This is a genomic window from Bradyrhizobium sp. CB1717, assembly GCF_029714325.1.
In the GTDB taxonomy this organism is placed as follows: Bacteria; Pseudomonadota; Alphaproteobacteria; order Rhizobiales; family Xanthobacteraceae; genus Bradyrhizobium.
The window spans coordinates 7,247,130-7,355,577 of sequence record NZ_CP121666.1 but is presented as its reverse complement, the minus strand read 5'-3'; the positions used below and the strand labels follow the sequence as shown (position 1 = coordinate 7,355,577).

116 protein-coding genes, 1 tRNA gene, 1 pseudogene and 1 riboswitch (2 of these 119 only partly in view) are annotated in these 108,448 nt (G+C 64.2%); of the genes and pseudogenes, 68 read left to right on the top strand and 50 right to left on the bottom strand.

Going from position 1 to position 108,448, the window contains the following annotated elements; translation table 11 throughout:
• A protein-coding gene (locus tag QA649_RS34450) for an IS5 family transposase (protein ID WP_283021128.1) crosses the window boundary here: on the bottom strand, nucleotides 1-677 show its 5' portion. 166 nt of this gene lie to the left of the window's left edge; only the first 677 of its 843 coding nucleotides appear in the window; its start codon is at nucleotides 675-677; the stop codon falls past the left edge of the window.
• A gap of 218 nt (nucleotides 678-895) precedes the next feature.
• On the opposite strand from QA649_RS34450, the gene QA649_RS34445 reads away from it, so the two are divergent.
• The 5 genes from QA649_RS34445 (at nucleotide 896) to QA649_RS34425 (ending at nucleotide 5,301) form a co-directional block, all read left to right on the top strand.
• Nucleotides 896-2,470: a hypothetical protein gene (locus QA649_RS34445; RefSeq protein WP_283021127.1), complete on the top strand. Its 1,575-nt coding sequence runs from the start codon at nucleotides 896-898 to the stop codon at nucleotides 2,468-2,470.
• A 139-nt stretch (nucleotides 2,471-2,609) separates the two neighbouring features.
• Complete coding sequence (locus QA649_RS34440) at nucleotides 2,610-3,371, top strand: hypothetical protein (protein WP_283021126.1); 762 nt, start codon at nucleotides 2,610-2,612, stop codon at nucleotides 3,369-3,371.
• Entirely contained in the window at nucleotides 3,340-3,774 is a 435-nt protein-coding gene (locus QA649_RS34435) for a hypothetical protein (RefSeq protein ID WP_283021125.1), read from the top strand. The genes QA649_RS34440 and QA649_RS34435 overlap by 32 nt, the downstream gene beginning before the upstream one ends.
• On the top strand, nucleotides 3,771-4,550 hold the full coding sequence (locus QA649_RS34430; protein WP_283021124.1) for a hypothetical protein: 780 nt from the start codon (nucleotides 3,771-3,773) through the stop codon (nucleotides 4,548-4,550). Before QA649_RS34435 ends, QA649_RS34430 begins: the two co-directional genes overlap by 4 nt.
• 229 nt (nucleotides 4,551-4,779) lie before the next feature.
• Nucleotides 4,780-5,301 carry a hypothetical protein gene (locus tag QA649_RS34425; RefSeq protein ID WP_283021123.1) on the top strand — a complete coding sequence of 174 codons (522 nt, stop codon included), beginning with the start codon at nucleotides 4,780-4,782 and terminating at the stop codon, nucleotides 5,299-5,301.
• Here QA649_RS34425 and QA649_RS34420 read toward each other — a convergent pair.
• Nucleotides 5,298-5,543, bottom strand: coding sequence for a helix-turn-helix transcriptional regulator (locus tag QA649_RS34420; protein ID WP_283021122.1), 246 nt, complete (start codon nucleotides 5,541-5,543; stop codon nucleotides 5,298-5,300). The genes QA649_RS34425 and QA649_RS34420 overlap by 4 nt on opposite strands.
• A gap of 104 nt (nucleotides 5,544-5,647) precedes the next feature.
• Here QA649_RS34420 and QA649_RS34415 point away from each other — a divergent pair, with 104 nt between their 5' ends.
• Together QA649_RS34415 and QA649_RS34410 are read left to right on the top strand one after the other, a co-directional pair.
• Nucleotides 5,648-5,932 (top strand): hypothetical protein, encoded by a 285-nt coding sequence (locus tag QA649_RS34415; protein ID WP_283021121.1) that lies wholly within the window; start codon nucleotides 5,648-5,650, stop codon nucleotides 5,930-5,932.
• A gap of 295 nt (nucleotides 5,933-6,227) precedes the next feature.
• A pseudogene (locus QA649_RS34410) lies at nucleotides 6,228-7,262 on the top strand (tyrosine-type recombinase/integrase); the annotation flags it as partial.
• 191 nt (nucleotides 7,263-7,453) lie between these two features.
• On the opposite strand, the gene QA649_RS34405 reads toward QA649_RS34410, so the two are convergent.
• A tRNA-Ile gene (locus tag QA649_RS34405) sits at nucleotides 7,454-7,529 on the bottom strand.
• A gap of 977 nt (nucleotides 7,530-8,506) precedes the next feature.
• Between QA649_RS34405 and QA649_RS34400 the strand changes: the two genes are divergently transcribed.
• From QA649_RS34400 to QA649_RS34390, 3 genes are all read left to right on the top strand, one after another.
• Nucleotides 8,507-10,294, top strand: a complete 1,788-nt coding sequence (locus tag QA649_RS34400) for an ATP-binding protein (protein WP_283021120.1) — start codon at nucleotides 8,507-8,509, stop codon at nucleotides 10,292-10,294.
• Nucleotides 10,291-11,649 (top strand): sigma-54 dependent transcriptional regulator, encoded by a 1,359-nt coding sequence (locus QA649_RS34395; RefSeq protein WP_283021119.1) that lies wholly within the window; start codon nucleotides 10,291-10,293, stop codon nucleotides 11,647-11,649. The genes QA649_RS34400 and QA649_RS34395 overlap by 4 nt, the downstream gene beginning before the upstream one ends.
• Nucleotides 11,650-11,986: 337 nt before the next feature.
• Nucleotides 11,987-13,258, top strand: a complete 1,272-nt coding sequence (locus QA649_RS34390; RefSeq protein WP_283026163.1) for an MFS transporter — start codon at nucleotides 11,987-11,989, stop codon at nucleotides 13,256-13,258.
• A gap of 34 nt (nucleotides 13,259-13,292) precedes the next feature.
• Here the strand turns inward: QA649_RS34390 and QA649_RS34385 are convergent, their stop codons facing one another.
• Complete coding sequence (locus QA649_RS34385) at nucleotides 13,293-13,619, bottom strand: hypothetical protein (RefSeq protein WP_283021117.1); 327 nt, start codon at nucleotides 13,617-13,619, stop codon at nucleotides 13,293-13,295.
• A gap of 199 nt (nucleotides 13,620-13,818) precedes the next feature.
• On the bottom strand, nucleotides 13,819-14,043 hold the full coding sequence (locus QA649_RS34380; RefSeq protein ID WP_018648745.1) for a hypothetical protein: 225 nt from the start codon (nucleotides 14,041-14,043) through the stop codon (nucleotides 13,819-13,821).
• Nucleotides 14,044-14,279: 236 nt separating this feature from the next.
• Here QA649_RS34380 and QA649_RS34375 point away from each other — a divergent pair, with 236 nt between their 5' ends.
• From QA649_RS34375 to QA649_RS34355, 5 genes are all read left to right on the top strand, one after another.
• Nucleotides 14,280-15,233: an N-carbamoyl-D-amino-acid hydrolase gene (locus QA649_RS34375; protein WP_283021116.1), complete on the top strand. Its 954-nt coding sequence runs from the start codon at nucleotides 14,280-14,282 to the stop codon at nucleotides 15,231-15,233.
• A 543-nt stretch (nucleotides 15,234-15,776) separates the two neighbouring features.
• Nucleotides 15,777-16,331, top strand: a complete 555-nt coding sequence (locus QA649_RS34370; RefSeq protein WP_283021115.1) for a TetR/AcrR family transcriptional regulator — start codon at nucleotides 15,777-15,779, stop codon at nucleotides 16,329-16,331.
• Between the two features lie 51 nt (nucleotides 16,332-16,382).
• Nucleotides 16,383-17,576, top strand: a complete 1,194-nt coding sequence (locus QA649_RS34365; protein WP_283021114.1) for an MFS transporter — start codon at nucleotides 16,383-16,385, stop codon at nucleotides 17,574-17,576.
• 162 nt (nucleotides 17,577-17,738) lie between these two features.
• Nucleotides 17,739-18,158: a DUF4118 domain-containing protein gene (locus QA649_RS34360; RefSeq protein ID WP_283021113.1), complete on the top strand. Its 420-nt coding sequence runs from the start codon at nucleotides 17,739-17,741 to the stop codon at nucleotides 18,156-18,158.
• A gap of 138 nt (nucleotides 18,159-18,296) precedes the next feature.
• The gene (locus QA649_RS34355) at nucleotides 18,297-18,506 is read left to right on the top strand and encodes a hypothetical protein (RefSeq protein ID WP_283021112.1); all 210 of its coding nucleotides are present in this window, start codon (nucleotides 18,297-18,299) and stop codon (nucleotides 18,504-18,506) included.
• Nucleotides 18,507-18,746: 240 nt separating this feature from the next.
• Here QA649_RS34355 and QA649_RS34350 read toward each other — a convergent pair whose 3' ends face one another.
• The gene (locus tag QA649_RS34350; protein ID WP_283021111.1) at nucleotides 18,747-19,724 is read right to left on the bottom strand and encodes a LysR family transcriptional regulator; all 978 of its coding nucleotides are present in this window, start codon (nucleotides 19,722-19,724) and stop codon (nucleotides 18,747-18,749) included.
• Nucleotides 19,725-19,843: 119 nt separating this feature from the next.
• Between QA649_RS34350 and QA649_RS34345 the strand changes: the two genes are divergently transcribed.
• The 9 genes from QA649_RS34345 (at nucleotide 19,844) to QA649_RS34305 (ending at nucleotide 29,038) form a co-directional block, all read left to right on the top strand.
• Entirely contained in the window at nucleotides 19,844-20,881 is a 1,038-nt protein-coding gene (locus QA649_RS34345) for a class 1 fructose-bisphosphatase (protein ID WP_283021110.1), read from the top strand.
• A gap of 13 nt (nucleotides 20,882-20,894) precedes the next feature.
• Nucleotides 20,895-21,770, top strand: a complete 876-nt coding sequence (locus QA649_RS34340) for a phosphoribulokinase (protein WP_211401688.1) — start codon at nucleotides 20,895-20,897, stop codon at nucleotides 21,768-21,770.
• Between the two features lie 16 nt (nucleotides 21,771-21,786).
• Nucleotides 21,787-23,805 carry a transketolase gene (gene tkt, locus QA649_RS34335; RefSeq protein WP_283021109.1) on the top strand — a complete coding sequence of 673 codons (2,019 nt, stop codon included), beginning with the start codon at nucleotides 21,787-21,789 and terminating at the stop codon, nucleotides 23,803-23,805.
• Nucleotides 23,806-23,817: 12 nt separating this feature from the next.
• On the top strand, nucleotides 23,818-24,903 hold the full coding sequence (gene fba, locus QA649_RS34330) for a class II fructose-bisphosphate aldolase (RefSeq protein WP_283021108.1): 1,086 nt from the start codon (nucleotides 23,818-23,820) through the stop codon (nucleotides 24,901-24,903).
• Between the two features lie 38 nt (nucleotides 24,904-24,941).
• On the top strand, nucleotides 24,942-26,402 hold the full coding sequence (locus tag QA649_RS34325; protein WP_283021107.1) for a form I ribulose bisphosphate carboxylase large subunit: 1,461 nt from the start codon (nucleotides 24,942-24,944) through the stop codon (nucleotides 26,400-26,402).
• An 11-nt stretch (nucleotides 26,403-26,413) separates the two neighbouring features.
• Nucleotides 26,414-26,821, top strand: coding sequence for a ribulose bisphosphate carboxylase small subunit (locus tag QA649_RS34320; RefSeq protein WP_283021106.1), 408 nt, complete (start codon nucleotides 26,414-26,416; stop codon nucleotides 26,819-26,821).
• Nucleotides 26,822-26,920: 99 nt separating this feature from the next.
• Complete coding sequence (gene cbbX, locus QA649_RS34315) at nucleotides 26,921-27,856, top strand: CbbX protein (protein WP_018648732.1); 936 nt, start codon at nucleotides 26,921-26,923, stop codon at nucleotides 27,854-27,856.
• Nucleotides 27,853-28,590, top strand: a complete 738-nt coding sequence (gene rpe, locus QA649_RS34310) for a ribulose-phosphate 3-epimerase (protein ID WP_283021105.1) — start codon at nucleotides 27,853-27,855, stop codon at nucleotides 28,588-28,590. The genes cbbX and rpe overlap by 4 nt, the downstream gene beginning before the upstream one ends.
• Before the next feature lie 241 nt (nucleotides 28,591-28,831).
• Complete coding sequence (locus QA649_RS34305; protein WP_283021104.1) at nucleotides 28,832-29,038, top strand: hypothetical protein; 207 nt, start codon at nucleotides 28,832-28,834, stop codon at nucleotides 29,036-29,038.
• 19 nt (nucleotides 29,039-29,057) lie between these two features.
• On the opposite strand, the gene QA649_RS34300 is transcribed toward QA649_RS34305, so the two are convergent.
• Nucleotides 29,058-29,894, bottom strand: coding sequence for a universal stress protein (locus tag QA649_RS34300; protein ID WP_283021103.1), 837 nt, complete (start codon nucleotides 29,892-29,894; stop codon nucleotides 29,058-29,060).
• Between the two features lie 208 nt (nucleotides 29,895-30,102).
• On the opposite strand from QA649_RS34300, the gene QA649_RS34295 reads away from it, so the two are divergent.
• On the top strand, nucleotides 30,103-31,644 hold the full coding sequence (locus QA649_RS34295; RefSeq protein WP_283021102.1) for a Do family serine endopeptidase: 1,542 nt from the start codon (nucleotides 30,103-30,105) through the stop codon (nucleotides 31,642-31,644).
• A gap of 244 nt (nucleotides 31,645-31,888) precedes the next feature.
• A complete protein-coding gene (locus tag QA649_RS34290; protein ID WP_026312964.1) occupies nucleotides 31,889-32,251 on the top strand; it encodes a hypothetical protein in 363 nt (120 codons plus the stop codon).
• Nucleotides 32,252-32,263: 12 nt separating this feature from the next.
• Here the strand turns inward: QA649_RS34290 and QA649_RS34285 are convergent, their stop codons facing one another.
• Both QA649_RS34285 and QA649_RS34280 read right to left on the bottom strand, forming a co-directional pair.
• A complete protein-coding gene (locus tag QA649_RS34285) occupies nucleotides 32,264-32,530 on the bottom strand; it encodes a DUF6496 domain-containing protein (RefSeq protein ID WP_283021101.1) in 267 nt (88 codons plus the stop codon).
• A gap of 87 nt (nucleotides 32,531-32,617) precedes the next feature.
• Complete coding sequence (locus QA649_RS34280; RefSeq protein WP_283021100.1) at nucleotides 32,618-32,812, bottom strand: DUF3072 domain-containing protein; 195 nt, start codon at nucleotides 32,810-32,812, stop codon at nucleotides 32,618-32,620.
• A 115-nt stretch (nucleotides 32,813-32,927) separates the two neighbouring features.
• Between QA649_RS34280 and QA649_RS34275 the strand changes: the two genes are divergently transcribed.
• Together QA649_RS34275 and QA649_RS34270 are read left to right on the top strand one after the other, a co-directional pair.
• Entirely contained in the window at nucleotides 32,928-33,149 is a 222-nt protein-coding gene (locus tag QA649_RS34275) for a hypothetical protein (RefSeq protein WP_283021099.1), read from the top strand.
• 18 nt (nucleotides 33,150-33,167) lie between these two features.
• Nucleotides 33,168-33,377 carry a hypothetical protein gene (locus QA649_RS34270; protein ID WP_283021098.1) on the top strand — a complete coding sequence of 70 codons (210 nt, stop codon included), beginning with the start codon at nucleotides 33,168-33,170 and terminating at the stop codon, nucleotides 33,375-33,377.
• Between the two features lie 87 nt (nucleotides 33,378-33,464).
• Here QA649_RS34270 and QA649_RS34265 read toward each other — a convergent pair whose 3' ends face one another.
• Together QA649_RS34265 and QA649_RS34260 are read right to left on the bottom strand one after the other, a co-directional pair.
• Nucleotides 33,465-33,692 (bottom strand): hypothetical protein, encoded by a 228-nt coding sequence (locus QA649_RS34265; protein WP_283021097.1) that lies wholly within the window; start codon nucleotides 33,690-33,692, stop codon nucleotides 33,465-33,467.
• Between the two features lie 94 nt (nucleotides 33,693-33,786).
• The gene (locus QA649_RS34260) at nucleotides 33,787-34,056 is read right to left on the bottom strand and encodes a hypothetical protein (RefSeq protein ID WP_283021096.1); all 270 of its coding nucleotides are present in this window, start codon (nucleotides 34,054-34,056) and stop codon (nucleotides 33,787-33,789) included.
• Between the two features lie 139 nt (nucleotides 34,057-34,195).
• On the opposite strand from QA649_RS34260, the gene QA649_RS34255 reads away from it, so the two are divergent.
• Entirely contained in the window at nucleotides 34,196-34,417 is a 222-nt protein-coding gene (locus QA649_RS34255) for a hypothetical protein (RefSeq protein WP_283021095.1), read from the top strand.
• On the opposite strand, the gene QA649_RS34250 is transcribed toward QA649_RS34255, so the two are convergent.
• Together QA649_RS34250 and QA649_RS34245 are read right to left on the bottom strand one after the other, a co-directional pair.
• The gene (locus QA649_RS34250) at nucleotides 34,414-35,904 is read right to left on the bottom strand and encodes an HWE histidine kinase domain-containing protein (protein ID WP_283021094.1); all 1,491 of its coding nucleotides are present in this window, start codon (nucleotides 35,902-35,904) and stop codon (nucleotides 34,414-34,416) included. The two genes, QA649_RS34255 and QA649_RS34250, sit on opposite strands and share 4 nt — an antisense overlap.
• 13 nt (nucleotides 35,905-35,917) lie before the next feature.
• Complete coding sequence (locus QA649_RS34245; RefSeq protein ID WP_283021093.1) at nucleotides 35,918-42,214, bottom strand: HAMP domain-containing protein; 6,297 nt, start codon at nucleotides 42,212-42,214, stop codon at nucleotides 35,918-35,920.
• Between the two features lie 277 nt (nucleotides 42,215-42,491).
• Between QA649_RS34245 and QA649_RS34240 the strand changes: the two genes are divergently transcribed.
• Complete coding sequence (locus tag QA649_RS34240; RefSeq protein ID WP_283021092.1) at nucleotides 42,492-42,791, top strand: hypothetical protein; 300 nt, start codon at nucleotides 42,492-42,494, stop codon at nucleotides 42,789-42,791.
• Nucleotides 42,792-42,797: 6 nt separating this feature from the next.
• Here the strand turns inward: QA649_RS34240 and QA649_RS34235 are convergent, their stop codons facing one another.
• Entirely contained in the window at nucleotides 42,798-43,304 is a 507-nt protein-coding gene (locus QA649_RS34235; RefSeq protein ID WP_283026162.1) for a DUF4142 domain-containing protein, read from the bottom strand.
• Nucleotides 43,305-43,398: 94 nt separating this feature from the next.
• Here QA649_RS34235 and QA649_RS34230 point away from each other — a divergent pair, with 94 nt between their 5' ends.
• The 3 genes from QA649_RS34230 (at nucleotide 43,399) to QA649_RS34220 (ending at nucleotide 44,129) form a co-directional block, all read left to right on the top strand.
• Entirely contained in the window at nucleotides 43,399-43,593 is a 195-nt protein-coding gene (locus tag QA649_RS34230) for a hypothetical protein (RefSeq protein WP_283021091.1), read from the top strand.
• 117 nt (nucleotides 43,594-43,710) lie between these two features.
• A complete protein-coding gene (locus tag QA649_RS34225) occupies nucleotides 43,711-43,842 on the top strand; it encodes a hypothetical protein (protein WP_018648714.1) in 132 nt (43 codons plus the stop codon).
• A gap of 80 nt (nucleotides 43,843-43,922) precedes the next feature.
• Complete coding sequence (locus QA649_RS34220; protein WP_283021090.1) at nucleotides 43,923-44,129, top strand: hypothetical protein; 207 nt, start codon at nucleotides 43,923-43,925, stop codon at nucleotides 44,127-44,129.
• A gap of 158 nt (nucleotides 44,130-44,287) precedes the next feature.
• On the opposite strand, the gene QA649_RS34215 is transcribed toward QA649_RS34220, so the two are convergent.
• Nucleotides 44,288-44,536 carry a hypothetical protein gene (locus tag QA649_RS34215; protein WP_283021089.1) on the bottom strand — a complete coding sequence of 83 codons (249 nt, stop codon included), beginning with the start codon at nucleotides 44,534-44,536 and terminating at the stop codon, nucleotides 44,288-44,290.
• A 171-nt stretch (nucleotides 44,537-44,707) separates the two neighbouring features.
• Between QA649_RS34215 and QA649_RS34210 the strand changes: the two genes are divergently transcribed.
• Nucleotides 44,708-44,866 (top strand): hypothetical protein, encoded by a 159-nt coding sequence (locus QA649_RS34210; RefSeq protein ID WP_018648711.1) that lies wholly within the window; start codon nucleotides 44,708-44,710, stop codon nucleotides 44,864-44,866.
• 148 nt (nucleotides 44,867-45,014) lie between these two features.
• Here QA649_RS34210 and QA649_RS34205 read toward each other — a convergent pair whose 3' ends face one another.
• The 7 genes from QA649_RS34205 to QA649_RS34175 all read right to left on the bottom strand — a co-directional run bounded on the left by QA649_RS34205 (nucleotide 45,015) and on the right by QA649_RS34175 (nucleotide 50,131).
• Nucleotides 45,015-45,497 carry a DUF3147 family protein gene (locus QA649_RS34205; protein WP_283021088.1) on the bottom strand — a complete coding sequence of 161 codons (483 nt, stop codon included), beginning with the start codon at nucleotides 45,495-45,497 and terminating at the stop codon, nucleotides 45,015-45,017.
• On the bottom strand, nucleotides 45,497-45,844 hold the full coding sequence (locus tag QA649_RS34200; RefSeq protein ID WP_283021087.1) for a DUF3147 family protein: 348 nt from the start codon (nucleotides 45,842-45,844) through the stop codon (nucleotides 45,497-45,499). Before QA649_RS34200 ends, QA649_RS34205 begins: the two co-directional genes overlap by 1 nt.
• Nucleotides 45,841-46,416 carry a phosphatase PAP2 family protein gene (locus QA649_RS34195; protein ID WP_283021086.1) on the bottom strand — a complete coding sequence of 192 codons (576 nt, stop codon included), beginning with the start codon at nucleotides 46,414-46,416 and terminating at the stop codon, nucleotides 45,841-45,843. Before QA649_RS34195 ends, QA649_RS34200 begins: the two co-directional genes overlap by 4 nt.
• A 71-nt stretch (nucleotides 46,417-46,487) precedes the next feature.
• Nucleotides 46,488-47,378: an SDR family oxidoreductase gene (locus tag QA649_RS34190; protein WP_283021085.1), complete on the bottom strand. Its 891-nt coding sequence runs from the start codon at nucleotides 47,376-47,378 to the stop codon at nucleotides 46,488-46,490.
• A 102-nt stretch (nucleotides 47,379-47,480) separates the two neighbouring features.
• Nucleotides 47,481-48,032 (bottom strand): DUF4142 domain-containing protein, encoded by a 552-nt coding sequence (locus tag QA649_RS34185; protein ID WP_283021084.1) that lies wholly within the window; start codon nucleotides 48,030-48,032, stop codon nucleotides 47,481-47,483.
• 80 nt (nucleotides 48,033-48,112) lie between these two features.
• Nucleotides 48,113-48,340 carry a hypothetical protein gene (locus tag QA649_RS34180; protein WP_283021083.1) on the bottom strand — a complete coding sequence of 76 codons (228 nt, stop codon included), beginning with the start codon at nucleotides 48,338-48,340 and terminating at the stop codon, nucleotides 48,113-48,115.
• 3 nt (nucleotides 48,341-48,343) lie between these two features.
• Nucleotides 48,344-50,131, bottom strand: a complete 1,788-nt coding sequence (locus QA649_RS34175; RefSeq protein WP_283021082.1) for a thiamine pyrophosphate-requiring protein — start codon at nucleotides 50,129-50,131, stop codon at nucleotides 48,344-48,346.
• A gap of 132 nt (nucleotides 50,132-50,263) precedes the next feature.
• Here QA649_RS34175 and QA649_RS34170 point away from each other — a divergent pair, with 132 nt between their 5' ends.
• The 4 genes from QA649_RS34170 (at nucleotide 50,264) to QA649_RS34155 (ending at nucleotide 53,805) form a co-directional block, all read left to right on the top strand.
• Nucleotides 50,264-50,638, top strand: coding sequence for a PRC-barrel domain-containing protein (locus tag QA649_RS34170; protein ID WP_283021081.1), 375 nt, complete (start codon nucleotides 50,264-50,266; stop codon nucleotides 50,636-50,638).
• Nucleotides 50,639-50,661: 23 nt separating this feature from the next.
• Nucleotides 50,662-50,820: a hypothetical protein gene (locus tag QA649_RS34165; protein WP_283021080.1), complete on the top strand. Its 159-nt coding sequence runs from the start codon at nucleotides 50,662-50,664 to the stop codon at nucleotides 50,818-50,820.
• A 196-nt stretch (nucleotides 50,821-51,016) separates the two neighbouring features.
• Complete coding sequence (locus QA649_RS34160) at nucleotides 51,017-52,195, top strand: HlyD family secretion protein (protein WP_283021079.1); 1,179 nt, start codon at nucleotides 51,017-51,019, stop codon at nucleotides 52,193-52,195.
• Entirely contained in the window at nucleotides 52,192-53,805 is a 1,614-nt protein-coding gene (locus tag QA649_RS34155) for a DHA2 family efflux MFS transporter permease subunit (RefSeq protein WP_283021078.1), read from the top strand. The genes QA649_RS34160 and QA649_RS34155 overlap by 4 nt, the downstream gene beginning before the upstream one ends.
• Before the next feature lie 142 nt (nucleotides 53,806-53,947).
• Here the strand turns inward: QA649_RS34155 and QA649_RS34150 are convergent, their stop codons facing one another.
• On the bottom strand, nucleotides 53,948-54,412 hold the full coding sequence (locus QA649_RS34150; protein ID WP_283021077.1) for a helix-turn-helix domain-containing protein: 465 nt from the start codon (nucleotides 54,410-54,412) through the stop codon (nucleotides 53,948-53,950).
• A gap of 161 nt (nucleotides 54,413-54,573) precedes the next feature.
• Between QA649_RS34150 and QA649_RS34145 the strand changes: the two genes are divergently transcribed.
• From QA649_RS34145 to QA649_RS34125, 5 genes are all read left to right on the top strand, one after another.
• Nucleotides 54,574-55,311, top strand: coding sequence for an SDR family oxidoreductase (locus QA649_RS34145; RefSeq protein ID WP_283021076.1), 738 nt, complete (start codon nucleotides 54,574-54,576; stop codon nucleotides 55,309-55,311).
• A gap of 63 nt (nucleotides 55,312-55,374) precedes the next feature.
• Nucleotides 55,375-56,376 (top strand): nitronate monooxygenase family protein, encoded by a 1,002-nt coding sequence (locus QA649_RS34140; RefSeq protein WP_283021075.1) that lies wholly within the window; start codon nucleotides 55,375-55,377, stop codon nucleotides 56,374-56,376.
• Between the two features lie 106 nt (nucleotides 56,377-56,482).
• On the top strand, nucleotides 56,483-56,902 hold the full coding sequence (locus tag QA649_RS34135) for a hypothetical protein (RefSeq protein ID WP_283021074.1): 420 nt from the start codon (nucleotides 56,483-56,485) through the stop codon (nucleotides 56,900-56,902).
• 124 nt (nucleotides 56,903-57,026) lie between these two features.
• Entirely contained in the window at nucleotides 57,027-58,601 is a 1,575-nt protein-coding gene (locus QA649_RS34130) for an alkaline phosphatase D family protein (protein WP_283021073.1), read from the top strand.
• 148 nt (nucleotides 58,602-58,749) lie between these two features.
• A complete protein-coding gene (locus tag QA649_RS34125; protein WP_283021072.1) occupies nucleotides 58,750-59,568 on the top strand; it encodes an aldo/keto reductase in 819 nt (272 codons plus the stop codon).
• A gap of 67 nt (nucleotides 59,569-59,635) precedes the next feature.
• Here the strand turns inward: QA649_RS34125 and QA649_RS34120 are convergent, their stop codons facing one another.
• On the bottom strand, nucleotides 59,636-59,863 hold the full coding sequence (locus QA649_RS34120; protein ID WP_283021071.1) for a hypothetical protein: 228 nt from the start codon (nucleotides 59,861-59,863) through the stop codon (nucleotides 59,636-59,638).
• A 153-nt stretch (nucleotides 59,864-60,016) separates the two neighbouring features.
• Nucleotides 60,017-60,469 (bottom strand): hypothetical protein, encoded by a 453-nt coding sequence (locus tag QA649_RS34115; protein WP_283021070.1) that lies wholly within the window; start codon nucleotides 60,467-60,469, stop codon nucleotides 60,017-60,019.
• A 158-nt stretch (nucleotides 60,470-60,627) separates the two neighbouring features.
• Between QA649_RS34115 and QA649_RS34110 the strand changes: the two genes are divergently transcribed.
• Nucleotides 60,628-60,900: a helix-turn-helix domain-containing protein gene (locus QA649_RS34110; protein WP_283021069.1), complete on the top strand. Its 273-nt coding sequence runs from the start codon at nucleotides 60,628-60,630 to the stop codon at nucleotides 60,898-60,900.
• An 8-nt stretch (nucleotides 60,901-60,908) separates the two neighbouring features.
• On the opposite strand, the gene QA649_RS34105 is transcribed toward QA649_RS34110, so the two are convergent.
• A complete protein-coding gene (locus QA649_RS34105) occupies nucleotides 60,909-62,141 on the bottom strand; it encodes a PLP-dependent aminotransferase family protein (protein ID WP_283021068.1) in 1,233 nt (410 codons plus the stop codon).
• A gap of 88 nt (nucleotides 62,142-62,229) precedes the next feature.
• On the bottom strand, nucleotides 62,230-62,757 hold the full coding sequence (locus QA649_RS34100; protein WP_283021067.1) for a DUF3124 domain-containing protein: 528 nt from the start codon (nucleotides 62,755-62,757) through the stop codon (nucleotides 62,230-62,232).
• Between the two features lie 67 nt (nucleotides 62,758-62,824).
• Between QA649_RS34100 and QA649_RS34095 the strand changes: the two genes are divergently transcribed.
• The 4 genes from QA649_RS34095 (at nucleotide 62,825) to QA649_RS34080 (ending at nucleotide 68,280) form a co-directional block, all read left to right on the top strand.
• Nucleotides 62,825-64,555, top strand: a complete 1,731-nt coding sequence (locus QA649_RS34095; RefSeq protein WP_283021066.1) for a cation:proton antiporter — start codon at nucleotides 62,825-62,827, stop codon at nucleotides 64,553-64,555.
• Nucleotides 64,556-64,745: 190 nt separating this feature from the next.
• Nucleotides 64,746-65,822, top strand: a complete 1,077-nt coding sequence (gene ribB, locus QA649_RS34090) for a 3,4-dihydroxy-2-butanone-4-phosphate synthase (protein ID WP_018648684.1) — start codon at nucleotides 64,746-64,748, stop codon at nucleotides 65,820-65,822.
• A 132-nt stretch (nucleotides 65,823-65,954) separates the two neighbouring features.
• On the top strand, nucleotides 65,955-67,169 hold the full coding sequence (locus QA649_RS34085) for an acyl-CoA dehydrogenase (protein WP_036004014.1): 1,215 nt from the start codon (nucleotides 65,955-65,957) through the stop codon (nucleotides 67,167-67,169).
• 187 nt (nucleotides 67,170-67,356) lie between these two features.
• The gene (locus QA649_RS34080; RefSeq protein ID WP_283021065.1) at nucleotides 67,357-68,280 is read left to right on the top strand and encodes an MBL fold metallo-hydrolase; all 924 of its coding nucleotides are present in this window, start codon (nucleotides 67,357-67,359) and stop codon (nucleotides 68,278-68,280) included.
• 119 nt (nucleotides 68,281-68,399) lie between these two features.
• On the opposite strand, the gene QA649_RS34075 is transcribed toward QA649_RS34080, so the two are convergent.
• Nucleotides 68,400-69,254, bottom strand: coding sequence for a DUF1499 domain-containing protein (locus QA649_RS34075; protein WP_283021064.1), 855 nt, complete (start codon nucleotides 69,252-69,254; stop codon nucleotides 68,400-68,402).
• A gap of 202 nt (nucleotides 69,255-69,456) precedes the next feature.
• Nucleotides 69,457-71,085 carry a fatty-acid--CoA ligase gene (locus QA649_RS34070; RefSeq protein ID WP_283021063.1) on the bottom strand — a complete coding sequence of 543 codons (1,629 nt, stop codon included), beginning with the start codon at nucleotides 71,083-71,085 and terminating at the stop codon, nucleotides 69,457-69,459.
• 65 nt (nucleotides 71,086-71,150) lie between these two features.
• Here QA649_RS34070 and QA649_RS34065 point away from each other — a divergent pair, with 65 nt between their 5' ends.
• The gene (locus tag QA649_RS34065) at nucleotides 71,151-72,233 is read left to right on the top strand and encodes an extensin family protein (RefSeq protein ID WP_283021062.1); all 1,083 of its coding nucleotides are present in this window, start codon (nucleotides 71,151-71,153) and stop codon (nucleotides 72,231-72,233) included.
• A gap of 36 nt (nucleotides 72,234-72,269) precedes the next feature.
• Here the strand turns inward: QA649_RS34065 and QA649_RS34060 are convergent, their stop codons facing one another.
• The gene (locus QA649_RS34060; RefSeq protein WP_283021061.1) at nucleotides 72,270-72,956 is read right to left on the bottom strand and encodes a L,D-transpeptidase; all 687 of its coding nucleotides are present in this window, start codon (nucleotides 72,954-72,956) and stop codon (nucleotides 72,270-72,272) included.
• 326 nt (nucleotides 72,957-73,282) lie between these two features.
• Between QA649_RS34060 and QA649_RS34055 the strand changes: the two genes are divergently transcribed.
• Nucleotides 73,283-74,260, top strand: coding sequence for a magnesium transporter CorA family protein (locus QA649_RS34055; RefSeq protein WP_283021060.1), 978 nt, complete (start codon nucleotides 73,283-73,285; stop codon nucleotides 74,258-74,260).
• A gap of 205 nt (nucleotides 74,261-74,465) precedes the next feature.
• Nucleotides 74,466-74,699: a hypothetical protein gene (locus QA649_RS34050; protein WP_283021059.1), complete on the top strand. Its 234-nt coding sequence runs from the start codon at nucleotides 74,466-74,468 to the stop codon at nucleotides 74,697-74,699.
• Nucleotides 74,700-74,957: 258 nt separating this feature from the next.
• On the opposite strand, the gene QA649_RS34045 is transcribed toward QA649_RS34050, so the two are convergent.
• A complete protein-coding gene (locus tag QA649_RS34045; RefSeq protein ID WP_283026161.1) occupies nucleotides 74,958-75,710 on the bottom strand; it encodes an SDR family oxidoreductase in 753 nt (250 codons plus the stop codon).
• A gap of 50 nt (nucleotides 75,711-75,760) precedes the next feature.
• Nucleotides 75,761-76,402, bottom strand: coding sequence for a pyridoxamine 5'-phosphate oxidase (pdxH, locus tag QA649_RS34040; RefSeq protein ID WP_283021058.1), 642 nt, complete (start codon nucleotides 76,400-76,402; stop codon nucleotides 75,761-75,763).
• Between the two features lie 113 nt (nucleotides 76,403-76,515).
• On the opposite strand from pdxH, the gene QA649_RS34035 reads away from it, so the two are divergent.
• Both QA649_RS34035 and QA649_RS34030 read left to right on the top strand, forming a co-directional pair.
• Entirely contained in the window at nucleotides 76,516-76,923 is a 408-nt protein-coding gene (locus tag QA649_RS34035; protein WP_283021057.1) for an RT0821/Lpp0805 family surface protein, read from the top strand.
• Between the two features lie 108 nt (nucleotides 76,924-77,031).
• Entirely contained in the window at nucleotides 77,032-77,994 is a 963-nt protein-coding gene (locus tag QA649_RS34030) for a J domain-containing protein (protein ID WP_260385456.1), read from the top strand.
• A gap of 315 nt (nucleotides 77,995-78,309) precedes the next feature.
• On the opposite strand, the gene QA649_RS34025 is transcribed toward QA649_RS34030, so the two are convergent.
• Together QA649_RS34025 and QA649_RS34020 are read right to left on the bottom strand one after the other, a co-directional pair.
• A complete protein-coding gene (locus QA649_RS34025; RefSeq protein WP_283021056.1) occupies nucleotides 78,310-79,080 on the bottom strand; it encodes an anti-sigma factor in 771 nt (256 codons plus the stop codon).
• A 100-nt stretch (nucleotides 79,081-79,180) separates the two neighbouring features.
• Nucleotides 79,181-79,669 (bottom strand): sigma-70 family RNA polymerase sigma factor, encoded by a 489-nt coding sequence (locus tag QA649_RS34020; protein WP_283021055.1) that lies wholly within the window; start codon nucleotides 79,667-79,669, stop codon nucleotides 79,181-79,183.
• Between the two features lie 173 nt (nucleotides 79,670-79,842).
• Between QA649_RS34020 and fabI the strand changes: the two genes are divergently transcribed.
• From fabI to QA649_RS33990, 6 genes are all read left to right on the top strand, one after another.
• Nucleotides 79,843-80,658, top strand: coding sequence for an enoyl-ACP reductase FabI (gene fabI / locus QA649_RS34015; RefSeq protein WP_028180364.1), 816 nt, complete (start codon nucleotides 79,843-79,845; stop codon nucleotides 80,656-80,658).
• 12 nt (nucleotides 80,659-80,670) lie between these two features.
• Nucleotides 80,671-81,270, top strand: coding sequence for a histidine phosphatase family protein (locus QA649_RS34010; RefSeq protein ID WP_283021054.1), 600 nt, complete (start codon nucleotides 80,671-80,673; stop codon nucleotides 81,268-81,270).
• Between the two features lie 177 nt (nucleotides 81,271-81,447).
• Nucleotides 81,448-82,536, top strand: a complete 1,089-nt coding sequence (gene aroC / locus QA649_RS34005) for a chorismate synthase (protein WP_283021053.1) — start codon at nucleotides 81,448-81,450, stop codon at nucleotides 82,534-82,536.
• Between the two features lie 156 nt (nucleotides 82,537-82,692).
• Nucleotides 82,693-83,883 carry an adenylate/guanylate cyclase domain-containing protein gene (locus QA649_RS34000; RefSeq protein WP_283021052.1) on the top strand — a complete coding sequence of 397 codons (1,191 nt, stop codon included), beginning with the start codon at nucleotides 82,693-82,695 and terminating at the stop codon, nucleotides 83,881-83,883.
• A gap of 169 nt (nucleotides 83,884-84,052) precedes the next feature.
• Nucleotides 84,053-84,331: a hypothetical protein gene (locus tag QA649_RS33995; protein WP_283021051.1), complete on the top strand. Its 279-nt coding sequence runs from the start codon at nucleotides 84,053-84,055 to the stop codon at nucleotides 84,329-84,331.
• Nucleotides 84,332-84,362: 31 nt separating this feature from the next.
• On the top strand, nucleotides 84,363-85,544 hold the full coding sequence (locus QA649_RS33990; protein ID WP_283021050.1) for a radical SAM protein: 1,182 nt from the start codon (nucleotides 84,363-84,365) through the stop codon (nucleotides 85,542-85,544).
• Between the two features lie 80 nt (nucleotides 85,545-85,624).
• Here QA649_RS33990 and clpS read toward each other — a convergent pair whose 3' ends face one another.
• Genes clpS through QA649_RS33965 form a run of 5 tightly spaced genes read right to left on the bottom strand, consistent with a single transcriptional unit; the run spans nucleotide 85,625 to nucleotide 88,366 of the window.
• The gene (clpS, locus tag QA649_RS33985; protein ID WP_283021049.1) at nucleotides 85,625-85,930 is read right to left on the bottom strand and encodes an ATP-dependent Clp protease adapter ClpS; all 306 of its coding nucleotides are present in this window, start codon (nucleotides 85,928-85,930) and stop codon (nucleotides 85,625-85,627) included.
• 45 nt (nucleotides 85,931-85,975) lie between these two features.
• A complete protein-coding gene (locus tag QA649_RS33980; RefSeq protein ID WP_018648661.1) occupies nucleotides 85,976-86,317 on the bottom strand; it encodes a DUF190 domain-containing protein in 342 nt (113 codons plus the stop codon).
• A 2-nt stretch (nucleotides 86,318-86,319) separates the two neighbouring features.
• Nucleotides 86,320-86,745, bottom strand: coding sequence for a fluoride efflux transporter CrcB (gene crcB, locus QA649_RS33975; protein ID WP_283021048.1), 426 nt, complete (start codon nucleotides 86,743-86,745; stop codon nucleotides 86,320-86,322).
• Nucleotides 86,746-86,751: 6 nt separating this feature from the next.
• Nucleotides 86,752-87,141, bottom strand: coding sequence for a fluoride efflux transporter CrcB (gene crcB / locus QA649_RS33970; RefSeq protein ID WP_283021047.1), 390 nt, complete (start codon nucleotides 87,139-87,141; stop codon nucleotides 86,752-86,754).
• A 16-nt stretch (nucleotides 87,142-87,157) separates the two neighbouring features.
• Nucleotides 87,158-88,366: an MFS transporter gene (locus tag QA649_RS33965; protein WP_283021046.1), complete on the bottom strand. Its 1,209-nt coding sequence runs from the start codon at nucleotides 88,364-88,366 to the stop codon at nucleotides 87,158-87,160.
• Nucleotides 88,367-88,461: 95 nt separating this feature from the next.
• Nucleotides 88,462-88,537: riboswitch (Fluoride riboswitch) on the bottom strand.
• A gap of 326 nt (nucleotides 88,538-88,863) precedes the next feature.
• Between QA649_RS33965 and QA649_RS33960 the strand changes: the two genes are divergently transcribed.
• Both QA649_RS33960 and QA649_RS33955 read left to right on the top strand, forming a co-directional pair.
• Entirely contained in the window at nucleotides 88,864-89,733 is an 870-nt protein-coding gene (locus tag QA649_RS33960; RefSeq protein WP_283021045.1) for a DUF1194 domain-containing protein, read from the top strand.
• 172 nt (nucleotides 89,734-89,905) lie between these two features.
• On the top strand, nucleotides 89,906-90,541 hold the full coding sequence (locus QA649_RS33955; RefSeq protein ID WP_283021044.1) for a hypothetical protein: 636 nt from the start codon (nucleotides 89,906-89,908) through the stop codon (nucleotides 90,539-90,541).
• Nucleotides 90,542-90,568: 27 nt separating this feature from the next.
• Here the strand turns inward: QA649_RS33955 and QA649_RS33950 are convergent, their stop codons facing one another.
• Entirely contained in the window at nucleotides 90,569-91,342 is a 774-nt protein-coding gene (locus QA649_RS33950) for an enoyl-CoA hydratase/isomerase family protein (protein ID WP_283021043.1), read from the bottom strand.
• Nucleotides 91,343-91,696: 354 nt separating this feature from the next.
• A complete protein-coding gene (locus QA649_RS33945) occupies nucleotides 91,697-92,338 on the bottom strand; it encodes a carboxymuconolactone decarboxylase (RefSeq protein ID WP_283021042.1) in 642 nt (213 codons plus the stop codon).
• Between the two features lie 147 nt (nucleotides 92,339-92,485).
• On the opposite strand from QA649_RS33945, the gene QA649_RS33940 reads away from it, so the two are divergent.
• A complete protein-coding gene (locus QA649_RS33940) occupies nucleotides 92,486-92,851 on the top strand; it encodes a VOC family protein (protein WP_283021041.1) in 366 nt (121 codons plus the stop codon).
• A 30-nt stretch (nucleotides 92,852-92,881) separates the two neighbouring features.
• Here QA649_RS33940 and QA649_RS33935 read toward each other — a convergent pair whose 3' ends face one another.
• Nucleotides 92,882-93,940, bottom strand: coding sequence for a class I SAM-dependent methyltransferase (locus QA649_RS33935; protein WP_283021040.1), 1,059 nt, complete (start codon nucleotides 93,938-93,940; stop codon nucleotides 92,882-92,884).
• A 220-nt stretch (nucleotides 93,941-94,160) separates the two neighbouring features.
• Between QA649_RS33935 and QA649_RS33930 the strand changes: the two genes are divergently transcribed.
• Nucleotides 94,161-94,763, top strand: a complete 603-nt coding sequence (locus tag QA649_RS33930) for a hypothetical protein (protein WP_283021039.1) — start codon at nucleotides 94,161-94,163, stop codon at nucleotides 94,761-94,763.
• 19 nt (nucleotides 94,764-94,782) lie between these two features.
• Here QA649_RS33930 and QA649_RS33925 read toward each other — a convergent pair whose 3' ends face one another.
• On the bottom strand, nucleotides 94,783-95,694 hold the full coding sequence (locus QA649_RS33925) for a GntR family transcriptional regulator (protein WP_283021038.1): 912 nt from the start codon (nucleotides 95,692-95,694) through the stop codon (nucleotides 94,783-94,785).
• Nucleotides 95,695-95,783: 89 nt separating this feature from the next.
• Here QA649_RS33925 and QA649_RS33920 point away from each other — a divergent pair, with 89 nt between their 5' ends.
• From QA649_RS33920 to QA649_RS33900, 5 genes are read left to right on the top strand one after another with little or no spacing between them, the layout of a single operon-like run.
• On the top strand, nucleotides 95,784-96,719 hold the full coding sequence (locus tag QA649_RS33920) for a hydroxymethylglutaryl-CoA lyase (protein WP_283021037.1): 936 nt from the start codon (nucleotides 95,784-95,786) through the stop codon (nucleotides 96,717-96,719).
• Nucleotides 96,716-97,930 (top strand): CaiB/BaiF CoA-transferase family protein, encoded by a 1,215-nt coding sequence (locus QA649_RS33915; protein WP_283021036.1) that lies wholly within the window; start codon nucleotides 96,716-96,718, stop codon nucleotides 97,928-97,930. The genes QA649_RS33920 and QA649_RS33915 overlap by 4 nt, the downstream gene beginning before the upstream one ends.
• Before the next feature lie 37 nt (nucleotides 97,931-97,967).
• A complete protein-coding gene (locus QA649_RS33910; protein WP_283021035.1) occupies nucleotides 97,968-99,014 on the top strand; it encodes an ABC transporter substrate-binding protein in 1,047 nt (348 codons plus the stop codon).
• Nucleotides 99,011-99,859, top strand: coding sequence for an ABC transporter ATP-binding protein (locus QA649_RS33905; protein WP_283021034.1), 849 nt, complete (start codon nucleotides 99,011-99,013; stop codon nucleotides 99,857-99,859). The genes QA649_RS33910 and QA649_RS33905 overlap by 4 nt, the downstream gene beginning before the upstream one ends.
• A gap of 2 nt (nucleotides 99,860-99,861) precedes the next feature.
• On the top strand, nucleotides 99,862-100,713 hold the full coding sequence (locus QA649_RS33900; RefSeq protein WP_283021033.1) for an ABC transporter permease: 852 nt from the start codon (nucleotides 99,862-99,864) through the stop codon (nucleotides 100,711-100,713).
• 37 nt (nucleotides 100,714-100,750) lie between these two features.
• Here the strand turns inward: QA649_RS33900 and QA649_RS33895 are convergent, their stop codons facing one another.
• The 7 genes from QA649_RS33895 to QA649_RS33865 form a co-directional block, all read right to left on the bottom strand.
• On the bottom strand, nucleotides 100,751-101,998 hold the full coding sequence (locus QA649_RS33895) for a methyltransferase (protein ID WP_283021032.1): 1,248 nt from the start codon (nucleotides 101,996-101,998) through the stop codon (nucleotides 100,751-100,753).
• Entirely contained in the window at nucleotides 101,991-102,725 is a 735-nt protein-coding gene (locus QA649_RS33890) for a TlyA family RNA methyltransferase (protein WP_283021031.1), read from the bottom strand. Before QA649_RS33890 ends, QA649_RS33895 begins: the two co-directional genes overlap by 8 nt.
• Nucleotides 102,726-102,749: 24 nt before the next feature.
• Nucleotides 102,750-103,304, bottom strand: a complete 555-nt coding sequence (locus QA649_RS33885; protein WP_283021030.1) for a nucleoside 2-deoxyribosyltransferase — start codon at nucleotides 103,302-103,304, stop codon at nucleotides 102,750-102,752.
• A 183-nt stretch (nucleotides 103,305-103,487) separates the two neighbouring features.
• Nucleotides 103,488-105,416, bottom strand: coding sequence for a 1-deoxy-D-xylulose-5-phosphate synthase (gene dxs / locus QA649_RS33880; RefSeq protein WP_283021029.1), 1,929 nt, complete (start codon nucleotides 105,414-105,416; stop codon nucleotides 103,488-103,490).
• A 585-nt stretch (nucleotides 105,417-106,001) separates the two neighbouring features.
• Complete coding sequence (locus tag QA649_RS33875) at nucleotides 106,002-106,253, bottom strand: exodeoxyribonuclease VII small subunit (protein ID WP_018648646.1); 252 nt, start codon at nucleotides 106,251-106,253, stop codon at nucleotides 106,002-106,004.
• A 74-nt stretch (nucleotides 106,254-106,327) separates the two neighbouring features.
• Nucleotides 106,328-107,257: a histone deacetylase family protein gene (locus QA649_RS33870; RefSeq protein WP_283021028.1), complete on the bottom strand. Its 930-nt coding sequence runs from the start codon at nucleotides 107,255-107,257 to the stop codon at nucleotides 106,328-106,330.
• Nucleotides 107,258-107,391: 134 nt separating this feature from the next.
• A protein-coding gene (locus QA649_RS33865; RefSeq protein WP_283021027.1) for a bifunctional metallophosphatase/5'-nucleotidase crosses the window boundary here: on the bottom strand, nucleotides 107,392-108,448 show its 3' portion. The gene runs 599 nt beyond the window's last position; only the last 1,057 of its 1,656 coding nucleotides appear in the window; its start codon lies beyond the right edge, outside the window; the stop codon is at nucleotides 107,392-107,394.

Here is a 108,448-nt window from a genome sequence, read left to right as displayed (position 1 = left end):
GGAAGCACCTCGAAGCCCTGTGCGGCATCGGAGCGCTTGATGATCTCGACAGTCCACCGGCCGATCTGTTCCAGCACCGCCTTGAGCTTTTCGCCGGCATAGCCGCCATCGGCGAAGATATGGCGCAGCCAGGGGAAGCGGTAGCGAATGCTGCACAGGACATCTGGCGCGCCGTCGCGATCCTGGACGTCGGCAGCGTGAACGATCGCTCCGACCAGGAGCCCTTGGGTGTCGGTGACGATGTGGCGCTTTCGACCCTTGATCTTCTTTCCCGCGTCGTAGCCGCGAGGGCCGCCACTTTCCGTGGTCTTGACCGATTGGCTGTCGATCACGCCGGCCGTCGGCGAGGCCTCCCGGCCGATCGCCTCGCGCGCCAGCATCAGGAGTGCGTGGTTGATCGATTGCCACAATCCGTTGTCGCGCCACTGGTAGAAATAGTACTGCACCGTGGTCATTGGTGGAAACAGAGTGGGCGGCAGCATGCGCCACGGCAACCCGCCGCGCAGCAGATAGAGCACCGCCTCGACGATGTCACGATAGCTCCATTTCGGGCGCCGCCCGCGCTTGGCCCGCACAGGAAGCAACCTCTCCAGCACGCCCCATTCCGCATCCGTCAAGTCGCTTGGCAAACGCAGCTCCTCTCGGGCAAACTGTGCCCGGGTGATATCAGTCCACATTCTCGATCCCTTTGATGCTTCGCAACACCGATGGAATCAGAACTCGCTGATATCACTCAACTTATTTTTCGGTCGGACACTTAGACAGGATTGCGAGTGATCTGGCCAAGGCATCGCAACAAGCTACCGAATTCGGAAAGCTTTTCGAAGCCAACGGACTGAAGATCAAGGACGCGAACGGCGATATCATCACGACCGGTAAGGCGCTGACCGACATCATGTCGATGATGCAGAACGCATCCCCGGCAGTGCAGCAACGTATCGTCGAAATTGTTGGTGTGTCGAAGTCCTGGCTTCCCTTCTTGCGGGAAGGCGTCGACCAGTTCGAAGCGCAGAAAAGGGCCGCAGCGGATTTGGGAATCGTCATTGATGACTCAACCATCAAGAAGGCGAAGGAGTTCAACTCCGAATGGCATACCGCTACGGCTGCTTGGGACTTGCAGTTCAAGGCGTCCTTGTCAAACCTCATGCCGCTGATGAGTCAGCTTGCAGGGTATGCCACTAGCGCGCTGAATGGCGTCGGTACCATCACAAGCGGCGTCAGTCGTTTGTTCACGGCGCCAGAGGATATGAACTCCCAGCAGTTAAACGACCAACTCAATACGGTCTACCGAATTCGTGAGATGGTCGCTCAAGTTGGGTCTGATGCAAGCATCGGCCCGGGCGGAGAAAATATCTCGATTCTGGAACGCCTCGTTGGATTGCCGGACGGCGCTTCGGTCAGCGAAATCGACCGGATGCTAGACAAGCTAGCGGCGCTGTACGACAAGCAATCGGCACGCCTTCGCGTTACGCCTGAGGCCGGCACAACCCAATTGCCGGACCTAAACAGCCGGGACGCCGTCGACCGGGCCGAAGAGAACTACAGCCGCCGCATTGCCGCCCTGAACGCCGAAGCCGGCGCCGTGGGCGAGACTGCAGCGGCCCAAGCTGGCCTGAAGGCTGAAGCTGAGCTGTACGCGGCGGCTGAGAAGGCCGGTATCAAAAATACCGAAGACTACGCTGAAGAGTTCTACAATCTTCGGGAGCGGGTAGAGGCGGCAACGCAAGCCTTCAACAAGGCAAAGGTTGCATCTGATATCAACTTCGGTCGTCAGACAGCGTTCCTGACTCCGCAAGATGTTCAAATCGCTAATCAGTTGCGTTCGATCTATCCGGACGTGACGCAGGCGTTGAACAGTTCTGAAGCTGCAGCGCTGCGCATGAATGCGGCGCTGAAGGATATCAGCGACACGTCGCGCGATTGGACGAAGGGATTCCTGTCCGACATGATGAACGCACGACGGCAGGGCGAAAGCTTCTGGCAGTCGTTCAGGGATGCCGGGGCTAACGCGCTGAACAAGATCAGCGACAAGCTTATGCAAATGGCTGTCGACGGTCTTTGGTCGAAGGCGTTTGGCGGCGGTTCGTCTGGCGGATTCAGTCTGGCTGGGTTGTTTGGCGGAGGCTCCGGCAGTACACCGGTTATGTCCAGCGGCCTTGGCGCCGGAACTGGCGGCCTGTCGTTCCCAATGTTCGCTGACGGCACGGACAGCGCACCGGGCGGCTGGTCTATCGTTGGCGAGAAAGGCCCCGAACTCAAATACATTGAGAAGGGCGCGAAGATTCTGCCAAACGGCGTGATGCCGGACACCGGCTCAACCCACGTTTCGGTGCCGATTACCATTGACGCACGCGGCGCCGATGAAGCCGGACTTGCGCGGGTTCAGGCGCAGATTGCGGACTTGAAACAGACGTTGCCGACAAGCGTGGTCAAGATCGTCCGTGACGCGCAGCGGACGAGGCACTTGTAGACACCAAGGCGGCCGGGGAGGCGCTTCCCAAAGCTGGGGAACGCCTCCCGGCCATCGGTTGACATTTTCCAATGTTCGCGTAACGTTCTAGGCTTGCGCTCGCGGATTACGCTGCTGCAGTCGGCTAGGGGGCTACCTGATGAGTTGGTGCGACAAATTGGCGTCGGTGCCAACAGTCGGTCTGACGTTCGATTTTCATTTCGCGTCGACCGACGAACTGTTGAGTTCGATGACGCCCATTCTCGATAAGCTGGTCTTAAACAACAAACCAACTTTTGAAATAGAGAAACTGGAAGTTTTTGCGGTCACCATCAATACCCACGAAGGCTTCAAGTACGCCGTTGAACCATCAAAGGCGTCAGTTGCCTTCAATCACCGCATGCGACCCAAGGCAGTAAGCGGCGGTGCGCCAACCATGGAAATGCTGTCAAAGCCATTGCCATTCACAGAGCTTCTACCAGCTGTATCTGACCGATTGATCGAAATGGCAGTTGCTCTGCCCGGACCAAAAGGCAGAAGCTTCACGCGGTATGGAGTGGTGACCACGACACCGGTCGATGAAGATGAACTGCCACCCGGTATAAAGAAGCTCATTGCGCACTTTGGTAAGCCGTGGGGTGGACTATCTGACTCGTTTGGAATTCGAACCTGCGCCAGCCTTACCAAAACGAGCAGCTACTACGATCGTTGTATTCATACGCTGGCAAGGAGTGAGGACCCCAACGAACTCATGACTATAGGGTTTGATTATCAGCGGACGTTCACGAACGGCCAACCCATATCTCAAGCAGCGCTAAAGGACGCCGCTGAAGGCACGGAAAGAGCCGCGTTGAAGTATTTTGAGGAACTCGCGGAAGGAAATCGCTTCGATGGCGAAATCGACGACGCAGCTCGCACTTGATTTTTCTGAGTCAGAACCAGCGTCGAGCACTCGAACGACGACTTCGACGCCGAGTCTCGCAATTGATGATGTCAGAATCCCGTCATTCGACGGGTATGGTGAAGTCTATGCAGCGGCAGCACGTAGGGCAGGTCGCATAAATGCGTCTAGCGTCTCCGACGAAGAGCACCAGTCGCTCTTGTTGGAGAGGCAGCTGCTGCTTGACAAGAAATTTGCAGAGACGATCACGCGTAAGGAATCTAACCGCCTTGAATATGTCCGGTGGTCTCTCGATAGAATTGAGGATGCAAACCATGGATGGGCAATGGATGTTTTAGAACATTCTGTATCGGGCTATGAGCAGCTATCGAGCGATTTGAAGTCGCTGATTGATCAACTGGATAATCTTCAAAAGAAGAAATGAGCGATTCCAGCAAGGGGCAGCAGCTTGCGTCGACCAGCATTAGTACGCTGGTTGTTCGATCTGTTGTGCCGGCTCTGAGCGATTATTCTGAGTATCGTCCGTTCCTTAGGCGCGATTTCTTTCATTCCTGTGCCTACTGCACGATGTCCGAAGCGGAAGCGCAGGCAATTCGGTTTGCGATCGATCACTATGAACCGAGAAACGCGCGGCCTGATTTAGTGCACCACTACGGCAACCTGATGTATTGTTGTGATGAGTGCAATCTCAGAAAAGGCGACCGGTCTCCGCCCGCCTCAGCCAGAGAGGACGGTTATCGGTTTTTCCGCCCGGATACGGACGAGCACTCCGACCACTTCGACCTTTCAGGGCTTCGGGTAAACTCTAAGTCTAAAATTGGCGAATATACAATCGAAGCCTTAGATCTGAACCGAATGGCACTCCGTCGCTTGCGCGAATTGCGTAAGCGCCTGCTTGAGTGTGAAGATGCTGTAGCCAAGGGAATTATGGCTTTGCGTGGTGCGCACCTCGACAGGTTGCCCCAGCATCTAAAAGGGAGCATCAACCGCTCTATTGCGCGTGCGCAAACAGTCGCCGAGAGCATGGCGGTTGAGATTGATAATGTTCTTCGGTCATTTGCAAAGTCTGATTTGATTGATGACGACCCTGAATCGCAGGAGCGAGCAAAAGAGCGTGCCGCTAAACTAGGTGCAATAATGGTCCTCCACCCGGGAAGTTGGCGGGCACCACGAGCGGCCCGTTCACGGACGAAGCGGTAGCGTGCCTATCAGGCGCGAAAGCCGCTCATAACCGCTTCAGTGTAGCTAATTTCGGTACAACCGAATCTATCTTGACGTTCGAATCTGGCGCGTCTAAACGGCGGCCATGTCAAACGGTCCTCACTGGCACACCACCCCGCATTGGCCGCGTGGACTGTCACGGCTCCGGGCCGCTTCGTACATCGGCACGGCGCCCAACGAATTTGACCGGATGGTGAAGGCCGGGACCATGCCAAAGCCCGCCAAGATCGGCGGAGCCAACCGCTGGGACAAGCTCAGCGTGGATCGCCATCTAGACGAGATATTTGGCGAGCATTTCAACGCAGCGGAGGAAACGGACTACAATTCTTCGGCCGCACGGGCAAAAAGTCTCGGACCGTCGGCCAACAAGCGCCTCACTATGGAGGAGCGCAGCTATCTGCCGGATTTTGGAATTTCGCCGACAGACCCATCAACGTGGCTCACTGATGAAGAAGCGGCAACGTGGTGGGAGGAATGTAAGCGACAGCGGACGGAAGAAATGCTGCGCCGGCCGATGGCGCCAACAGAGCGAATTGCTCTATGCGAACTGGCGTTGCATCGAGGCGAGTTCATAACCGTCAGCCCAATCGGAAAGAAAAGCCGCGTCTCTTTTTCAGAGCGATTGGTGTTGCGCGGTTACGCCGAGATAGGGGAAGACAACTCCGAAGGGAAACCTACTTTTCGGATTACAGAAGCTGGCTTTCAGGCGGTCAGCCAGTTTGAAGACTAGCGCTTCGCCTTCTTCAGCCGCACACCGGCTCCTTCGCCGTTCTCCTCAATAAAGAGCACGCCTGCGCCCTCCAGCGCAGCACGCATGGCAGCAAGGTTGTTGGGGCCAGGAATTCGGCGGCCCTTCTCAAAATCTCGCACCGTGCTTTCGCTCAGATTGGATTGGGCGCCTAACTCCGACTGCGACCAGTCGACAAGACCGCGTGCGGCTCTAGATTGTGCGGGCGTAATCACCGGTCTCATCTCCTCTCCACGATTACCGCGTATCATAAACGTTTTCCGTTGACAAATCGTTGAGTCGCGCTTTACGTTGACGGTACACGAAAAGCGTTGATGGAGAATTTGCCGTGCCGAACCAGCAAAGCATCATGAATCTGATTGCCGCTCTCAAGGCGGCGAACAACATCATTAATGACATCGCCGTGCCGGACAGCGTGGCATGGGGACATTTCGAAGTCGCGTCGGCGCTGGAAGCTCAACTTTGTGGAGCGATTGTCGATGCGCGAGCAAACGGCGAGCAAATCCGTCCGGAAGAGCAAGATGCAATCGACGAAATCTTACTCGACCCGAACGACCAACCAATTTTCTTGGACTCGTTCAAGAGCGAGTTGTTCCGACTAAGAGCCGCGTAGGCTGTTCGGTTTCGAAGTATTTCTAGAAACAGTGGAGATTCCGGCGCGAGTGTGGATACTAGTCCCATCAACGTTTTGATGGATTTTTGATGGGACAGTTGCCGGAGTCCGCTAACGACAATGTTCGCCCGGACACTCCAATGCGATTAGTTGATGCTGTGAAACATTGCTTCCCGTTCGGTGGCATGACCGTAAGCGGCCTTCGTCGCGAGGCAAGGGCGGGGCGCTTGATGATTGAGCGGGTCGCAAACAAAGACTTCACCACGCCGCGCGCCGTTGAGGAAATGAGGAAGTTATGCCGCGTAGAAGTCGAGGGCCGCGCTTATGGTATCGCAAAGAGAGGCGCGACAAGGCCGGCAAGGTTGTCGCGCGAGGAACGTGGCTTATTGTCGACGGTCGCGAGCATATCGCCACGGGATGCTTTGCAGGCGAAGATAGACAAGCGCAAAAGCGCTTAGCCTCATATCTCGCGGAGAAGTATGCGCCGGTCAGTCGGCTGAAGGACATCGAAGAAATCGATGTCGCGGACGTGCTGTCGATCTTTTACGAAGACCGGCGCGATAAGCAGGCGAACAAAGCCAAATTTGACGAACGGATAGCGCGCCTCAACAAATGGTGGGGCGGCAAGATGCTTGCCGAGGTGAATGGTGCGAACTGCCGAGCCTACACCAAGTCCCGCGGCAGCAACGGCGGAGCCCGGCGCGATCTAGAAGACCTTCGAGCCGCGATCAATCATCACGCCAAGGAGGGCTTTCATCGCGGCGTTGTCCGTGTCGTGCTGCCTGAGAAGGGCTTGCCGCGTGAACGTTGGCTGACGCGTCAGGAGGCGGCAAAGCTGCTGTGGACGTGCTGGCGATATCGCGAGACGCAGACGGTCCACGTTGGCAAGCTCAAGGGCCAGAAGATTGAAACAGACAAGAGGCCGCTACGCCATGTGGCGCGGTTTATCCTTCTTGGTCTTTACACGGGGACCCGTGCCGGAGCCATTGCCAGTGCCTCGCCATTCCGCGCGCCGGGGAAGTCTTTCGTCGACTTGGATAGCGGCATCTTCTATCGGCTGGCCATCGGCAAACGCGCGACCACGAAGCGTCAAACACCGGTCCCACTACCGAAGCGACTCTTGACCCATTTGCGGCGGTGGTCGCGGCTGGGAATCTCTAAGAGTCATTTCGTGGAGTGGAACGGTCAGCCCGTCGCTTCGGTAAAGACGGGATTCGCTTCAGCCGTTCGACTGGCTGAGCTTGACGTCTCTATCGGCAACGTGACGCCGCATACGCTGCGTCATACCGCTGCAACGTGGCTGATGCAGCGAGCCGCGCCCATGTGGGAAGCGGCGGGTTTCCTAGGTATGAGCGAAAAGACGCTTCGGGAAACCTACGGCCATCACCATCCTGACCATCTGCGAGTCGCCGCGAACGCGATTGGAACACATTCGGCACCGAGCAAGAACGTAGGGTTGGTTGTTTCGTTGGTCCACGAGAAGGCGAAGCGGGAGAAGCCGGGCCAAGCCCTTGAAAATATTGGTGGGCCCGGCAGGACTCGAACCTGCAACCAGACCGTTATGAGCGGCCGGCTCTAACCATTGAGCTACAGGCCCAGTCCTGGCGACCACCGAAAAGCAGCCAGCGAGGTTGCAGGGGATCGTTTATCGGGTGGCTGGCATCCTTGCAATGCCAATTAGAACAAGTGCGAGGCTAAGTCTCACCGCGGACCAGAACAGGCAGATCGGCCAGGCGAGCATCTCGCCTTCCTACAGCAGGAGCGCCGGCAGTGTCGCCGAGACACGGTGAGCACGGCCGCTCACCGCGTCCTTTGCTCCCGTCGCAGATGGTGAGGTCGATGTCCGCGGCAATCGCATCCACGGGGGTCCGAGCGGCCTCGCCTGGCAAAGCATGAAGCCGCCGAAAAGCCAGTGGTTAGCTGCTGTATTGTCGTGTCGCTCTGGTCAGCCGCTACGATCAAGTTATCGGCGTATAGCGTGCCAGTTCGTAATACTTCGTGCCATCGAGCCGCAGTCCGCCTCCGTCCGACGTCACCGCCGTCCGGTAGCGATCGGCGGCGCCGACGCCCAACTCGGTCGTGGCGCCCCCGATCAGCGCACTGTTAGCGATGGCTTTGATCTCATTTCGTCGTCAGCTCTCATTCTCCTGGAGGAATGCCGCAATGATTTCGCAACGAATTGGACGAAACGATCGTGAACAGAACGCGATCGGCGGGCTTGCGGTGTCAAGAAAGTCAATGACTTAGAAGATGTTCACTGCGTTCGGGACGCAGGGGTCGCAGGTTCGAATCCTGCCACTCCGACCATTCTTCCAAAAGTCGACGTTTTCCAGAGACTTGGCGGACCGGCCGCCGGCGCCTCGGAGCGCCTTTTTGCAACGATTTTCGGGACGGGTCCACGGCCGATTTAGGTCGGCAGGGCCGCTTGCCGATGCGGCATGGCTCCGCCTGGCGATCAGGCGCACGGCCGCGGAGCGGTCGGCCCGGAGGGGTCCCCCTTGTTCGCTCGTTTCGCAGCCGCGCCACGGGTCCTGCCTGTGCTACCTAGCGATATCGCCCCGATCCGGAGCCCCGATGCAACGCCCCCGTCCAGCCCTGCCGCGATACGTGCTGATCGGCATAGCCGCGCTTGCGGCCATCGCGGCGGCGGGCTGGCTGGCCTACGTCCTTGCGCTGGATGCCGCCTTTGCGCGCATGGAGCGGGAGGCCAACGATCGGCTTGCGCTGATTGCCAGCACCTTCGATGCAACCGTTGCGCGCTATCGCTATCTGCCGGCGGTCCTGTCGCTCGCCGATCCCATCCGCGAGCTTTATCGCGATCCCCATGATGCCGCGGCGACCACCGCCGCCAACCGCTACCTGAAATCGCTCAATCAGGGAGCCCGGTCCGCCGAGCTCTATGTTCTCGACAGCACCGGCCTTGCGCTTGCGGCAAGCAATTTCGACCTGGATTCGAGCTTCGTCGGACACAATTACGGGTTCCGCGCCTATTTCATCGACGCCATGCGCACCGGCGAGGGCCATTACTACGCCGTCGGCGCCACCACGGGACAGCCCGGCTATTTCCTGTCGCATCGGATCATGGAGGGCGGCAAGACCCTCGGCGTCGCCGTGGTCAAGATCGATCTCAGTGCGCTCGAGGCGGACTGGGCAAGTGCCGGCGATCTCGTCGCGATGGAGGATGAGAATGGCGTGATCTTCCTCGCCAGCCGCGAGGACTGGAAATACCGTCCGCTGCTGCCGATCGCCGCGCAGCGGCTCGCAGAACTGAATGCCGCGCAGCAATTCGGCCAGGCGATCGACCCAGCTCCGGTCTTCGTGCCCAAAGGCGACCGGGAACGCGTCCAGATCGGTCGCGCGCGCGGCCGAGGCAATGTCGAGCTTGGGGACTACGCCCTTCAGGTCCGTCCGCACGATCAGGGCTGGAGGTTGCTCCTCTTCTCGGACGTCGCGGATGCTCGGCGCAATGCGTCGACCGTCGCGATCGCGAGCGTCTTCGCCCTGATCGCCTCTCTGCTGGTCGTACTGGTGGCCTATCAGCGGCGGCAGGTCGTCCGGGCGAAGCTCGATGCACATGACGTGCTCGAGCGGCGCGTGGCCGAGCGCACCGAAGAGCTGCGCCGGACCATGGAAAGCCTGGTGCAGAGCGCCAAGCTCGCAAGCCTCGGTCAGGCACTCGCCGGCGTCGCGCACGAGATCAACCAGCCGCTTGCGGCGTTGATCACCTATGTCGCGAGCAGCCGCGTCCTGCTCCGCCGTAACGAGGTCGATCGTGCCGCCGCCAATCTCGACCTGATGTCCTCGATCGCCGAGCGCATGATGGCGCTGATCGATCACCTCAGGATGTTCGCGCGCAAGGAGACCGGCACGCGCAGCGCCGTCGCGCTCGCGCCTGTCATCGACAATGCGATCCGCCTGCTGCAATACCGGATCGACAACGAGCATATCGAGGTGGTGCGCTCCGCGCCCGCCGAGCCGCTCCATGGTCTCGCCAATCCGATCCGGCTCGAGCAGGTCGTCGTCAATCTGCTGTCGAACGCGATCGATGCGATGCGCGATGGCGAGCGGCGGGTCCTCGGGGTCACGCTCGACCGGCGCGACGACAGTGCCGTGATCGAGGTCAGCGACACTGGCGCGGGCATCGCACCCGAGCACATCAAGTCTCTGTTCGACCCGTTCTTCACGACCAAGGAGATCGGCGAGGGGCTTGGCCTCGGTCTCTCGATCTCGTACGGAATTGTCAGGGAATTCGGAGGAGATATCCTGGTGGACAGCACGCCGGGCGGGGGCTCGACTTTCAAGGTCGTCATTCCGGTCATGGACGTCGCGCTAGCCTCGCCACATCAGGAATTGCACGCATGAGCGGGTCCGTGCTCGTCGTCGACGACGAGGAGATCGTCCGCAATTCGGTGCGGCAATGGCTGGAGCTGGGCGGCTTCACGGTCCGGGCCGCCGCCGGCGCGGATGAGGCCATTCGCCTCGTGACAGAGAGCCCGCCCGACGCCGTGCTGACCGATTTTCGCATGCCGCACCGATCCGGACTCGATCTGATGCGCGACGTTCACCGCGCCGATCCCGACATTCCCGTCGTGCTGCTGACCGCGCATGGCGACGTGCCCCTGGCGGTCGCTGCGATGCGCGAGGGCGCCTACGACTTCCTGCAGAAGCCTCATGATCCCGAGCTCCTCTCCGCCGTCATGACGCGCGCCATCGAGCGGCGGCAGTTGAAGCTGCAGCTTCGCCAGCTCTCGGATCGCCTTGCCGCGCCCGGCGAGATCGATGCCCGCCTGGTCGGGCTGTCGAAGGCGATGGTGGCGGTGCGGGCCGGCATCCTCGAGCTGGCCGGTCATGATCGCGACGTGATCGTCACCGGCGAGACCGGAACCGGCAAGGAGGTGGTGGCGCGGGCCCTGCACGATTTCGGTCCGCGTGCGAAGGCCCCCTTCGTCGCCGTGAACTGTGCCGCGATCCCGGCCGAGTTGTTTGAGAGCGAATTGTTCGGCCATGAGGCCGGCGCCTTCACCGGCGCACGGGGCGCCCGCATCGGGAAGTTCGAGCACGCCAGCGGCGGCACGCTCCTGCTCGACGAGATCGAGAGCATGCCGCTGCCGTTCCAGGCCAAGATCCTGCGCGCCCTCCAGGAGCGTACGATCGAGCGGGTCGGCTCCAACAAGCTTCTGCCCATCGACGTTCGCGTCGTCGCGGCTGCAAAGGGTGATCTTGCGACCGAAAGCCGCCAGGGGCGCTTCCGTTCCGATCTCTACTTCCGCCTCGCGGCAGCGGAGATCAACCTGCCGCCGCTGCGCGAGCGCGGCAACGACGTCCTGCTGCTGTTCGAGCATTTCGCCGCCGCCGCCGCCAAGGGCGCGGGCCGCCCCATGTCGTCGCTGCGGGCGAACGATCTCGATGCGCTGCTCGCCCATGACTGGCCAGGCAATGTGCGCGAGCTGAAGAACGTTGCCGAACGCTACGCGCTGGGGCTCGCGGCGACCGGCCGCAGCGTGGCCGAGATCCTGCGGCGTGGCGAACCGGGGGCGCCGCAGCGGACGCTCGCCGACCGCGTTGCGGCCTATGAGCGCGCGTTGATCGAGGCCGCCTTGCGCGAGCACGATGGGTCGATCGCCGCCGTCACCGAGGAGCTCGGCGTTCCGCGCCGGACCCTGAACGAGAAAATGGCGAAATACGCCCTGGCGCGGCCCGGCCGCAAGGATTCCTGAGCCGGCAAGCCCTCGGCGGAAATCCGCCGATGGCGGCGTTCGCATCGGCGGGTTCTTGCCGACGCTCCGGCCTTCGCGAGGCCTTTCTCCCAGGGAAATCGCTCCATCCGCTGCAATTCCCCACGTTTTCGCGCGCCGGTCGCGATTGGCACGGCCGTTGCTCAAGCAGCGCCGAAACCATCCGGTTTTCCGGGACGGCATCAACTCGCGCGCCAACACGCGAGCGGATGGCTTCGTCAAAGGACAACAACATACGGAGGACGTCGTGAGTTCACAGGAAGCCTCAATTCAAAATGTCGGCGCGCCCGTCTCGGAAACGCGCGCGAACAGCGCTGACATGAAGCGCCGGCTGCGGGCGATCTTCGTCGGTTCCGTCGGCAACCTCGTCGAGTGGTACGATTTCTACGCCTACGCGGCGTTTTCGCTCTATTTCGCCAAGGCGTTTTTCCCCGACGGTGATGAAGTGGTGCAGCAGCTCAACGCGGCATTGCTGTTTGCGGCGGGCTTCCTGGTGCGTCCCCTCGGCGGCTGGCTGTTCGGCCATCTCGCCGATCGCTACGGCCGGCGCAACGCCCTGACGCTGTCCGTCGTGATGATGTGCTTCGGGTCGCTGATCATCGCGGTGACACCGACCTACGCGTCGATCGGGCTGGCCGCTCCCATCATCCTCGGCCTTGCGCGCGTCCTGCAGGGCCTGAGCCTCGGCGGCGAATACGGCACCAGCGCCACCTATCTCAGCGAGGTCGCGGACGAGAAGAACCGCGGCTTCTATTCCAGCTTCCAGTATGTGACGCTGATCGGCGGTCAGCTCTGCGCCATCCTCGTGCTGCTCCTGCTGCAGAAGGTGTTTCTCTCGACCGAGGAGATCCGCGCCTGGGGCTGGCGCGTGCCGTTTGCGTTCGGCGCTGTGCTCGCGGTCGTGGCCGCGCTGATGCGCAGCAACCTTCATGAGACCGATGCCTTCAAGAACAGTCAGGCGGCGGTCAAGAAATCCAGCTCGATCCGCATGCTGCTGAACTATCCGCGCGAGCTTCTGCTGGTGGTGGGACTGACCATGGGCGGCACGGCGGCCTTCTACACCTACACCACCTATATGCAGAAATTCCTTCGCCTCTCGGTGAAGCTGACGGACGACCAGACCACCATGGTGACGGCAGGAAGCCTCGTTTTCGCGATGATGCTCCAGCCGATCTACGGCGCGATCTCCGACCGCATCGGGCGCAAATGGCTCCTGATCGGATTCGGCGTGTCCGGCACGCTGTTCACCATTCCGCTGTTGACGACGCTCCAGGCGACGCATGATGCGTTCTCGGCTTTCCTCCTCATCGCCGCGGCCTGGATGATCGTGTCGGGCTACACGGCGATCAATGCGGTGGTGAAAGCCGAATTGTTTCCGACCAGCGTGCGGGCGACCGGCGTCGGCGTGCCCTATGCACTGACCGTCTCGATCTTCGGCGGCACCGCGGAATCGATTGCGCTCTGGTTCAAGTCCATCGGTCACGAAAGCTGGTTCTACTGGTATCTGACCGGCTGCATCGCGGTGTCGCTGCTGGTTTATCTGACCATGCGTGATACCAAGACCATGTCCGCAATGGATCGCCACGAATAGGGCCTAGGCGCCGGTGCCGGCGGTGTGGACGTCCTCACCGCCGCGCCACCAGCACGCCCAGCAGGAATGCCACCATCAGCGACGGCAATGGTGCCTCGCGCACCATGCGGCGCACGATGTCCGTCCAGTGCTGCTCCGGAACGAGCCTTGGCGACCTGACTTCGGGCATCGGCGGGATGTCCCAGTGTGATGCGAGCTCAGTGATCTCGCTTTGCGCGAGCTGGACGCCGTCGCGGATGCGGAAGATGGCGGCTTCCGATCGCTCGCGCGGGCCGAGCGACATCAGCGTCGCGATCGCCGTGCGCAACGTCATCTCGCCAAAACCCTGCAGCCTTACCGACTCCTCGGGGTCCGACGTCATGTGATCATCCCAGCGCGAAGTGGCGCGCGATGGTGAAGGCCGCCGTCGCGCACAGGATCAGCGTGGATACCGCGCCGGCCACGCCGCGCGCGAGATGGGCTCGCGTCAGGTGCCTGGTCATGATCTTGCTCCATGCTCAGCATGGAAATGACGGCGAGCAAGGTTGGTTCCCTGCGCAACGCGCGAATCGGCAGGCCGGCTACTTCCGCAGCAGTTCGCTCAGCGCCGCCGTCGCCTCCGCGCAGCGGATGTCGTCGATCTCGCGCGACAGGCTGAGCGCGCTCGATCTCAGCTCTTCGAGCTTCCAGTTCTCCGGATTCTGGTTTTCGAGCTGGCTGAGACGCTTGTTGAGATCGTCCAGCCTGGATTGGAGCTGCCCGATGCTGGCGGCCCCATTCACTTTCCAAACGCGTTGTGCGCGCATCGTTATTCCCCTGCTAGTCTCACGGCGTTGTGAGAGCGGTTCGTGGCCGCAATGGGAGTTTCTTTTGGCCGGCTTCAGACCGTGGGGAACCGTTGCAGATTGGCAACGGAAGTTCCTCGATGATGTGCGCGAGGCCGGCTTGCTCTTGCGCGGCGCGCGTCATAGGCGCGGAATCTGCATGTGCGCGGGCACGACGGCGCGGGTAGCGCACGTCCGAAAGAGCGAAGGACAGACGTGTGGCGAGATTTGTGAATGTGGCGGCCGGCCAGCTCGGCCCGATTGCGCGAGCCGAGACCAGGACCGAGGTGGTGGCGCGGCTGATCGCGTTGATGCGCCAGGCAAAGGCCAATGGCTGCGACCTGATCGTCTATCCCGAGCTCGCGCTGACCACGTTCTTTCCGCGCTGGTATTTCGAGGATCAGGCTGAGATCGACAGCTTTTTCGAGCGCGAGATGCCGGGGCCGGAGACGCGAGCCCTGTTCGATCTCGCCGGTGAGCTCGGCATCGGATTTTACCTCGGCTATGCCGAGCTGACGGCAGAGGCCGGCAGCGTCAGGCGCTACAATACTTCCATTCTCGTCGACAAGAGCGGCGCGATCGTTGCGAAGTACCGCAAGGTCCATCTGCCCGGCCATGCCGAGCACGAGCCGTGGCGCGAATTCCAGCATCTGGAGAAGCGTTATTTCGAGCCCGGCGGCGGCTTTGGCGTCGCAGATGCGTTCGGCGGTATGATGGGAATGGCGATCTGCAACGACCGCCGCTGGAGCGAGACCTATCGCGTGATGGGCCTGCAGGGCGTCGAGATGGTGATGATTGGCTACAACACGCCGGTTCACAATCCGCCCGCGCCGGAGCATGACGACCTCTCGCTGTTCCACAATCACCTGGTGATGCAGTCCGGCGCCTACCAGAACGGCACCTTCGTGGTCGGCGTCGCCAAGGCCGGGGTCGAGGAGGGCGTCGACCACATCGGCGGCAGCTGCATCATCGCACCCTCGGGCGAGATCATCGCGCGCTGCACGACCAAGGGCGACGAGCTCGCGCTCGCCCGCTGCGATCTCGATCTCTGCAATTCCTACAAGCGCACGACGTTCAATTTCGACGCTCACCGCCAGCCGCGGGCCTACGGGATGATCGTGGAGCGCAAGGGCGTGACGACCATGGCGGATGGCACGCCGGTGAAGGGGTGATGCGTTCTCCCTTGTAGCCCGGATGGAGCGAAGCAAAATCCCGGGCTCGCTCGCCCGGCATTTGGCACTGGATCGCCCGGCTTGACCGGGCGATCCAGTACGCCGAGCCAGCTGTGGCCTACCCGAAAGGCCACAGCGTACTGGATTCCCCGCCTTCGCGGGGAATGACGGCGGCATTTCGAGGACGAAGCCGTTGCCACACACTCCGTCATTGCGAGCGCAGCGAAGCAATCCAGAGTCTTTCCGCGGAGAGATTCTTGATTGCTTCGCTGCGCTCGCAATGACGATGTTGAAGCAGTGAGTGCACTCTATGACCGTCACCCTGAGGTGCGCTCCGCGGCGCACGCGCTGTGGAGCAAGCCTCGAAGGATGACGGGGGTTGGCGGCTTCCCTGGCTGCAAACCGGCCACTCCGCACTTCTACCCAATCACAACCACGTGTCTTTATTCGGAAACGATCATTCCCTATTATGCCGCAATGCAAAAAGCCGCCCGCCGATCGCAAGCCAGCGCCCGTCCGCCAGGTCGTCCCCGGGAGTTCGACATGGATACCGCGCTCGACCGCGCCCTTCGGGTGTTTCGCGAGCGCGGTTATCACGCCACCTCGATCGGCGACCTCACCGCGGCGATGCGGCTTGCCACCGGCAGCGTCTACAAGGCGTTTCGCGACAAGCATGCCGTGTTCCTCGCCGCCTTCGAGCGTTACACCGGCTTGCGCCAGGAGCAGACCCGCAGCGCCGCGGCGCGCGGGGGCAATGGCCGCGAGCGGCTGCGCAACGTGCTCCTATCCTATGTCGAACATTCCCAGGGCATCGAGGGGCGGCGCGGCTGCCTCGTGGTCGGCAGCGCGGTGGAATTGTCGGCGGTCGATCCGGCGATCCGGGCACGCGTCGAGGCCCAGCTCAAGACAAATGAAGATTTCATCGCCGGCCTCATCCGCGAGGGCCAGGCCGACGGCTCGATTCCGGGCCGTGTCAATGCCGACGACACCGCGCGGCTGATGATCTGCATCACGCAGGGCATGCGCGTCGTCGGCAAGGCGCGCCTGCCGCTCGACGGCGAGCGCCTCGTCGGCGTCGCGATGAAACTGCTCGCCTGAATTTGTGCCTTATTAGGGAATGAACGTTCCCGATTATCGGAGACTGCGTGAATGACGATGAATGCCACGATCGAGACCGCCCCCGAGCCGGATGCGGTCTCGCAGCGCCTGACCTTCGTGCTTGCCGCGGCCTGTGGCATGGTCGCGGCCAACATCTATTATGCGCAGCCGCTGATCGCCCCGATCAGCGCCGCGCTCGGCCTGTCGCATGCAGCGGCGGGGCTGATCGTGACCATGACCCAGATCGGCTATGGCGTGGGGCTGCTGTTCATCGTGCCGCTCGGCGATCTCGTCGAGAACCGTATCCTGATCTGCTCCGTCATCACGCTCGGCGCTGCGTCGCTGCTTGCCGCAGCCTTCGCCACCCATGCGCTGCCGTTCCTGATCGCCGCGCTGTTCATCGGGCTCGGTTCGGTCGCGGTGCAGATCATCATTCCCTATGCCGCGCATCTGGCCCCGGAAGCCATCCGCGGCCGCGTCGTCGGCAACGTCTCGACCGGCCTGATGCTCGGCATCATGCTGGCGCGTCCGGTGTCGAGCTTCGTCACCGCGGCATCGTCCTGGCATGCGGTGTTCTTCGCCTCCGCCGCCCTTATGGTCGTGCTCGCCACCGTGCTGTGGATGACGCTGCCGAAGCGCAAGCCGGTCGTGCGCATGCATTACGGCACGCTGCTGCTGTCGATGCCGCACCTCGCCCTGCACACGCCGCTGCTCCGGCGCCGCGCGCTCTACCAGGCCAGCCTGTTCGGCTGCTTCACCCTGTTCTGGACCGTCGCGCCGCTCCAGCTCGCAGGGGCATTCGGCTTCTCCCAGCGCGGCATCGCGCTATTCGCCCTGGCCGGCGTCGCCGGCGTGTTCGCAGCCCCGATCGCGGGCCGGCTCGCCGATCGCGGCCATAGCCGCATCGCGACGCTGGTTGCTATGCTGCTCGCGGCCGTCGGCTTCCTCGCGACCTATATCGGCGCGCCCGGCTCGATGCTGAACCTCGCCTGCCTGGTCGTGGCCGCGATTGCCATCGATATCGGCGCGCAGGGCAACGTGGTGCTCGGTTTCCGCGCCATCTTCGCGCTCGGGCACGAGCATCGCAGCCGCCTCAACGGCCTCTACATGGCGACGTTCTTCGCGGCCGGCGCTGCCGGCTCGGCGGTCGGCGCCTGGGCCTTCGCGCAAGGCGGCTGGATGCTCGCATCGGCCATTGGCCTCGCTCTGCCGGTCGTGGGCCTGCTCTATGCGGCCACCGAGTAGCGGCCGGCCGGGACGGACATTGTGCGATGCCGGTGTTTACCAAGCCGCGGACATGCGGCCCTGCCATGCCGTGTGTGCCGCAATTTCCATCTCGCGGATGGGTTGCAGTTGTAGTACTTTCGTCGCAATCGGACCTGGTTAACGGGCGGCAGGGGGAGGCTGATGAGGCGAGCGGGGCTGTTTGGCGTACCGCGGGTACGGCCATGGTCGTGGCAGGCGTTTCTGCTGGGACTCGTCATCGTCGCAGTGTCGGCCCTGCTTCAGGGCATCTGCGTCGCGCTCGGCGCAAAGCTTTATTTCGCCGCGTTCGTGCCCAGCCTGTTCGTGCTCGCGTTCGTCGCGGGCGCGCCGGCGGCGGCCTTCGCCGCGCTGCTCACCATTCCGCTGGTGTGGTGGGCGTTCATACCGCCATTCTTCGAGTTCAGTCCGCTGAGCAGCGCGAATGCGGATTCCATCAACCTGTTCTGCCTGCTCGCCGTGCTCCTGATCGGCCTTGCCGATCTGTGCCGCGAGACGATGACGATCATCAGCCGAGGCGGGCTGAAGCCTCCGGGCAAGAGCGCGGCAACGAATTCGCAATAAACCGGCATTGCGTGAGGTCACGCGTTGCGCACGCGCAACAGTCCGGCAACCATGCGCGAGCTTGCCGGGCGCCGCTAACTTTTCGAAAAAGATTTGGCCGCAATTTCTCCCCCGGGAATGACGAGGGAGTTTTCGACCATGAACGGCCAGATCAACGGACACGCCATCCTGGAGAACGTGCGCCGCTATCGGGGCATCGCATCGCTCTATCGCCAGACCGCCGCATTCCGCCCGGGCCAGAGCTGGTCGCTGCTGGAGCAGGCGAGGGATTGGGAAGCGCGGGCACTGTCGGAGCTGGAAGCCTACTTCGCCGCGCGCATCGACTACGCCGCTCCGCTTGCGGCCTGATCGTTCACCGCGCAGGGCGGGGTGCGATCGGCCCGGCCGGGCGCGCGACCCGGGACGACTACGGAGTTGTCTCGAGGCCCGCTTGTGCTAGCAACATCCCGATGGAGATCTCCGTCAGGGAGGTCGGGGGCGAGTGATGACCACCTTCAACCGCATCTTCACCACAGAGCGCCTGCTGCAGATCATCGTCATTCTGGCGGCGACGATCGCGATGAAGCTGATGGCATAACCATCGGCGGGCTATGGCCCGCCAAGCTCGGGCACGACGGGCAGATAGTTCGCCCCCTCGGAACCAAGAAAATCGAACATCGCCTGCGCCGGCGGCAGCAGCACCTTGTCGCTGCGGCGGATCACGTACCACTGGCGGACGATCGGCAGGCCGGCGACATCGAGCACGATCAGCCGGCCCTCGGCGAGCTCATGCGCGACCGTATGGGCCGAGATGAAGGCGATGCCGAGCCCCGCAATCACCGCCTGCTTGATGGTCTCGTTGCTGCTCATCTCCATGCCGATGATCGGCTCGAGGTCCGACCTCTGGAACATGCCCTCCATCAGCGTCCGCGTGCCCGAGCCGGGCTCGCGGGTGAGGAAGGTCTCGTGCACGAGGTCGGTCAGGCTTAGGCCGGAATCCTTCTCCAGCCAGTGCCCCTTGCGCGCGACGATGACGTGCGGATTGCGTCCGAGCTGACGGACGTCGACGCTGACGTCGGCCGGTGGCCGACCCATCACCGCGAAATCGAGGTCGTAGCCGTGCATGGCCTCGCGAATCTCCTCGCGGTTGCCGATGGTGAGCTTGATCTCGATCTTGGGATGCCGCTTCGAGAACGCCGCGATGGCATGCGGCACGAAATATTTCGCGGTCGAAACCGCGCCGAGCTGCACCGTGCCGCCGGTTCGTCCCGCCAGCAGGTCGAGCGCGCCCTGGCAATCCATGATGGCGGCTTCGACTCGCTCGGCCAGCGCCAGTACCTCCTTGCCCGCCTCGGTCAGCAACATGCCGTCACCGGTCCGCTGCACCAGCGGCAGGCCGGCGAGGTCCTGAAGCTGCCGCAGCTGCTGGGTCACGGCCGGCTGCGTCAGCCCGAGATGGCCGGACGCCGCGGTCACGCTGCCCTTGGCGGACAGCGCCGCAAGCGAGCGAAGCTGCCGGATCGTCAGATGCCGGAGCTGGGCTGCCGCATGGCCGGGGCCATTATAAGAAAATTCTTTGGCACTCATTATGAATAGAAATTTTCCTTATTAAGCCGCCCCTGTCAATCTCCTGATGCCGGGACTGACCGCACCGACTCCAGCGTGGAGGGCAATGGATGCGGCGCCGGCCCAGGGGATGGACGCAGATGACCGGGCAACTCAGGCTGGACGACCACCTTCAACGGTATTCCGAGACCGCGCCGCACGCGCTGGCCGTGGCGGCCGCGGTTGATGCCATCGCGGCGGCGGCGATCGAGATCGCCGACCTCATCGCCACCGGCGATCTCGCGGATGCATCGGGCCTGACGACGGGCCGCAACAGCGACGGCGATGTCCAGCGGGATCTCGACGTGCAGGCCGATGCGATCCTGCGCCGCTGCCTCGGCAGGCTGCCGGTCGCCGCGCTGGCGTCGGAGGAGATGCGCGAGCCGCAGATCGGCGACCGCGAGGGCCGCATCTGCGTCGCGATCGATCCGCTCGACGGCTCCTCCAACATCGACATCAACATGACCGTCGGCACGATCTTCTCGATCCTGCCGGCGCCCGATGATCTCACGCTCGCCTTCCATCAGCGCGGCTCGGCGCAGCTCGCGGCGGGCTTCGTCACCTACGGCCCGCAGACCTCGTTGGTGCTGACGCTCGGCGACGGCGTCGACATCTTCACGCTCGACCGCAGGGCCGGCTGCTTCCGCCTCGCGCGCAGCGCCGTGCAGATCTCCGAGGCCTGCGAGGAGTTCGCGATCAACACGTCAAATCGCCGGCATTGGGATTCGCCGGTGCGCGCCTTCATCGACGAATGCCTTGCCGGCGTCGAGGGGCCCGCCAATCATGATTTCAACATGCGCTGGATCGGCTCGCTGGTCGCGGAGGCCTATCGCATCCTCACGCGCGGCGGCGTGTTCCTCTATCCCTCCGACGCGCGGCCCGGCTATGGCGACGGCCGCCTGCGCCTCGCCTACGAGGCGCATCCGATGGCGATGATCATCGAGCAGGCCGGCGGCTCGGCCTCGACCGGGCGCGAGCGCATCCTCGACCTCTCCGCGCAGAGCCTGCACCAGCGTGTGCCGCTGATCATGGGCTCGAGCAACGAGGTGCGGCGCGTCGAGGAGCTGCATTGCGATCCGCTGCTGGTTGCCAGCGTCTCGGCGCCGCTGTTCGCGCGGCGCGGATTCTTCCGACTCTGAGCGAGGTGAACGCATGTCCAGGAAACACCCGATCATCTCGATCACCGGCTCCTCCGGCGCCGGCACCACCTCGGTCAAGAAGACGTTCGAGCAGATATTCTTCCGCGAGAAGGTCAACGCCGCCTACATCGAAGGCGACGCATTCCATCGCTATGACCGCGCCGAGATGCGCACGCAGATGGCGAAGGAGGCCGAGCGCGGCAACAAGCACTTCAGCCATTTCAGCCCCGAGACCAATCTGTTCGAGGAGCTGGAACGCGCCTTCCGCGACTACGGCGAGACCGGCACCGCGGTGACGCGGCACTACGTCCACGACGCCGAGGAATCCGCGCTGCATGGCGCGGCACCGGGCACCTTCACAGACTGGAAGCAGCTGCCGGAGAACTCCGACCTGCTGTTCTACGAGGGCCTGCACGGCGCCGTCGTCACCGACAAGGTCAACGTCGCGCGCTATGCCGACCTGAAGATCGGCGTCGTGCCGGTCATCAATCTCGAATGGATCCAGAAGCTGCACCGCGACCGCAGCGCCCGCGGCTATTCGACCGAGGCCGTCACTGACACCATCCTGCGGCGGATGCCCGACTACATCCACTACATCTGCCCGCAATTCACCGAGACCGACATCAACTTCCAGCGCGTCCCGACGGTGGACACCTCCAATCCGTTCATCGCGCGCTGGATCCCGACGCCGGACGAATCGATGGTTGTGATCCGCTTCAAGAATCCGCGCGGCATCGACTTCCCCTACCTGCTCTCGATGCTGCCGCAGAGCTGGATGTCGCGCGCGAACTCGATCGTGTGCCCCGGCGCCAAGCTCGATCTGGCGATGCAGCTGATCCTGACGCCGCTGATCATGCAGCTGATCGAGCGCAAGCGCAGCTTGAAGTGAACGAGGAGAGAATCCGATGAACATCTCCGTCCACGCCGAAGCCGACCTCACGGCGGTCACGCACAACGATCTCGCCAATGCCGTCCGCTTCCTCGCGGTCGACGCCATCGAGACCTCGCAGTCGGGCCATCCCGGCCTGCCCATGGGCATGGCCGATGTCGCAACCGTGCTGTTCTCGCGCTTCCTCAAGTTCGACTCGGCGCATCCGAACTGGCCGGACCGCGACCGTTTTGTCCTCTCGGCCGGCCACGGCTCGATGCTGCTTTATGCACTGCTGCACCTGACCGGTGGCGATGTCAGCATCGACGACATCAAGGCGTTCCGCCAATGGGGCTCGAAGACGCCGGGCCATCCCGAATACGGCCACACGCCCGGCGTCGAGACCACGACGGGACCGCTGGGGCAGGGCATTGCGACCGCGGTCGGCATGGCGCTCGCCGAGCGGATGGCCAATGCGCGGCATGGCGATGGCCTCGTCGATCACTTCACCTATGTCATCGCGGGTGACGGCTGCCTGATGGAGGGCATCAGCCAGGAGGCGATCTCGCTTGCCGGGCATCTCGGGCTCGGCCGGCTGATCGTGCTGTTCGACGACAACGGCATCTCCATCGACGGTCCGACGTCGCTCGCGACATCGGACGACCAGCTCGCGCGTTTCGCTGCCTCGGGCTGGTCGGTGCGCCGCGTCGACGGACATGATCCCGAGGTCGTTGCACAGGCGATTGCGGAGGAGCGGGAGACCGCAAAACCGTCGCTGATCGCCTGCCGCACCATCATCGGCTATGGCGCGCCGGATCGGCAGGGCACGGAGAAGGCGCATGGCGCGCCGCTCGGCACCGAGCAGACCGCGGCAGCGCGTCGGATTCTCGGCTGGGACTATCAGCCCTTCGTGGTGCCTGTCACGATCCAGAAGGCGTGGCGGATGATCGGGCAGCGCGGGCAGGTCGATCGGCTCGCCTGGCTCGATCGCTACGAAGACGCCACGCCAGAGCAGCGTGACCTGTTCGTCGAGGGCAAGGCCGTCGCGCTGCCGGCGGCCTATGCGCTGGCCGCCACGAAATTGCGCGAGCGCTTTGCCAGCGAGCGTCCAAAGCTTGCGACCCGGCAGGCCTCGCAACAGGTGCTCGACGGCATCGCCGGAACGATTCCCGGCCTGGTCGGCGGCTCCGCGGACCTGACCCATTCGAACCTGACGCATGCCAAGGCGCAGGCGCCGGTCAAGAGTGGTGCGTTTGCCGGCGACTACATCCATTACGGCATTCGCGAGCACGGCATGGCTGCGGCGATGAACGGCCTCGCGCTGCATGGCGGCCTCATCCCGTATGGCGGCACGTTCCTCGCGTTCTCCGATTACAGCCGGCCCGCGATCCGCCTTGCGGCCCTGATGCGGCTGCGCGTCATCCATGTGATGACCCACGACTCGATCGGCCTCGGCGAGGATGGCCCGACGCACCAGCCGGTCGAGCATCTCGCGGCGCTGCGCGTCATTCCGAACCTGCTTGTGTTTCGCCCGGCCGACGCAGTCGAAACGCTGGAAGCCTGGGATTGCGCGCTCGAAGCGGAGGATCGCCCCTCGGTGCTGTGCCTGTCGCGGCAGGCGCTGCCGACCTTCCGCAGCGATGTCCGCGGCAGGAATCGCGTCGCACGCGGCGCCTATCTCGTCGTCTCGCCGGACGGCGGCCGTGACGTCACGCTGATGGCGACCGGCTCGGAAGTGTCGATCGCCCTGGAAGCCGCCCGCCTGCTTGCGACCGAGCACATCCGTGCGGCCGTGGTCTCCGCGCCCTGCTTCGCGCTGTTCGAGGAGCAGCCGGAGGATTATCGCGCAGCCGTGCTCGGCACCGCACCGCGCGTCGGCATCGAGGCGGCCGTAGCCGGCGATTGGCATCGCTGGATCGGCACCGACGGTGAATTCGTCGGCATGCGCGGTTTCGGCGCCTCGGCGCCGGCGCCAGTGCTGTACCGCGAATTCGGCATCACACCGCAAAGCATTGCGGAAGCGGCCCGCCGGGCGATCGCCCGCAAGAGCCAATAAGGAGGACGACCCTTGGCCCGTATCACCCTTCGCCAACTGCTCGATCACGCTGCGAGCCACGGTTACGCCGTGCCGGCGTTCAACATCAACAACATGGAGCAGGGCATCGCGATCATGCAGGCGGCGGCCGAGGTCGACGCGCCCGTCATCATCCAGGCCTCGCGCGGCGCGCGCAGCTATGCCGGCGATCTCATGCTCTCGCACATGATCGACGCGCTGGAGCGGACCTATCCGGACATCCCGCTCTGCATGCACCAGGACCACGGCAATGACGAGGCGACCTGCGCCTCGGCCATCGCCCACGGTTTCACGTCGGTGATGATGGACGGCTCGCTCAGGGCCGACGCCAAGACCGCGGCTGACTATGACTACAACGTCGCGATCACGCGCCGCGTCGTCGATCTCGCCCATTGGGTCGGCGCCTCCGTCGAAGGCGAGCTCGGCGTGCTCGGCTCGCTGGAGCATGGCGGTGGCGAGCAGGAGGACGGCCACGGCGTCGAGGGCAAGGTCAGTCACGACCAATTGTTGACTGATCCCGATCAGGCCGTCGATTTCGTCCGTGCAACGAAAGTCGATGCGCTGGCGATTGCGATGGGCACCTCGCACGGCGCCTACAAGTTCAGCCGCAAGCCTGACGGCGACATCCTGGCGATGCGGGTGGTCGAGGAGATCCATCGCCGGCTGCCGAACACGCACCTCGTCATGCACGGCTCCTCCTCGGTGCCGCAGCCGCTCCAGGACATGTTCAACCAGTTCGGCGGCGAGATGCCGCAGACCTGGGGTGTGCCGGTCGAGGAGATCGTCCGGGGCATCAAGAGCGGGGTGCGCAAGGTCAATATCGACACCGACTGCCGTCTCGCGATGACCGCGGTGTTCCGGAAAGTGGCCGCGCAGGCGCGCTCCGAGTTCGATCCGCGCAAATTCCTCAAACCCGCGATGGACGCGATGCGAGAGCTCTGCCGCGAGCGGTTCGATCAATTCGGCACCGCGGGCCACGCCAGCAAGATCAAGGTGGTCCCGATGAGCGAGATGGCGCGTCGCTATCGCGCCGGTGATTTGGATCCGCGTATCGACGCCCGCGAGTCCGTGGCGGCCTAGTCAATCAGAGAGAGCAGAGAAAAGAACAGGAGAGAGACATGAACGCACATGCAGGCACGGTCCGCGGCAAGGAACGCTATCGCTCCGGCGTGATGGAATACAAGCGGATGGGCTATTGGGAGCCCGACTATACGCCAAAGGACACCGACGTCATCGCCCTGTTCCGCGTTACGCCGCAGGAGGGCGTCGACCCGATCGAGGCGTCGGCTGCAGTCGCCGGCGAATCCTCGACCGCGACCTGGACGGTGGTCTGGACCGACCGCCTGACGGCCGCGGAAAAGTATCGCGCAAAATGCTACCGCGTCGATCCGGTGCCGGGCACGCCAGGCTCGTACTTCGCCTACATCGCCTATGATCTCGACCTGTTCGAGCCGGGCTCGATCGCCAACCTCTCGGCCTCGATCATCGGCAACGTGTTCGGCTTCAAGCCGCTGAAGGCGCTGCGCCTCGAGGACATGCGCTTTCCCGTCGCCTATGTGAAGACGTTCCAGGGGCCGGCGACCGGCATCGTGGTCGAGCGTGAGCGCCTTGACAAGTTTGGCCGGCCGCTGCTGGGCGCAACGGTGAAGCCGAAGCTCGGCCTGTCCGGCCGCAACTACGGCCGCGTCGTCTACGAGGCGCTCAAGGGCGGACTCGACTTCACCAAGGACGACGAGAACATCAACTCGCAGCCCTTCATGCATTGGCGTGACCGCTTCCTCTATTGCATGGAGGCGGTGAACCGCGCGCAGGCGGCCTCCGGCGAAGTGAAAGGCACCTACCTGAACATCACCGCGGGGACCATGGAGGACATGTACGAGCGCGCGGAGTTCGCGAAGGAGCTCGGATCCTGCATCGTCATGATCGACCTCGTGATCGGCTACACCGCGATCCAGTCCATGGCCAAATGGGCGCGGCGCAACGACATGATCCTGCATCTGCACCGCGCCGGTCACTCGACCTACACGCGGCAGAAAAGCCATGGCGTGTCGTTCCGCGTCATCGCCAAGTGGATGCGGCTTGCCGGTGTCGACCACATCCACGCCGGCACGGTGGTCGGCAAGCTCGAAGGCGATCCCAACACCACGCGCGGCTATTACGATGTCTGCCGCGAGGATTTCAACCCGACCAAGCTCGAGCACGGCCTGTTCTTCGACCAGCATTGGGCGAGCCTCAACAAGATGATGCCGGTCGCTTCCGGCGGCATCCATGCCGGCCAGATGCACCAGCTGCTCGACCTGTTAGGGGAGGACGTCGTGCTGCAGTTCGGCGGCGGCACCATCGGCCATCCCATGGGGATCGCGGCCGGCGCGATTGCCAACCGCGTGGCGCTGGAAGCGATGATCCTCGCCCGCAACGAGGGCCGCGACTATGTCCATGAGGGGCCGGAGATCCTGGCCAGGGCGGCCGAGACCTGCACGCCGCTGAAGGCCGCGCTCGAGGTCTGGAAGGACGTCACCTTCAATTATCAATCCACCGACACGCCGGACTTCGTGCCGACCGCGCTGGAAACCGTTTGAGGAGACATGAGATGAGACTGACCCAGGGCTGCTTCTCGTTCCTGCCTGACCTGACCGACGATCAGATCACCAAGCAGGTGCAGTATTGCCTCGCCAATGGCTGGGCGGTGAACATCGAATTCACCGACGATCCGCATCCCCGCAACACCTATTGGGAGATGTGGGGCCTGCCGATGTTCGACCTCCAGGACGCCGCCGGCGTGATGATGGAGCTCGCCGAGTGCCGCCGGGTGTATGGCGACCGTTACATCCGCATCAGCGGCTTCGATTCCAGCCATGGCTGGGAATCGGTGCGGATCTCCTTCCTCGTCAACCGTCCGCCGCAGGAAGCGGAATTCGAATTGGTGCGGCAGGAAGTTGGCGGTCGCGCGATCCGCTACACCACGGTGCGGAAGCCCACCGTCCACGCCGCGCAATAGCCATTCTCCCTCCGCGCGGAGCACTCCCTGCTCCGTTTCCTTGGCGGACCACTGCTTCGCCGCTCCCCTCGCGGCGAAGCTCTTTTCTTCGAGGTGCCGATGCTCGATGTCCCCCATGCAACGACGACCGATCCAAGCGAGACCCAATTCGATCTCCGCAAGGAGGCCGAAGCCGCCGGGATCACCGATACGCTGCAACAGCTCGATCAGGAGCTGATTGGGCTCAAGCCGGTGAAGAACCGCGTGCGCCAGATCGCCTCGCTGCTGCTGATCGAGCGCATCCGCCAGCGCGCAGGCCTTGCCGCCGCGCCGCCGACGCTGCACATGTCGTTCACCGGCAATCCCGGCACCGGCAAGACCACCGTGGCGCTCCGCATGGCCAAGATCCTGCACGGCCTCGGCTTCGTGCGGCGCGGGCAGGTGATCTCGGTGACGCGCGATGACCTCGTCGGCCAGTATATCGGCCACACCGCGCCGAAGACGAAGGAGATCCTGAAGAAGGCGATGGGCGGCGTGCTCTTCATCGACGAGGCCTACTATCTGCATCGTCCCGACAACGAGCGCGACTACGGTCAGGAATCCATCGAGATCCTGCTCCAGGTGATGGAAAACCAGCGCGAGGATTTGGTCGTGATTCTTGCCGGCTATGGCGAGCGGATGACGAGCTTCTTCGCTTCCAATCCCGGCTTCCGCTCGCGCATCGCGCACCACATCGACTTCCCCGACTATGCAGAGGCCGAGCTGCTCGTCATTGCCGAGCTGATGCTGAAGGAGCGCGGTTATCGCTTCTCGGCGGCGGCGCGCGAGGCGTTCGAGAAATACATCGCCCTGCGGCGGACCCAGCCGTTCTTCTCCAACGCCCGCTCGATCCGCAACGCCGTCGATCGCATCCGCCTGCGGCAGGCCGACCGGCTGGTATCCGATCTCAACCGCATGCTCGATGTCGCCGACCTCGAGACCATCGATCCGGCGGATGTCCTTGCAAGCCGCGTCTTCAGCGGTGGTCCGGTTGCGGAAAGGAGCGTGAAGGCATGACCAGCGAGATCCTTATTGCGCCCTCGATCCTGGCTGCGGATTTCGCGCGTCTCGGCGAAGAGATCGCGGCCATCGATGCGGCCGGCGCCGACTGGATCCATTGCGATGTCATGGACGGACATTTCGTCCCGAACATCAGCTTCGGTGCCGATGTCATCAGGGCGATCCGGCCGCTGACGAAGAAGGTCTTCGACGTGCATCTCATGATCGCGCCGGTCGATCCCTACCTCGAGGCGTTCGCGAAGGCCGGTGCCGATGTCATTACCGTTCATGCTGAAGCGGGTCCGCATCTCGACCGCTCGCTCCAGGCGATCCGCGCGCTCGGCAAGAAGGCCGGCGTCAGCCTCTGCCCCTCGACACCGGAGAGCACGATCGAATATGTGCTCGACCGTCTCGACCTCGTGCTGGTGATGACGGTCAATCCGGGCTTCGGCGGCCAGGCCTTCCTCGAATCCCAGCTGGAAAAGATCCGGCGCATTCGAAGCATGATCGGCGACCAGCCGATCCGGCTCGAGGTCGATGGCGGCATCACGCGGGACAATGCTGCCGCAGTTGCCGCTGCCGGTGTCGATACGCTGGTGGCGGGCTCCGCCGTGTTCCGCGGCAAGAGCAGTGCCGATTATGCCGCCAATATCGCGGCCATTCGCGTCGCGGCCGAGGCCGGCCGGGTTCTCAAGCTGCAACATAGTCCCGCGCAGTCGAAGCGCGTGGGCGAAGGAGGCCGCCTCCGGTAGACTGCGGGAGGCGCAAGCATCGAAAGCTTCGCCGTTCTGGTTGTCCCAAGGCGCCGCCTCTACGCCTAGCGCATTGGGGCGAGAGATCCGCACGGACGTTTGGAACTAAAAATCTTACCGGAGTTTCTCGAAAACTAATCGAGGTTAAGCGCGTTATGCACGCAGCAAATGTTTTGCATAAACGCCATCGACCTGACGCAAATCAGGCCCAATAAGCCCAGTGAATGCGAGGGAGGGTCTCATGGAGAACGTACGTCGCTACCGGGCGTTGGCGTCCCTCTGTCGTCAGCAAGCCGCCTATAGGCCGCTTCAAAACTGGGAACTCCTCGGCCAGGCCGAACATTTCGAATATCTCGCCGAGGTCGCGCTTAAGGCGCATTTCGACGCGTGCAATGCGCAACGCGACGAGAAGGCGGGAGCGACATGGGAAGCGCCCGCCGCGGCGTGAGAGCGTCGGGCCGGCTTCGCTAATGCGACATCAACGCCGGCACCGTCATGGCCTCCAGCATGGCGCGGGTAACGCCGCCGAGAAAGCGCTCCTGCCACCGCGAATGGCCGTAGCCGCCCATCACCAGCAGATCGAGGTTCTCGTCGGCCGCCAGCGACAGGATGGTCGGCTGAATCTGGGAGCGGGCGGCTGAGAGGCCGACGGTGCGGGTCGACAGGCCCCGCCGGCCGAGATGCCTTGCCAGATTGCGGGCCGACACCTCGCCCGGCACTGCGTCGGCTTCGTTGATCGTGATGAGCACGATCCCTTCGGCGCGCGCCAGGAATGGTGCTGCGTCGCGCATCGCGCGGGCGGCGACGCGGCTGCCGTCCCAGCAAATGCCGATCCGCCGTGCCTTGAAGGCGCCACGGAAGGTGTAGGGCAGGAACAGCACCGGGCCGCCGGCCTGGAACAGGATTTCGCCGGGCACGTCGTTGTCGAACGAGCCCTGCGCCGGATCGGGCTGGAGCACGATGCTGAGGTCGTGCAGCCGCGCCATTTCGCCGAGCGAGCTGGCTGCATCCGCGGGGATCGCGCCGAGCGGATGGCAGGTGCAGGAAATGCCGGCGTTGGCCGCTTCGCTTTTGAACACCTCGAGCGCGGCCTCGGCCCGCTCCAGGGCGCGCTCGCGCTCCAGCTCGAACACGGCCGCCACGGCGGCACCGCCGTCCAGGACGTAGGCTGCGCTGCTCGCGACATAGCCGACCGCGACCGCGTCGAGATGGGCGTTGAGTTGCGCCGCGAGCGAGATCGAGCCGTCGATCACGGCGCGCATCGGCCGCTCGGTCGGGATATGGACGAGAATGTCTTTGTACATGGCGTGCCTCCGATCGACATCGTTCGACAGCCGCAGTCTTCCACTGCGCGGTGGGGCGGCCTTGAGCTGCATCAAACGTGCCGCCGCGATTTTGGTCGGCCGGCCGTAACACCTTTGCCAAGATTTAATCACGTGGACGGAACGCCGTAAGGTGGCAACGACCATGTTGGGGGCAAGGCGACATCTGACCCAACATGGACATTTCGACATGAACGATCGCGTCAATTCCGACACCACCACGACCGGGAAGATCCTGAGGCCGCGCCGGCTTGCGCTGCTCGGCACCGTGGCCGCGCTTGGCGTGGCCGTGCTGGCCGGCTCTCCCGGTTTCACGCAGTTCGGCGTGACCTCCCTGGTCTCGCCCGCGCACGCCGCGGAAAGCGCTACGACCCCGCCGGGCTTCGCCGACCTCGTCGCCAAGGTCAAACCCGCCGTGATCTCGGTGCGGGTCAAGATCGACCGCGACAACGACAAGAACGCGATGCTGCAACAGAACCGGATGGATTCCGACGAGGACTCGCCGTTCGACCAGTTCTCGCGGCAGTTCGGCTTCCGTGGCCCGGGTGGCATGAACGGCATGCCGCGCCAGCGTCACCAGATGGTCACGGGCGAAGGCTCCGGCTTCTTCATCTCCGCCGACGGTTACGCCGTGACCAACAATCATGTCGTCGATCACGCCGAGTCCGTGCAGGTCACCATGGACGACGGCACGACCTACACGGCCAAGGTGGTCGGCACCGATCCGAAGACCGATCTCGCGCTGATCAAGGTCGACGGCAAGAAGGATTTCCCCTTCGTCAAATTCGCCGAGCAGAAGCCCCGGATCGGCGACTGGGTGGTGGCGGTCGGCAATCCCTTCGGCCTCGGCGGCACCGTGACGGCCGGCATCGTCTCGGCCAGCGGCCGCGACATCGGCAACGGGCCCTATGACGACTTCATCCAGATCGACGCGCCCATCAACAAGGGCAATTCCGGCGGGCCGGCCTTCGACATGAACGGCAACGTGATCGGCGTGAACACCGCGATCTTCTCGCCGTCGGGCGGCTCGGTCGGTATCGGCTTCGACATCCCGGCGACGACCGCAAAGCTCGTCGTCGCGCAGCTGAAGGACAAGGGTGCGGTGACGCGCGGCTGGCTCGGCGTGCAGGTGCAGCCGGTGACCGCCGACATCGCCGACAGTCTCGGCCTGAAGGAGGCACGCGGTGCGATCGTCGACAATCCGCAGGACGGCAGCCCGGCGGCCAAGGCCGGGATCGAGGCGGGCGACGTCATCACCGCCGTCAATGGCACCGCGATCAAGGACTCCCGCGATCTTGCCCGCACCATCGCGACGCTGGCACCGGGCACGTCCGTGAAGCTCGATGTCTTCCACAAGGGCGGAAGCAAGACGGTGACGCTCGCACTCGGCGAGTTGCCGAACGAGCGGCAGGCGAACGGTAAAGCCGATGAGAGCAAGGTGCAGCCGGACAAGGGCACGCCGCGCCTCGGGCTCAGCCTCGCGCCGGCCGGCGAGGTGCAGGGCGCCGGCCAGAAGGGCGTCGTCGTCACCGAGGTCGATCCGCAAGGGCCGGCAGCGCAGCGCGGCATCCAGACCGGCGACGTCATCCTCAATGTCGGCGGCAAGCCGGTCGCCAATGTCGGTGACGTCCGCGCTGAATTGGCGCAGGCAAAATCGTCCGGCAAGAACAGCGTGCTGCTTCAGGTGAAGGGCGCGGAGGCGACCCGGTTCGTCGCCGTGCCGCTCGCGTAAGCCTCTCGTTTTGAACGGCAATTCAAAAGGCGGCCCGCGGGCCGCCTTTTTTCGTGCTGGCGTGAAAGATACCCGCAGGTCGACGATAACATTCTCGTTAACGGCAGCATTGGTGACGGATTCGTCCGAAAAAGCCGCGTTCGCTCGTCAGACTTTGGAGTCCATATTACCTGCAGGGGGTGGAGTTCCGAACGTCCGGCTGTTTTGTGGAACCGGCCGGTGTTCGCATTTGATCGGTGCCGACATGGATCGATTGAAGCTCTCGCTGAGACGTGCGCTGCTCGTGGCGCCGCTCGTGCTGTCGGCCGGAAGCGCCCTCGGGCGCGATGACGGCCGCTACGCGGATTCACCGCTCAAGCCCTGGTTCGACAGTCTGCGCAGCCATCTCGGCCCGTGCTGCTCGGATGCCGATGGATTTGCCGTCTCGGATCCCGATTGGGAATCGCACGACGGGCATTATCGCGTGCGTCTCGACGGTCAATGGGTGGATGTGCCGGATGAAGCCGTCATCACCGAACCGAACCGGGCGGGGCGCACCATGGTCTGGCCGGTGAAGACGGCGTTCGGGATTTCGATCCGGTGCTTCATGCCGGGCAGCATGATCTGACGGGCGTCAGCCTCACCGCTTGCTGGATTTGCGCTTCGACGATTTCCTGGTCGTCTTCTTCTTGGACGTCTTCCGCTTGGACGCTTTCTTTGGGACCTTCTTGCCCTTCTTGCGGGCCTTCGAGAGTCCAATCGCGACCGCCTGCTTACGACTCTTCACGCGTCCGCCGCGACCACCGCGTCCGCTCTTCGCGGTGCCCTTCTTGTAGCGGCGCATTTCGCTTTCGACATCGCTGCCGGAGCTGCGTGAGTAACGTCGTTTCTTTGCCTTGCGTGCCATGCGTATTCTCCCTTGGCCGGGGAAAACCGCTCGAGACAGGCATGGTTCCGAAAGCGCGTCAGCAACGCTCCCGATGAATGACGCAGGCTAGAAGGAGTTTGCGAGCTCGATCTCCGCTTCGAGCACCTGGATGCGCCGCGCGGCTTCGGCGAAGGACAGATCTCGCGCATATTGCGCAGGCTGATACGTCTCTTCGCTCAGCCGCTTCAACCTCAACCCCTGCGCCCGGGTCATTTGCTCCATGAGAAACGCCTTGGCGTCGTATTTACCCTGAACCTGCATCTCCGCTCTCCATTCTGAAATCGCGACTTGACTATATGTTCTTATTTTGTTCTAACAAGCCATGGACAACAGAATTAATGAAATTCGACGTAAAATCAGCGCCTTGAGGTTGGAGATGGCCAACGTCGAGGCCTCCGTGCGCGACCTCGTCGACCGGGGTCGCGACTGCACGGAAAAGGCCCTGGCGCAGATGGACCTGCGCCGGAAAATCAACCTGTTGATCGGCGAATGGAGAGCTGCTGGCGGTGGCGATGTCCTGCCGGATGTCCGCGATCGTGTCCGGCTTCGTCCGCTGAAGAAAGCCGCAGATCCCGCGCGGATGATCGCGCGCCGCTGAGAGCTTTGGGAGCGCGTCATGGAGGAAGACCCGGACACGTACCGGATCCTGAGACTGCGCGCCGAGATTCTCGAACTGGGCTCCGCGATCCGGCAATTGCAGCGGGAGGGGCTCGACGACGCCGCGGCCCAGCTCCTGATTGCGCGCAAGCGGGCGCAGCTCGACCATCTCGTGAAGATGAATTCTGCGAGCGGCGGACGGAGCATCGCCGATACGCAACGCGAGTAGCGCGCGCAATGTGACGTCAGAGGGATCGTATCGAATGCCAAAGCGAGAAGGCCCCGCGATTGCGGGACCTTCGATGAGCAGCGCGCCTTACTTGGTGGTGCCCTTGGTCATCGTGCCGCCCTGATCGGAGCCGGGGCCAGAGCCGCCCTGACCGGAGGGATCGGGACTTTTGGTTTTCGTGTTGGCGCCCGTGGTCTGCGATGATGACATCGAGGATCCATGTTTCGCCTTGTGCGACTTGGCCTGCACGGCAAACGGAGCGGCGGCAAGGCCGGTTGCCAACATCACGGCGAGAGCGAGCTTGGTCGTCTTCATGCGCGGGAACTCCCTGGGTTAAATTGACGCAGGCAGCCAACTGCTGTTCGTCACAGGAGTTCCCGACAAAGAACCCCGCATGTTTCGCGCGGCTTCAAAATTCCTTGTCCTCGTCGATGATGAACACGACGCCCGTGAGCGTCGCACCAATTGCGAACGTCGTCACCAATGTGAGGGCGAAGACCAGAATCGCTTGGCTCCCGCCGTGATTGAGCAGATTGGCGACCGCCGGATTGGACAGAGTGAGCGCGAGACCGAATGCGAGCCCGAGAGCTGCGCCCATCATCGCATGCGTCACGAGCTTGATGATGCCAGTGGGAGAGAGCAGGCTCGGTGGCTTCTTGGGTGTCTTGTTCGCACGCATGGAACCAACCCTCGATTGCACATGCAACGCGCGCGATGATCGCCGGTTCCACTCGCATGAAGGAATTGTCATCCGCCGCTTCATCCGGCGTTCATGCGGGGCTTGCGAGGATGAAGGCCATCAACATGGGACACTCGACATGGGTAAGGTCGTCTATCTCTATCGCTCGCTGGCCTATCGGAATGCGGCCGCGGACATGTTGCGCAAGGCGCGCAATTTGCCGCGCGGTGCCGATCGAAGCGCCGCCCGCCGCTATGCGATGGCGCTGCGCGATCTCGCGCAAACGGAAGCCTGGCTCGAAGGACGCGTCGCCGACGAACCTCGGTCGATCCTGCGCACGAAAATCGCCGCGTCCGGTTAACCCGACGCGCGCTGCAGCTCGGGGGAGGTGTCGGCGTCGAACTTGCCCTGCGCTACCGAAGCAGGGGTTTTGCGGGTCAGCGGCACGTCCAGGCGGCACAACAGGCCCTCGGCCCGCCAATCGAATTGTGCCCGTCCACCGAGCTGTGATTCGACGCTCGCAAGCAGGCTCCGCGTACCGAAACCGCGAGACTTCGGTGTCCTCACCAGCGGGCCGCCGGATTCCTCCCAGGTCAGCGTAAGGTGGTCTTCCTCGACCTGCCAGCCGATCAAGAGCCGGCCCGATCGCGTCGAGAGCGCGCCGTACTTGGCGGAGTTGGTGAAAAGCTCGTGCAGCGCCAGCGCCAGCGTCTGTGCCGTCGCAGGGACCAGCTGAACCTCGGGACCGGCCAATCGGATCTGGTCGCCGAGCGAATAGGGTGCAAGCTCCTCTTCGATCAGCTTGGAAAGCTCGGCGCCCTGCCAGCTCGACAGCGACAGGATCGTGTGCACGCGCGCCAGCGCATTGATGCGTCCCTCGACGGCGTTGACGTAGGCCTTGACCTCGTCGGCACGGGTAAGGCGCACGATCGATTGCGCCAGTGCCAGCGCATTCTTGGCGCGATGATCGACTTCCCGCGCCAGCAGGTTCTGCCGCTCCTCGGCACGCTTGCGTTCGGTGATGTCCACGGTGACGCCGCTCACGCGCACGACGCGGCCGGCCTGATCCACGGTCGCGGCCGCTGTGCCGACGCACCAGCGCACTTCACCGTCGGGCCGGCTGACGCGAAATTCCCCTTCATAGGCGAGTGCGCCGCTATTGAACGCGGCAATCGCCTGGCCGAACCGGTCGACGTCATCCGGGTGCAGCAGTGCCTGGATGTTCGCCGAGGTGACGTTGAAGGTCTCCGGCGTCACGCCGAAGATGCGGTACTGGCCTTCGTCCCACATCCAGTCGCCGTTGATCCAGTCCCAGTCCCAGGATCCCATCTTGCCGGCGGCGATCGCCATGCTGCGGCGCTGCTCGCTCTCGCGCAGCTTGGTGGTGGAGTTCTCCAGTTCCGCCGTGCGGGCGCGGACACGGTCCTCGAGTTCCTGGTTCAGCCGTTCGAGCTCGCGGGTCTTGCGGTAGAGCTCGGAAAACACCTTGATCTTGGCGCGCAGCACCTCCGGCACCACGGGCACCGGCACGTAGTCGACCGCGCCCATCTCGTAGCCGCGCAACCGGTCGATGTCGCTCACTTGAATGGCCGAGATGAAGATCATCGCGGTCTTCTGGAAGCGCGGATGTTCCCGGATCATCGCCGCGAGCTCGAAGCCGTCGAGTTCGGGCATGCAGACGTCGACCAGGATCACCGCGATCTCGGTCTTGAGCAGCACCTCCAGTGCCTCGCGACCAGACGATGCGATCACGAGGTTCTCGCCGAGATCCTTCAAGATCACCTCATAGGCGAGCAGCTTGGCCGGCTGGTCGTCGACGAGGAGGATATTGACCTTTTCGTGGTCCATTCGCGGATCCAGCTCAGCGGTGCAGCCACATGCGGATCGCAAGCAGCAATTGATCGGTGTTGACGGGTTTTGCGAGGTAGTCGGAGGCACCGGCTTCCAGACATTTCTCGCGGTCGCCTTTCATCGCCTTGGCGGTCAGTGCGATGATCGGAAGGCGGGCGAAGGCCGGGTTCTCGCGGATCACGCCGATGGTCTGATAGCCATCCATCTGCGGCATCATGATGTCCATCAGCACGATGGCGATTTCCGGATTGGATTCGACCAGCGTCACGGCTTCGCTGCCTGTGGTCGCCGTCAGCACCTTCATGCCGCGCCGTTCCAGTACGCTCGACAGCGCGAAGATGTTGCGGGCGTCGTCGTCGACGAGCAGCGCGGTCTTGCCGATCAGGTCCTCGTCGGAACTGTTCAGTTTCTCCAGCATGCGCTGCTTCTCGACCGGAAGTTCCGTGATCACGCGGTGCAGGAACAGCGCGGTTTCGTCGAGCAGACGTTCCGGCGATTCCACGCCCTTGACCACGATGCTGCGCGCCATGGTGTGCAGCTCGGCATCCTCCTCCGCCGAAAGCTCGCGACCGGTGAAGACCACCACCGGCACGTTCGAGAGCGCCTCGTCGTTGCGGATCTGGTCCAGCACCTCGAAGCCGCTCATGTCCGGTAGGCGGAGGTCGAGCACCACGCAGTCGCAGGGCGCCTCGCGCAGCATGGAGAGTGCGCCGGCGCCGGTGTCGGTCGCCACGATCTCGATGTCGTCGTGATGCAGCAGCTCGCGGATCGAGAGCTGTTCGGCCTCGTTGTCCTCGACGATCAGGAGCCGCTTGCGCCTGGGACGCGCATATTCCTTGATTTGCGTCAGCGCCGCCGCGACGCCTTCGGTCGTCGTCGGCTTGTTGACGAAGGAGAAGGCGCCGCGCGCCAGCGCATGCTGGCGATCCTCGTCGAGCGTGATGATCTGCACGGGGATGTGGCGGGTCAGCGGATTGTGCTTGAGCTGGCTCAGCACCGTCCAGCCGAGCATGTCGGGCAGGAACACGTCGAGCGAGACCGCGCGCGGCTGGTACTGCTTCGCAAGCTCCAGTGCCTCCGCACCGCGCGCGGCAACCAGCACCTTGAAGCCCTTGTCGCGCGCGAGGTCGACCAGCACCCGCGCATAATGCGGGTCGTCCTCGACGATCAAGAGGATGCTGTCGCCGGGCTCGAGGTTGAGACGGTCGTCGGGCAGCTGCTCGATGACGCGCTGCTGCTCCGGCGCGGCCGGCTGCAGCGCCGGTGGCTGGCTGTATTGCTGCGGCGACGGGGCGGCGCGCGGCGCCAGCGTCGGCCCGGAATATTTCAGCGGAAGATAGAGCGTGAAGGTCGAGCCCTTGCCCGGCGCGCTGCGCAGATGGATTTCGCCGCCGAGCAGGCTCGCGAGCTCGCGGCTGATGGCAAGGCCAAGGCCGGTGCCGCCATATTTGCGGCTGGTGCCGGCGTCGGCCTGCTGGAACGCCTCGAAGATCAGCTTCTGCTTCTCCAGGGGAATGCCGATGCCGGTATCCGACACCTCGAACGCGATCACGGCCGGCGCGGAATTCAGCACCGGGTGATCCGTTCCCCAGCCACCGAGGGCGGCCTCGACCTTCAGGCGCACTTCGCCTTCGGCGGTGAACTTGAAGGCGTTGGAGAGCAGGTTCTTCAGAACCTGCTGCAGGCGTTTGGAGTCGGTGACGATGCTGCGCGCGAGGTTCGGATCGACGTCGATCTTGAACGAAAGGCCACGGTTCTCCGCCTCGTGCCGGAACGGCCGGCCGACGGTCTCGAGCAGGTTGGCGGTCAGGATCTCCTCGGCATCCACCGTGACCGTGCCGGACTCGATCTTGGAGAGATCGAGGATGTCGCTGATGAGGTTGAGTAGGTCGGTGCCGGCGCCGTGGATGGTGCGCGCGAACTCGACCTGCTTGGCTGTGAGGTTGCCGTCCGGATTGTCGGTGAGCTGCTGACCGAGGATCAGGATCGAGTTCAGCGGCGTGCGCAGCTCGTGGCTCATATTGGCGAGGAACTCGGATTTGTACTTCGAGGTCAGCGCGAGCTCGGTCGCCTTTTCCTCGAGCGCGCGGCGGGCCTGCTCGATCTCCTGGTTCTTGCGCTCGACCTCGACGTTGCGCTCGGCGAGCTGCTGCGCCTTCTGCTCGAGCTGGTCGTTGGTCTGCTGCAATTCGCGCTGCTGGGTCTGGAGCTCGCCGGCGAGCTGCTGCGACTGCTTCAGCAGGCCCTCGGTCTGCATCGTCGCCTCGATCGAGTTGAGCACGATGCCGATGGAGTCGGTGAGCTGCTCCAGGAACGTCATCTGCGAGGTCGTGAAGGAGGCGAGCGAGGCGAGCTCGATCACCGCCTTGACCTGGCCTTCGAACAGCACCGGCAGCACCACGAGGTTCTTCGGGGCGACGCGGAACAGCGCTGAATTGATCGGCACCACGTCGCTCGGAATGTCCGCAACGACCCGCGGGCGCCTGTCGAGCGCGCACTGGCCGATCAGGCCCTCGCCGAATTGCAGTACGCGTTGATAGGGATAGACGCCGTCGCCGGCGTAGGAGGCGAGCAGCAGCAGCTGCGGATTGTCCTCGCTCTCGATCTGGTAGATCACGCCGGTGTGGGCGTTCACCAGCGGCGACAGCTCGGTCAGCAGCAACCGGCCCACGGTGGCGAGGTCGCGCTGGCCCTGGAGCATGTTGGTGAATTTCGCGAGGTTGGTCTTCAGCCAGTCCTGCTCGGTGTTCACGTCCGTCGTGAGACGGAGATTCGTGATCATCGTGTTGATATTGTCTTTCAGCTCGGCGAGTTCGCCGCGGGCGTCAACCTGGATCGACGGCGTCAAATCGCCCTTGGTCACGGCGGTCGCCACTTCGGCGATCGCGCGCACCTGCGAGGTGAGGTTTGCCGCGAGGAGGTTCACGTTGCCGGTTAGGTCCTTCCAGGTGCCGGCCGCGCCAGGCACGTCGGCTTGACCGCCCAAGCGGCCTTCGACGCCGACCTCGCGCGCCACCGAAGACACCTGGTCGGCGAAGGTCGCGAGCGTCTCGGTCATGTTGTTGATGGTGTCGGCGAGCGCCGCGACCTCGCCCTTCGATTTCACCGTGAGATTTTGTTTCAGATCACCATTCGCGACTGCAGTCACCACCTTGACGATGCCGCGGACCTGCTCGGTCAGGTTCGCCGCCATGAAGTTCACGGTGTCGGTGAGATCCTTCCAGGTGCCGGCGACGCCGGGCACCTGGGCCTGGCCGCCGAGCTCGCCTTCGGTGCCGACCTCGCGTGCGACGCGCGTGACTTCGCCGGCGAAGGCGTTGAGCTGGTCCACCATGGTGTTGATGGTGTTCTTCAGCTCGAGGATCTCGCCCTTTACGTCCACGGTGATCTTGCGCGAGAGGTCGCCGCGCGCCACGGCGGTGGTGACCTCGGCGATGTTGCGGACTTGCGTGGTGAGGTTCGCGGCCAGCAGGTTGACGTTGTCGGTGAGGTCCTTCCAGGTGCCGCCGACGCCGGGCACGACGGCCTGGCCGCCGAGCCGGCCTTCGGTGCCGACTTCGCGCGCGACGCGCGTCACTTCGGCGGCGAAGGAGCGGAGCTGCTCGACCATGGTGTTCAGCGTATCCTTCAGCAGCAGGATCTCGCCGCGTACGTCCACGGTGATCTTCTTCGAGAGGTCGCCGCCGGCAATCGCGGTTGCGACCTCGGCGATATTGCGGACCTGAGCCGTCAGGTTCGACGCCATGAAGTTGACGTTGTCGGTGAGGTCCTTCCAGGTGCCGGCGACGCCGGGCACCTCGGCCTGGCCGCCGAGCTTGCCTTCGGTGCCGACCTCGCGCGCGACGCGGGTGACTTCGCCGGCGAAACCGTTGAGCTGGTCCACCATGGTGTTGATGGTGTTCTTGAGCTCGAGGATTTCGCCCTTCACGTCCACGGTGATCTTGCGGGACAAGTCGCCGCGCGCCACGGCGGTGGTCACTTCGGCGATGTTGCGGACCTGGGCGGTGAGGTTGCCCGCCATGGAGTTGACGCTGTCGGTGAGGTCCTTCCAGGTGCCGGCGACGCCGGGCACGTTGGCCTGACCGCCGAGACGGCCTTCGGTGCCGACCTCGCGCGCCACGCGCGTCACCTCGCCCGCGAAGCGGTTGAGCTGGTCGACCATCGTGTTCAGCGTGTCCTTGAGCTGAAGGATCTCGCCGCGGACGTCCACCGTGATCTTGCGCGACAGGTCACCGCCGGCGATGGCGGTTGCGACCTCGGCGATGTTGCGCACCTGGGCGGTGAGGTTGCCCGCCATCGAGTTGACGTTGTCGGTGAGGTCCTTCCAGGTGCCAGCCACGCCCGTGACCTGCGCTTGGCCGCCGAGCTTGCCTTCGGTGCCGACCTCGCGCGCGACGCGCGTGACTTCGCCGGCGAAGGCGTTGAGCTGGTCGACCATGGTGTTGAGCGTTTCCTTCAGCTGAAGGATTTCGCCCGACACGTTCACGGTGATCTTCTTGGACAGATCGCCCTTGGCGACGGCCGTGGCGACTTCCGCGATGTTACGGACCTGGCCGGTCAGGTTGGAGGCCATCGAGTTGACGGAGTCCGTCAGGTCCTTCCAGGTGCCGGCGACGCCGCGCACCTGGGCCTGGCCGCCGAGCTTGCCTTCGGTGCCGACCTCGCGCGCGACGCGCGTGACTTCGCCGGCGAAGGCGTTGAGCTGGTCCACCATGGTGTTGATGGTGTCCTTCAACTCCAGGATCTCGCCGCGCACGTCCACGGTGATCTTCTTGGACAAGTCGCCGCCGGCGACCGCCGTCGTCACCTCGGCGATGTTGCGAACCTGTGCGGTCAGGTTCGACGCCATCGAGTTGACGCTTTCCGTGAGATCCTTCCAGGTGCCGGCGACGCCGAGCACGTTGGCCTGACCGCCGAGCCGCCCTTCGGTGCCGACCTCGCGCGCAACGCGCGTGACCTCGCCGGCGAAGGCGTTGAGCTGGTCGACCATGGTGTTGAGCGTTTCCTTCAGCTGAAGGATCTCGCCCGACACGTTCACGGTGATCTTCTTCGACAGGTCGCCGCCGGCGATGGCGGTCGCGACGTCGGCGATGTTGCGGACCTGCGCGGTCAGGTTCGATGCCATGAAGTTGACGTTGTCGGTCAAGTCCTTCCAGGTGCCGGCGACGCCGGGCACCTGGGCCTGGCCGCCGAGCTTGCCTTCGGTGCCGACCTCGCGCGCGACGCGCGTGACTTCCGAGGCGAAGGAGTTGAGCTGGTCCACCATGGTGTTGATGGTGTCCTTCAGCTCCAGGATTTCGCCGCGCACGTCCACCGTGATCTTGCGCGACAGGTCGCCGCGCGCCACGGCGGTAGTGACGTTGGCGATGTTGCGGACCTGCGCGGTGAGGTTACCGCACATCGCGTTGACGGAGTCCGTCAAGTCCTTCCAGGTGCCGGCGACGCCGGGCACGATCGCCTGACCGCCGAGCTTGCCGTCGGTGCCGACCTCGCGCGCCACGCGCGTCACTTCGGAAGCGAAGGAGCGGAGCTGGTCCACCATCGTGTTGATGGCTTCCTTGAGCTGAAGGATCTCGCCGCGGACGTCGACGGTGATCTTCTTCGACAAGTCGCCGTTGGCGACCGCGATCGTCACCTCGGCGATGTTGCGAACCTGGTTGGTCAGGTTGTTCGCCATCGAGTTGACGCTCTCGGTCAGATCCTTCCAGACACCGGTCACCTCCGGCACCTGGGCCTGGCCGCCGAGCTTGCCCTCGGTGCCGACCTCGCGCGCCACGCGCGTCACCTCGGAAGTGAACACGCCGAGCTGCTTGATCATGGTGTTGACGATGTTCGCCGACTGCAGGAACTCGCCGCGGAGCGGACGGCCGTCGACGTCGAGCTTGACGGTCTGCAGCAGATCGCCTTGCGCCACCGCCGCAACCGCCCGCGTCACCTCGCGGGTCGGCCACAACAGGTCGTCGATCAGCGTGTTGACGGAGCCTTCCATGTCCGCCCAGGAGCCCGAGGCGAGGCCGAACTTCACGCGCTGACGGGTCTTGCCCTCGCGCCCAACCACCTGGCCGACCAGCTCCAGCTGCTGCGCCATGCGCTGGTTGGCGGCGATGATTTCATTAAAAGTGTCGGCAATCTTGCCGTCGATGCCGAGATAGTCGCCGCTCATGCGCACCGAGAAATCGCCGCTGCGCATGGCCTGTAAGGCGAGTAGCAATTCCGCCCGGGAATCCGGCTCCGACATATCGTTGTTTTTTGGCTTTGGGACGCGACGACCGGAGCGTGATGCAGTTCCGGGATCGAGGTCGCTCATACTTGATTCCCCCGCAGGCGTCGGCCGAATCTGCGGCAAGACGCAATTGATCAAACTAGAGCGTCAGCCAAATTCGAAATCAAGCGCCAACGTTGCGGCGCCCCGAAATGGAACCTGCTCTGCTCAGCCCGGCCAAAATAACGACGGTTGATGGCATTGGTTCCATTTCGGTTCTCGAAAAATTCAGAGCTCTGCTGGACTTCGAGCCGGCTGCAGCCGGCGCCCTTTCGGAACGGAGCGCCAACCTTTCCGGTTAGCGAGGACAGGGAGAGAGCAGATGCAGATCAAAGCAGGAGTCGCCGTGGTCGCTGTTAGCGTATTGCTCGCCGGCTCGGCCTTCGCGCAGGGTGAACCCAGCGGCCGCGGGTCAGTGACCGGCGATCCCGCCGCAAGCTCCGCCACCCCAAAGGCGGATGCACCGACCACGGGGACCGCAACCCGGTCGAACCCCAGCGGCAGCGGCACCTCGAGCTCAGGGGGCAAGGACGACAATGGGGATGCGGGCCGGGACAAGATGCCGGAGAGCGACCGCACGGTGCGGCCGGAGAGCCAGCAACATCATCCGAAGGACAAGTGAGGGCGGCTACTTGTCCGCCATGGTGCGCCCGGCGTCCTTGACCTGTGAGCGCAGCCTGGGCAGCTGTTCGCGCGCGAACGCTGCAAGCGCCGAATTGTCGGGCGCCCTGAGATAGCGTTCGAGCAGGGCGATGGTGGATTCATATTCAGGGATCTGCGCGGCATAGAAAGTCCGGACATAGGCCGGTCCATCCGAGCTGTCGGGCTCGGCGAGGCCAGCGCTCGCGGTCTTGCCGATACGGGGCTCGGCGCCGATCGCCGCCTGAATATCCTTGAGGGTCTTGTCGCGTTTCGCAGCTTCTTCGGCGCGCAAGGCGGCAAGGTTCTTCACCTCCGCATTGCCCTTCAGGTCGGTGCTCTCCAGAAGGCTCTGCTGAAAGCGGCTGAACGCGTAGAGGCCGCTGATGACGTCAATGGCCGTCGGCGCGCGGTTATCAGGCCTTTGCTCGCCGGTGCTGTCGGCCAGCGCTGCGCTGCCAATGAACAACAGGATAATCGCGGCAAGAACTCGCATCCATGACAATGACCGGTGCCGTGCGAAGTTCCCGCACGTTAAGATCCGGCAAGGGCGGTTGCGATGCAGGAGTTCCGTCCCCACGTCTTACCCCATGAAACAGTCCGACGTTTTCAGGGATAACGCTGAGAACTGCCTGCAACTCGCTGAGCGAGCGGAAGGGCAACCCGCCTACAAGCGCTATTCGCGCATGGCGGATGCCTGGACGGCGCTCGCAAGGGAGCAGGACTGGCTCGATGGCGAAATCCCGCCCGTGACGGTCCGCATCCCCCAAGGCAAGGAGGCATAGGCGGCTCTCGTCTTCGTGAATCCGCGTGTGAGACTACGCACGGAACGCAAGCGACCAATCCAGGATCATCCGGGAACAGTCGATCGCGTGGATTTTGATTCCAGAAGGAGTTTTGCAATGGCTCCACGTCTTGCCCTTCTTTCACTCATTCTCGCCTTTGGCGTCTCGGTCGCGTTCGCGACGGTGACGACAGTACGGCAGGTGCAGCTCGAGAAGGCGTCTGCTGCGGTTCATGCCGCGCATAGCTAGCACTGTTGCTCACGCCCGGAACATTCGGCGCTGACCTGCGTAGCCGCTTCGATACATCAAGAGAGAAGCGGGAGAACATCATGGCCCATTCCGACCACGGCATCGTCAAGGACAAGCGCGCGGAGGAGCAGCCGCGCGACAAGCAGCGCGCCCAGACGGTGCACAAGACGGACCCGAAGGGCTCGCCGTCGCGCGAGGCGACGCGCGATCCTGACCTCACCGACAAGAGCAAGACGCCAGGCTCCGGCGTGATGCCGGATGATTCCGGCGACGCGCCGACGGGTTAGAGGATGGTCCGCTAGAGGGTTCTCGCAAGGAACGAATCCGCGCGCGAAGAGTCGACGGGTTGCTTCCGGTTGGCATGCCCCCGGTGCGCCGGAAGCAATCTCCAAGGACGGCCCTGGCACCCACCGTGCCGGGGCCGTTTTGCCTTGCGAGGCTTTGATCAGTCCTCTTTGCTGCCTTCCGGGTCGCTTTGAGTGTGACCCTCAGGTCCGCGGCCGAATACGCCGAAATTGCTCGACTTTACGCCGGCAGCAGCATCGACGCCCGCTGCCGCCAGTCCGAACTTGAGCAGTTCGCGGACTGCCGCAGCGCGGGTCGGCATGCGGTGCTTGAATCGGAAATCATCAACTGCGGCCAGCTCTTCCGGTGAGAGCATGACCTGAAGGCGCTCGGCGCGAAGGTCCTTCATGGTCGATCACACAAAATGAGTAAGTTGAGTAGTCTGCTCAACCAACGAACTTGGCGGGAGTTCCACAAGAGTCGATAAAACTGCCAAATGAGTAAAAAATATAGCAAAATCAATAAGTTATATTGAAACGAGTCCTGTGCTGGCGCATTCTCTTGCAAAGGGAGATTGGCCATGACGGATGAGGTCAGGTTACCCCGCAAGCTTTCCGAGGAGCCAGAAGCACCCAAGCCGGTGCGGCCGAGCCACCAGAAGGTCATCGATCAAGTCGAGCGCTGGGCCAACAGCCCGGGCCTGCAACCGCCGAGGACGGACGATGCGAAGACGGTCTGAACCCCACACATTCGAACAACGTCTCGACGCGCAGAGGCTGCGGCTCGAGCACGAGCTTGCAAGTCTGCCGGTCGGCGTTCAGCGGGATTCCATTGCCGCGCGCATCGAGCAGCTTCATGCCGCCGCGGAGATGTTTGAATTCCTGAAGCTAAGGGACGCTTCGACGCCGCGCTGATCGCGACCAGGATTCGGAGGACCGGCGAAGCGAGACGGTGCGAAATTTCCGTCTCATCCACCATGCCGAGACTGAAACCACGGCCCAGGCGACGATGGCGGCGATGAAGGCCGCCACGCTGCTCAGGGGGACCGTGACGTAGAAGACGGCGGCGAACGCAGCAAGACCAATGCTTCCCAAGCCGGCGCCGGCGGCGTCGAGCGCTGCGGCCTCTTGCCCACGCCGGCGGCCGTCGAAACCTGCCTTCTCCTTGGCCCGGCGCTCATGACTTTCGATCAACGTTGCACTGGCGCAGAAGATGGCGGGAAGGGCAAGGAAGAGCCCGCCGATGGAGGTGCCGAAGCTCGCACCCACGATGCCTGCCAGCACTGTCGCCAGTCCGCCGAGCACGAAGCGAATGGCGTATTCGTACCAGCGCGTCTGCTTCAGCGCCGATGGGGACAGCGTGACCAGCATCAGGCGGCACCTCCGAAGCTTGCGAGCAGGCCGAAGGCGACGACCAGCCATACCGCGAAGGTGAGAATCGTGGCGGGCAGCGCGGCAATACGAAACCTCATCAGCAGATGGCACACGGCGACGCTGTAGCAGGCAAGCGCGATCGCGCCGTAAATCATGGTCCAGCTTTCGGATGCGGCATAAGGTCTGCCATGCTGCACGATCGCAATAGCAAGCGTGGCGAGTGCGACTGAAGGTGCGGCGCCGAGTAGACCGGCAAAACTCTTTGGCCGCAGCATGTCGCCAAGGATCGCGAAAGCTGAAACGATCATGCCGCCGGCGATGAAGCGCACGATGTATTCGGTCATGGCTGCATCCGCCTGTGGTGCTGGCGCCTCGCCAACGTGAGCGGCCTGAGAAGTCGTTCGACGACAATGCCGAGCGAGAAGCCTGCCAGCACATCGCTCGGCCAGTGCGCGAGCAGCGCGACGCGCGTCAGCGAAAGTGCGACCGCGATGACGCGTATCGCGCGGCGCGGCCTCGTCGGCAAGAGACCCGCTGCCGAGGCGAGCGCACCCATATGCATGGCGTGGCCGGAGGGAAAGGCATCACGCGGTCGCCCGGAGAAGGGAACGCCGTTCTGATGGCCGCGAATGGTCGTTCGATCGGGTCTTGTCTGGTCGAACACGGACTTCAGCGCGTGCGGCAGCACCGAGGTCGCCAAGGTCATCGCCAGAATATGATTGGCGGCGGGGCGTGCCTCCGGACGCCGCAATTGCGCGTAGAGCCATCCTGCAGCGGCAAGTGCCAGAAGCACGTGCTCGTCGGCCGCCCAGGTCAGCGTCTGCGCTGCTTGCTCCAGCCCTGAATTGGTGTGGTCGGCGATCTCATTCGCGATCGCTGTATCGATCCGAGTGGGTTTGACTGTTACGACTGCCATCGGTCCGCGGTTGGTGCAATGTCCTCCATGACAGGATTGTAAAGCTTGGGTGACGATGATCGTTCCTGCGGCTAGGGCTGTCCCGATCCGCCTGCAGCGCCATAGACCTGGCCGGTCGCGTAGCTCGCATCGGCTGCGGCAAGCTGCACGTAGATGGAAGCGAGTTCGGCAGGCTGGCCGGGGCGGCCGAGCGGCGTCATGCCGCCGAACTTCTCGAGCTTCTCCATCGTCGCGCCGCCGGAGACCTGCAGCGGCGTCCAGATCGGACCGGGTGCGACGCCGTTGACGCGAATGCCCTTCGGACCCAGCTGCTTGGCGAGCGATTTCACGTAGTTCATGGTCGCGGCCTTGGTCTGCGCGTAGTCGTAGAGTTCCGGGGACGGGTCGTAGGCCTGCTCGGACGTCGTGCCGATGATGCACGAGCCCGGCTTCAGGTGCGGCAACGCCGCCTTGATGATCCAGAAGGGGGCATAGATGTTCGTCTTCATCGTCGCGTCGAAGTCCTCGGACGAGACGTCGAGGATCGACTCGCGGGTCTGCTGCCGTGCGGCGTTGCAAACGACGATGTCGAGGCCGCCGAGGCCCTGCACGGCTTGCTCGACCAGCTTCGTGCAGAAATCCTCGTTGCGGAGGTCGCCAGGGATGGCGAGCCCGATGCGTCCCTCCTTCTTGATCAGCGCGATCACGTCCTGTGCATCGGGTTCTTCGTTCGGGACATAGTTGATGGCGATGTCGGCACCTTCGCGCGCATAGGCGATCGCGGCGGCACGGCCCATGCCGGAATCGCCGCCGGTGATGAGGGCCTTGCGGCCGGCGAGGCGGCCGGAGCCCTTGTAGCTGGTCTCGCCGTGGTCCGGCCGCGGCTCCATCTTGCCGGCAAGGCCGGGCCAGGGTTGCGACTGCTTCTTGAACGGCGGTTTCGGGTAGCGGCTGACGGGATTTGTCGATTTTTGCTCGGCCATGGGGCGGGTTTCCTGGTCTCCGCGGTTTTGCGCTCTCAACGTGCGGAGACAGGCATCGTTGCAAAACGAGAGGGCGCCGGCAGAGCTGACGCCCTCGAAATATTACTTCGACTGGCCGACGCTCGGCGCCTTGCCGAGCTCCTTCGCCATCTGGAGATGGTGCTTGAGCGCAGGCAGCGTCTTGCCGGCCCAGTCCTTCAGCTCGGCGTTATCGCCGCCTTTGGCGTACCGCTCGAACAGCGACACCGCGTCTTCGTGCGCGCTGACCTGGTAGGAATTGTAGTCGGAGCTGAAGTCCTTGCCGGTCGCGCCCTTGAGCTTGTCGAGCTTGCTCTGGTGCGAGCTGTCGAGCGCCGTCGGCAGCGTCGCCTGGACCTTGCCGTTACCGACCAGACCCTTGAGCTCGCTGCTGGTCTTGGTGTGGTCGGTCACCATCTGCTGCGCGAAGGATTTTTCCTGCGCGTTGCCCTTCTGCTCGGCGAGCTTGCTCGACCCGATCTCGAACATGTCGCTGATGGCGACTTCCTTGACGAAGTCGGCGGTTGCAGGCGCGACGCCGAGCGCCGAATTGACGCCGGTCTTCTCGCCGAGCGACTGGGCGAGCGCAGGGCCTGCGAGAAGCACGCAAGCAACGGCGATGACGGTTCGTTTCATGGTCCGGTCCTCTGAATTGGCGGCGCGGTCGCATGCCGCGCGACGTTGCGCCGATCAACACGGGATCGGGACCGAGGTTCCTAATCCGTCGGATTGCGGCCGGTGCGCGGATTGATCGGATCGGTCGGCTTGCGCCGCAGCCTTTCCGGCAGGAACGGCTCGCCTGGTGCAGCCGACGGCTCTGCGCGCACGTCCGCGTGACGCTGTGCGCGCTCGTGCGGCGTCTTGTTGTCGTTGAAGTGCTGTTTCACATCGACGCCGTCGACGGGGTCGTTGACGCCGTGCTGGATGTCGCGAAAGTCGCTCATGGTTCACTCCTTTCCGGGCAGGATCGTCTCGAGCACCTGCCTTGCTGCACCTTTGATGACGCCGCTCTCGTTCGGATCGCCTTTCATCAGCGACAGCGAGAAGTTCTTGGCCTGCTGCAGGGTGATATGCGGCGGCAGTGGCGGTACCTCGGGATCGGTCTTGACCTCCAGCACCACGGGCATCTCGCTCGCCAGCGCCTGCTCCCAGGCAGAGCCCAGCAGCTGCGGGCTGTCGACATAGATGCCGCGCAGCCCGATCAGCTCCGCAAAGCGCGAGTAGGACACATTTGGAATGCGCTGCGAGGCTTCGAACTTGGGATCGCCGTTGATGATGCGCTGCTCCCATGTGACCTGGTTGAGATCTTCGTTGTTGAAGACGCAGACGATAAAGCGGGGATCGCGCCAGGAACGCCAATATTTGGCCGCGGTGATCAGCTCGGCCATGTTGTTCATCTGCATGGCGCCGTCGCCGACGAGTGCGATCACGGGACGGTCGGGATGGGCGTATTTCGCGGCCAGTGCATAAGGGACTGCCGCGCCCATCGAGGCGAGGCCGCCGGACAGCGAGGCCGTCATGCCGCGTCGCATCTTCAGGTCCCGCGCGAACCAGTTGGCACAGGAGCCGGAATCGCTGGTGATGATGGCGCGGTCGGGCAAGCGCGGGGACAACTCCCAGGCAACGAGCTGCGGATTGACCGGCGTGGCGGGCTGATGCGCACGATCGTCCAGCGTCTTCCACCATCTGGCGACGTCGTCCTCGATACCCTCGCGCCAGGCACCATCGGTCTTCGGCGCGAGTCGCGGCAGCAGCGCGCGAAGCGTCTCGGCAGCATCGCCGACGAGGCCGACTTCCATCGGAAAGCGGATCGACATCATGGTGGCGTCGATGTCGATCTGCACGCCGCGGCAGCTGCCTTCCTTCGGCAGGAATTCGGCATAGGGAAAGGCGGAGCCGACCATCAGCAGCGTGTCGCAGTCCGTCATCATGTTGTAGCTGGGCTCGGTACCGAGCAGGCCGATCGAGCCGGTGACCCAGGGCAGATCGTCGGGCAACGCGGCCTTGCCGAGCAGGGCCTTGGCGCAGCCTGCCGACAGCCGGTCGGCAACCGCGATCACCTCGTCGGTGGCGTGAAGCGCGCCGGCGCCGATGAGCATCGCGACCTTCTTGCCGGCGTTGAGCACCTCCGCGGCGCGGTCGAGCTCGTCCTCGCGCGGCGTGACATGCGGCGCACTGTAGCCGACGCCGGAATGCAGCGTGCCGTGCGCTGGGGGCGGACCTTCGTAGGGTTCTTCCTGGAGATCGTTGGGCAGGATGAGCGCGGTCGGGGTCCGCCGGGCGAGCGCGGTCCGCACCGATCGATCAACCAGATGGCGCACTTGCGCAGGCGAAGATGCCTGCATGACGTAGGCGCCGGCGACATCCTTGAACATCGAAACGAGATCGAGTTCCTGCTGGTAGCTCCCGCCGAGCGCGTTGCGCGCCTGCTGGCCGACGATCGCGAGCACCGGCTGGTGATCGAGCTGCGCATCGTAGAGCCCGGTGATGAGATGCGAGGCGCCGGGCCCCGAGGTTGCGATACAGACGCCGAGCTGGCCCGAGAATTTCGCGTATGCGGTCGCCATGAACGCCGCCATCTCTTCGTGCCGCGCCTGCACGAAGCCGATCTTGCCCTCCGCGCGGTTCATCGCGCCGAACACGCCGTTGATGCCGTCGCCGGGATAACCAAAGATATGGCGCACGCCCCATTGATGCAGGCGCTGGACGATGAAGTCGGAAACGGTGTGGGACATCGCGCATCGCCCTCTGTGAAGCTCAGAGAACCGCCGGTTTTCTGCGATGTTCCTGACCTACCGGAGGAACATGAGCCGGAACGATCGCACGCCTGTCCGGTTGGTTCTCACATTGGCGAGTGGAGAATTGCAATGTTGAATCAAGGCGAGCTGGACCGCAGCGAGATGGGGCGGTTGATCGGCAGCGACAAGGTCGAGGGAACATCGGTCTACGGTGCCGACCGCAACAAGATCGGTTCGATCGAGCGCGTGATGATCGACAAGATCAGCGGCAAGGTTTCGTACGCCGTGCTCGGGTTCGGCGGATTTCTCGGCCTCGGCAACGATCACTATCCCTTGCCCTGGCAGTCGCTGAAATACGACAGGGAGCTCGGCGGCTACGTCACCGGCATCACGGCCAAGGAACTGGAAGGCGCGCCGAAATACGGCGCGAGGAGCGATTGGAACTGGAGCGATGAATCCGCCGTTCGCGGTATCAACTCGTACTACGGTGTTCCGTTCGCGTAAGGCGGTTCATGGAAGGAGATCCGATGAGCAAGGAACGGCCCAACGACGATCCCCGGCAGCAGACTGATTGGGGATCCCACGCCCAGACGGACAAGCCCTGGAAGGGCAATCCGGAGAAGGAGCAGGGATCGGGCAAGGTGAAGCCCGATCTCGAGAAATGGCACGAGACGAAGACACACTGAGCGATCGGCGGCGGTAGCGACAATCAAAGCGAGCGCGGCAGCGTGAGTGCCGCGCTTGTTTTTTGACCCTTGCAATCACGAATAGCGAAGACGCGCACCGGTTGCGGAACCATGCCTCAGTGCCAAGGTTAGGCTGGCGGCGCGAAAGCTCGCTTTGCCGTTCCGCGCCGCCCAATCCCGAGAAAGGTGTTGCACCGTGGATGCTCAAACCCGGGAGCGTGGGGCGCGCGCGGAGCAGCCGTTGCCGCCCCGGACGGAGGAAGCTCCGAAGCACTCTCCGGATCAGGGGAGTGAAGCCAAAGTTCAGTCGAAGGAACAGTCGGGCAAGCCGGCGAATTCGCCATCGCTGCGCGAGCGGCTCCGCGCGCACTGGCTGCTTGCCACTGTCGGCACGATCGTGTTGATCGCCGCACTCGTTGGCGGTCTGCTCTACTGGCTTGACGTGCGTCACTATGAGTCCACGGACGACGCGTTCGTGGCTGCGCGCAGCTTTTCCGTGGCCTCCAAGGTCGGTGGTTACGTGACCGATATCCCGGTCACGGACAACCAGCACGTCAATGCCGGCGATCTGCTGGCCAAGATCGACGAGCGCGATTACCGCATCGCAGTCGACCAGGCCACGGCGCAGGTTGCGGCCTCCAGGGCCAACATCGCCAATGTCGAAGCCCAGATCGTCTCGCAGCAAGAGCAGATCAAGCAGGCTCAGGCGCAGCTCGACCAGGCCCAGGCCCAGCTCCAGTTCTCGCAGGAGGAATTCAAGCGCGCCGAGGATCTCGTCGAGAAGGGCGCCGGCACCGTGCAGCGCCAGCAGCAGACGCGCTCCGATCTTCAAGCGCAGCAGGCCAATACCGAACGTGCCAAGACCGCGGTGACGGCCGCGCAGCTGGGTATCAAGACGCTGCAAGCCCAGCTCGAAGGCGCCAAGGCGCAGCTCGATCAGTCCCAGGCGCAGCTCGATCAGGCCAAGCTGAATTTGCAATACACCAGCGTCGTCGCGGCGCAGTCCGGCCGCGTGGTCAAGCTCTCGGGCGCCAGAGGCACCTTCGTCACGGCGGGCCAAAGCCTGATGATGTTCGTTCCGGACGAGGTCTGGATCGTCGCAAACTACAAGGAGACCCAGCTCAACGACATGCGGCCGGGCCAGCCGGTCGAGATCCGCATCGACGCCTATCCGGGCCGCAAGCTGACCGGCCGTGTCGACTCCGTGCAGCCCGGTTCGGGCACCGCGTTCAGTCTGCTGCCTGCGGAGAACGCCACCGGCAACTACGTCAAGGTGGTGCAACGCGTGCCTGTGAAGATCATGGTCGACAACTGGCCGGCCGATCTGCCCGTCGGTCCCGGCATGTCGGTCGTGCCCTGGACCAGGGTGCGATGAGCGACGTCGCGCAAGGTGGCGCGTCCGGCTGGTCACCGGAGCGCTCGGCGGCCGGCGGGCACAATCCCTACCTGATCGCTTTCGTGGTCTCGATCGCGACCTTCATGGAGGTGCTCGACACCACCATCGCCAACGTCGCGCTGCGGCACATCGCCGGCGGGCTTGCGGTGGGCATCGACGAGAGCACCTACGTCATCACCAGCTATCTCGTCGCCAACGCCATCGTGCTGTCGATCTCGGGCTGGCTCTCGACCGTGATCGGGCGCAAGCGCTTCTACATGATGTGCGTGGCGACGTTCTCGGTTGCCTCGCTTCTGTGCGGCTTCGCCTGGAATTTGCAGTCGCTGGTGCTGTTCCGCATCCTGCAGGGCCTCGGCGGCGGCGGCATGGCCACCAGCGAGCAGGCGATCCTCGCCGACTCCTTCCCGCCGCACAAGCGCGGCCAGGCTTTTGCCATCTACGGCGTCGCCGTGGTGGTTGCGCCGGTGATCGGCCCGACGCTCGGCGGCTGGATCACCGACACCTATAGCTGGCACTGGGTGTTCCTGATCAACGTGCCGATGGGGCTGCTCTCGCTGTTCCTGGTCGGCACGCTGGTCAAGGAGCCGTCGGGCGCGGAGGAGGAGAGGCAGAGGCTGCTGAGCAAGGGTCTGCGCGTCGACTATATCGGCTTCCTGCTGGTGGCGATCGGGCTCGGCTCGCTCGAATTCGTGCTCGACGAGGGCCAGCGCAACGACTGGTTCGGATCGACCTTGATCGTGGTCTTCGCGCTACTCGCGGCCGTCTGCCTGCTCGCGCTGATTCCGTGGGAGCTGACGCGCGAGGATCCCATCGTCGATTTGCGCCTGCTCGGCCGCCGCCAGTTCGGCGCCTGCTTCCTGGTCATGCTGGGCACCGGTGCGGTGCTGATCTCGACGACCCAGTTGCTGCCGCAACTGCTTCAGACCGAGCTGAACTACACGGCCATGCTCGCCGGCCTTGCCTTGTCACCCGGCGGTGTCGCGACGCTGGTGCTGATGCCCGTGGTCGGCCGCCTCGTCAGCACGGTGCAGCCGAAATACCTGATCATGTTCGGTGCTGCCGTCGTCGCCTTCTCGATGTGGCATCTCACCGGCCTGACCGGCGACATCACCTATGGCTACGCGGCGCTGTCGCGCATCTTCCTCGCGCTGAGCCTGCCGTTCCTGTTCCTGCCGGTGACGACGGCATCCTACGACGGCGTGCCGCCCGACAAGACCAACCAGGCCTCCGCGCTGATCAACGTCGCCCGCAACCTCGGCGGCTCCATGGGCGTCGCATTGGCGCAGACGATCTTGGCGCAGCGCCAGCAATTCCATCAGAGCCGCCTCGTCGAGCACGCCGCGCCGTCCGATCTCGGCTACCAGCAGACCATCGATGCCATGACGCGCTACTTCCAGGCGCAGGGCTCGAATGCGAGTGACGCCGCATCGCAGGCGGTCGCATGGGTCGGAAAAACACTGCAGCAGCAGGTCGATTTGCTCGCCTATATCGACGTGTTCTGGACGCTCGCGATCGTCGCGGTGCTGATGATCCCCACGGCGGCAGTGTTGCGCCCGATCGACTTGAGGGCGCCGGCAAGGGGGCATTGAGGGTAGTCGTCCCGGCGAAGGCCGGGACCCATACCGCGTGATCCATCGAGCGCGAATGGTCTTTGTACCGAACTTCTACTCCTCGCCAAACTGCATTCTGTGGTTATGGGTCCCGGCCTTCGCCGGGACGACATCGACGATTTTACCCCACCGCTGCTTCCCGTCCCGGACCCGCATGCACATGAACCTGCTTGGCATGCAGTACCTCGCCGCATTCCGAGCACACCATCACGGGGTCGAACAGCTTGCCGCAATTCTTGTGCTCGTGCAGCAGCGGGCGGCCGCGCTCGTCGCCCATATGGGTGTCGCCCCAATGCACCATCGCCATGATGATCGGGTAGAGGTCGAGGCCCTTCTGGGTGAGGATGTATTCGTAGCGCTTGGGCGCCTCGGAATAGGGGACGCGGCGCAGGATGCCGAAGCGCACCAGCTTCTTCAGCCGCTCCGAAAGCAGGTGCCGCGTGATCTGGAGCGAGGACTGGAATGCCTCGAACCGGCGCACGCGCAAAAAGCATTCGCGCAGGATCAACAGCGTCCAGCGATCGCCGACCACCGCGACGGTGCGGGACAGCGAGCAGGGCTCCTCGTCCAGCGTATCCCACTTCATGATCCGGTCTCCGGCGCGGTGCTAGTCAGTCAGAAAAAGGAACTGACTTGAACGATCAACGGAATTTCCAGATCAGGCTAGCATCCAGCTGGGAAATTTGACAGTTCTATTTTAGAACTATAGCCTTTCTCTCAATCACACGCTCAGCGGAGGAGGCGACCTTGCCCAAGCGAAACGCGACAGCCGCCGTGATCGGGGCCGGCGATTTCATCGGCTCCGAGATTGCCAAGAAATTCGCGGCCGAAGGGTTTTCGATCTTCGCCGGCCGCCGCAACGGCGACAAGCTGGCGCCGCTGGTGAAGGAGGTCGAGGCCTCGGGCGGCGAGATCCACGCGCGATCGCTCGATGCGCGCAAGGAGGACGAGGTCATCTCGTTCCTCAACGATGCCGATCAGCATGCGCCGCTCGAGGTCTGCATCTTCAACGTCGGTGCCAACGTCAATTTCCCGATCCTCGACACCACCGAACGCGTCTTCCGGAAAGTGTGGGAGATGGCCTGCTATTCCGGCTTTCTCGCAGGGCGCGAAGCGGCGCGTCTGATGCTGCCGCGCGGCGGCGGCAAGATCTTCTTCACCGGGGCCACCGCGTCCTTGCGCGGCGGCAGCGGCTTTGCCGCTTTCGCCAGCGCCAAGTTCGGCTTGCGCGCAGTGGCGCAGGCGATGGCGCGCGAGCTCGGACCGAAGAACATCCATGTCGCCCATCTCATCATCGATTCCGGCGTCGACACCGAATGGGTGCGGCAACGACGGCTCGAGGCGCTCGGCCCGAACGCGCTCGACAATCCCGATCTCCTGATGCCACCGTCGTCGGTCGCGGACGCTTATTGGCAGCTCTACCAGCAGCCGAAGAGCGCCTGGACCTTCGAGATGGAGATCCGCCCGTTCGGAGAGAAATGGTGACCGCGGCGCAAAAGTCCGGCTAGACTGATCCAAACCCAAGCAAAATTCCGGGAGGAAACTTACGTGAAGACCGCGATCACCGAACTGTTCGGCATCGAGCACCCCATCATCCAGGGCGGCATGCACTTCGTCGGCTTTGCCGAGCTGGCGGCCGCGGTCTCCAATGCCGGCGGGCTCGGCATCATCACGGGCCTCACGCAGAAGACGCCGGAATTGCTGGCGAAAGAGATCGCGCGCTGCCGCGACATGACCGACAAGCCGTTCGGCGTGAACCTCACCTTCCTGCCGACCTTTTCGGCGCCGCCTTATCCGGAATATATCGCGGCCATCGTCGAGGGCGGTATCAAGGCTGTCGAGACCGCGGGCCGCAGTCCCGAACAATACATGCCGGCACTGAAGGCTGCCGGCATCAAGGTGATCCACAAATGCACCTCGGTCCGCCATTCGCTGAAGGCCGAACGCATCGGCTGCGACGCCGTCAGCGTCGACGGCTTCGAGTGCGGCGGCCATCCCGGCGAGGACGACATCCCCAACATGATCCTGCTGCCGCGCGCGGCGGAGGAGTTGAAGATCCCGTTCGTGGCGTCCGGCGGCATGGCCGACGGGCGCAGCCTCGTCGCCGCGCTGTCGCTGGGCGCGGCCGGCATGAACATGGGCACGCGCTTCATCGCCACCAAGGAAGCCCCGGTGCATCAGAACGTGAAGAACGCGCTTGTCGCGGCCACCGAGCTTGACACCCGCCTGATCATGCGCGCTCTGCGCAACACCGAGCGCGTCCTCAAGAACGCCAATGTCGATCGCCTGCTCGATATCGAGCGCGAGAAGGGCGCCAGGCTCACCATCGACGACATTCACGACCAGGTTGCCGGCGTCTATCCAAAAATCATGCTGGACGGGCAGATGGACGCGGGTGCTTGGAGCTGCGGCATGGTCGCCGGCCTCATCCACGACATCCCCTCCTGCAAGGAACTCATCGATCGCACCATGAGCGAGGCGGAAACCATCATCCGCAGCCGCCTGATGGGGTTCCTGGATGGGACGGGTGCGACGCGAAAAGTCGCCTGACACCGCCAAACTTCTTAACCACGGCGGCAACCAGCCGCTGGAATTGCGCGCGACGCCTCCTAAATAGGGGTAAATACCCCTTAAAATTCAATTTCAGGAGGCGTCCGTGGTCCTGAAAAGCGTTCCTTTTGCGGTTGCCGTAGCCCTCGTCGTTGCGTGGGGCGGCATCGCGCGCGCTGACGACTACAAGCCTGACGAATATCTCGGTCTCGATCTCTCCAAGGCAGTGTTGTCGCCGAAGCGGCTCGGGCCCGAGACGCAATTCGCGCCGCTCGCGCTCGAGGCGAAGGGCGGCAACGAGGCGCAGGCGCGGATCGAGCCGATCGACGTCCCGAAGAAAGTTGCAGCTGAACGTGTGCACGTGCCGGAGCCGAAGGTCTCGCATACCAAGAGCACGCAGCCTCGCGGCGCTGCCCGCGCCAAGCTCGCCCATCGCCGCGGCAATCCGCTCGACGCCCAGGCGATGGACACCCGCATTCAGACCTGGCCCTGTCGCTCCGGCGGCATCTGCAACTGGAAGCGGTAGGCGCGCGTAGCCGTCCGACCGTCATCGCCGCGTCGCAAAACCGTAGGCGCGGAGTCAAGAAACCGTAAGCTGGGAGTCAAGGAGCGCAGGCACCTTCCGTCGCGATTCGACGAAGGTCTCCTGAATGGCAACGCTCCGCGCGCAGCGCGCATGGACCCGGCGACAATTCCTGGTCCGCTCGACTTCAAGCCTCGCCGTCGCCTCGGTCGGCACGCTCGCAACGCCCCGCATCAGCCGCGCCGCCGACCGCCCGCAGATCGCGGGCGGCATCCAGTCCGGCGATGTCTCGGATGGCTCTGCCGTGGTCTGGGCGCGCGCGGACCGGGCCGCACGGATGCATGTGGAGTGCTCGACCACAGAGAGCTTCATGACCATCATTGCGTCGGCCTCGCGCGACGCGCTGCCCGACGCCGACTTCACCGCAAAGCTGCTGCTGAACGATCTGCCGCGGGGGCAAGACATCTTCTATCGCGTCCGCTTCGACGATATCGCCACCGGCATCGCCGGCGAAAGCCGCGTCGGTCATTTCCGCACCGCGCCGACCGACGGCAAGTCGATCTCGTTCCTGTGGTCCGGCGACACCGCGGGACAGGGCTGGGGCATCGACATCGCGCGCGGCGGCTATCGCAGCTATCGCACCATGCTCGACAACCGCCCCGATTTCTTCATCCACTCCGGCGACCACATCTACGCCGACTGCACCATTCCCTCCGAACAGAAGCTGCCGAACGGCGAGACCTGGCGCAATCTGGTGACCGAGGAGAAAGCCGAAGTCGCGCATACGCTGGCGCAGTTCCGCGGCAACTACAAATACAACCATCTCGACGAGCACTTTTGCGCCTTTCACGCCGAGGTGCCGATGCTGGCGCAATGGGACGATCACGAGGTCACCAACGACTGGTCGCCGACCGGCAGCTTCGACGAGGCCGGCTATGAGGACGACGGCACGCCGCGCCTGGTCTCACGCGCGCGCCGTGCTTTCTTCGATTTCATGCCGATCCGTGACATCGGCGCGCGGCAGGGCCGGGTCTACCGCAAGATCGCCTACGGCCCGCTACTCGACGTCTTCATGATCGACATGCGCAGTTTTCGCGATGACAGCTGGAACAAGGGCGAGGATCATCGCGGCTGGATTCTGGGCGCCGAGCAGCTCGCCTGGCTGAAACGTGAGCTTGCCGCCTCGCGCGCGACCTGGAAGGTGATCGCGGCTGATCTGCCGATCGGCCTGATCAGCCTCGATGCAGTCGCGCTCGGCGATGGTCCACCGGACCGGCGCGAGCACGAGATTGCCGATCTGCTCTCCTCCATCAAACGCGCGGGCATCCGCAACATCGTCTGGCTCACCGCCGACATGCACTACACCGCCGCGCACCACTACGATCCGAGCAAGGCCCAGTTCCAGGATTTCGAGCCGTTCTGGGAATTCGTCTCCGGCCCGCTCCATGCCGGCACCTGGGGACCGGGCGAGCTCGACAATACGTTTGGTCCCGTGGCGATGTACCAGAACGGCTGCAGCGCGGCGCAGGGCGAGAATCTCGCGCCGTGCTTCGGCCTGCAATTCTTCGGCCGTGTCGACATCGACGGACAGAGCGGCGTCATGACCGTGACCCTGAAGGACGTCGACAATCGCGACCTCTGGTCGGTCGACATCGTGCCGCAGCCACAGTCGCGTCCGGCCGTGATTGCCCAGCACTCCTGAGGTGCGCTAACCCGATCTTGATTGGCCGCCCCGCGTTGTCCGCGCTATGCTGGCCGTTCTCGCCACCTCTTTTCCATCACCGAAGAGTCTGCCCACGCGGTATCGCCGCGTGCATCCGGCGGGTTGAAATACGTCAGGAGCCTGTTTCATGGACAATCTGAAGACACAGGGCATCAGCATGCCCAAGCTCGGCCTCGGTACCTTCCGCATGCAGGGCGATGCCTGCCGGGCGGCGGTCGAGAGTGCGCTCGCGATCGGCTATCGCCACATCGATACCGCCGAGATGTACGCCAACGAAGAGGCGATCGGCGCCGCGCTTGCCGCAGCCCGCCTGCCGCGCGCCGAGCTGCACGTCACGACAAAGGTCTGGCACGAGAACCTCAATCCCGATGCGATCCGCCGTGCCTTCGATGCCAGCCTGACGAAGCTGCGGCTCGATCATGTCGATCTCTACCTCGTGCACTGGCCGTCGAAATCCGCGAATTGGGGCGTGGTGTTCGAGACCTTGATGAAGCTCAAGGAGGAGGGACGGACGCGGGCGATCGGCGTTGCCAACTTCACCACCGCACTGCTCAAGATCGCGGTCGAGGACATCAAGGCGCCGATCGCCTGCAACCAGATCGAATATCACGCGATGCTCGATCAATCGAAGGTGCTGGCCTATCTCAAGCCCAAGTCGATCCCGCTGGTCGCCTATTGCCCGCTCGCGCAGGGGCGTATCGCGTCGGACCCGGTGCTGGCCGAGATCGGCGTCAAACACAATGCGACCGCGGCGCAAGTCGCGCTGAAATGGCTGCTCGACCAGGACGGCGTCGCCGCGATCCCGAAGGCCTCGCGCCGCGAGAGCCAGCAGGCCAATCTCGATGCGCTGAAGATCACGCTCGACGAGGCCGACCGCAAGAAAATAGCGGCGCTGCCGAAGGACAGGCGCTGCGTCAATCCGGGCTTCGCGCCGGCGTGGGACTAGCCCAACGCGTGTCGCAAACGCAAAGAAATGGCCCCGTGAGGGGCCATTTCCACGTTTGCGTTGCGCATTAGTCCCAGTGGTGACGATGGCCGCGCTTGATCACGACGACCCTGTCGCCATGATGACGCCAGCCACGATGCCAGCCGTGGTCACGGTGCATGCCGTATTCGGCACGCGCGGCGTACGGGCCGTGGTGATGACCACGCTTGATCACCACCGTCTCCGCGCTCGCCAGCGTCGGCGCTGCGATCGCGAGCACGCCAAGAGCGGCAACCACATAACCAAGCTTCTTCATGATGTCCTCCTCCAATCGAATGCCAATTTAAACTGCACATTCGGGTGAACGTTCCGGAGGAATCGCAGGAGAATTCTGAACGGATGTTCAGACAGAGCATGGTTTGGAAAAGTGTGGAGCGGCTCTCCGAAAGATCATGCTCGAACGGAATGCTCAATCGCAGCGCTGCTGCACGGGCGTCGGCACGCCCGTGGCGACGTATTTGCCGTCCCTGATCGTGTACTCGCCGCGCTCACTGCGATTGTAGATCGCGCGCAGGCTGCCGTCCTTGTCCAGCAGCAGCCCGAATTCGCGGGCCTGATGCAGCGAGGGGAAGTACACCATCACATTGAGCAGGCCCTCGGCGTTGACCGTGGCGGACACAACCTCGTTCTCGTCCTTGGCATCTCCGAAATTGCGCCGGTACATCACCCGGCCGTCCTTCCGGATCTCGTAGGTCAGGAGCGCGCCTTTGTCGCGGTCTGGCCGGGCCGCGCAATCGACCGCCCATGAGCCGAGCAGGCCCCATTGCTCGACGGTCGCCGCAAGTGTCTCGGCGCCGGCCGTGGACGTGAACGCAACCCACACCACCGCAGCCGTGGTCCAGCGGCTCAAACAACGCGTCATGTCCCGAAAAAGCCCCGCCTCGAAGAATTCCGAAGTTTAGCATCCCGGGCGCGGCCGTCCACGCCAGCTGCCGATCACGCGCGAATTTGATCCGCGTCAATGAGGCCGGTCGTAGCGGGGGTAGGATGGCAGCTCCGAAGGCGAATGTGGATACACCAATGCTGAATCAAGTCATGGATTTTGCGGGCGAAGTGCTGCCGGGGAGCTGTGGCGTGCCGCCCCATTCGGAGACCGCGTTTCTGGCCGAGCTGGGCGACCGCCTGAGGTCCTCGCGTACCCGCTGCGACCTGTCGCGCCGGGAGCTTGCCCGCCGCTCCGGGATTTCCGAGCGCTACATCGCCCAGATCGAGGCCGGCAAAGGTAACGTCTCGATCGTCCTGCTGCTGCGGCTGGCCTCGGCGATCCACAGCAGCCAGCCACAGGCGGCCTGACGCTACCTTCAGGCTCGCTTCTCCACATTGGCGCTGCGCGCCGGCACGCCGAACTCCTTGCGGCAGACTTCTGCCAGCACGGCGACGCCCTCGCGGATCTGCTGATGCGTGGGGCTTGCGAAGCACAGCCTGAGGCGCGAGCTGGAATGGCTCTTGTTGGTCGACCATTCCGGCCCCGGATTGATCGAGACGCCGGCGGCGAGCGCGGCCTGATAGAGTTTCAGCGTATCGACCTGCTCGGGCAGCTTCACCCAGAGGAATATGCCGCCCTTGGGCTCCTCGAACTCGGCGGCCGTCCCAAACTGCTCGTTCAGGGCTTCCATCAGCGTGTCGAGCTTGGTCCGCAGCGCCTTCGTCAGCGCGGGCACGTGGGTCGAAAAATGTGGTCTGCAATAGGCCGCCAGCACCATCTGCTCCAGCGCCCCCGAGCCGGCATCCGTCTTCAGTGACAGCATCCGCGACATCACATCCCAGGGCGCGACGATGAAGCCGACGCGCAGCGCCGGCGCAATCGATTTCGAGAACGAGCCGATATGGATCACCCCGCCGTTCGGGCTCATCGCGTGGATCGCCGGCGGCCGCTGGCCCGACCAGACCAGATCGGCATAGCAATCGTCCTCGAAGATCGGCACGCCGTATTCGGTCGCGAGCCGCAGCAGCTCGATGCGGCGGCTCTCCGGCATGATGCTGCCGGTCGGGTTCTGCACCGTCGGGATGGTGTAGATGTATTTCGGGCGGATGCCGCGGTTTTTCAGATCGGCCAGCGCCGTCGCCAGCGCATCCATGCGCATGCCGTCGCTGTCGAGGGGAATGCCGACGACGTTGACGCCGAGCCGCGCCAGGCGTGTCAGCGAGCCCTGATAGCTGTCCTGCTCGAAGATCACGGTGTCGCCGCGCGTCAGCAGCGTGTTGTTGACGAGGTCCAGTGCCTGGAGCGATCCCGAGACGATCAGGAGATCGTCGACCGTGCAGTTGATGCCGGCATCGCGCTTCAGTTTTGTCACCAGGAATTCGCGCAAGGGAAGGTAGCCCTGCGGGCCGTGCGCCAGACCGTAAGTGGCGAGCGAGCGGCCTTCGCGCCGCAGCACCGTGTTGGTCGCTTCGATCAACTCGTCGAGCGGTACTTGCTCGGAATCATTGTTGCCGCCGACAAAGCTGTATTTGGCAAGGCCCGTCCAGCGCGCAGTCGGGGCCGGCAGCCCTGCGGGAAACAGGGGGGCGAAATCGAAGCTGGACGTCATGGGAGCGTTCCTCGTCTTGTTTTTGTTGAGCCGGCTGGCGTTGCCCCCGCGGCCTTGACTTCTTGCCAACCGTCCGGGGTGGACGGTCTTATTTTTTGCCGGCCGTCCGGGTCGGACGTCCCTGGCTGATGAAAGCGTAATGCGCATTGGCGACGCCGCCAACCATCAAGGCCTCGACCACCGGCTCGGAGATCTCGCCTGTCGCAGCCCAGTCGACGATGAAATTGGCGCCTGTGCCGCCGCGCACGTCGTCGGTTGGGATGAAGATCGAGACGGTGGCGAGGGGCCTCAAGGCCACCGGCGCCTTCAGATAGCTCTCGACCTGCTTGCCTGCGGTGTCGAAATAGGCGATGCGTTTGAGCACCAGGGCTTGCGTCTCGGAGGCGTTGTGGACGCTCAATGTCACCGAGAAATCGACGCGCAGCTTGCCCTGGCTCATCGCAACGCTGGAATAGGCCGGCACGTAGAACCCACCGGACACGGCGAGTTCCTCCTTCGGCAGCGCAGTGAGCGAATCGGCAAAGCTCTGCTCGATATTGACCTTGGGTTGCGCCGCGGCCGGCAAGGCGGACGCGAATGGACCCAGCAGGGCTATCAACCAGAGCACGAACCGCATGTGACGAATTGCTCGCTTGCCGCGCCGCAACCCGCCACTAGGGTGCGGCAAAACGGACCAATTTGGCATGCATGAGCTCATTCGCGACATCACTCTCTGTATCCTGTTTGCCTGGGGGCTGGGCCTCCTGGCCCACTTCTCCCGGCAACCGCTGATCCTGGCCTACCTTATCGCCGGCTTCTGCATAGGTCCATTCGGTGCCGGCTGGGTCAAATCGCAGGAATCGATCAGCGTCATCTCCGAGCTCGGCCTGATCTTCATGCTGTTCATGATCGGCCTGGAGATCGACCTGAAGAAGATCGTGCGGGCGGGCAGGGTGATCCTGTTCGCGGCGGGAGGCCAGCTCCTTGGCGGCTGTCTGCTCGGCGTGCTGTTCTTCATCGGCATCGGCCTGTCGCTTGGTGGCGGGCATTTCGACGCGATCTATCTCTGCGTCGCATGCGCGCTGTCGAGCACGGTCATCATCGTCAAGGTGCTCTACGAGAAGCGCGAACTTGATACGCTGCCGGGGCGAATCACGCTCGGCGTGCTGGTGCTCCAGGACATCTTCGCGATCCTGTTCCTGGCGGTGCAGCCGAGCCTTGCCAATCTCGAGGTCACCGTCATCCTGCTCTCGATCGGCCGCGTCGCGGTGCTGGTCGCCGCCGCGCTCCTGATCAGCCGTTATGTGCTTCCGCGCCTGTTCCACCAGATCGCCCGCCGTCCCGAGCTGATCCTGCTGGGGGCGCTGGCCTGGTGCTTCCTCGTGGCCGAGACCGCCGAGCGGCTCTCGCTGTCGCGCGAGATGGGCGCCCTGATCGCCGGCGTCTCGCTCTCGACCTTTCCTTACGCGCTCGACGTCACCGCCAAGGTCACCACGCTGCGGGACTTCTTCATCACGCTGTTCTTCGTTGCGCTCGGCATGACCATTCCGGTGCCCGGCCTCTCGGTAATCGGTCTGGCGCTGATGATCGCGGCGTTCACGGTGGTGAGCCGGCTCGTCACCACCTTTACGCCGCTCTACCTGATGAAGCAGGGGCTGCGCGCGAGCCTGTTGCCGGCGCTCAACCTCGCGCAGATCTCCGAATTCTCGCTGGTGGTGATCCAGACCGGCGTTTCCGACCACCATATCGCAGCCGAGACGGCGAACGCGGCCTCCTTCGCCTTCGTGGTGCTGGCTGTGCTCTCGACCTTCGTGATGACCCGCAGTGACGAGATCACCCGCTGGGCGATCGGCCCGTTGAAGCGGATCGGCCTGCGCGATCTCGATCACGGCAACGGCCACGCCGAGGAGAGCCACGAGGCCGGGCATGGCGAGGCCCGCCGCATCGTCATCCTCGGCTTTTTCCGCGCGGCGAGCGCGCTGCTGGCGGAGATCGAGCGGCAGGCGCCGGTGCTGCTGGAGCAGATCACGGTGGTCGATTTCAACCCCAATGTGTACCAAACCTTGCTTTCACGCGGTCTGCACGTGATCTATGGCGACATCAGCAGTGCCGATACGCTGCTCCATGCCGGCGTCGGCAAGTCCGAGATGATCATCCTCAGCGTGCCGGACGCGCTTCTGAAGGGCGCCAGCAACGAGAAGCTGGTCCGTCACGTCCGCACTCTCAATCCGACTGCCATGATCGTTGCCACGGCCGACCTGTTGTCCGATGTGGGCGAGCTCTATGCGGCCGGCGCCAGCTACGTCACCGTGACCCGGCTCAGCGATGCTCATGAGCTGTTTACCGTGATCGAAGCCGCCCAGGCCGGCCTGCTCGCCGACAAGCGTGCCGAGCTCGATCTGCGGCTCGGCGAGCGGCGCGAGGTGCTGCCCTGACGGCGCCCCGGCCGTCTTCCGTCCGGGCTTGGCGCGCCTATATCCCTGGTATCTTCGGTGCAAGCCTGAGGCTCGCGGGCCGGCCCGCCATCAGGCATATGCGGTTGCGTCCAGGACACTAGCGCTTGGAGCCAAGTCCGGCTAAGGCGTCCGGCAAGCCTCCGGCCCCATAACCGATAGAGATTGGGACATGCCCGATACCGTCCAGGAAGTCTTGCAGGCCTTTGCCAGGGGCGAGCTCGTCGTCGTCACCGACGACGAGGACCGCGAGGGTGAGGGCGATCTGATCGTCGCCGCCTCGCTCTGCACCGCCGAGAAGATGGCGTTCATCATCCGCCACACCTCCGGCATCGTCTGCGCCCCCGTGACCACCGAGGACGCCCGCCGCCTGCGGCTCGATCCGATGGTCGCCCACAACGATTCCGCGCACACCACAGCGTTCACGGTCTCGATCGACTACAAGCCCGACGGCGGCACCGGCATCTCGGCCGAGGAGCGCGCCTCGTGCTGCCGGGCGCTCGCCAATCCCAATGTCGGCGCGCATGACTTCGCCCGGCCGGGCCACATCTTCCCGCTGATCGCCAAGGATGGCGGCGTGCTGCTGCGCTCCGGCCATACCGAGGCCGCCGTCGATCTCTGCAAGCTCTCCGGCCTGCCGCCGGTCGGCGTCATCAGCGAGCTGATGAACGACGACGGCAGCGTGATGAAGGGCGAGCAGGTCGCGCAGTTCGCCGCCAGGCACAAGCTCAGGCACGTCACCATCGCGGACATGATCGCCTACCGCCAGGCGCGCGAAAAGCTGATCGAGCGGGTCTCGACCTTCGTCATCGACAGCCCGATTGGCCCCTTGCAGGGCTACGCCTATCGCTCGCCGTTCGATTCCATCGCCCACGTCGCCTTCGTCTACAACGGCGTCGGCGACGGCAAGAACGTGCTGACGCGCTTCCACAAGCCGAACATCGTCAAGGACACCTTCACCGGGCACAAGCGCATGGCCGCCGTGCTCGAGCATTTCAAGAAGACCGGCCGCGGCGTGCTGGTCTACTTGCGCGACGGCGCCGCCGGCGTGCCCGTGTCCCCGCTTCCCGACGAGACCTCGACGGAGGCGGACCGCAACCGCCAGTGGCGCGAAATCGGCGTCGGCGCGCAGATCCTGCGCGATCTCGGCGTTACCTCGATCCGGCATCTCACCTCCTCGGTCCATGACTACAAGGGTCTGTCGGGCTTCGGCATCGAGATCGTCGCCAACGAGCAGCTCGAGACCTGACACGCCGTTTCCGGGTCCGCAGCGTTGCGTGACCCGGAAATGACCGAAACCAGGATGCAATTGCACTTGTTGCCGCGGCGCTTTAATTTGTCGGGCAATTTCTAGACGGAACCAGACGCGAAAGGACGTTTCATGAGCGTGCGCCCTCAGGCCAAGGACAAGCCGGCTGCGGCTTCTTTCCAGTGGGACGATCCGTTCCTGCTCGACGAACAGCTGACCGAAGACGAGCGCATGGTGCGCGACACCGCCCGTGCCTATGCCCAGGACAAGCTGCTGCCCCGCGTCTCCAAGGCCTATCTGGAAGAGAAGACCGACCGCGAGATCTTCAACGAGATGGGCGAGCTCGGTCTGATCGGCATTACGCTGCCGGAGGAATATGGCTGCGCCAATGCGAGCTACGTCGCCTACGGGCTCGTCGCGCGCGAGATCGAGCGGGTCGATTCCGGCTACCGCTCGATGAACTCGGTGCAGTCCTCGCTGGTGATGTATCCGATCTACGCCTATGGCGACGAGAACCAGCGCAAGAAGTACCTGCCGAAGCTCGCCAGCGGCGAGTGGGTCGGCTGCTTCGGCCTGACCGAGCCGGACGCCGGCTCCGATCCCGCCGGCATGAAGACCCGCGCCGAGAAGGTCTCGGACGGCTACCGCCTGACCGGCAGCAAGATGTGGATCTCGAATGCGCCGATCGCCGACGTGTTCGTGGTCTGGGCCAAATCGGCGGCGCACGACAACCAGATCCGCGGTTTCGTGCTGGAGAAGGGCATGAAGGGCCTCTCCGCGCCGAAGATCGGCGGCAAGCTCTCGCTTCGCGCCTCCATCACCGGCGAGGTCGTTATGGATGGCGTCGTGGTTCCCGAAGACGCGCTGCTGCCCAACGTCTCCGGCCTCAAGGGTCCGTTCGGCTGCCTCAACCGCGCCCGCTATGGCATCTCCTGGGGTGCGCTCGGCGCCGCCGAGGACTGCATGCACCGCGCCCGCCAGTACACGCTTGATCGCAAGCAGTTCGGCAAGCCGCTCGCCGCGACCCAGCTGGTGCAAAAGAAGCTCGCCGACATGGAGACCGAGATCGCGCTTGGCCTTCAGGGCTCGCTTCGCGTCGGCCGCCTGATGGACGAGGGCAAGTTCGCCCCCGAGATGATCTCGATCATGAAGCGCAACAATTGCGGCAAGGCGCTCGACATCGCCCGCACCGCCCGCGACATGCACGGCGGCAACGGCATCTCGATCGAGTATCACGTGATGCGCCACGTCCATAACCTCGAGACGGTCAACACCTACGAGGGCACCCACGACGTCCACGCCCTGATCCTGGGACGCGCGATCACGGGCATTCAGGCGTTTTTCTGAGCCGCGTACCCCGTGGCCGCTGTCTTGCTCAGCTGTCATCGCCCGCCTTGTGCGCAATTGCGCACTGGGGGCGGGCGATCCAGTATCCCAGAGACCTCGCCTTCGCCTCAGGCGCCGCGGCGTACTGGATACCCCGCCTTCGCGGGGTATGACGGCGAGGGTTGGGTAGCAGTGCACAGGAAGTCTCATGTCCGACAACGACGACGTCCCGTTCAACCGCAACTTTCCGCTTCAGCCTGGCGTCGTCGAGGAAGTCCGCCCCGGCGTGCGGCGCGTGCTCTGTAACAATCCGAGCCCCTTCACCTTCACCGGTACGGTCAGCTACATCGTCGGCACAGGCAACGTCGCGATCATCGATCCCGGCCCGGATGATGCGGCGCATGCGGCCGCGCTGCTCGATGCCGTGCGCGGCGAGACGGTGAGCCACATCTTCGTCACCCACACCCATCGCGACCATTCGCCGAACACCGCGCGGATCAAGCAGGCGACCGGCGCGCCGGTCTATGCCGAAGGCCCGCACCGCGCCTCGCGCCCGCGCTTCGAGAGCGAGAAGCACAATCCGGAATCCGGCGTCGATCGCGATTTCGCGCCCGACATCAGGATCGCCCATGGCGATGTGGTCGAGGGCGACGGCTGGCGCCTCGAGGCGGTGGCGACGCCCGGCCACACCGCCAACCACCTCGCCTTCGCCTGGGCGGAGCGGAAATTCAATTTCGTGGGCGACCACGTGATGGGCTGGTCGACCTCGATCGTGGCGCCGCCCGACGGCTCGATGATCGACTACATGGACTCGCTCGACCGCCTCGCCGCGCGCGCGGAGGACCTCTATTTCTCCGGCCACGGCCCCGAGATTCCGGACGGCCCGCGCTTTGTGCGTTTCCTGATCCGCCACCGCAAGGCGCGCGAGGCTTCGATCCTGCACCGCCTCGCCAAGGGCGAGGCCGACATCCCAACCATGGTGCGCGCGATCTATATCGGCATCGATCCGAGGCTGACGACGGCCGCCGGCTATTCCGTGCTGGCGCATCTGGAAGACCTCGTCGCCCGCGGCGTGGTGGCAACCGATGGCGATCCCGTGATCACCGGGACGTATCGGATGGCGGGCGCCTAGCGTCGGCCATCATTCCGGGGCGTGCGTTAGCGCGAACCCGGAATCCATCGTGCCGCAGTGTCGGTGGATGAATGGATTCCGGGCTCGCCGCTTTGCGGCGCCCCGGAATGACAGCCGGGCTATTTCTTCACCGTCTTCGCCGGTGCCTTCGGCGGCGCCACCGGGGTCTTCTTCACCGGCTTGAGCGCATCGGCATCGGCGGCGGTGTTGAGATCCTCGATGAATTTCTTCACGCGCGCGGCATTGCTGCCGAGATCGCTATCGAAATAGCGCGAGGCGGAGCGGATATCGACGCGGGAATCCTCGCCGTCGGGCACGACCCTGATGGAAATGTCCTCGCGCAAGCCCATGATCGGTGTGCGGGCCACCGCCTCGATGCGACCCATGCGGCGCGGCGGCTGCGGCGCGCGCTCGTCGATGACGAGCCATTTGCGCTTGTTGACCAGCTGCAGCGCGATCGCATAGGCGCGATCGACCGGGATCTCGAGCTCGATTGGTTCGATATCAGGATAAAAATGGCGCTGCTGCTCGGCCGAATAGAGACCGGCATAGACGGCCGTATTGGCGCCGTCACCGGCGCGCAGCCGCGCCAATGCGTCGAAGCGTGGCGGGTCGATCGGGTCGGTGGTGATGTCGTGGATCGCCGGCAGCTTGCGGTATTGCAGGGCGAGATAGGCGGGGTAGGCGAGGATCGCGCCGTCGATCAGGAACGCGAGCAGGATGCGCGCCATGCCGCGCGAGCCGTTCTGCCAGATCGCGGCGAAGCCCGCGAGCCCGAACAGGATGGAGAGCCCCGCGATCGCGAGGCCCCCGAAGAAGGTGACGAGCGCCGGCTTCGGCTCCAGGAAGCCGAAGCGGACGATGAGGATAGACACCAGGACGGCCACCACCGCGAACACGGCGAGATTGCGCGCCCAGCTGGCGAGGCTGGACACGGGCTCCGTCTGGTAGGGAGCGGAAAACCTGCGGGCCATCGGTGAAGCTCTGCCGGGGTCTTGGAGGCGGTGCCGGCCGATCTGGCGCGACGATGGGCCGTTGAGACCACGGCCCGGGGGCAAATTCAAGGGTTCCGGGTCATCATTGCCCGTCATTCCGGGGCGCCCAAAGGGCGAACCCGGAATCTCGAGATTCCGGGTTCGATGCCGTTGGCATCGCCCCGGAATGACGTCTACGTCCCTACGCCGCCGCGTTCGGGAAGCGGTAATCCTTGAACTGGTCGCGCAGCGCCGTCTTCAGGATCTTGCCGGTGGCGGTATGCGGGATGCCGTCGACGAAGGCGACGTCGTCGGGCATCCACCATTTGGCGATCTTGCCGTCCATGAATTTCAGGATGTCCTCGCGGCTTGCCTGCTGGCCCTGCTTGAGCTGCACGATCAGCAGCGGCCGCTCGTCCCATTTGGGGTGGAACACGCCGATCACGGCGGCTTCCGCCACGGCTGGATGGCCGACGGCGAGATTTTCGAGGTCGATCGAGGAGATCCACTCGCCGCCGGACTTGATCACGTCCTTGGAGCGGTCGGTGATCCGCATGTAGCCGTCCTCGTCGATGGTCGAGACGTCGCCGGTGTCGAAGAAGCCTTCCTCGTCGAGGATGTTGGCGTCGACGCGATAATACGCCTTGGCGACCGCGGGGCCGGAGACCTTGAGGCGGCCGAAGGTCTTGCCGTCCCAGGGCAGCTCCTTGCCGGCATCGTCGGTGATCTTCATCTGCACGGCGAAGGGGGCATAGCCCTGCATCTGCAGGACGTCGAGCTTGGCATCGCCGGTTGCGTTCTGGAACGGCGGCTTCAGCGCCGCGACGCTGCCGATCGGGCTCATCTCGGTCATGCCCCAGGCGTGGCGGACGCTCGAGCCCATGTCGAGGAAAGCCTTGATCATCGAGCGCGGCATCGCCGAGCCGCCGCAGATCACCATCTTCAGCTCCGGCAGCTTCAGATTGTTGGCGGCCATGTGCTGGAGCAGCATCAGCCACACCGTGGGCACGCCGGCGGTGTGGGTCACCTTTTCGGTCGAGAGCAGCTCGTAGACCGAGGCGCCATCGAGCTTGGCGCCGGGCATGACCAGCTTGGTGCCCTGCGAGGGCGCGGAGAAGGCGATGCCCCAGCTGTTGGCGTGGAACAGCGGCACCACCGGCAGCATCGTCTCGGAGGCGCTGGTGCCGAGCGCGTCGACATTGTTGGCCATCAGCGCGTGCAGCACGTTGGAGCGATGCGAGTACAGCACACCCTTCGGGTCGCCCGTGGTGCCCGACGTGTAGCACATCGCGGCCGCCGTGTTCTCGTCAAAGTCCTTCCATTTGAATTTGCCGTCGGCCTGCGCAATCCAGTCCTCGTAGGCTACCGCATTCTTCAGCGTGGTCTGCGGCATATGCGCCTTGTCGGTGAGCACGACGTAGTGCTCCACGCTTGGCAGCTTGTCGGCGATCTTCTCCAGGATCGGAACGAAGGTGATGTCGGTCATCACGATGCGGTCCTGCGCATGGTTGATGATCCAGGCGATCTGCTCGGGGAAAAGGCGGGGATTGACGGTATGGCAGATGGCGCCGATGCCCATGATGCCGTACCACACCTCGAGATGGCGCCAGGTGTTCCAGGCGATCGTGGCGACGCGGTCGCCGAGCTTGATGCCGTCGCGCTCCAGCATCTGGGAGACCTTGAGCGCGCGCTTGTGGATCTCGGCATAGTTGGTGCGGTGGATCGGTCCCTCGATCGATCGCGTGACCACCTCCTGCTTGCCATGAATCCTGGCGGCGTGTTCGATGATCCGGTGGCAGAGCAGGGGCCAGTCTTGCATCAAACCAAGCATTCCGACGTTCCTCCGAGAAGTCGCTGGGCGCGTTTTTGCTCTCAGCGTTGGGCCAATGAATTGTCATGAATTTTAGCCTGCCGGACTCTCGCCGCAAATGGTCTTGTCGCGGCTATATGTCCGCCGGCGCGGCAATGGTTACCGTCGTGCTGGGGCTGACGCTTGTGCTGACGGAGCGGGCAGAGGCGCGAAAATATGCTGCGCCGTTCGATATCTTTGGCCTTGGTACACCACGGCCGCGTGCGAAAGTTCATTCCGCCAAGGTCCCGCTCCCGAAACCGCGCCCCGAGGAGGCCCCGAAAGCACCCGCCGAGGCCCCGCCGGAGGCGGAGGGCAAGCCGTCCCCGGACAAGCCGGGTGACACCAAGCCCGCCGAGGCTGCGCGGCCGCCCGAGAAGCGGGCCTCGGCCTGCCGGCTCGCGCTGACCGAGGAGATCGCGGTCGCACCGTCCATTCCGGATATCCGCGGCCCCGGCGCCTGTGGCGGCGAGGATCTGGTGCGGCTGGAGGCCATCGTGCTGCCGGACAAGCGCAAGGTGACGGTGAAGCCGGCGGCAATCCTCCGCTGCACCATGGCCTCCGCGATCGCCGACTGGGTGCGCAAGGACATGGTGCCGCTGGCCGCGAGCCTCGGCTCGACCATCAGCGATCTCGACAATTTCGACAGCTTCGAGTGCCGGGGCCGCAACCGCATCGCCGGCGCGATGCTGTCCGAGCACGGCAAGGCCAACGCGCTCGACGTCCGCGCCATCAAGCTCGCCAACGGGCAGTCGATCGGCCTCACCGACCGCACCATGTCGCGCGATGTGCGCGAGCGCGTGCTGCATTCGGTCTGTACGCGCTTCTCCACCGTGCTCGGGCCGGGCTCGGACTGGTACCACGAGGACCATATCCATCTCGATCTCGCGCAGCGGCGGAACGACTACCGGATCTGCCAGTGGAACGTCTGGGATCCCCTGCCGCAGGTCGCGCCGCTCTTGCCGGCGGAGCGCCCCGACGAGGCGCCGCCGCGCGAGGTCGCGGCAAAGCCAGACGCCAAGGAAGGCGCCGACGACGAGGCGGCGGAGAAATCCTCTCCGCCCGAGGACAAGCCGGTGTCCGCGAAGAAGGATCAGCCGTCGAAGCCGGCAACAAAAAAGCGCCGGTGAAACCGGCGCTTTTGAATCTTCAGAGGTCGGAGGCGATCAGTAGCTGCCGGCCTGGCCGGTCTGGCTGCCGCCGAGCGCGAGGCGCGAATTGTACGGCGAGTCGCCGTGCTTCGGCTCGAGCACGACCACGATCGTGCCGACCTTGACGCGATCATAGAGATCGATCGCGTCCTCGTTGGTCAGGCGGATGCAGCCTGACGAAATCGAGGCGCCGATATATTCCGGCTGGTTGGTGCCGTGGATGCGGAACAACGTGTCTTTCCCGCCCGAGTAGAGGTAAATCGCGCGAGAGCCCATCGGATTGTCCGGGCCGGGCGCCACATAGGTCGGCACGCCAAGGCGCGAAATTTCGCCGGGGGTGGGGTGCCATGCCGGCCACTCGGTCTTGCTGCCGACCTTGGCGATGCCCGACCAGGCCATGGCTTCTTCGCCGACGGTGATACCGTAACGGATCGCCTTGCCGCCTTCCTGCACGTAGTAGAGGTAATGGTTGTCGGAATCGACCACGATCGAGCCCGGGGACTCCTTGCGGTGGTAGTCGACGATGGCGCGGCGGAACGGCTCCGCGACCGGGGTGTTCTCGTACCGGACCTTGGCAAGGAGTTCCTTGTCCTTCGGCTTGAATGCCTTGGTGTCGGTCGCCTCGAAATGCGTGGCCTGCATGCAGCCCGACAGCATCAGGCCCGCGGCCAAAATTCCCAACTTAACTTTCAGCGACGACATGATTTGGTTCCAATCAAAACAATACCGTGCGGAAGGCCTGAGCTTACCGCCCAAGTTCCTCGACTCCGTTAAGCCCATTATCGTTGAAATCTGCCACAATTCCAGCGCTGAAGGCCTTTTCCCGCGCTGCGAGACCCAAGCTGTGGCTTTTCTGCCGCAAGTTTTGCGACGCTGTGGGGGATTTTTGGCAAAGGAGGTCCGAACTGTCGATTTCGCGCCACAGTAGCGCCACAAATGCAAATGCTCCGTTAATGTTGTTGTCATCGTGAACCTGTCAGAATCGCGCTAAAGGCTGTCATTCTGTCGCAGGTTCTCTGGAGTCGTTCATGTTTTCGGTGTTTGTTCCCTCCGAGTCCTCCCTCAAGAAGGCGGTGATCGAGGATCTCACGGTGCTGCCGGAGAACGCGGTCTGGATCGACCTCGTCAACCCCTCAGCCGCCGAGGACAAGGCCGTGGAGCGGCTGGCGGGCATCGCCATCCCGACCCGGGAAGACATGCAGGAGATCGAGATCTCCAGCCGGCTCTATATCGAGAACGGCGCGCGCTACATGACCGCGACGCTGATGTGCCACTCCGATACCGACATGCCCCGGACCACCGCGGTGACCTTCATCCTCGGCGACCATCGCCTGGTGACGGTGCGCTACGACCTGCCGAAGCCGTTTGCGCTGGTCGAGGCCAAGCTCGGCCGCTCCTGCACGCCGTCCATCACCGGCGAGATGGTGCTGATGGAACTGCTGGATGCCGTGATCGACCGCTGCGCCGACATTCTGGAGCGCTGCGGCGCCGAGATCGACCAGGTCTCGCACGACATCTTCGAGCCCGAGAGCGAGCGCCACGGTCACGCCAAGCAATATTCCCAGATCCTGATCTCGATCGGCCGCAAGGGGGATTTGACCTCCAAGGTCCGCGAGAGCCTGGTCTCGATCGGCCGTGTCGCCGCATTCCTCTCGGCGGTGGTGGAAGGCGTCAAATGGTCGAAGGACATGCGCGAGCAGCTCAAGACCATGCAGCGCGACGTCGTCTCGCTGACCGACCATGCCTCCTATCTCTCCAACAAGATCACCTTCGTGCTCGACGCCATGCTCGGCGTCGTCAATCTCGAGCAGAACAACATCATCAAGCTGTTTTCGGTCATGGCCGTTGTCCTGATGCCGCCGACGCTGATCGCCTCGATCTACGGCATGAACTTCAAGGCGATGCCGGAACTCGAATGGGTGCACGGCTATCCGATGGCGCTGGTGATGATGCTGATCGCCGCCATCGTTCCGTACTGGATCTTCAAATGGAAGAAGTGGCTGTGATCTCGTCCGCTCTCGGAAAATAGCTACCGAGACCTTACGTCGGTCGCAGAGACACGGCGCATCGTGTCGCAGAATAGAGCGGGTTTGCGGCGTCGCGGTGATGCGTGTTTGCTGCCCCAATTCCTCCGGTAAAATTTGAGCGGTGGGCTGAACGTTTGCGCGAAACTTGTCTGCGATAAGTAGTGCGTAGCCGCGAGGAACAGCCATGGTTGAAAAACACATAACGTCGCCCCGCAACGTCATCGATCTGGCGAACTATCGTCAGGTCCTGGCGAGCGGCAAGGCGTCGTCGATGTCGGCACGTCTGTGCCGGCACTGTGGTGCTCCGCTGCTCGATGGCGAGAACGACGACGACTGCTCGACTGCATTCAATGCCGCAGCTCCAAGTGCTGCAGCTTCAAGGCTGCGCGATCGGTCGCGTCGGATTCGAGTCGATTGAGGAACGGAAGGAAGGGCGGGCGATCCAGGTCTTGCGGCGGCCTTGTCTGGATCGCCTTGCTTCCCTAGTCACTATTTCCAATTCGTCATTGCGAGGAGCCACCCGGTCCCGCCTCCGGCGGCCCGGATGACAGGCTCCGCGACGAAGCAATCCAGACCGTCTCCGCGGAGGCAGTCTGGATTGCTTCGTGGAGCCTCGTCATCGGGCCGCGCTTCGCGCGGACCCGTTGGCTCGCAATGACGAACGATAGAGGATGGCCTACACGTGCTGGCCGCCGTTGATATGGATCTCGGCGCCGTTGACGTACGAGCTGGTATCCGTGCACAGCACGTAGATGATCTTGGCGACCTCGTCGGGCGTGCCGAGCCGGTGCATCGGGATCTGCTGGTCCACGATCTTCTCGGTGCCCGGCGACAGGATCGAGGTGTCGATCTCGCCCGGCGCGATCGCGTTGACGCGCACGCCGACGCGGCCGAAGTCCGAGGCCATCTCGCGCGTCAGCGCGGCAAGCGCGGCCTTCGAGGTGGCATAGGCGGCGCCCGCGAAGGGGTGCACGCGCGAGCCCGCGATCGAGGTGACGTTCACGACTGAACCCTTGGCCGCCTTCAGCTCCTCGATCAGTCCGCGCGCGATCATGATCGGTGCGAAGAAGTTGACGCGGAAGACATGCGTCCAGGTGTCGAGATCGGTGTCGACCGAGCCGAGCCGCGAGCCGCCGGGGCCCTTCGGCGAGATCGCGGCGTTGTTGACCAGCGCATGCAGCGCGCCGCCTTCGAGCCGGTTGCGGATCTCGTTGATCGCGCGTGCAGTGTCCTCGGGGTCGCCGAGGTCGACCTGGATGTGGTCTTCAGGGCCCGCGTCCCACGGGCAATCCTCCGGAAACGCATGCCGCGAGCAGGTGATGACGCGCCAGCCCGCCGAAGAGAAGCGGATCACGGTGGCGTGGCCGATGCCGCGGCTCGCTCCGGTCAGGAGCAGCGTACGACGCGGCAGGTTGGACGAATGCGGCATGGACATCTTTCAGGTCGGCTCAAGGCTCGAGACGAGGCTCAGGATAAGGCTCAAGGATACATCCGCGTCTTGGACCATGGCTGGCCGGCGGCGTCACGACGAAATTCGATGCGGTCGTGCAGACGGAATGGGCGGTCGTGCCAGAACTCGATGCGCACCGGCGTGATGCGCCAGCCGCTCCAGCCCGGCGGCCGCGGCACTTCGCCGATGACGTACTTGGCCGCCACTTTCGCGATGGCTTGCTCGAAAGCGAAGCGGCTCTCCAGCGCTTCGGATTGCTTGCTCGCCCAGGCGCCGATCTGCGCCTGCTTCGGCCGCGTCGCGAAATAGGCGTCGGCCTCGGCATCGGTGACTGGCGTCACGTTGCCGCGGATGCGAACCTGACGGCGCAGCGACTTCCAGTGAAAAAGTAACGCTGCCTTAGGATTTGCGGCGAGTTCGCGGCCTTTCTGGCTGGCGATGTGGCTGTAGAAGACAAAACCCTCGGTATCGAAGCCCTTCATCAGCACCATGCGCACATCGGGCAGCCCGTCGGGATCGACGGTTGCGAGCGCCATGGCGTTCGGATCGTTCGGTTCGCTCTTGATCGCCTCGTTCAGCCAGGCATCGAACAGCGCAAAAGGCTCGTCGGCGGCGGTGAAATCACCGGATGTTAAGGGTGTCTGGTGTTTCATCGAGGTCGTGTCGGTCATGTCTGGAGTCCGAGTTGCGTCCCGCGGCCCAAAACGCGTTGTTGTCCGCTACCGTCCTATATAGGACATGGGGACGCGTTGGCCTATCGGCGATCCGCCCGTCCAGCCTTGTCATGACGATCATTCTGATCGGGCTGGGTGCCGGCGGCTGCAGCTTCTCCCGTGGTGACAAGAGTGCCTATGCCAAGGCCGACGACAGCGACCTCACCGGCTCGATCATACGGCCGGCGAAAGACACCGCGCCGACGGAGACCGATCTCGCCTTCGCCCGCAACGCCGCCTCGGACGTACTGAGCAAGGGCGACAAGGATTCCAGCCAGCACTGGGAGAATCCGGAGACTGGGGCGCGGGGCTCGGTGACGCCGATCGCGCAGTCCTATGCCGCCGAGGATGGCCGCAAGTGCCGAGATTTCCTGGCGAGCTATGTCAACGGGAACACGGAAAGCTGGCTCCAGGGCGCCGGCTGCCAAAGCAGTCGTGGCCGTTGGGAGATTCATACGCTAAAGCCGTGGCGGAGCTAGGAATCGGCGCGCGCCCCTAGTTGCAAAAATGCCACTCTCTTCCCACATCACCCGGAGTGGGGCGGGGAGCCCTTTGAACAATTCGAATTCTTGAAGGAGACGTGACGGATGCGCGACCCCTATGAGGTCTTGGGGGTGCCGCGGAGCGCCAACGCTGCCGCGATCAAGAGCGCCTATCGCAAGCTTGCCAAGAAGCACCATCCCGACAGCAACAAGGACGATCCGAAGGCGGCCGAGCGCTTCTCCGAGATCAACTCGGCGAACGAGATCATCGGCGACGAGGACAAGCGCAAGCAGTTCGACCGCGGTGAGATCGACGCCGAGGGCAAGCCGCGCTTCCAGGGCTTTCCGGGTGGCGGCGGGCCGCGCGGCCGCGCGGGTCCCGGCGGGTTCGAGAGCTATACGTTCCGCTCCGGCGGCGGACCCGGCCAAGGCGGCGGCGCCTTCGAGGACATCCTCAACAGCATGTTCGGCGGCGGGATGCGCGGTGCGCGGCCCGGAGCCGGCGGCGGTGCCCAGTTCGAATTCGACACCGGCGGGGTCGGGCTCGATCTCGACGTCAACGTCGCCATGTCCGTTTCGCTGGAAGAGTCCGTCAAGGGTGGCGAGAAGCGCGTCCGGCTGCCGACCGGCAAGGAGCTCAACGTCAAGATTCCGGCCGGCGTCACCGAGGGCCAGCAGATTCGGTTGCGGGGGCAGGGCGAGAGCGCCCAGGGCCATCCGCCCGGCGATCTCCTGATCACCATCAGCATCGCGCCGCACCCGTTCTTCAAGGTCGAGGGCGCGGACCTCAGGATCGACCTGCCGGTCACGCTCTACGAGGCGGTGCTCGGGGCCAAGGTCCGCGTGCCAACCCTCGGCAATGCGGTGGAGCTTTCGGTCCCGAAAAACACCTCCAGCGGCCGGACCTTCCGTCTCAAAGGTAAGGGATTGCCGAAATCTGGCGGAACCGGGGATCTCTTCGTCACCATCAGGATTATGCTACCGGACGGGAACGACGCCGAGCTTGAAGCATTGATGGAAAAGTGGCGGGACCAACACCCCTACAATCCACGTAGCGGGCTCGGTTAGGGCGCGGTCGAACTGAAGGGGTTTTTCCTAAAGGCCTAAAGCCGTCCAGGAGATGATGCTCATCATATGCCTGAGGCGTGTAGCGCTTCATGGTCTCGACGTGTCGGCTGTCCGGCGGGGCAGCCGATAAAAAGGTGCGGCCTCGAGAGGGGGACCAGCGCGGTACCAAAAACCCCAATCGAGGCCGCCCGCGTCGATCGGCGGATCGAACGCTACTCATAATCGCGTGAACACCCGGTGCGATAATGAGACACGCCCGTGTCTTGATTCCAAATTTTCAATGACGGAATCGAGGCACCGCGGTTCGACAGTTGTTTAGCCGCCGTTTTTCTCTGCCTGGTCGTAAACCGCCTGCGCGACCTTCGTTAGCCGGTCGCGATCACCGCCGCCGCTGACGACATAGCCGACGCCGCGCTCAGCCCAGAACAGCGCGCCGTCCTTGTCCGTCCTGGCGTAGCGCATTTGCGTCGCACCATTCTCGGTCTTGGCCGAGTAGATCGTGTACCGCTCGCCCGAGGCGCCCTCATACATCAGGAACGACGCCGGCCCGTTCGGCCCAGGCAGCAGCCGGCCGCCGACCAGCTTCAGCCCGCTCGCCTCCAAATTCGGCGCGAACACGGTCCAGCCGCAGCGCCTGGTCAGCCATGCCTGCAAATGATCGCGCTCGTTGCCGCCGACTTCGACGGGGTGGCGGACCTCGACGACATAGAGGCGGTGGGCGTCGAGCGCATCCGCCGTAAAGCTCTGGAAGGTCGAAGGCGCGTTGGCGGCACCATGCGCCACCCAGCCGGCGGTGCCGCCAGCGACGAAGGCCACCAGCACGGCCGCGGCGGCGCCATAGAGCCATTGCCGGGGACGGCGCTCCAGCCGCTCGAGCTCGAGCCGTGCCGGCACCGGCTCCTGGGCGACGGAATCGTAGCGGGCGTGCAGCATCTCGGCCATGGTCCGCCAGGACTGCACCCGCTCGGCATCGTCGGGGTGGGCGGCAAGCCAGGCCTCGACGTCGGCGCTTCGCTCGGCCGGCAGCTCGCCGTCGACATAGGCGTGGAGCTCGTCCTCGGTGATGGGAATGTTGCGGTCGTTCATATCGGTCGTCTCTGGCTCTGCGGCCCAAAAAATCCTTCGTGGCTCAACTTCGTCCGCTTCGCCCTGCGGGCGGACACTACGCGATGCATCAACCCGGCCATCATTTCACCCGCCTGAGCGCCGGGCGCTCACCCTCCAGCGAGGCTTTCACGTGGGCTCTCGCCCTTGCCAAGCGCGACATCACCGTGCCGATCGGCACGCCCTGGATGTCGGCGACCTCGCGGTAGCTCATGCCTTCCAGCATCACCAGCAGCAGCACCGAACGTTGCTCCTCGACCAGCGTTGCCAGCGCCTTCTCGATGTCGCTTCCCTCGGCTTCGGTCCCGCTGGCGTCGGGGTTGTTCTCCGTCAGCTGCATGAAGTGCGGCCGCCTCGCCAGCGAGCGCCGCCGGTTCTTGTTGAGGTTGGTCAGGATCGTATAGAGCCAGCTCCTGACGTCGCCTCCGAGAAACAGGCGCTCCGATCGGAGCGCACGCACCAACGTGTCCTGCACCAGATCGTCGGCCGCATCCGCATCGCGCGTCAGCGCGCGGGCGTAGCGGCGCAACGCCGGGATCATGGCTTCCACACTCTGGCGAAACGCACTCATTGCCGTCTTGACGTCCTGGTGTCCGGCGCGAGCGCCTATAGCGATCATAACACCCGAATGGAACGGCTATTCCGGCGCTCGAAACAGCGTTAACGCCGCGTATTAGGGCTGTACCGCAGGGGAGGGCTGGTGTACCTCCAAACCTCAACGAGAGCTCGACGGGACGTTCAAAAATGGCGCAGAATTCAGGTCTGATGCAAGGCAAGCGCGGGGTGATCCTCGGCGTTGCCAACAACCGCTCGATAGCCTGGGGCATTGCCAAGGCATGCCACGCCGCCGGCGCCGAGCTCGCCTTCACCTATCAGGGCGATGCGCTGAAGAAGCGCGTCGAGCCGCTCGCCGCCGAGATCGGCGGCCTCGTGCTCGGCCATTGCGACGTCACCGATGCCGCGACCATCGACGCCGCCTTCGCGGTGCTGAAGGAGAAATGGGGCAAGATCGACTTCCTGGTGCACGCGATCGCTTATGGCGAACAGCTCGACGGCCGCTACGTCGACACCACGCAGGAGAACTTCAGCAAGTCGATGTTGATCTCCTGCTACTCGTTCACGGCGGTGGCGCAGCGCGCCGAGAAGCTGATGACCGACGGCGGCTCGCTGATCACGCTCTCCTATTACGGCGCCGAGAAGTGGATGCCGCATTACAACGTGATGGGCGTCGCCAAGGCGGCGCTGGAAGCCAGCGTGCGCTATCTCGCCGCCGACCTCGGCGAGAAGAACATCCGCGTCAACGCGATCTCGGCAGGTCCGATCAAGACGCTCGCCGCGTCCGGCATCGGCGACTTCCGCTATATCCTGAAGTGGAACGAGTACAACGCGCCGATGCGGCGCAATGTCTCCACCGAGGACGTCGGCGGCAGCGCGTTGTATTTCCTCTCCGACCTCTCGCGTGGCGTGACCGGCGAGGTGCATCACGTTGATTCCGGATATCACGTGCTCGGCATGAAGCGGCCGGACGCGCCGGACATTTCGCTCGGTGGGAAGGACTAGTTCTTATCTGCAATGCCCGGGCCTACGATCTATTATCTTCGCCACGGCGAGACCGAGTGGAATGCGCTCGGGCGGCTTCAGGGCACCAGGGACATTCCGCTGAATGTGCGCGGCCGCAGTCAGGCCGTGCAGGCCGGCGGCGTTTTGGCCGATCTGTTCAGGCGTGACGGGCGCGACAAGGCCGCGCTGCCTTACGTGTCGAGCCCGCTTGGCCGCGCCCGCCAGACCATGGAACTCGCGCGCGGCAAGCTCGAGCTGCCGGTGGCCGACTATGCGCTCGACGACCGTCTGCGCGAGATCGGCTACGGCACCTGGGAAGGGCTGACGCTGGCCGAGAGCGAAGCCGCCGATCCCGACATCTATGCAAGGCGCCTCGCCGACAAATGGACGGTGGGCCCCGCGGGCGGGGAGACCTACGCGGACGTGCAGGTCCGCGTGCGCGCCTGGTACGACCAGCTCCGGACCGACACCGTCGCGGTCGCCCATGGCGGGACCTGCAGGGCCCTGATGGTGTCCCTGGGGCTGGAGACCCCCGCCAGCGCCGCCGAGCTCTATATCGAGCAAGGTGCCGTCTACGTGTTCCGCGACGGGCGGCTGGAGAAGTTTAGTTAGACCGCTCCCCGTCATTCCGGGGCGCCCTAGGGCGAACCCGGAATCTCGAGATTCCGGCTTCGATGCTTGCGCATCGCCCCGGAATGACGGAACTAGGGTTGAACCCAGTGCTCCGCGGCGCTACGACGTTGACAAACAACGTTTATGTAAAACGTCAACGCTAGGCGGCATCCGCGCATGTCCTTCAACACCTTCGGCCACATGTTCCGCGTCACCACCTTCGGCGAGAGCCACGGGGTCGCGATCGGCTGCGTGGTCGACGGCTGCCCGCCGATGATCCCGCTCACCGAGGCCGACATCCAGCGGGATCTCGACCGCCGCCGTCCCGGCCAGTCGCGCTTCACCACCCAGCGCCAGGAGCCGGACCAGGTCAAGATCCTGTCCGGCGTGATGGCGCATCCGGAGACCGGCGTGCAGGTGACGACGGGCACGCCGATCGGCCTGCTGATCGAGAACACCGACCAGCGCTCGAAGGACTATTCCGAGATCAAGGACAAGTTTCGTCCGGGCCACGCCGACTTCACCTATGAGGCGAAGTACGGCCTGCGCGACTATCGCGGCGGCGGCCGCTCCTCGGCGCGCGAGACCGCGATGCGCGTTGCCGCCGGTGCGATCGCGCGAAAGGTGCTGCCCGACGTCAAGGTGCGCGGCGCGCTGGTGCAGATCGGCCCGCACAAGATCGACCGCGAGAAGTGGGACTGGGACGAGATTGCCAAAAATCCGTTCTTCTGCCCGGACAAGGACAAGGCCGCGTTCTTCGAGACCTATCTCGACGGAATCCGCAAGAGCGGCTCCTCGATCGGTGCGGTGCTCGAGATCGTCGCCGAAGGCGTACCTGCAGGTCTTGGCGCACCGATCTACGCCAAGCTCGATTCCGATCTCGCGGGCGCGATGATGACCATCAACGCGGTGAAGGGCGTCGAGATCGGCGCCGGCTTCGGCGCGGCCGAGCTCACGGGCGAGGAGAACGCCGACGAGATGCGCACCGGCAATGACGGCACGCGTTTCCTCTCCAACCATGCCGGCGGCGTTCTGGGCGGCATCTCCACGGGACAGCCGATCGTGGTGCGTTTCGCGGTGAAGCCGACCTCGTCGATCCTCCAGCCGCGTCTCACCGTCGACCGCAAGGGCGCCGACACCGAGATCTTCACCAAGGGCCGCCACGACCCCTGCGTCGGCATCCGCGCCGTCCCCGTCGGTGAAGCCATGATGGCCTGCGTGCTGGCCGATCATTTCATCCGGGATCGCGGGCAGGTCGGCCGCTAGCGCCAGTAGGGCGGTAGCGCGTGATCCGGACCCGAAGGGCCGCGTGAGCGCAAAGTGTGAAGCGGTTTTCCGAAAGATCATGCGCCACCTATAATGCCGCGGTACCAGCCCACCGCGCAGCTTGACGTCCGCACAACTTCGTCCGCAAATGCGGGCATGCAAAACTCCGAGCTCCACCGCATCACCAATTGGCTGATCGACGGCGCGAGGTCGTCGGGGACCCCGGCCGAGATGATCGCCGATGTCTGCGAGCATCTGGTCGAAGCCGGCCTGCCGATATGGCGGTTCGGCATCTTCATCCGCACGCTGCATCCGGAAATCTTCGGCCGCAACTTCATCTGGCGGCAGGGCGAGGAGGTCGAGATCGGCACCGTCGATTTCGAGATCCTGGACACGCCCGAATTCGCCAAGAGCCCGCTCCGGATCGTGTTCGAGCAGGGGGTCGAGGTCCGTGGACGCATCGGCGATCACGACGGCGAACGGTTTCCGATCCTGAACGACATGCAGGCCGAAGGGGCGACCGACTATGTCGCGGTGCCGATGCCGTTTCTCGACGGCTCGGTCCATGCGACCAGCTGGGTGACACGGCATCCCGGCGGCTTCACCGACGACCACATCGCGGCGATCCGATCCATCGTGACGCCGCTCGCGCGCGTCGCCGAGATCATCAGCCTGCGCCGCACCGCCGAGATGCTGCTCGACACCTATGTCGGCAACCGCGCCGGCGCGCGCATCCTCGGCGGCCAGATCCGCCGCGGCCACAACGACACCATGCAGGCCGCGATCTGGCTCTCGGACCTTCGCGGTTTCACCGCGCTGTCAGATCGCCTGCCGGCAGAGACCGTGGTCGAGATCCTCAACCAGTATTTCGATTGCCAGGTCACCGCGATCCGCGGCCATGGCGGCGAGGTGCTGAAATTCATGGGCGACGGCCTGCTCGCGGTGTTCCCGATCGACGAATATGTCGGCGATGCCGCCCACGTCTGCACGCGCGTGCTGGAGGCTGCGCGCGAATCCCGCGCCAGCGTCGAGGCGCTCGCCTTTCCGGTCGGCGACATCGTCGAGCGCTTCCGCTTCGGCGTTGCGCTGCACGTCGGCAACATCCTCTATGGCAATATCGGCGGCGGCAACCGCCTCGACTTCACCTGCATCGGCCCCGCCGTCAATCTCGCCGCACGGCTGGAGAAGATCGCCGGGCGGCTGGGGCGCACCGTCGTGGTCTCGGAAGTCTTCGCCAATGCCTGCCGCCACGACTGGCGCGCGCTCGGCGAATTTCCGATCGCCGGATTCTCCAAGGCGCAGCGCGTCTACGGGCTCGGCGAAGAGACGCCGGTGGTGATGGCCTAGGGCGTCTTTGCAGGAGCGATGTCTGCTCCCTGAGGTCGAGCAGACCGGCCGGTCCCGACACATTGCCGCAACAATGGAAAAGGTATAGTGTTCGTCATTGCTCAGCCGGCTCGATCGTCCGGCCTTTCGTTCGATCCCTGCATTGCGTCGCGAAAAGGGGAGCATAATCATGCCGATTACGACGCTGAAGATTTTTGCGAGCCTCATCCAATTGCATGGGCCTGGCGCAACCATTCAGAGCGACCATCAGGGTATCGACGCATTGCTGAACGATCTGCGAGGACAGCGTGCGGAGCAGGGCGTCGTCTCCGACGACCCCGTGGCGACCCAGGCTGCTTTCAGGCGAGGCGCTTTTGCTAAGGGCGCCAACGCAGGCGCCTTCCGCAGGGGGGCGTACGCTCCGGGTGTCGGCGCGTTCCGCCGAGGCGGATTCGTTCGAGGGTACTAGACAACTTCTTCCAGCTCGTCTCGGTGTCGGCATGTCGGCTGACGGTTCAGATTGTGTCGCTTTCCAGGATCAGCCGATCACGCAATTGCTGGTCAAGGTCGCAACGAGATGTAACATCGACTGCTCCTATTGTTACTGGTTTCGCGACGCGTCCGTTTACACCAAGCCGAAGCTGATGAGCCCTGACGTGCAGCATCGTCTGCTGCAGCGCCTCGAGGAGCACGTTGTCAGATTCTCGCTCGCCGATTTTCCCGTCATTCTGCACGGCGGCGAGCCGCTGCTGTGGGGCGTCGAGAATTTCCACGGCTTTGCCGAAGCCTGCGAGGCCATTTCATCGCGGACCGGATGCGGCATACCGATCGCGGTCACGACCAATGGTGTGTTGATCGATGATGAATGGCTGGCCTGCTTCGAGGCCCGCAACATTTCGGTTGCGATCAGCGTGGACGGACCGGCACATATTCACGACCTTCATCGCAGGACGTTTCAGGGGACGGGCACCCATGCCGCCGTGGAACGTGCCGTTCGCATGCTGGTGTCGCGCAACATTGGCGTCATTGCCCTGGCCGTCTGCAATCCCGCTTACGCGCCGCAGCAATACGCCGATTTTTTCGCCGCCTGTGGAATCTCCAACTACGACATCATGATTCCCGATGCGACGGTGGATGAGAGTCCGCCATCCATTGCCGCTTTCTACAAGGGGCTGTTCGACCTGTGGCTGGAGGCAAATCGCTCGAAGCCGACGACCGATATCCGCATCATCTCGGACATGATCACCGCCCTGCTTGGCAACAATTCACCGACCGAGGGCGTGGGCCACAAGCCTGTCGAGCTTTGCACCGTGATGACCGACGGCACCGTGGAGGCCCACGATGTGCTGCGGATCGCAGGCGACGGCTTCACCACCACCGGGTTCAACATCTTCGATCACGCGATCGATGAGGTCAGGAATGAGCCGCGCTGGAAAGCCGCGCGCGATGCCTCAATCAATCTTTGTGCGAAGTGTCGTCAATGCAAGTTCATGGACGCCTGCGGGGGAGGCTATCTTCCGCATCGTTTCTCCAAGAAAAACGGCTACGACAATCCGTCCGTCTATTGCGATGATCTCTATTCGATGTTTGAGAACATGCAATCCGTATTGGAGAGCCATCTCTATGTCAGCAAGCCGGACGGTGTGCGTGTCAACGTGCGCGACACGCCGGCGGGCGCCTAGTGGACGTTGCTGCGTTGTCCGGCCCGCATCGGTTTTACGGTGTTGCTGACGATCTGTGGCAGTCGAAATACACCTGCGGCCTATTCCTCCGGCTCGGTCGTGAACAGCAGCGGATAGCCCTTGGAGCGGCCGGCGTCGGTGGCGCGGGTGGCCTTTGTCTCGGCGACGTCCTTGGTGAACACGGCGACCACGCAGGTGCCCAGCTTGTGCGCGGTGATCATCACCTTGTAGGCCTGATCCTCCGTCATGCGGAATTCGGCCTTCAGCACCATGGTGACGAATTCGCGCGGCGTGTAGTCGTCGTTGATCAGGATGACCTTGTGCAGCTTCGGCCGCTCGACCTTGGTCTTGGTCCTAGTTTTCGGCTTGGTGACGGTGTCGTTCATTCCGCCTCCTGGACACGGCGGGCTCGGGTTTCCGGCCGGAAGCGATCAGCTCGCGGCCTTCTCACCATATTGCAGGACCTGCACCTTCTCCAAGGTGATCAGTCCGCTCGACATCATGCTGTCAAGGATGGGCAGGAATGCGTTGATGTTGTCCTCGCTGTCGACGATCTCGATCAGCAGCGGCAGGTCTTCCGAAAGGCGCAGGATTTTCGAGGTGTGCAGCCGGCTCGACTTGCCGAATCCCATTGGACCACGCAGCACGGTGGCGCCGGCGAGGTGCAGCTCGCGCGCCCTCATCACGATCATTTCATAAAGCGGTTTGCCGTCATAATGGTCGCTCTCGCCGATGAAGATGCGGAGCGAAACTGCCTGATTGGGAATTTGCATGGTCAGCTCCTTGTCAAGCGGTTGTAGCGGCTCGCCAGCATATGCCCGGCCCACACCGACACCAGCCAGCAGACGACGGAGGACGCAACATAGGCGAGCGCTGTGTATTTCATGCCGCCATGGAACAGGCGGAAGGTTTCCAGGCTGAAGGCCGAGAAGGTGGTGTAGCCGCCGCAGAACCCGGTCATGACGAATTGCCGGTGCTCGGGCCGCGCCAGCACACGGCCATCAGGGCCGGTCAACGTCGCGTAGAAGCCGATGATCAGCGAGCCCGTGGCGTTGATGAACAGCGTCGCGGTGGGAAAGCCGGGCCCGGTGTCGAGCGCGAGCCCGACCAGATAGCGCGTCAGCCCGCCGACGATGCTGCCCGCGGAAACCCAGGCATAGAGAACCGCACTGCGCCAGCGTTCGGTGGAAGGGGAGCCCATCAGCCTCTAGCCTCCCAGACGATCGGCAAGCAGGAAGCCGCAAGTCACGGCGGTGAGGCACAGCCCGACCGAGAAGACGACATTGCCGAGCGCATGCAGGGCCTCGCCGTTGCGGGCGAGCGTCAGCGTTTGCAGGCTGAACGAGGACACCGTGGTGTAGCAGCCGAGGAACCCGGTCACCGCGAACAGCCAGGGGTTGGGCGCGGCGAAGACCGAGTCCGGATGCGTTGCCAGTGCGCCAAAAATGCCGATCAGGAAGGCGCCAGTGACGTTGATGGTCATGGTGCCCCATGGAAACGTCTCGCCGAGCCGCCGTGCGATTGCGCCGGAGACGAAATAGCGCGCGCAGCCGCCCAGCAAGCTGCCGATCATGATCGCGAGCACTCCACTCAGCACGATGAACCGCCTCCCGTCATTGCTTGCCCTCCGTTGCGAGGCCGTTGCCGATGGCGAGCAGCCCCGCGAGCGACACCAGTGCGAAGCCGAGCCCGGCCAGGAACGTGCCGGCCGGGCCATAGGCGTCCCACAGCGCACCGGCGATCACGCTCGCCGCGAGCAGGGCAAGGCCGGTGAACAGGTTGAAATAGCCGAACGCCGTGCCGCGCAGGCTCGGCGGGGCGGCGTCGGCGACGAGCGCCGAGAGCAGGCCCTGCGTCAATCCCATATGCAGTCCCCACAGCACGACGCCGAGCGCGAGGCCACCAAGGTTCGGCAGCAGCGCGAGTGCGAGATCGGCGCCGGCCAGGAAGACGAGGCCGAGCGCGAGCAGGCCGGTGCGGTTGATGCGGTCCGACAGCACGCCGGCCGGATAGGCCGAGAGCGCGTAGGCGATGTTCATCAGCACCAGCACCGCCGGCACCCACATCGCATTGAGCCCGATATTTTGCGCGCGCAGGATCAGGAAGGCCTCGCTGAAGCGCGCGAGCGTGAACACGACGCCGACAGCGACGACGCGCCAGTACACCGATCCGAGCTGCCGCATCGCGGCGGTGTTGAGCGGGTTCTTTGCAGGCTCCCGGCTCGGGTCCGGCTCCGGCTCGTTCACGGCAAAGGCGATCAGGCCGAACGAGAGGAAGGCCGGCAGCACGGCGAACCAGAACACGAGGGTAAAATTGTCCGCCGTCCACCACATCAGGCCGATGGCGACGAGCGGCCCGACGAAGGCGCCGATGGTGTCGAGCGACTGCCGGAGGCCGAAGCTCGCGCCGCGCAGGCCGCGAGGTGCGATATCGGCGATCAGTGCATCGCGCGGTGCGCCGCGGATGCCCTTGCCGACGCGGTCGATGAAGCGCGCCGCCACCAGCCATCCGACGCTGGGCGCGAGCGGGAACAACGGCTTGGTGAAGGCGGCGAGCCCGTAGCCGAGCGCGGCGAGCAGCTTGCGGCGGCCGAGCCAGTCCGACAGCGCACCGGAGAAGATCTTGGTGATCGAGGCGGTGGCCTCCGCAATGCCCTCGATGAAGCCGACCGTGAGTGTGGACGCCCCGAGCACGGTGACGAGATAGACCGGCAGCAGCGCGTGGATCATCTCGGAGGAGATGTCCATCAACATCGAGACGAAGCCGAGCACCCAGATTCCCCTGGGCAACCCGCTACGCGCAGCAATCGGTGTCGTCGTCACGCCTTCTCCTTCTTCCGCTTTCAGGCAACAAAAAACCCGCCATCGGCGGGTTTGTCCATGCTCCCGCCAAAGGCGGAGGCTCAATGATTGCCCCACCTCAAGCAGGAGTCATCAGCCCACTACGGTCAAGCCGCCGGGCGGTTGTCGGGGGACTCCATCCCCATCTGTGCGGCCAGCCTAGCATGGAAATCGCGCCGGACAAGTGGGCGGGGGAGTGTCTCCACGCGCGCCACCGTCATTCCGGGGCCCGCGAAGCGAGAACTCTGGCGCGCCCTTGAGCGCCTGAGAATCTCGAGATTCCGGGTTCGGCTCTTCGAGCCGCCCTGAATGACGGAGCCTGTGGTCGCACGTGTTCCGGTGACGCAAGCGCGGCAGCACGGCGGCAGCTTTGCGTAACGCACACAAATTCCTAACTCGAATGTGAAGCGCAGGCGATCTTCGCACTTTGCGGCAAGGCGATTGCATGTCACCATCGCGTCATACGACGGGAGACTGCGATGCGCTTGCTGTTCTCGATCGGGGCTGTGCTGGTGGCCGGCGTGCTCGCCGGGGGGGACGTCGCGGGCTTAGCGGCACCAGGGCCAAAGTTTGAACCGCCCAGGAGTGAGCCGCAGCGGCTGGCAGCCGACAAGGATGCGCAGGCGGTCGATGTCGAGCTCATCCTCGCCGTCGACGTGTCCTACTCCATGGACATGGACGAGCTGGCGATCCAGCGCGAAGGCTACGCGCAGGCGATCCAGTCGAAAGAGTTTCTCCAGGCGCTGAAGATGGGTCCGAACGGGCGGATCGCGGTGACCTATTTCGAGTGGGCCGCCTCCACCGACCAGAAGATCATCATTCCCTGGCGGCTGGTCGACGGACCGGAGACCGCGGACGCGGTCGCCGCCGAAATCATGAAGACGCCGATCCGGCGCGCCTCGCGCACCTCGATCTCCGGCGCAATCACCTTCGCGATGCCGCTATTCGAGGAGGATCCCTATCGGGGCTTGCGCCGCGTCATCGACATCTCGGGCGATGGTCCCAACAACAATGGCAGCCCGGTCACGGTGGCGCGCGACGCCGCGCTCGAGAAGGGCATCGTCATCAACGGCCTGCCCATCATGGTCAAGGAGCCGTCCTATTCGACCATGGATATCGACAATCTCGACTACTACTACGAGGACTGCGTCGTCGGCGGTCCCGGCTCCTTCGTCATCGCGATCAAGGACCGCGACAAGTTCAAGGAGGCGATCCGCACCAAGCTGCTGATGGAGGTTGCGGGCCGTACGCCGGAGCGCCCCGTGGTACGCGTTGCCGACAAGGACAAGGAGCCGCGCGTCAACTGCCTGATCGGCGAGAAGATCTGGTCCGACCGCTGGGGACGCTAGATGCCCACCCCAGGTGAGACTTTTTGCCCGTCTCATCCGGCGGTTGAATTTAACCGCTCGTTAACCGGCGCGCGGGCCTAATCGGATTGTTTCTGCTTGTTTCCGGCCCGTCTTCCTGGCTGGTCGGCAAGTGAACGTAAGCGGGGTGTCAGACCCGTATCCGAGCAACCCGATGGCTATCGTCACGTCGAGCACCAGCCAGATTTCGCCCGCCAACGAGCGGGTCTTCCACCAGAGCAGGCTGCTCGGTGAGTGGAAGGGCAATTGGGTCGGCAACAACCAGGCGGTCAGCTTCAAGGTCGTGAACATCCGCGGTGCCCGGGCGCAGGTCGAATACACCCACAACGGCCACACCGAGCGCGGCTTTGGCGAGGTCCAGGGCTCGCTTATCACCTATGGCGGGGTCACGGTCGGCACCAAGGACGGCAAGAACATGGTGCTGCTGTTCTCGGTGGGCGGTGCCGGCAAGCAGACCGCGAATCTCGAGAAGCAGGACCCGCCGGCGTCCGACAGCCGCCTGATGGGCAGCTGGGGCGGCTATTCCAGCGATAACGGCAAGAGCGCGAGCTTCAAGGTTCTCTCCGTCAACGGCAAGGAGGCGCAGGTCAGCGTCACCACTGACGGCGTCACCCGCCAGGGCACCGGCTACGTCTACAAGAACGTCATCATGTTCGGACAGGCGCAGATTGCGACCGACGACGGCAAGAACGGCAAGGTCATCTACCAGGTCGGCTCCAAGTCCTTCATGGTGCCCGTGACGAAATATCCGCCGGCCGATACATCGTCGTCTGTCGACAAGACCGCCTGAACACGTCGCGCGCGCGGCGGGCGCTCCTCACCAGTTCGGCGCCCGCTTCTCCACGAACGCCCTCAAGCCCTCCTGCGCCTCGTCCGAGGTCGCGACGTTGCAGAAATCGTCCACGGCACTGGCGATGCTGCGCCGGTAGTCGAGATCGATCTGCCGCATGAAGGCGGCGCGGCCCATCCGCAGCACCGCGGCCGATTTCGCCGCGAATTGCGCCGCGAGCGTCTCGGTTTCCGCCTCGAGTTCGGCATCGGCGACGACACGGTTCACCACGCCGAGCTCGCGCGCCTCCACGGCGCTGAAGACGCGCCCGGTGAACAGCAGCTCGAAGGCGCGGTGGCGTCCGACGATGCGCGGCAGATGCGCATAGTGGATGGCGGGAATGACGCCGACATCGATCTCGGGATAGCCGAACGTCGCGCTCTCGGAGGCCAGCACCACATCGCATGACACCGCCATGGTCATGCCGCCGCCGCGCGCCGCGCCGCCGACCGCGGCGATCGACGGCTTCCCGAGGCCGTACTGGGCGTCGTAGAGGTCGATGTAAAGCGCCTGAAGGAATTCGCGGATCTCTGTGCCTGATTTTCCAAGCAGGATGTCGAGGTCGAGGCCCGCCGAAAAACGTTTTGCAATCGCGCTCGCCAGCACGACAACGCGCGCATCGGTATCGTCGGCGGCGCGGCGGAGCGCCGTCACCACCGCACGGATGACCTCGAGGCTCAGCGCGTTGACGGGCGGTCGGCGCAGCGTGATGCGCGCGATGTTGCCGACGCGTTCGTAAGTGACGGGAGTGCCTGATGTCACTGGGGGACTCCGTGGTTTCAAAACGTCAGCACCTTCAATTGCCGATCGATCTTGATCGAGTTGAAATACTCATCTGCATCCACATCGTCATTGCGAGCGCAGCGAAGCAATCTAGAGTCTTTCCGCAGAGGCAGTCTGGATTGCTTCGCGGCGCTCGCAATGACGCACCATCAACTCCGTCATCCTGAGGTGCTCCCCATGGGGCGCGGCGCGCCCCATGGGGAGCCTCGAGGGATACACGGCCCCGATGCAGCCGGCCCGTCGCCCTTCGAGGGCCGCTGAAGAAGCGGCCACCTCAGGATGGCGGTAGTAGAATTGTCCATCCGCAAATTCAGAGCGGATCGTGTGTTGCCTCTATTTCGCAGCCAGCGGCGGCAGCGGCGGCACGCTGTCGTTCGGCGCTTCGGCCTGCATGGTGATCAGCGTCATCGAGACAAGGTCGTAATAGCCGATCAGGCCGATGATATCCATGATGCCGCGCTCGCCGAATTTCTGCTGCGCGGCGCGGTAGACCTCGTCGGAGACCTTCTTGTCGCGATAGAGCGCCATCGCAAGATCGTAGAGCGCGGCCTCGTCGTCCTTCATCGTCTGCGGCCGTACGCCGTTGGCGATGTCATTGGCGACCGCAGGATCGAGGCCGGCCTTCATCGCCAGCGGATAATGCGCGAACCATTCATACTGCGCCGTCCATTGCCTTGCCGTGATCAGGATCGCGAATTCGCTGAGACGTGCCGGCAACGACGAATTCCAGCGCAGATAGTCCGACATCGCCGAGAGCTTTGGCGCGAGCTCGGGGTTGCGGATATAGGCGCGGTAGGGCGGGTTGGTGAACTTGGCATTGCGCGGCGGCACCGCGATCGCGTCCGCCCATTCCTTCTGCGGCGGCGTCAGCTCGTCCGCCTTCAGCGGCACGAAGCGGGTCGGCTCGGCGGCATGGCCGGCTTCCGGGATTGCCGTACTGACCAGGACAGCCAGCGCCAGGCCAAGATATCGCATCGTCATCCTCCCATTCCGGCGGACGCGCGCCGCCTTGTTCGACCACCAGCTTACGTTGCGGTTCAGCCCGTGCAAGACCTCGGCAACGCATGCTAGGTTGCGCGCTGGAGATCGCTCGCGAGATGGAGGATTGATGACGAACACCCGATGATGGCCGGCGCCGCCACCGTATTCGTCGTCTCCGACATCGCAGCCAGCCTCGCCTTTTACCGCGACGTACTCGGCTTCGAGGTCACCTTCGAATACGGCCAGCCGCCGTCCTATGCCTGCCTTTGCCGGGACGAGGTCGGCCTGCATCTGCTCGCGGCATCCAGTACGAAACGATTGGCCGGGCAGGGCGGTCTCTGCATTTTCGTTCGGGATGTCGACGAGCTCTATGCCGAAGTGTCAGCGCGCGGCGCCAGGCTGCTCAACCGGCCGGAGGACCGCGACTACGGCATGCGCGATTTCGACGTCGTCGATGCCGACGGCAACCAACTCACCTTCGGCATGGGGACGGACGCCGCGGCCTGACCTCGCCGGCCGCGCGCGCCCGGCGTTGAATCAGATTCGCGCCTCGAGGATCAGATTGAACGGCGTCTCGGCTGCGCGGCGGAAGCGCGACAGGCCGCCTTCGCGCGCGACCTTGCGCAGCCGCGCTTCGCCGGCCTGTGCACCCAGCGCCAGGCCCACCTCCTGATCGAGCGAGGCCGGCGTGCAGATCATGGTCGAGGCTGCATAGTAGACCCGGCCGACGGGATTGAGATTGTCTTCGAGGCGATCGCCTGCGAACGGCTCGACCAGCATGCAGGTGCCGTCCTTGGCCATGGTCTCGCGCACGTGGCTGATGGCGCCGACGGGATCGCCCATGTCGTGCAGGCAATCGAAGAAGCAGACGAGATCGTAGCCTTCGGCCGGATAGGACTTGGCCGAGTGAACCGCGAAGGAGACCCGGTCGCCGAGCTTGGCCTCGTTGGCTCCCTTCCGCGCGGCCTCGATCGAGCCCTCGTGATAGTCGAAGCCGTAGAAGCGCGAGTTCGGGAAGGCCTCCGCCATCAGCCGCGTCGAGACGCCGTGGCCGCAGCCGACATCGGCGACCTTGGCACCACGCTTCAGCTTGTCCACGACGCCGTCGAGCGCAGGCAGCCACTCCTGCACCAGATGATGCATATAGCCGGTGCGGAAGAAGCGGGCGGTGCCGCAGAACAGGCACTCGCTGCGTCGGTTCCAGCCGACCCCCTTGCCGGTCTTGAACGCGTCCGTGATCTTCGGCTCGTCGAGAAACGCCGCGGCAATGACATTGCCGACTGCGCCGAGGAATACCGGGCTGTCCTGGTCGGCAAGCGCCATCGCCTGCTCCGGCAGCATCGAGAATTTTCCTGAAGCGGTATCGTATTCGATGTAGCCGGATGCCGCCTGGCTCGAGAGCCATTCGCGGACGTAGCGCTCCGTCGTCCCGGTGGCGCTGGCGAGCTCGGCGGAGTTCATCGGCCCCTTGGCGGCGAGGGCGCGGTAGAGGCCGAGCTTGTCGCCCAGCAGGACCAGCGAGGCGTTCATCGCCGCCCCCACCTCGGTGATCATCTTGCCCATAAAGGCATTCAACCTGTCGGAATTGACCTCCATGATAGCCTCCATGCAATGACGGGCATTTTCAAAGGTCTGCGCAATCAAAGCGCGGGCGCGAGCTTGCGCGCGTCCCTTAAATGGGTCAATCCGACGCGAAGGAGGTTCAACGCGTCAGGAAGAGGTGATCGGGAACTGGATGAGGGCATCACTGGCACCGCGTCGCTGGTATTCGCACGCTCCTGGGCGTATAATTTACGAACTTTTGACGGTCGCCTGAATGCCCAGCCTTGCACGTTCCTGTGGTCTTGCAACTCTCTTCGCGATGCTCTGCGTCTGCGGAGCCACCGCTCATGCGCAAGTCGCACCCCTGAGATATTGGATCCCGGGTGGGGCCTTCGGCTATGGCGGCAGCGACGGCCAGAGCTCCGACACCTACGGCAATTTTCCGAGCTTCAATGCCGGTGACGCAGGCGGGCGTGCCAACTTTGCCAACGGCTTCTTCGTCGGCAGCCAGCGTGGCAACCTGAATTGGAGCGGCCTCAGCCAGACTGGCCTGGCCGGTAATTTCAGCGCGCTCTCCTATGACAGCACGCAGTTCGGCTACAACACCAAGACCGCGGGCGGCATGCCCGTCACGTTCTTTGCCGGTTTCGACACGCTGAAATTCGGCAACGGCATCGGCAGCTCGATAGCGCCGCTGACATCCAGCACAGCACCGGGCTACAGCGCATTTGCGGGCGTCGAGTTCAAGCCGACCTCCAACCTCAGCCTGTCGTTCGGGGCCGGGTTCATCCAGCAGGACTCGGGCCGCATGGACAGCGATATCAAGTCGAACATGCTGCCCGGTGAATCGCCGGCGCTGAGCGGCTTGCGCCGCTAAAGGAACAGCGCCGAGGACATCACGACAAGCCCGCCACCAACGGGCGTTGCAGGTGCTTGGCCATCAGTTCCGCCGCTTCGGCGTAACGCCGCGTTTCCAGGACGTCGAGCAGGCGGAGATGTTCGCGCACGTGGCGCCGCATGCCGTCGCGGTCGGCGAAGCTGCGGTAGGCGAACAGGCGTCTGATCGAATTCACCCGCTTGAGGGCCTCAAGGAAGAATGGGTTGCCGGCGCCACGAATGATCTCCTCGTGGAATTCGCAACCGGAGTGAAAGACCTCGCCGATCGTCATCTTCTCGAGCTCGCCGTCCAGGACGCGCAACTGGCGCTCGCGCAAGCGTGCGATCACCTTCTGTGATAACGTGAAGCCGGGCTGCACGATCGCCGCCGGCTCGATCACCGCGCGAAACGCCATGTTTTGAACCTGCGCTTCGGGGTTGGAGACCGTCTCCGCAAAGCGCCAGCCATAGCCCGGCAGGCGCGCGATCCAGCCCTCCGCTGCAATGCGGTCGAGCAGCCGCTGCAACTCGGCCCGGCTCAGCTCATAGCGGCGCATCAGCTCTGCCTCGGTGACATCGGCCGGCAGCCGGCTTGCGAGCACGTCGCCGGCAATTGTCACATAGACCTGTTCGCTGCGCCTGACCGCTGCCAGCGCCGGCTGGGCCGCGCCGCTGGTCGGATTCTTCGCCAGCACGAAGCCGCGATGCGCCTCGCCGCGGGCGAGCCCCGCGGCTTCGAGAGCCTTCAGGCCAAGCCGGATCGGTGCGCGTGACAGATCAAGCGCGTCCGCAAGCCTTTGTTCGATCAAGCGATCACCGGCCTTCATGCCCTCGCGCCGGGCGAGCGCCATGATCAGGCCGGCGAGCTGCTCGGCACGCTCGGAACTAGCGCTTTTGGCGGCGCGCTGACGGGAACTGTCGGAGGTGGTCATCGCAGTGCACGCAAAGTTTAGGGCTTGACAGACTGTCCCATGGATTGTTCTTTAATGCAATAATATACAATCAAAGCAGGGAGAGCCCGATGGCGCGCGCGCCGGATGTCCACATTTGCGAGGTCGCTCCTCGCGATGGCCTGCAGAATCTCGACATCTTCGTTCCCACCGAAGCCAAGTGCGCGCTGATCGATACGATCGCTGCGGCCGGCGTGCGCGAGATCGACGCCGGGTCCTTCGTGCCGCCAAAGGTCGTGCCGCAATTCGCCGACGTGGATGCGGTGATGGCGCATGCACTCACGCACAAGTCGGCCACGATCGGTGCGCTGGTGCCGAACCCGAAGGGCGCCGAGCGCGCGATTGCCGCCGGCGTCAACGCCGTCTATTTCGTCATCTCGGCCAGCGAGACTCACAACCGCGCCAACGTCCGTCGCTCCGTCGAAGAGCAGCTCGAAGGCTTTCGCGCGGTTCGCGCCGCGATCGATGCCCGCCCGGTGGACCGGCGGCCGCAATTGATGGGCGCGATTTCCACCTCCTTCGGCTGCTCGCTGGAAGGCGAGGTCAGCGAAGCCGCCGTGTGCCGCGTTGCGCGTGCCTTTGCCGAGGCTCGCGCCGACGAGATCGGGCTTGCCGACACCGTCGGCTATGCCACGCCCAAGCTGGTCGGGCAGATCGTAGAAGCCGTCAGGCGGGAGGTCGGATCACAGATGACGCTGCGACTGCATCTGCACGACACGCTCGGCGCCGGCCTCGCCAATGCCGTCGCCGGTCTCGAGGCGGGGATCCGCCGTTTCGATGCCGCGGTGTCAGGCCTCGGCGGCTGTCCCTTTGCACCGGGGGCGCGCGGCAACATCGTCACCGAGGATCTCGTGTTCATGCTGGAACGTATGGGACTTTCAACCGGCATCGATCTCGACCGCCTGATGCAGACGCGCGAGATCCTCGCCCGGCATATCCCGGCAAAGCATCTGACGGGACACCTGCATGAGGCCGGCATCCCCAAGGTTCTGCGGAGGGCGGCATGACGGCGACTGTGCGCGATACGGCATCAGAGCTTCGCCCCCTCGCCGGCCTTCGCGTCGTCGAATTCAGCCAGATGGTGATGGGGCCGAGCTGCGGCTTGATTCTCGCCGATCTCGGCGCCGACGTGATCAAGGTCGAGCCGCCGAAGGGTGACCGCACCCGCTATTTCAAGGGGCCTGCCGCAGGCTTCTTCGCCACCTACAGCCGTAACAAGCGCAGCATCGCGCTGGATACGTCGACCGCGGAAGGCCAGAAGATCGCGCGTAGGCTGATCGAGACCAGCGACGTCCTGATCGAGAATTTCAGGCCGGGCTTGTTGAAGCGGATCGGCCTCGACTACGAGAGCGTCGCTAGCTTCGCGCCGCGCCTGATCTATTGCTCGCTCAAGGGTTATCTGCCGGGCCCGTACGAGAACCGCCTCGCGCTCGACGAGGTCGTGCAAATGATGGGCGGTCTCGCCTACATGACAGGCCTGCCGGACCGGCCGATGCGCGCCGGCGCCTCGGTCAACGACGTCATGGGCGGCATGTTCGGCGTGATCGCGATCCAGGCTGCGTTGGCCGAACGGCAGCGCACCGGCCGCGGTCGCTACATCCAGAGCGCATTGTACGAGAACAACGTGTTCCTGATGGCGCAGGCCATGATGTGCGAGGTGGTCAGTGGCCAGCCCTCGATCCCTTATTCGATCAAGGACAGCCCCTGGCCGGTCTACGATCTCTTCGACACCAGGGACGGCTCAAAGCTGTTCGTCACCATCGTCGGCGAAGAGCAATGGGAGGCGTTCTGCCGCGCCTTCGATCGAGAAGCCTGGCTTGCCGATCCGCGCTTTGCGACGAGCAACGACCGCGTCGACCATCGCAGCTGGCTGATCCCCGAAATCGCGAAGATCTTCAAACAGTGGGACAAGGCCGCTCTCGCCGCGCGCCTCGAGCAGCTTGATCTGCCCTACGCGCCGGTGAACAAGCCCGGTGATCTCTTCGATGACCCGCATCTGAACCAGTCGGGCGGGATGACCGACATTCGGCTGCCAGATGGTGGCGAGGCGAAGACGCCGCTGTTGCCGATCTCCATCGACGGCCGCCGCCTGCCCAATCGTTACGATCCGCCGCAGATCGGCGAGCAGACGCGCGAGATCCTGAGCGAGATTGGGATGCCGCCGGACGACATCGAAAAACTGCGTCAAGCAGGAACGATCAAGATCGCGCCGTCCTGACACCTGGCGCGATCAAGGAGAACACAGGGAGGAACACATGAGTATCACGAGGCGCCAGGCGCTGATCGCGGGCTCCGCATGGGCCGGCGCGTCGCTGCTGCCGGGACGAGGGCACGCGGAGAGCAAGCAGGTCTCGCTCGCCTTCGGACCGGTGTCGCCGGTCTATGCCATCGGCATGATCGCGGAGCTCAAAGGTTACTTCAAGGACGAAGGGCTCGATTCGAAGCTCGTGACCGGCAATGCCGGTACGTTCGGGCGCCAGACGCTGGCCGCGGGACAAACGCTGTTCGCGCATGGCGATGCCAGCCATCCGCTCCAGCTCACCGCGCGCGGCAAGCCCTGCAAGATCCTGCTCGCGACCGAGATGGTGTGTTCCTATGCCAACATCATGGTGCGTCAGGATCTCTACGAGAGCGGCATCAATTCTGTCGAGAAGCTCGCGGGCTACAAACGCGCGGATGGCGCCAAGCCCATCGTCGCGGCCACGGCCATCGGCTCGGGCACCTGGGTGTTCGGCACCTACGTGTTCGAGGTGCGAGGCCTCGCCGACAAGGTGAACTGGGTCGCCGGCGGCGGACCCAACACGATGTTTCCATCGCTCCAGACCAAGCAGTTCGATGCCATCATGGCGCCGCCGAGCTGGATCGTCGAGGTCGAGAAGAAGGGCTTTGGCAGGACGATCTACGACACCTCCAAGCCCGGCGTGTTCGACAGGGATTTCGGCGGCACGCTGCCCGTGCTCGTGATCTACACGCTCCAGGACACGGTCGAGCAGGACAAGGCGATGGTGCAGGCCTATGTCAACGCGATCTACCGCGCGATGGCCTTCGTGAAGGCGGCGCCGCTCGCCGAGGTGCAGGCGCTGGTCACGCCGAAATATTTCTCGGGCATCGACCCGGACGCGGTCAGTGCCGAGCTCGGCTTCGACAAGTCGACCTGGGCCTATGACGGCGTGATCGACAAGGCTGCGTTCGAACGCGGGGCCAAGCCCTGGTACCGCAAGGGCACTGACATTCCCGAAACCAGATACGAGGATGTCGTCGACATGAGTTTCCTGCAGGCAGCCAGGGCGAAATACAAATGACGGTCGCACCCAGCCCGGGCCTTGCGCGCGCGAGACATGACGATGACAGGGCGGCGGCGGGCACGCGCATCGCCGTGCGGGGGCTCGCCAAGCGCTTCAACGCGTCCGGCGGCGAATTCGTGGCGGTCGATGACGTGTCCTTCGAGGTCAAGCAGGGTGAATTCGTCGCGTTGCTCGGTCCGTCCGGCTGCGGCAAGAGCACCATCCTCAACATGGTCGCGGGGCTGCTGCCGCGCTCGGGCGGGCGAATTCTCATCGACGAGGACACCGTCGAGATCGGCAAGGTCAATCGCAAGGTTGGCTACGTCTTCCAGCGAGACACGCTGTTTCCCTGGCGCACCGTGGAGCAGAACATCGGCTATGGGCTGGAGATCGCGGGGGTTCCCAAGGCGGCGCGCGCCGGCCGTGTCGCCTCTTCCGTCGACAGAGCGGGTCTCACGGGTTTTGCGCAGAGCTTCCCGCGCATGCTGTCGGGCGGCATGCGCCAGCGTGTCGCCCTGATGCGCACGTTGATCCTGGAGCCCGAGATCCTGCTGATGGACGAGCCGTTCGGCGCGCTCGATACCCACACCAAGCTCGAGATGCACAAGACGCTCCTGGAGATCTGGGAGCGCGAGCGGCAGACCGTGCTGTTCGTGACGCACGACCTCGGCGAAGCCATCACATTGGCGAGCCGCATCATCCTGCTTTCCGCGCGCCCCGGGCGGCTCAAAGAGGATTTCGACGTCGACATTCCGCGGCCGCGCGATCCCGTGGCTCTGCGCGAGACGGCCGAATTCGGCCGCCTCTATTCCCACATCTGGCATTCGCTCGGCGAGGAATTCCGCCGCACCAAGGCCGAGTGATCATGACCAAGAGCCGCGCCATCATCCTGTTCTGGCAACTCGCCATTCTCGCAGCGGTGCTCATCATTTGGCAGTGGGGCTTCGAATGGAGCAAGGCGCTGCTGCCGAAGGCTTACGTGCCGAAGCTGCTCGACCCCTATTTCGTCGCCAAGCCGTCGCTGATCTGGCAGAGCTTTCTCCGGCTTGGCTGCTTTTCCGATTCCGGCGGCTTTGCCGCCTGCATCAGGGGTAACGACAACAATCTCTGGCTCGCGACACTGGTGACGCTGAAGAACACCTGGTGGGGATTCCTGTTTGGATCGGCGAGCGGAATTGCCGCAGGCCTGATCCTCGGCCGCTCCGACTTCCTGGCCCGCGTGTTCGGACCGTACATCGTGGCGCTCAACTCCATCCCGCGCATCGCGCTGGTGCCGCTCGTCATCCTGATCTTCGGCCTCGGCGACCTCTCGAAGATTGCGACCGCCTGGCTGGTCGTGTTCTTCGTGGTGTTCTTCAACACCTTCGAGGGAACCCGCGCGGTCGACCGCGACCAGATCGCGGCCGCCCGCCTGTTGGGCGCCAGTGAATTCACGGTGCTGCGCACTGTCGTGATTCCCTCCGCGCTCGCCTGGGTGTTCGCTTCGCTCCTGCCGGCGGTTTCCTTTGCCCTGATCGGCGTCATCGTCGGCGAGTTCATCGGCGCCGAGCGGGGACTCGGCAAGCTCATCATCGAGGCGGAAGCGCGCGCCAATGCCAGCGAGATGATGGTGGCCATCTTCGTCATGATGTTCGTCGGAATCCTGCTCGCAATCGCGGTGCGTTCGCTGCAGTCCTATCTCTTGCGATGGCAGCCGCAATTCGAGCCGTCGGCCTAGCCGTATCGGAGATCGAGAACAAATGGCCGGTGCGGCGTCACCGCCTGAACCGCGCCACCAGCTCGACATGCGGCGTATGCCGGAACTGGTCGACCGGCACGACGCTCTCGATCTTGTAGCCGCCGTCGATCAAGAGCCGCGCGTCGCGCGCGAAGGTCGCGACGTTGCATGAGACAGCGACGACGACCGGCACTTTGCTCGCGGCAAGCTTCAACGCCTGCGCCTGCGCGCCCTGGCGCGGGGGATCGAACACCACGGCGTCGAAGTCGCGCAGCTCCGGCGGCACCAGGGGACGACGGAACAAGTCGCGCGGTTCGGCCTTGATCGGCTTGAGCCCCGGCGTGCGCGCAGCCTTTGCGAGCGCTGCGATCGCGCCGGCATCGCTGTCATAGGCGGTGATGCGCGCCTTCTCGGCGAGCCGTAGCGCAAACGGTCCAACGCCGCAGAAGAGGTCGAGAACCTCCTTGGCCTTGCCGACGCGTTCTGCGACCAGCGCGGCCAGCGTCTCTTCGCCGGCGACGGTGGCTTGCAGGAACGAGCCCGGCGGTAGCGTCACTTCCGCGCGGCCCATCTTCACCGTCGGCGCGAGGCGCTGCAGCACCAGCTCGCCATGCCGTGTCAGCCGCGCCAGGCGATGCTGCTCGGCGACGCGCGACAATGCGGTGACGAGTGTCGTCGGCAGCGGGCCGGAGCCGCGCACGTCGACGTCGAGGCCGTTGAGGGTGGCAGTGACCTGGATGTCGAGCGGCTTGGTCACCGGCATTTTGGACGTCAGCGGCTCTGCGATCGCCCAGGCGGCATCGAGCGCGCCCTCGAGTGCGGGATCGAGGATCGGGCAGCGATGGATCGGGATGACGTCGTGCGAGCTCGTCGCGGAAAAGCCGACCTTGAGGACGTCATGCGTGCCGAACCGGCCATGCAGCGTGACGCGCCGGCGCCCCGCGCCATGGGCATCGACCAGCGGCGCCACCTCGCAATCGAGGCCGGCCTGCGCCAGCGTCTCGACCACGATGCCGCGTTTCCAGGCGTGATAAGGCACCGCGGCCCAGTGCTGGATGGCGCAGCCGCCGCAGACCCCGAAATGCGGACAGAACGGTGCGATGCGCTCGGGGCTGGCGACGTCCACCGCCAGCAGCTTGCGGCGGTCTGGATGGTGTCCCGCGACGTGGTCGACCTCGACGGTCTCGCCGGCAAGCGTATAGGGCACGTAGACTGCATCGTCCGTCGAGAGCGAGACGCCGTCGCCGCGATGGCCGACATGATCTATGGTCAAGCGCTCAACCACGGCGCGCGCCCAGGAAGAATTCGATATTGCCATCGCCGCCCGCGATCGAGGAGGGGAACACCTCGATATCGGTGCAGCCGAGCGAGGCTGCAAACGCAGCGATGTCGTCGCAGATCTCCCGATGCACGGCGGCGTCGCGGATGATGCCCTTCTTGTTGTGCTTCCTGTCAGCCTCGAATTGCGGCTTGATCAGCGCCAGCAAGCTCATGGGCGCGGCGGCAAGCGACAGCGCTACCGGCAGCACGCTCTTGAGCGAGATGAAGCTGACGTCGATGACGACGACGTCGGGCCGCGCCGGCAGGCGCTTGCCGTCATAGCTGCGGATGTCGGTCTCCTCCATCGACACGATCTTGGGATGACCGCGCAGCGAGGGATGTAGCTGGCTGGTGCCAACATCGACCGCGAACACCAGGCTTGCACCGTTCGCGAGCAGCACTTCGGTGAAGCCGCCGGTGGAGGCACCGACATCGAGGCAGATATGGTCCTCGATCTCGATCGGATACCGCTCCAGCGCGCCCGCGAGCTTGACGCCGCCGCGCGAGACGTAGGGGTGCGCGGGCTCGGCCTGGATCACCGCGTCCTCGGCGATGCTCTCCGACGGTTTTGTGACCTGCTTGTCGTCGGCGGTGACGAGGCCCGCCTCGATCGCCGCGCGCGCCCGTGCCCGGCTCTCGAACAGGCCGCGCTCGACCAGCAATACATCGGCGCGCTTGCGGGCAGGGGACATTGGCTCTCCAACGAGGATTGACGCTTATTTAGCGATCAATCGCGCGGCCGCCATCCGGACGCAAGTCTCGAACGCGGCAAGATCGTGCCAGACGTCGATGGGCATCGTGGCCGGCGTCACCAGCGGGCAGCCATGCAACTCCAGCGCATGGATCATCATGAGGTTCTCGACGAGGCCGAAGTCCTCGACCGTCAACCCCTGGGCATCGACCAGCCGCGCGTCCTCGGAGGTGACCTCCATGAAGCGACCGACACGGTCGGCATAGACGGCCCCATCGTTGGAATAGGCCAGGCAGAATTTGCGGCGGCCGGCCATGTAGCCGAGCTCGTAGACGGTGCCGGGATCGGCGCCCGCGCCGCGGAACGGGGTCAGGTTGGCGATGATGGCATCGGCCGCATCCATCATGGCCTCGTTGCCACAAAAGATCTGCCGCGAGGCGTCGGGCGCGGTGAGGTCGATGGCGTTGTCGAGGGGATAAAGGCCGGTAAGCCCGTGCGCCGCACAGATCGCAGCCTTGCGGCGGCCGATCTCGACTGCATCCGGCAGGAACACGTCGGGACCTGCCAGATAGATTTTCATGGAGAGAGAACCGGGAAAATTTGGGTCGAGGTGCAAGCCACATCGTGCGGTCTGCTCCCCTCCCGCTTGCGGGGGAGGGTTGGGGAGGGGGTGTCTCGGCAATCGAGAACCCCCGAAGGGCGAAAGCCCTCACCCGACGCTTCGCGTCGACCTCTCCCGCAAGCGGGAGAGGTGAACTCACTATCAAGCCAGCTTGACCGTCTCGGCCTTCACGTCCTTGCCGAGCGCTTCGAACACCTTGGCGACGATGCCCTTGGCGTCGAGACCGGCGCGGCCGTACATCGCGGCGGGCGTGTCGTGGTCCTGGAACACGTCGGGCAGCACCATCGAACGGAACTTGACCATGCCGCTGTCGAGCGCGCCCTGATCGGTCAGGAACTGCGCGACATGCGAGCCGAAGCCGCCGACCGACCCTTCCTCGATCGTGATCAGGATCTCGTGGTCGCGGGCGAGCTTGAGCACCAGCTCGGTGTCGAGCGGCTTCATGAAGCGCGCATCCGCGATCGTGGTCGACAGGCCATGGGCGGCGAGCTCGTCGGCCGCCTTCTCGCATTCGGCGAGGCGTGTGCCGAAGGAGAGCAGGGCGATCTTGCTGCCCTGGCGGATCATGCGGCCCTTGCCGACCTCGAGCGGAATGCCGACTTCGGGCATCTCGATGCCGCGGCCTTCGCCGCGCGGATAGCGCAGCGAGCTCGGGCGGTCGTCGATCGCGACCTGCGTCGCCACCATGTGCACCAGCTCGGCCTCGTCCGCCGCCGCCATGATCACCATGTTGGGCAGACAGCCGAGATAGGCGTTGTCGAACGAGCCGGCATGCGTCGCGCCGTCGGCGCCGACGAGGCCGGCGCGGTCGATGGCGAAGCGCACGGGCAGGTTCTGGATCGCGACGTCATGCACGATCTGGTCGTAGCCGCGCTGCAGGAAGGTCGAGTAGATCGCGCAGAACGGCTTGTAGCCTTCGCTGGCAAGACCGGCGGCGAAGGTCACCGCGTGCTGCTCGGCGATGCCGACGTCGAAGGTGCGGTCCGGGAAGGCCTTGTTGAAGATGTCGACGCCAGTACCCGACGGCATCGCCGCGGTGATGGCGACGATCTTGTCGTCCTTCTGCGCTTCCTTGACGAGGCTCGCGCCGAACACGTTCTGATAGGCCGGCGCATTCGGCTTGGCCTTGGCTTGCGTGCCGGTCGCGACGTCGAACTTGACGACGGCATGGTACTTGTCGGCGGACGCTTCCGCCGGGCCGTAGCCCTTGCCCTTCTGGGTCACGACGTGGACCAGGATCGGGCCTTCCTCCATGTCGCGCACGTTCTTCAGCACGGGCAGGAGATGGTCGAGGTTATGGCCGTCGATCGGGCCGACGTAATAGAAGCCGAGCTCCTCGAACAGCGTGCCGCCGTCCATCATGAAGCCGCGCGAATATTCCTCGACGCGGTTGGCGCGGTTGGCGATGATCTTGGGCAGGCGCTTGTTGATCTGCTTGGCCGCCTCGCGCAGCGTGCGATAGGTCTTGCCGGAGTAGAGCCGCGACAGATAGGCGCTCATGGCGCCGACCGGCGGCGCGATCGACATGTCGTTGTCGTTGAGGATGACGATCAGGCGCGAGTTCATCGCACCGGCATTGTTCATGGCCTCATAGGCCATGCCGGCCGACATCGCACCGTCACCGATCACGGCAATAACGTTGTTCTTGCCGCCGGAGAGGTCGCGCGCCACGGCCATGCCGAGGCCGGCGGAGATCGAGGTCGAGGAATGCGCGGCGCCGAACGGATCGTAATCGCTCTCGCTGCGCTTGGTGAAACCGGACAGGCCGCCGCCGGTGCGCAGCGTGCGAATCCGGTCGCGCCGGCCGGTGAGAATCTTGTGCGGATAGGCCTGGTGGCCGACGTCCCAGATCAGGCGGTCGCGCGGCGTATCGAAGACATAATGGATCGCGGTGGTGAGCTCGACCACGCCGAGGCCCGCGCCGAAGTGACCGCCGGTCACCGAGACGGCGTCGATGGTCTCCTGCCGCAGCTCGTCGGCGACCTGGCGAACCTGCTCGATCTTGAGCTTGCGCAGGTCTTCCGGCGTCCGGATGGTGTCGAGAAGCGGCGTCTTACTGTATGCGTTCACGGCGATTTCCAATTTGTCAGCGCCGGAAGATCGTTCCGGTGCGCGATGGGTTTGCACAATATCGGCGCAGCGCGAGTCCTTAAACCGTCGGAGCCACCTGCATGGGGCAAGGCCCCGTCTTCAAGCTTAGGTGAGCTTAGGTGCGCTCCGGTTCAGTCTCTGTGATCCCTGTCACTTAGATCGGCTTCGTCCGTCCCAGCCAATTTCATTAGCAATTTGAAGCGCTTGTCGTTGGTAATCAGTGCCCACGCAAGGCTTACAAAAAGCCACACTCCGCGCAGCTTTACACCAAAGCTTGGGCCAAAGCCAACCCGCTGGGCCGATTACGGGCATGCACGTGCAACCCCCGGGCCAGAGTGGTTAATCGCGGCGCCGGCGGCCGGTTCCAGACTTGCCCCTGACGGGGCAGTATTTTTGGGCGGAAGCAACCGCTTTTTCGCCGGATTTGGCGGTCGGGTGGCCGTCCGGAGGGGGTTCCCAGATCCTTATCCCGGGTCGGCCCACCGCGTCCGAGGAATCCAGCGGCGTGCGATCATGAAAAAATGCAGACTTCAGATGCCCGGAACGGGGGCTTGGCCGTCGGCGCTACTGGACGTCGAGCGGTGCGGTTCCAGTGGGCTGGCCGCTGGCATCGGTGGTGATCTTATCGACGCGGGCCTCGGCCTGGCGCAACAGTTCCTCGCAGCGGCGCTTCAGGGCCTCGCCGCGCTCGTAGATCGTCACGGATTCCTCGAGCGGCACCTTGCCGTCCTCGAGCCGCTTCACGATCGTCTCAAGTTCCTCGATCGCGCGCTCGAAGGTGAGCCTGGAGACGTCGATTTGGGTATTTTCAGCCATATCCGTTTCCGATTGCCCGATTCGCTTTCCTCGGAGTGAAGGCGGGTTTTGCGGGCTTAATGTGGCGAGTGCTTTCAGGCGCCCATCAGGGCGCTGACATGCGCCGTAACAGATTCTTTCAGTCCTTGCAGGTCATAGCCGCCCTCGAGCACGGAGACAACGCGCCCCTCCGCAGACTTGTCGGCAAGGTCCATCAGCTTGCGCGTCACCCAGGCGTAGTCTTCGGCGCGCAGGTTCAGCGAGGCCAGCGGGTCGCGGTAATGCGCATCGAAGCCGGCCGAGATGATGAGCAGCTCGGGGCTGAATTTTTCGAGCTGCGGCAGGATCAGATTCTCGAACGCGGAACGGAATTCGGGGCCGCCGTCTTCTGACGCCAGCGGCGCGTTGACGATGGTGTCGTGGTCACCGCGTTCGCTCTTCGCGCCGGTGCCCGGAAACAGCGGCATCTGATGCGTCGAGCAGTACATCACGGTCGGATCCGACCAGAAGATATCCTGCGTGCCGTTGCCGTGGTGCACGTCGAAATCGACGATGGCCGCGCGCTTGATGCCGTATTTGCGCTGCGCATGGCGCGCGGCGATCGCGACATTGTCGAAGAAGCAGAATCCCATCGGCTTGCCGATCTCGGCGTGATGGCCTGGCGGGCGCACCGCGACGAAGGCGTTGCGGTGCTCGCCCGCCATCACGGCTTCGGTCGCCGCCACCGCACCGCCGACGCCGCGCATCACCGCTTCCCACGTGCCCGGGGACATCGAGGTGTCGCCGTCGATATAGACCTGGCCGCTGGTCGGCGCGATGTGGCGCAGCTCGGTGACGTAATGCTCGTTGTGGCACAGCGTGACGAGATCGAGATCGCCCTCCGGTGCCTGGTCGCGAACCAGGAACTGGAAGCGCTCATGCGACAGCGCTTCCTCCACGGCGCGCAGGCGGTCGGGCCGTTCGGGGTGTCCCGGCGGCGTGACGTGGTCGAGGCAGGCCTTGTGGGAAAGAAGAAGCGTGCTCATCAGGTCGGGCTCACTGGGAATGGGCTCTTGACGTCGCTTGACGCATCCGGCGCCAAAACGCAATGCCAAACCCAATCTATGCGCTTGGATGGGAATGGCAAAGGGTTGTCCCGTTCCGGCCCGTTTGATCCGGATCAATTCACGCGCAGGATGCGGCTCAGTGGCAGCGGTCCAATCGGCCCGTGCGCCCGGAAAAAGGCGAACAGCGCGTCGGCGTCGTAGCCGCCATATTGCGGCGCCGAGCCTTGCTTGGCGACCGTGAATCCGTCACCGCCGACGGCGAGATAGTCGTTGAGGGTAACGCGGTAGCCGCTGGCCTGCTCGATCGGCCTGCCGTTGAGCGTCATCTTCTCTGCCATCACGCGCTCGCCGAACGGCTTCGCGCTGTCCCAAGTGTAACTGAACCCGTTCGAGACCTGGAGGATCCGCTGCCGCTTCGGGTCGAGCCATTGTTGTTCCAGCATGTCCTTGAGCTGGCTGCCCGTGAGCGTCATGGTGACGAGGCGATTGCGAAACGGCTGGCTGGCGAAGGCATCGCCGAACGTTATCGCGCCGTTCTCCTTCGGAACGATATCGGTGCGGATGCCGCCGGGATTGGTGAGCGCGATGACGGCGCCGCCGTCCTTGGCGTCTCTGGTCGCTGCGAGCTGGGCGTCCGCGATGACATCGCCGAGCGCGCTTTCGCCGGCCTCGTTCGGAACGCGTGACAGCGTCTGCGTCACCGATCCGGCCGGCCGGTTGGCGATCGGCGCCGACAGCTTGTCATAGGCGTCGATCAATGCGGTCTGTTCGGGGTCCTTCGCGAGCGAGGCATTGGCGACGATGACGTTCTCGCCCCTGGCGCTGACGATGTCGCGGCTCGCCGGATCGAGCTTGAGGTCGATCGCCGTGACCAGCGTGCCGTATTTGTCGCCGCTGGTGACGAGCCGGCCGTCGATGTCGCAGACATAGGCACGGTGGGTGTGGCCGCTGACCACGACGTCGACGGCGCGATCGAACTTTTTCACGATGTCGACGATGGGCCCCGTAATGGCGGGGCATTCGTTGTAATCGCCTGCGGGCTCGCCGCCCTGGTGGATCAGCACCACGATCGCCTCGACGCCGCGCGCCTTCAGTTGCGGCACCAGCGCGTTCACCGTCTCGGCCTCGTCGCGGAATTCGAGCCCGGCAATGCCTGATGGCGAGACGATG

What these genes read in the sequence shown, in the direction of transcription:
- QA649_RS34045 (WP_283026161.1), bottom strand. Translation starts at nt 75,710, where the DNA reads ATGCCGCATTCGTCCAACCTGCCGCGTCGTACGCTGCTCCTGACCGGA.
- QA649_RS33960 (WP_283021045.1), top strand. Translation starts at nt 88,864, where the DNA reads ATGCGCTTGCTGTTCTCGATCGGGGCTGTGCTGGTGGCCGGCGTGCTC.
- QA649_RS34105 (WP_283021068.1), bottom strand. Translation starts at nt 62,141, where the DNA reads ATGACGTCCAGCTTCGATTTCGCCCCCCTGTTTCCCGCAGGGCTGCCG.
- QA649_RS34275 (WP_283021099.1), top strand. Translation starts at nt 32,928, where the DNA reads ATGGCCAACGTCGAGGCCTCCGTGCGCGACCTCGTCGACCGGGGTCGC.
- QA649_RS33920 (WP_283021037.1), top strand. Translation starts at nt 95,784, where the DNA reads ATGGCGCGCGCGCCGGATGTCCACATTTGCGAGGTCGCTCCTCGCGAT.
- QA649_RS34175 (WP_283021082.1), bottom strand. Translation starts at nt 50,131, where the DNA reads ATGTCCCACACCGTTTCCGACTTCATCGTCCAGCGCCTGCATCAATGG.
- QA649_RS34025 (WP_283021056.1), bottom strand. Translation starts at nt 79,080, where the DNA reads ATGAACGACCGCAACATTCCCATCACCGAGGACGAGCTCCACGCCTAT.
- QA649_RS34265 (WP_283021097.1), bottom strand. Translation starts at nt 33,692, where the DNA reads ATGAAGACGACCAAGCTCGCTCTCGCCGTGATGTTGGCAACCGGCCTT.
- QA649_RS34290 (WP_026312964.1), top strand. Translation starts at nt 31,889, where the DNA reads ATGGATCGATTGAAGCTCTCGCTGAGACGTGCGCTGCTCGTGGCGCCG.
- QA649_RS33925 (WP_283021038.1), bottom strand. Translation starts at nt 95,694, where the DNA reads ATGACCACCTCCGACAGTTCCCGTCAGCGCGCCGCCAAAAGCGCTAGT.
- QA649_RS34245 (WP_283021093.1), bottom strand. Translation starts at nt 42,214, where the DNA reads ATGAGCGACCTCGATCCCGGAACTGCATCACGCTCCGGTCGTCGCGTC.
- QA649_RS34180 (WP_283021083.1), bottom strand. Translation starts at nt 48,340, where the DNA reads ATGAGCGACTTTCGCGACATCCAGCACGGCGTCAACGACCCCGTCGAC.
- QA649_RS34420 (WP_283021122.1), bottom strand. Translation starts at nt 5,543, where the DNA reads ATGAGACCGGTGATTACGCCCGCACAATCTAGAGCCGCACGCGGTCTT.
- ribB (WP_018648684.1), top strand. Translation starts at nt 64,746, where the DNA reads ATGCCCGATACCGTCCAGGAAGTCTTGCAGGCCTTTGCCAGGGGCGAG.
- QA649_RS34130 (WP_283021073.1), top strand. Translation starts at nt 57,027, where the DNA reads ATGGCAACGCTCCGCGCGCAGCGCGCATGGACCCGGCGACAATTCCTG.
- QA649_RS34385 (WP_283021117.1), bottom strand. Translation starts at nt 13,619, where the DNA reads ATGACGTCGGACCCCGAGGAGTCGGTAAGGCTGCAGGGTTTTGGCGAG.
- QA649_RS34220 (WP_283021090.1), top strand. Translation starts at nt 43,923, where the DNA reads ATGGCCCATTCCGACCACGGCATCGTCAAGGACAAGCGCGCGGAGGAG.
- QA649_RS34370 (WP_283021115.1), top strand. Translation starts at nt 15,777, where the DNA reads ATGGATACCGCGCTCGACCGCGCCCTTCGGGTGTTTCGCGAGCGCGGT.
- QA649_RS34100 (WP_283021067.1), bottom strand. Translation starts at nt 62,757, where the DNA reads ATGCGGTTCGTGCTCTGGTTGATAGCCCTGCTGGGTCCATTCGCGTCC.
- QA649_RS33990 (WP_283021050.1), top strand. Translation starts at nt 84,363, where the DNA reads ATGTCGGCTGACGGTTCAGATTGTGTCGCTTTCCAGGATCAGCCGATC.
- QA649_RS34425 (WP_283021123.1), top strand. Translation starts at nt 4,780, where the DNA reads ATGCCAAAGCCCGCCAAGATCGGCGGAGCCAACCGCTGGGACAAGCTC.
- crcB (WP_283021048.1), bottom strand. Translation starts at nt 86,745, where the DNA reads ATGGGCTCCCCTTCCACCGAACGCTGGCGCAGTGCGGTTCTCTATGCC.
- QA649_RS34360 (WP_283021113.1), top strand. Translation starts at nt 17,739, where the DNA reads ATGAGGCGAGCGGGGCTGTTTGGCGTACCGCGGGTACGGCCATGGTCG.
- QA649_RS34060 (WP_283021061.1), bottom strand. Translation starts at nt 72,956, where the DNA reads ATGTCGTCGCTGAAAGTTAAGTTGGGAATTTTGGCCGCGGGCCTGATG.
- QA649_RS34120 (WP_283021071.1), bottom strand. Translation starts at nt 59,863, where the DNA reads ATGAAGAAGCTTGGTTATGTGGTTGCCGCTCTTGGCGTGCTCGCGATC.
- QA649_RS34035 (WP_283021057.1), top strand. Translation starts at nt 76,516, where the DNA reads ATGACGATCATTCTGATCGGGCTGGGTGCCGGCGGCTGCAGCTTCTCC.
- QA649_RS33955 (WP_283021044.1), top strand. Translation starts at nt 89,906, where the DNA reads ATGGCTATCGTCACGTCGAGCACCAGCCAGATTTCGCCCGCCAACGAG.
- QA649_RS34240 (WP_283021092.1), top strand. Translation starts at nt 42,492, where the DNA reads ATGCAGATCAAAGCAGGAGTCGCCGTGGTCGCTGTTAGCGTATTGCTC.
- QA649_RS34065 (WP_283021062.1), top strand. Translation starts at nt 71,151, where the DNA reads ATGAATTTTAGCCTGCCGGACTCTCGCCGCAAATGGTCTTGTCGCGGC.
- aroC (WP_283021053.1), top strand. Translation starts at nt 81,448, where the DNA reads ATGTCCTTCAACACCTTCGGCCACATGTTCCGCGTCACCACCTTCGGC.
- QA649_RS33885 (WP_283021030.1), bottom strand. Translation starts at nt 103,304, where the DNA reads ATGAAAATCTATCTGGCAGGTCCCGACGTGTTCCTGCCGGATGCAGTC.
- QA649_RS34125 (WP_283021072.1), top strand. Translation starts at nt 58,750, where the DNA reads ATGGACAATCTGAAGACACAGGGCATCAGCATGCCCAAGCTCGGCCTC.
- tkt (WP_283021109.1), top strand. Translation starts at nt 21,787, where the DNA reads ATGAACATCTCCGTCCACGCCGAAGCCGACCTCACGGCGGTCACGCAC.
- QA649_RS33905 (WP_283021034.1), top strand. Translation starts at nt 99,011, where the DNA reads ATGACGGTCGCACCCAGCCCGGGCCTTGCGCGCGCGAGACATGACGAT.
- QA649_RS34230 (WP_283021091.1), top strand. Translation starts at nt 43,399, where the DNA reads ATGAAACAGTCCGACGTTTTCAGGGATAACGCTGAGAACTGCCTGCAA.
- QA649_RS34155 (WP_283021078.1), top strand. Translation starts at nt 52,192, where the DNA reads ATGAGCGACGTCGCGCAAGGTGGCGCGTCCGGCTGGTCACCGGAGCGC.
- QA649_RS33935 (WP_283021040.1), bottom strand. Translation starts at nt 93,940, where the DNA reads ATGGAGGTCAATTCCGACAGGTTGAATGCCTTTATGGGCAAGATGATC.
- QA649_RS34195 (WP_283021086.1), bottom strand. Translation starts at nt 46,416, where the DNA reads ATGGCAGTCGTAACAGTCAAACCCACTCGGATCGATACAGCGATCGCG.
- QA649_RS34260 (WP_283021096.1), bottom strand. Translation starts at nt 34,056, where the DNA reads ATGCGTGCGAACAAGACACCCAAGAAGCCACCGAGCCTGCTCTCTCCC.
- rpe (WP_283021105.1), top strand. Translation starts at nt 27,853, where the DNA reads ATGACCAGCGAGATCCTTATTGCGCCCTCGATCCTGGCTGCGGATTTC.
- QA649_RS34300 (WP_283021103.1), bottom strand. Translation starts at nt 29,894, where the DNA reads ATGTACAAAGACATTCTCGTCCATATCCCGACCGAGCGGCCGATGCGC.
- QA649_RS34185 (WP_283021084.1), bottom strand. Translation starts at nt 48,032, where the DNA reads ATGAAACGAACCGTCATCGCCGTTGCTTGCGTGCTTCTCGCAGGCCCT.
- QA649_RS33915 (WP_283021036.1), top strand. Translation starts at nt 96,716, where the DNA reads ATGACGGCGACTGTGCGCGATACGGCATCAGAGCTTCGCCCCCTCGCC.
- QA649_RS34395 (WP_283021119.1), top strand. Translation starts at nt 10,291, where the DNA reads ATGAGCGGGTCCGTGCTCGTCGTCGACGACGAGGAGATCGTCCGCAAT.
- QA649_RS34320 (WP_283021106.1), top strand. Translation starts at nt 26,414, where the DNA reads ATGAGACTGACCCAGGGCTGCTTCTCGTTCCTGCCTGACCTGACCGAC.
- QA649_RS34285 (WP_283021101.1), bottom strand. Translation starts at nt 32,530, where the DNA reads ATGGCACGCAAGGCAAAGAAACGACGTTACTCACGCAGCTCCGGCAGC.
- QA649_RS34225 (WP_018648714.1), top strand. Translation starts at nt 43,711, where the DNA reads ATGGCTCCACGTCTTGCCCTTCTTTCACTCATTCTCGCCTTTGGCGTC.
- QA649_RS34170 (WP_283021081.1), top strand. Translation starts at nt 50,264, where the DNA reads ATGTTGAATCAAGGCGAGCTGGACCGCAGCGAGATGGGGCGGTTGATC.
- QA649_RS34020 (WP_283021055.1), bottom strand. Translation starts at nt 79,669, where the DNA reads ATGAGTGCGTTTCGCCAGAGTGTGGAAGCCATGATCCCGGCGTTGCGC.
- QA649_RS34380 (WP_018648745.1), bottom strand. Translation starts at nt 14,043, where the DNA reads ATGCGCGCACAACGCGTTTGGAAAGTGAATGGGGCCGCCAGCATCGGG.
- QA649_RS34075 (WP_283021064.1), bottom strand. Translation starts at nt 69,254, where the DNA reads ATGGCCCGCAGGTTTTCCGCTCCCTACCAGACGGAGCCCGTGTCCAGC.
- QA649_RS34390 (WP_283026163.1), top strand. Translation starts at nt 11,987, where the DNA reads ATGAAGCGCCGGCTGCGGGCGATCTTCGTCGGTTCCGTCGGCAACCTC.
- QA649_RS33940 (WP_283021041.1), top strand. Translation starts at nt 92,486, where the DNA reads ATGATGGCCGGCGCCGCCACCGTATTCGTCGTCTCCGACATCGCAGCC.
- QA649_RS34325 (WP_283021107.1), top strand. Translation starts at nt 24,942, where the DNA reads ATGAACGCACATGCAGGCACGGTCCGCGGCAAGGAACGCTATCGCTCC.
- QA649_RS34210 (WP_018648711.1), top strand. Translation starts at nt 44,708, where the DNA reads ATGACGGATGAGGTCAGGTTACCCCGCAAGCTTTCCGAGGAGCCAGAA.
- QA649_RS34115 (WP_283021070.1), bottom strand. Translation starts at nt 60,469, where the DNA reads ATGACGCGTTGTTTGAGCCGCTGGACCACGGCTGCGGTGGTGTGGGTT.
- QA649_RS34200 (WP_283021087.1), bottom strand. Translation starts at nt 45,844, where the DNA reads ATGACCGAATACATCGTGCGCTTCATCGCCGGCGGCATGATCGTTTCA.
- cbbX (WP_018648732.1), top strand. Translation starts at nt 26,921, where the DNA reads ATGCTCGATGTCCCCCATGCAACGACGACCGATCCAAGCGAGACCCAA.
- QA649_RS34250 (WP_283021094.1), bottom strand. Translation starts at nt 35,904, where the DNA reads ATGGACCACGAAAAGGTCAATATCCTCCTCGTCGACGACCAGCCGGCC.
- QA649_RS34080 (WP_283021065.1), top strand. Translation starts at nt 67,357, where the DNA reads ATGTCCGACAACGACGACGTCCCGTTCAACCGCAACTTTCCGCTTCAG.
- QA649_RS34345 (WP_283021110.1), top strand. Translation starts at nt 19,844, where the DNA reads ATGACCGGGCAACTCAGGCTGGACGACCACCTTCAACGGTATTCCGAG.
- QA649_RS34165 (WP_283021080.1), top strand. Translation starts at nt 50,662, where the DNA reads ATGAGCAAGGAACGGCCCAACGACGATCCCCGGCAGCAGACTGATTGG.
- QA649_RS34305 (WP_283021104.1), top strand. Translation starts at nt 28,832, where the DNA reads ATGGAGAACGTACGTCGCTACCGGGCGTTGGCGTCCCTCTGTCGTCAG.
- QA649_RS34205 (WP_283021088.1), bottom strand. Translation starts at nt 45,497, where the DNA reads ATGCTGGTCACGCTGTCCCCATCGGCGCTGAAGCAGACGCGCTGGTAC.
- QA649_RS34030 (WP_260385456.1), top strand. Translation starts at nt 77,032, where the DNA reads ATGCGCGACCCCTATGAGGTCTTGGGGGTGCCGCGGAGCGCCAACGCT.
- QA649_RS34355 (WP_283021112.1), top strand. Translation starts at nt 18,297, where the DNA reads ATGAACGGCCAGATCAACGGACACGCCATCCTGGAGAACGTGCGCCGC.
- QA649_RS34215 (WP_283021089.1), bottom strand. Translation starts at nt 44,536, where the DNA reads ATGAAGGACCTTCGCGCCGAGCGCCTTCAGGTCATGCTCTCACCGGAA.
- QA649_RS33930 (WP_283021039.1), top strand. Translation starts at nt 94,161, where the DNA reads ATGCCCAGCCTTGCACGTTCCTGTGGTCTTGCAACTCTCTTCGCGATG.
- QA649_RS34350 (WP_283021111.1), bottom strand. Translation starts at nt 19,724, where the DNA reads ATGAGTGCCAAAGAATTTTCTTATAATGGCCCCGGCCATGCGGCAGCC.
- QA649_RS34235 (WP_283026162.1), bottom strand. Translation starts at nt 43,304, where the DNA reads ATGCGAGTTCTTGCCGCGATTATCCTGTTGTTCATTGGCAGCGCAGCG.
- QA649_RS34190 (WP_283021085.1), bottom strand. Translation starts at nt 47,378, where the DNA reads ATGGCCGAGCAAAAATCGACAAATCCCGTCAGCCGCTACCCGAAACCG.
- QA649_RS34445 (WP_283021127.1), top strand. Translation starts at nt 896, where the DNA reads ATGTCGATGATGCAGAACGCATCCCCGGCAGTGCAGCAACGTATCGTC.
- clpS (WP_283021049.1), bottom strand. Translation starts at nt 85,930, where the DNA reads ATGAACGACACCGTCACCAAGCCGAAAACTAGGACCAAGACCAAGGTC.
- QA649_RS34150 (WP_283021077.1), bottom strand. Translation starts at nt 54,412, where the DNA reads ATGAAGTGGGATACGCTGGACGAGGAGCCCTGCTCGCTGTCCCGCACC.
- QA649_RS34365 (WP_283021114.1), top strand. Translation starts at nt 16,383, where the DNA reads ATGACGATGAATGCCACGATCGAGACCGCCCCCGAGCCGGATGCGGTC.
- QA649_RS33900 (WP_283021033.1), top strand. Translation starts at nt 99,862, where the DNA reads ATGACCAAGAGCCGCGCCATCATCCTGTTCTGGCAACTCGCCATTCTC.
- QA649_RS34270 (WP_283021098.1), top strand. Translation starts at nt 33,168, where the DNA reads ATGGAGGAAGACCCGGACACGTACCGGATCCTGAGACTGCGCGCCGAG.
- QA649_RS34295 (WP_283021102.1), top strand. Translation starts at nt 30,103, where the DNA reads ATGAACGATCGCGTCAATTCCGACACCACCACGACCGGGAAGATCCTG.
- QA649_RS34055 (WP_283021060.1), top strand. Translation starts at nt 73,283, where the DNA reads ATGTTTTCGGTGTTTGTTCCCTCCGAGTCCTCCCTCAAGAAGGCGGTG.
- QA649_RS34400 (WP_283021120.1), top strand. Translation starts at nt 8,507, where the DNA reads ATGCAACGCCCCCGTCCAGCCCTGCCGCGATACGTGCTGATCGGCATA.
- QA649_RS33890 (WP_283021031.1), bottom strand. Translation starts at nt 102,725, where the DNA reads ATGTCCCCTGCCCGCAAGCGCGCCGATGTATTGCTGGTCGAGCGCGGC.
- QA649_RS33980 (WP_018648661.1), bottom strand. Translation starts at nt 86,317, where the DNA reads ATGCAAATTCCCAATCAGGCAGTTTCGCTCCGCATCTTCATCGGCGAG.
- QA649_RS33945 (WP_283021042.1), bottom strand. Translation starts at nt 92,338, where the DNA reads ATGCGATATCTTGGCCTGGCGCTGGCTGTCCTGGTCAGTACGGCAATC.
- QA649_RS34050 (WP_283021059.1), top strand. Translation starts at nt 74,466, where the DNA reads ATGGTTGAAAAACACATAACGTCGCCCCGCAACGTCATCGATCTGGCG.
- QA649_RS34440 (WP_283021126.1), top strand. Translation starts at nt 2,610, where the DNA reads ATGAGTTGGTGCGACAAATTGGCGTCGGTGCCAACAGTCGGTCTGACG.
- QA649_RS34095 (WP_283021066.1), top strand. Translation starts at nt 62,825, where the DNA reads ATGCATGAGCTCATTCGCGACATCACTCTCTGTATCCTGTTTGCCTGG.
- QA649_RS34000 (WP_283021052.1), top strand. Translation starts at nt 82,693, where the DNA reads ATGCAAAACTCCGAGCTCCACCGCATCACCAATTGGCTGATCGACGGC.
- QA649_RS34010 (WP_283021054.1), top strand. Translation starts at nt 80,671, where the DNA reads ATGCCCGGGCCTACGATCTATTATCTTCGCCACGGCGAGACCGAGTGG.
- QA649_RS34110 (WP_283021069.1), top strand. Translation starts at nt 60,628, where the DNA reads ATGCTGAATCAAGTCATGGATTTTGCGGGCGAAGTGCTGCCGGGGAGC.
- QA649_RS33870 (WP_283021028.1), bottom strand. Translation starts at nt 107,257, where the DNA reads ATGAGCACGCTTCTTCTTTCCCACAAGGCCTGCCTCGACCACGTCACG.
- QA649_RS34340 (WP_211401688.1), top strand. Translation starts at nt 20,895, where the DNA reads ATGTCCAGGAAACACCCGATCATCTCGATCACCGGCTCCTCCGGCGCC.
- QA649_RS34255 (WP_283021095.1), top strand. Translation starts at nt 34,196, where the DNA reads ATGGGTAAGGTCGTCTATCTCTATCGCTCGCTGGCCTATCGGAATGCG.
- QA649_RS33995 (WP_283021051.1), top strand. Translation starts at nt 84,053, where the DNA reads ATGCCGATTACGACGCTGAAGATTTTTGCGAGCCTCATCCAATTGCAT.
- QA649_RS33875 (WP_018648646.1), bottom strand. Translation starts at nt 106,253, where the DNA reads ATGGCTGAAAATACCCAAATCGACGTCTCCAGGCTCACCTTCGAGCGC.
- pdxH (WP_283021058.1), bottom strand. Translation starts at nt 76,402, where the DNA reads ATGACCGACACGACCTCGATGAAACACCAGACACCCTTAACATCCGGT.
- QA649_RS34280 (WP_283021100.1), bottom strand. Translation starts at nt 32,812, where the DNA reads ATGCAGGTTCAGGGTAAATACGACGCCAAGGCGTTTCTCATGGAGCAA.
- QA649_RS34070 (WP_283021063.1), bottom strand. Translation starts at nt 71,085, where the DNA reads ATGCTTGGTTTGATGCAAGACTGGCCCCTGCTCTGCCACCGGATCATC.
- QA649_RS34085 (WP_036004014.1), top strand. Translation starts at nt 65,955, where the DNA reads ATGAGCGTGCGCCCTCAGGCCAAGGACAAGCCGGCTGCGGCTTCTTTC.
- QA649_RS34430 (WP_283021124.1), top strand. Translation starts at nt 3,771, where the DNA reads ATGAGCGATTCCAGCAAGGGGCAGCAGCTTGCGTCGACCAGCATTAGT.
- QA649_RS34435 (WP_283021125.1), top strand. Translation starts at nt 3,340, where the DNA reads ATGGCGAAATCGACGACGCAGCTCGCACTTGATTTTTCTGAGTCAGAA.
- fabI (WP_028180364.1), top strand. Translation starts at nt 79,843, where the DNA reads ATGGCGCAGAATTCAGGTCTGATGCAAGGCAAGCGCGGGGTGATCCTC.
- QA649_RS33910 (WP_283021035.1), top strand. Translation starts at nt 97,968, where the DNA reads ATGAGTATCACGAGGCGCCAGGCGCTGATCGCGGGCTCCGCATGGGCC.